This window comes from Streptomyces ambofaciens ATCC 23877 (genome assembly GCF_001267885.1).
Classification (GTDB): domain Bacteria; phylum Actinomycetota; class Actinomycetes; order Streptomycetales; family Streptomycetaceae; genus Streptomyces; species Streptomyces ambofaciens.
Window position 1 is genome coordinate 7,683,409 of record NZ_CP012382.1, and the last position, 115,343, is coordinate 7,798,751.

Genomic DNA, 115,343 nt, shown 5'->3' on the forward strand with positions numbered 1-115,343 from the left:
CGGATCGGCCTCGCGCAGCCGCTTGTAGTAGGCGAACCTGTCGGCGGCGAGGGCGGGATCGTTCGGGTCGTAGAGAACGCTCATGCCGTCCATCCCTCTACGTCGGTGGTTGCCGTGTCCTGCGGGGCGAGACGTCCGCGTGCCCGGTCTCCTCTCGGAGCCGAAGGCCCACGCGGACCCGGACGCCGGCTCGGGAGCGGTCGTGCCGCCACCCCGGTTCGCCGGCCGATGTCTGCCCCACAGGCTAAGTGGGCCGCCGAGACGCCGAGAACCCCTAAAGAACGGCGACCGGACCGTTCCCCCGGACGCCGACGTCTGCGCGTCCCGGAGCAGCCGACGGCCTCACCGTTGCCCGTGACCACCTGAACACCCACCGCGCGGGCGCGTGTCGCGCCGACGGCCTGGTCACAGACGCGCCGCGCCGGGTCCGGCGGCAACTCCCCGCTGATCGGTTAGGGGTTGAGGCTAGGGGGGCGTCCCTCCGTAGGGTGACGGCCGGTGCAGACGGGCTGCTCGACGCGCGGGGAGTGACGGCATGTCGGAGCTTGAGGCGGAGCGCAGGGCGCACTACCAGGCGACCGTGGTGCAGGGAGCCCTGCGCACCGCGGCCGCGGGCGGTGACCCGTACGCCTCGATCTTGCTGGTACCGGACGATCCCTATCCGTTCTACGAGCGGGTCCGCGAGCGGGGGACGCTTCACCGCAGCGCGGTCGGCGTGTGGACGACCACCAGTCACCGCGTCGCGAACCAGATACTGAGGGACCGGCGCTTCGGTGTCCGTACGCCGGAAGGGGAGAAGCCTCCCGAGTTCATGCCGTTCGACAACTCCATGCTCGGGCTGGACCCGCCCGACCACACGCGGCTGCGCAGGCTCGCCACCCCCTCGCTCAACCCGCGCCGGCTCGCCCACTGGCAGCCGCACGTCGAGCGGTTCACCGACGAGCTGATCGACGAGATGCTGGCGGGGCGGGGCCAGGTCAACTTCATGCGGGCCTTCGCCCAGCAGCTCCCGCTGCGGGTGATCGGCGATCTGGTCGGCATCCCGCCCCACCACCGGCAGTCGTTCTTCCGGCTCAGCCGCCGCATGGCCTACCTGCTCGACGGCGTGGCCACCGCCCCGGCCGCACGGGGCGTGGTGGCGGCCATGGCGGAGATGACGGTGATGTTCCACGAGATCATCGCCGAGCGGCGGGCCGACCCGCGCGAGGACCTGATCAGCGACCTGCTCCCGGCGGTGGAGGACGGTCGGATGACCATGGACGAGATGGTCCCCCTGTGCATGTTCCTGCCGCTGGCCGGTACCGAGACCACCGTCAACCTGATCGGCAACGGGCTGCTGGCCCTCCTCGAACACCCCGAGCAGTGGGACATGCTGGTCGCCGACCCGTCGCTGGCGGATGCCGTCGTACGCGAGACCCTGCGCTACGACCCGTCGGTCCAGCAGTACCGCCGGATCGCGCACACCGACCTCCAGATGGAGGGCGCGTCGATCGCCGCGGGCGAGGAGGTGGCGATCTGCGCGGGCGGGGCCAACCGGGATCCAGAGGTCTATCCCGACCCCGGAAGGTTCGACATCACACGGGACCCGGGACCGGAGAACCTGGCCTTCTCGGCGGGTATCCACTTCTGTCTCGGCGCCGCGCTGGCCCGCATGGAGGCGGAGACCGCGCTGGCCGCCCTCGCCGTCCGGGTGCCCGGGATCCGCCGGGCCGGGCCGGTGCGCAGGCGGGGGTCCTTCATCGTCCGCGGGATGCTCCAGTTCCCCGTCGACCTGCGCTGAGTCCGGCAGCGGCAAAGGCGCGGCCCGAGCCCGGGACGGTGACGCGAGATAAGGGGCGGCCTCACCCTCTAGGGGTTGTCCGCCCTCGCGAGGCGTCCCTAGCGTGCGGACGCGGATGTGTTGGACACGGCACCCGCGCCATGGCGGCTCCGGGTGGACCGTGGCCGAGCGGGAGCCTGGGAGGCACTGGCAGATGGCACAGGACGAGACGCTCCGGGACTACCTCAAACTGGTCACGATCGATCTGCGCAGGACCAAGCAGAAGCTGCGTGACCGGGAGGCCGCCGACCAGGAGCCGATCGCGATCATCGGCATGAGCTGTCGCTACCCGGGCGACGTCCACACGCCCGAGGACCTGTGGCGGTTGGTGGCCGGGGAACAGGACGCGATCTCCGGCTTCCCCGAGGACCGCGGCTGGGACCTGGCCCGGCTCTTCGACGGCGACCCGGACGGCGAGGGGCACAGCTCCGCACGCCAAGGCGGCTTCGTCCACGACGCGACCGCCTTCGACGCCGACTTCTTCGGCGTCTCTCCCCGCGAGGCGCTGGCGATGGACCCCCAGCAGCGGCTGCTGCTCCGGGCGGCCTGGGAGGTGTTCGAGCACGCCGGCATCGACCCCCAGTCGGTCCGTGGCACCCGCACCGGGGTGTTCGCGGGCGGCAACGACCAGGGCTACCTGCGGCTGCTGGCGAACGAACCAGGTTCCGTGGGGCACCAGTTGACCGGCGGTGCGACCGCCGTGATCTCCGGCCGGGTCGCCTACACCCTCGGCCTGGAAGGGCCCGCGGTGACCTTGGACACCGCTTGTTCGTCGTCGCTGGTCGCCCTGCACCTGGCCTGCCGGTCGCTGCGCAGCGGCGAGAGCACTCTCGCGCTGGCCGGCGGCGTCACGGTCATGGCCACACCCGGCGTGTTCACCGAGTTCACCAGGCAGCGCGGGCTGGCCGCCGACGGCCGCTGCAAGTCCTTCTCCGTGGACGCCGACGGCACGGGCTGGTCCGAGGGTGTCGGCGTGCTGCTGGTCGAGCGGCTCTCCGACGCCGTGCGCAACGGGCACGAGGTGCTGGCGGTGGTGCGCGGCAGCGCGGTCAACCAGGACGGCGCGTCCAACGGACTCACCGCCCCCAACGGACCGTCCCAGCAACGTGTCATCCTCCAGGCGCTCGCCGACGCCCGCCTCTCCGCCTCCGACGTGGACGTCGTCGAGGCGCACGGTACGGGCACGAGGCTGGGGGACCCGATCGAGGCGCAGGCGCTGCTCGCCGCCTACGGCCAGGACCGGCCCGAGGGGCGACCGCTGCTGCTCGGCTCGGTCAAGTCCAACATCGGGCACGCGCAGGCCGCGGCGGGTGTCGCCGGCGTCATCAAGATGGTGCAGGCGCTGCGGCACGAGCGGCTGCCCCGGACGCTGCACGTGGACGAGCCGTCCACCCAGGTGGACTGGTCCGCAGGCGCGGTGGAGTTGCTGACCGAGGGGCGGTCCTGGCCCCGGGGCGAGCGGCCGCGCCGGGCGGGGGTGTCGTCGTTCGGGGTGAGCGGCACCAACGGCCACGTCATCCTCGAGGAGGCGCCCGCCGCGGGTGCCGACCAGGAGACGACGACCGAGACCGGGACGGGCACCGAGGCCGGACCGCTGGCGTGGCCACTGTCCGGCCGCTCCGCCGATGCGCTGCGCCGCCAGGCCGGGCGGCTGCTGCCGGTGGCCGCCCAGGCGCACCCGGCCGATGTGAGCCACTCGTTGGCGACGGGGCGCGCGGCGCTGGAACACCGGGCGGTGGTGCTCGGTGCCGACCGGGAGGAGCTGCTGGCCGGGCTGCGGGCGCTGGCCGAGGGCGAGGACATGCCGTCGGTGGTGTGCGACAAGGTCGTGCGGGGTGGCCTCGCGCTGCTGTTCTCGGGTCAGGGGTCGCAGCGGCTGGGGATGGGCCGGGAGTTGTACGGGGCCTTCCCGGTGTTCGCGGATGCCTTCGACGCGGTGTGTGCGCGGGTGGATCTTGAGCGTCCGTTGCGGGATGTGGTGTTCGGCGAGGACGCGGGGTTGCTGGAGCGGACCGTCTACGCGCAGGCGGGGTTGTTCGCTCTGGAAGTGGCGCTGTTCCGGCTGGTGGAGTCGTGGGGTGTGACTCCGGATGTGCTGGTGGGGCACTCGATCGGGGAGCTGGCCGCCGCGCATGTGGCGGGGGTGTTGTCCCTGGACGACGCGTGTGCGCTGGTGTCGGCGCGGGGGCGGTTGATGGACGCGTTGCCCGGGGGTGGGGCAATGCTGGCCGTGGAGGCGACCGAGGAAGCTCTGGAGCTGCCCGACGGGGTGGACCTGGCGGCGGTCAACGGGCCGACCTCGATGACGGTGTCGGGGGATGCGGAGGCGGTCGCCGGTCTGGAGGAGCGGTTCCGGGCGCAGGGTGTGCGGGTGAAGCGTCTCGCGGTCTCGCACGCCTTCCACTCCCGCCTGATGGAGCCAATGCTGGCCGACTTCGCGGCCGTGGCGCGGTCGTTGACCTACCAAGCCCCGCAGATCCCGGTTCTCACCACCGCCCCCGGCGACCTGGCCACTCCCGAGTACTGGGTGGGTCAGGTGCGGGAGCCGGTCCGCTTCGCCGACGCGGTGCGCCAGGCCTGTGACAGCGGTACCGGCGTGTTTCTCGAACTCGGTCCGGACGGTGTGCTCTCCGCCCTCGTCCCTCACCTCACCGAGGAGGTGACCGCCACCCCCGCTCTGCGTTCCGGCCACGACGAGCACGCCACACTGCTGCGTGCCCTCGCGTGTGTCCACGCACGCGGTGCGAACCTCGACCGTTCCGCCGTGTTCGCGCGCGGTGGTGGCCGGCGTATCGCGCTGCCCGTGTACGCCTTCGCCGCCGACCACTACTGGCCCTCCGGTGTCTCCTGGGTCGGTGATGTCGCGTCCGCCGGCCTCGGCGTCACCGATCATCCGCTGCTGGGCGCGGGCGTCGCGCTCGCGGAGGAGGACGGATACCTCTTCACCGCCCGGATCTCGACGGCCACCCAGCCGTGGTTGGCGGAGCATCGGGTGCACGGGCGGATCGTGGTGCCCGGCACGGCGTTCGTGGATCTCGCGGTGCGAGCCGGTGAGCAAGCGGAGACCGAGCGGCTGGACGAGCTGGTGCTGGAGGCGCCGCTGATCGTGCCCGAGGATGGCGCCGTGCAGGTGCAGCTGGCCGTGGGCGCGGCCGACGACGAGGGCAGACGGACCCTCACCGTGCACTCCCGGCGCGGCGACGGGGGCGCGTTCGACGGATGGCCGGACCGTCCCTGGACCCGGCACGCCACCGGCGTCCTCGTCCCTCGGCCCCGGACCGTCGCCGAAGACCCCGAACTCGTCGGCGTATGGCCGCCGCAGGACGCCACACCCACCGACCCGGCCGCGCTCTACGAGCGGCTGGCGGCCGCCGGGCTGGAGTACGGCGAGCTGTTCCGCGGCGTGTCCGCCGTGTGGACGCGTGGCCGGGACGTCTTCGCCGAACTCGCTCTGCCCGAGAGCGCCGCCCCTGGCTTCGGACTGCACCCGGCCCTGCTCGACGCCGCGCTCCAGTCGGCCGCCGTGCAGGGGGACGGCGCCGGGACGGGCCTGCCCTTCTCCTGGTCCGGGGTGACGCTCTGGGCGTCCGGGGCGACCCTCCTGCGTGCCCGGGTCTCGCCCGTGGACGACGGCGACGGTGTCCGGGTGCGGGCGGTCGACCCGGCCGGCAGCCCGGTCGTCACCGTGGAGCGTGTCGTCACTCGGCCCGCACCGGCCCTCACCGACGAGGCGCGACAGCCCGATGACCTCTACCGGCTGGAGTGGACGCCGGTCCCGGCGGCCGGGGCCGGGCCCGGCGAGTTCGCACAGTTCGGAGGCGGCGAGCCGCTCGTCGACCGGGCGGGCACGCTCGACCACCTCGCCGACAGCGGCCGGACGCCCACCCATCTTGTGCTGTCCGCCTGCACCGACGCCCACCCGGCCACCGGTGCGCAGGCGGTGCTCGCGCGTACCACCGAGGTGCTCGGACGGCTGCGGTCCTGGCTCGGCGACCAGCGGTACGCGGACAGCAGCCTGATCGTCGCCACCCGTGGCGCGGTGCAGGCGGACCCCGCCGACACCGTGCCCGATGTGGCGGGAGCCGCCGTATGGGGCCTGGTGCGCTCGGCGCAGTCGGAGCACCCCGGCCGCATCGTCCTGGTCGATCTGGACCCGTCGGCCGAGGACGACGCCCGGGCGCTCGCCCGCTGCGTCAGATCCGGAGAACCGCAGACCGCCGTACGCGGGGACACCGTGCTCGCGGCGCGGCTGACGGCGGCGGACCGCGGCCTCGTACCGCCTCCCGGCGGTGCGTGGCGGGTGGGGGTGACGGAGCGCGGCGCGGTGGAGAACGTGGCGCTGCTTCCGGCGCCGGACGCGGAGGGAGAGCTGCGCCCGGGCCAGGTGCGGGTGGCGGTGCGTGCGGCGGGAGTCAACTTCCGTGACGTGCTGAACGTGTTGGGGATGTACCCGGGCGAGGTGCTGGTGGGTGGCGAGGCCGCCGGCGTGGTGCTGGAGGTGGGCCCTGGGGTGACCCGCTGCGCGGTGGGGGACCGGGTGATGGGGTTCTTCGACGGCGCGATGGGTCCGGTGGCGGTGACCGACGAGCGGCTGCTGGCGCAGCTGCCGCACGGGTGGGGTTTCGCGCAGGCGGCGGCGGTGCCGATCGCCTTCGTGACGGCGTACTACGGGCTGGTCGACCTGGCGGGGTTGTCGGCCGGCGAGTCGGTGCTGGTGCACGCGGCGGCCGGTGGTGTCGGGATGGCGGCGGTGCAGGTCGCGCGTCATCTGGGCGCGGAGGTGTACGGGACGGCGTCGCCGGCGAAGTGGGCGGCCACGGGCCTGGACGCGGAGCACCTCGCGTCGTCGCGGGACGTGGGCTTCGAGGGGGTGTTCAGGGAGCGGACCGGTGGGCGTGGGGTGGATGTGGTGCTCAACGCGTTGGCCGGTGAGTTCGTGGACGCCTCGGCGCGGTTGCTGGTGCCCGGTGGACGGTTCGTGGAGATGGGCAAGGCGGACGTGCGGGAGGCGGACGCGTTCGCCGGGTGCGCCTACCGGGCGTTCGACCTGCGGGAGGCGGGGCCGGAGCGGATCGGGGAGATCCTCGCCGAGGTCCTGGCGCTGTTCGCGACGGGGACGTTGGCGGCGCCGCCGGTGCGGGCCTTCGACGTGCGGCGGGCGCCGGACGCGTTCCGTTTCGTGAGCCAGGCCCGGCACGTGGGCAAGGTCGTGCTGTCGGTGCCGGCCGCGTGGGACGCCGAGGGCACGGTGCTGGTGACGGGTGGTACGGGGGCGCTCGGCGCCCTCACCGCCCGGCACCTGGTCGTGGAACACGGCCTGCGCCACCTGTTGCTGGTCGGACGCCGGGGAGCGGAGGCCGACGGCGCCGCCGCACTGAGCGCCGAACTGACCGCCCTGGGCGCCGAGGTCACCGTCGCCGCCTGTGACGTCACCGATCCCGAGGCACTGGAAGCCCTGCTCGCCGAAGTCCCTGCGCAGCATCCGCTCACCGCCGTCGTGCACGCGGCGGGCATCCTCGACGACGGCCTCGTGGAGTCGCTCACGGAGGACCGGCTCGAGGCCGTCCTCGCGCCCAAGACCGCGGCCACCGCCCTGCACGAGGCGACGGCCGGTGCCGACCTGGCCGCGTTCGTCATGTACTCCTCGATGTCCGGGACCTTCGGCAGCCCCGGACAGGGCAACTACGCGGCTGCCAACGCCTACCTGGACGCCCTCGCCCGACACCGGCACGCCCGCGGACTGCCCGCGCTGTCCCTCGCCTGGGGTCCCTGGGCCGGCATCGGCGGCATGGCCGACGCGCTCACCGAGTCCGAGGCGGCCCGCATCAGCCGCTCCGGATTCCCGCCGCTGGGCCCCGAGCGGGGCCTCGGCCTGCTGGAGACCGCCCTGGCACTGCCCGACCCGGCACTGCTCCCCGCCGTCCTGGACACCGCACGGCTCGCCGCCTCCCCGGCGACACCGCCCCCGCTGCTGCACGGGCTGGTCCGTCCCGCCCGGCGGGTCGCCGACCGTACCGTCGCCCCCGGCGGCCTCGCCGAGCGGCTGCGCCGGCTGCCCGCGGAGGACCGGGCCCGCACCGCGCTCGACCTGGTACGCGGTCTGGTCGCGTCGGTGCTCGGCTTCGCGTCGCCGGACGCGGTGGACCCGTCGCGGCCGTTCAAGGACCTCGGCTTCGACTCGCTGACCTCGGTGGAGCTGCGCAACCGCATCGGCCGGACGGCCGGCCGCAGGCTGCCCGCGACCCTCGTCTTCGACCACCCGACACCCGAGGCACTCGCCACCCACCTCGTCACGGAGGTCCTCGGCGACCTCGCCGCGCCCGCACCCGCCGTGCCGGCCACCACCCGTGCGGAGACCGCCGGCGACCCCATCGCGATCGTCGGTATGGCCTGCCGCTTCCCCGGTGGGGCCGACACCCCCGAGGCGTTGTGGCGGCTCGTCGCCGAGGAGACCGACGCCGTCGGCGACTTCCCCACCGACCGGGCCTGGGACCTCGCCCACATCTACGGCGAGAGCGAGAAGGCCGACGACCGGCGGACCTTCGAGGGAGGCTTCCTCCAGGACGCCGGCGGATTCGACCCGGCGTTCTTCGGCATCTCGCCCCGTGAGGCGCTGGCGATGGACCCGCAGCAGCGGCTGCTGCTGGAGACCTCCTGGGAGGCCTTCGAGCGGGCCGGCGTCGATCCGGCGGAGCTGCGCGCCAGTTCCACCGGCGTCTACGTCGGCACCGCCACCAGCGGATACGGACTCGGCCGGTTCGCCGTGCCCGACGGCTCCCGCCCCCACGTCCTCACCGGCACCGCGACGAGCGTCGTCTCCGGCCGGCTGGCCTACACGTTCGGGCTCGAAGGGCCGGCGGTGACCGTGGACACCGCGTGTTCGTCGTCGCTGGTCGCGCTGCACCTGGCCATCGGGGCACTGCGGCGCGGGGAGTGTGCGATGGCGCTGGCCGGCGGTGCCACCGTCATGGCGGTACCGGGCATCTTCACCGACGCCGCGCAGGGCGGCGCGCTCGCGCCCGGCGGCCGTTGCCGGGCCTTCTCCTCCGACGCCGAAGGCACCGGCTGGGGCGAGGGCGTCGGGATGCTCCTGGTCGAGCGGCTCTCCGACGCGCGCCGCAACGGGCACCCGGTCCTGGCCGTGGTGCGCGGCAGCGCGGTCAACCAGGACGGCGCGTCCAACGGCCTCACCGCCCCCCACGGCCCCGCCCAGCAGCGGGTCATCCGGGCGGCGCTCGCCGACGCGGGCCTGGACACCGCCGACGTGGACGCGGTCGAGGCGCACGGCACCGGCACGGAACTCGGCGACCCCATCGAGGTCCAGGCCCTGATGGCCACGTACGGGCGCGGGCGCGACGAGGAACAGCCGCTGTGGCTGGGCTCGCTGAAGTCCAACATCGGGCACACCCAGTCCGCCGCCGGCGTCGCCGGGATCATCAAGATGGTGATGGCCCTGCGCCACGGCGTGCTGCCGCGCTCCCTGCACATCACCGAACCCACCCGGCACGTGGACTGGGACGGCAGCGGGGTCCGGCTGCTGACCAGGCAGGTCGAGTGGGCGGACACGGAGCGTCCGCGCCGGGCGGCCGTCTCGTCGTTCGGCATGAGCGGGACCAACGCCCACACCATCCTCGAGCAGGCCCTCCCGGAGCCGGCCGCGGCCTCGCCCGGGACCGACGGGGGCTCGGAGGTCGATCTGCCGTGGCTGCTCTCCGCCCGTACCCCCGCCGCCCTGCGCGCCCAGGCACGGCGCCTCGCCGCCCACCTCGACGCCGACCCCGCGCCCGCCGGCCACGACGTGGCCCACTCCCTGGCCGCCACCCGCTCCCGTTTCGAGCACCGCGCCGTCCTCCTCGGCCCCGACCACCACGCGCAGCTCACCGCGTTCGCCGAGGGCGCCCCCACGCCGGGCCTGGTGACCGGGACGGCGGGGCGGACCGGCCGGGTGGCGTTCGTGCTGCCCGGCCAGGGCTCGCAGTGGCCCGGCATGGCCGACCGGCTGCTGGCGGAGTCCGCGACCTTCCGGAACACTCTGCGGACCTGTGCGCAGGCACTGGAGGAGCATCTCGACTGGTCGGTCGAGGACACGCTGCGCGGCCTGCCCGGGGCCGGGAACATGGAACGGGCCGAGGTCATCCAGCCCGTACTCTTCGCGACGATGGTGGCGCTCGCCGCGCTCTGGCGCGAACACGGCGTCGAGCCGGAGGCGGTGGTCGGCCACTCGCAGGGTGAGATCGCCGCCGCCCACCTCGCCGGCGCCCTGTCCCTGGAGGACGCCGCGCGGGTCGTCACCCACCGCAGCCGCCTGCTGTCCCGGGTGGTCGGCCAGGGGGCGGTGGCCTCGGTCTCGCTGCCCGCACAGGAGGCGCTGGCACGGCTGGAACGCTGGGGCGACGCGCTCAGCATCGCCGCCGTCAACGGGGTGTCGTCCGTCTCCGTCGCCGGTGACGAGGCACCCCTGGACGAGTTCCTCGCCGAGCTGGAGACCGAGGGCGTACGGTGCCGCAAGCTCCGGATCAAGGGCGCGGCGCACTCGGCCGTCGTCGAGCCGCTGCGCGAGGAGGCGCTCGCGGTGCTGGCGCCCGTACGGCCCCGTGCCTCGCGCATCCCCTTCTACTCCACGGTCACCGGCGGACTGCTCGACACCACCGAGCTGGACGCGGAGTACTGGTACCGCAACATGCGGCAGACCGTGCAGTTCGCCCCGGCCACGCGCGCACTGCTCGCCGACGGGTTCGGCGTCTTCGTCGAGTGCAGCCCCCACCCGGCACTCGCCGGGGCCGTCCAGGAGACCGCGGAGGACGCCGGCGCGTCCGACCCCGTGCTGCTGGCCTCGCTGCGCCGTGAGGAGGGCGGGCTCGAACGGTTCTCCGTCTCGCTCGCCGAAGCGTTCGTCCGGGGCGTCGGCCCCTCCTGGGCGTCCCGTGGCAGCGTCGTCGACCTGCCCACCTATCCCTTCCAGCGCGACCACTACTGGTGGGAGCCCCTCCCGGAGGAGACGGCCGGCCCCGCCCAGGGCGGTACGGCCGAGGAAGGCCGCTTCTGGGCAGCGGTGGAGGGCGGCGACGCCGAGGCGCTCGCCGAGTCCCTGGGCACCGACGTCCTGGCCCCCGCACTGCCCGCGCTCGCGGCGTGGCGGCGGCGCTCCCACGACCGGTCCACGGTGGACGGCTGGCGCTACCGGGTGGAGTGGAGGCACACACCCCTCACCGGGCCCGGCCGGCCCGCGCTGACCGGCACCTGGGCGATCGTCGCGGGGGAGGAGCAGGAGGAACTGGCCGGCCGGCTCGCCGCTCTGGTGGACCGGGCCGGCGGCACGGCCCACGTGACCGCCGACCCGCCCGCGGAACCGTCCGGGGAACGACCGCTGTCCGGGGTGATCTCGCTGCTCGCCCTCGACTCCCGCCCGCACCCCGCCCACCCCGGCATCAGCGTCGGCGCCGCGCTCAACCTCGCCCTGCTGCGTGTCATGACCGCCCGCCCGACCCCGGTCCCGGTCCACCTGGTCACCAGCGGCGCCGTCTCCGTCGGCCGCACGGACCCGGTACGGGACATCGCCCAGGCCGCCACCTGGGGCCTGGGCCTGGTGTCCGGCCTGGAGCGGCCCGACTGCTGGGGTGGCCTCGTCGACCTGCCGGAGCAGCCGGACGACCGGGTGCTGAACAAGCTGCTGCGGCTGATCGCGCGTCAGCCCGAGACCTCCGGGAGCTCCAAGGGCTCCAAGGGCTCAGGGGACTCCGGGCACTCCGGGCACTCCGGGCACTCCGGTACGGAGGACCAGGTGGCGCTCCGTCCCGCCGGCGTCTTCGTACGCCGCATGGTCCGGGCCCCGAAGAGCACGCCGGTCCGGTCCTGGCAGCCCGGTTCCACCGTGCTGATCACCGGCGGCACGGGCGGCATCGGACGGCACCTCGCCCACCACATGGCCGCCCGGGGCGCGCGCAAGCTCGTCCTCACCGGTCGCCGCGGCCCGGACGCCCCCGGGGCCCGGGAGCTGGCCGCCGAACTCACCGCACGAGGCGTCGAGACGATCGTCGCCGCATGCGACGTCACCGACCGGAACCAGGTCGCCGCGCTGCTCGCCCAGCACCCCGCCGACGCGGTGATCCACGCCGCCGGTGTGGCGCAGGCGACCGCCCTCGCCGACTGCGGGGAGAGCGAACTCGCCGCGGTGACGGCCGCCAAGACCGAGGGCGCCCGGCACCTGGACGAACTGGCCGCAGACGTCGGCACGTTCGTGCTCTTCTCCTCCGGCGCGGGTGTCTGGGGCGGCGCGGGTCAGGCCGCCTACGCGGCGGGCAACGCCGTACTCGACGCGCTGGCCCAGGACCGCCGGGCCCGGGGTCTGCCGGCCACCGCCGTGGCCTGGGGCGGCTGGGCCGAGGGCGGCATGGCCGACGACGGTCGGGCCGCCGCGGAACTCGGCCGGCGCGGACTGCACGCGATGGATCCTCGCCTCGCCCTCGAAGCGCTCGACCAGGCGCTGGACGCCGACGACACGTGCCTGACCGTCGCCGACATCGACTGGGCACGCTTCGCCCCCGGCTACACCGCGGCCCGCGCCCGTCCGCTGATCATGGACATCCCCGAGGCCCGGGCCGCGCTCGCGACGGCCGAGCTCCCGGCCGACCGCTCCGAAGAGACCGGCGAACTGCATGACCGGCTGGTCGGGTTGACCGGACCGCAGCGGACCCAGCACCTGCTCGATCTCGTACGGGAGCACGCCGCCGCCGCGCTGGGCTACGCCGACACCGCCGCGATCGAGGCCGGCCGCGCCTTCCGGGACCTGGGCTTCGACTCACTGATGGCCGTCGACGTGCGCAACCGCCTGCAGGCCGCCACGGGCCGCAAGCTGCCGCCCACTCTGGTGTTCGACCACCCCACCCCCGCCGACCTGGCCGGCCACCTGCTCGTGGAGGTGCTCGGCGAGCAGGAGGCGGCCGAGGGCACCGCGGCCCGAGCCGGCGGCGGCGCCGCGGACGAGCCGCTGGCCGTGATCGGCATGAGCTGCCGGTACGCCGGCGGAGTGGACTCGCCCGAGGACCTGTGGCGGCTCGTGCTGGACGGCACCGACGCCATGGGGCCCTTCCCGTCGGACCGCGGCTGGGACGTGGAGAACCTCTACCACCCCGACCCCGACCACCCCGGCACCTCCTACGTCAAGGAGGGCGGGTTCCTCGCGGACGCCTCCCACTTCGACGCGTCCCTCTTCGGGATCAGCCCCCGCGAGGCGGTGGCCACCGACCCGCAGCAGCGGCTGCTGCTGGAGGCGACCTGGGAGGCGATGGAACGGGCCACGATCGACCCGTCCTCCCTGCGGGGCAGCCCGACGGGCGTCTTCGTCGGCACCTCGTTCGTCGGCTACGGCATCGGGGCCCAACAGCCGGGCAACGAGGCCGAGGGCTTCTTCCTCGCCGGCACCGGTACCGCCGCCGCGTCCGGGCGCATCTCCTACACCTTCGGCCTCGAAGGGCCCGCCGCCACCGTCGACACGGCCTGCTCGTCCTCCGCCGTCGCCATCCACCTGGCCTGCCAGGCACTGCGGAACAACGAATGCGACCTGGCGGTGGCGGGCGGCGCCGCCGTCCTGGCCACCCCCGCCTCCTTCACGGAGTTCAGCCGCCAGCGCGGCCTCGCCGCCGACGGCCGGTGCAAGCCGTTCGCCGCGGCGGCCGACGGCACCGGCTGGGGCGAGGGGGTCGGCATGATCCTGGTGGAGCGCCTCTCGGACGCGCTGCGTGCGGGACACCCGGTCCTCGCGCTGATCCGCGGCACCGCCGTCAACCAGGACGGCGCCTCCAACGGCCTCACCGCCCCCAGCGGCCGCGCCCAGCAGAAGGTCATCCGCCAGGCGCTGGCCAACTCGGGTCTGGACGCCGCCGACATCGACACCGTCGAGGCGCACGGCACGGGCACCACCCTCGGGGACCCCATCGAGGCGCAGTCGATCCTGGCGACGTACGGCCAGAACCGCGCCGAGGGCCGGCCGCTGTGGCTCGGCTCGGTGAAGTCGAACATCGGGCACACCCAGTCGGCGGCCGGCGTGGGGGGCGTCATCAAGACGGTCATGGCGCTGCGCGAGGGGGTCCTGCCCGGGACCCTGCACATCGACGCGCCGACCCCGCACGTCGACTGGTCGACGGGCGCGGTCGAGCTGCTGACGGAAACCATCCCCTGGCCCGACACCGACGGGCGCCCCCGGCGGGCCGGCGTGTCCTCCTTCGGTGGCAGCGGCACCAACGCCCACCTGGTGCTGGAGCAGTACGTGGCACAGCCCGCGCCGGTCCAGGACCCGGAGCGTGCCCCCGAGCCCGACCGGACTCCCGAGGCCGGCCGGACCCTCGAGCTCGACCGGACCGCTGAGCCCGACCGGGCTCCCGAGCTCGACGGCGTGGTGGCACCGTGGATGCTGTCCGCGCGCGGCGCGGAAGCGCTGCGGGGTCAGGCCCGGCGGCTCCTCGAGCACCTGGACGCCTCACCCGCCGCCCACCCCGCCGATGTCGCCCACTCGCTGACCGCCACCCGGGCGCTGCTCGGACACCGTGCCGCCGTGGTCGCCGCCTCCGACGCCGACCGCCGGGCCGCGCTCCTCGCCCTCGCCCGCGGCGAGGCGGCGCCGCACCTGGTCCAGGGCGTCGAGCGCCCCGGGAAGGTCGCCTTCGTCTTCCCCGGGCAGGGTGGCCAGTGGGAGGGCATGGCCGTCGAACTGATGGAGACCTCCGAAGTCTTCGCCGCCGAGCTGTACGCGTGCGGCGAGGAGTTCGCCCGCCACCTGGACTGGTCGCTGATCGACGTGCTGCGCGGCGCCGAGGGCGCCCCGCCGCTGGACCGGGTCGACGTGACACCGGTCGTGCTCTTCGGTGTGACCGCGGCGCTCGTCGCCCTGTGGCGGGCCCACGGCGTCGAACCCGACATGGTCCTCGGCCACTCGCAGGGCGAGATCGCCGCCGCCTACGCCTCCGGTGTCCTCTCGCGCGCCGAGGCGGCCCGGGTCGTCGCCCTGCGCGGCAAGGTGCTTCTCCCGCTGGCCGGCATCGGCGGCATGGCGTCCGTGGCCCTGCCGGCCGAGAAGACCCGCGAACTGCTGGAGCCGTGGGGCACGCGGCTCTCCCTGGCCGGGATCAACAGTCCCGCGTGGAGCGTGGTCGCCGGGGAGCGCGAGGCACTGGGCGACTTCCTCGCCGCCTGCGAGGCGGACGGCGTCCGGGCGAGACGTATCCGGGTGGACTTCTCCTCCCACTGCGCCCAGGTGGAACCGGCGGCCCGCGAGCTGGCGGACCTGCTCACCGGCCTCAGCCCCACGCCGGGCGGTGTCCCCTTCCACTCCACGGTCACCGGCGAGCGGACCGACGGCGAACTGCTCGACGCCGCCTACTGGCAGCGGAACCTCGTCACCCCCGTCGACCTGGACCGGGGCGTGCGGGGGCTGGTGGAGCAGGGTGCCCGGTTCCTGGTGGAGATCGGTCCGCATCCCGTCCTCGCGCCCTCGCTCGGCGAGATCCTCGACGACATCCCCGACCTCGCTCCGGGAGAGGTCACCGTGCTCGGTACGCTCCGCCGCGACCAGGGCGGCATGGAACGCTTCCTCCTCTCCGTCGCCGAACTCCACACCCACGGGGGCGCGGCCGACCTCACCGCGCCCCTCGCGGGACTGCCGGTGCGGACCGTTCCGCTGCCGGTGTACCCCTTCCAGCGGGAGCGGTACTGGCTCGACACCGCGTCCCCGGGCGTCGGCGATCTCGGCGCGGCCGGCCTGAGCGGCACCGGGCACCCGCTGCTGACCGCCACGCTGACGCTCGCCGACGGCGCCAGCACCGTGTTCACCGGGCGGCTGTCCGCACGCACCCAGCCCTGGCTGACCGACCACGCCGTCCTCGGCGCCGTCCTGCTGCCGGGCACCGCCTTCGTGGAGATGGCCCTGCACGCCGGCGCCCAGGTACAGGCCCCGGTACTGGAGGAACTCGCCCTGGGCACCCCCCTGGTGCTGGGCGAGGACCAGGCCGTGGAGGTGCAGCTCACGGTCGGCGCCGCCGGTGAGACGGGCCGCCGGGAGGTGGCCGTCCACGCACGCGACGCCGACCTCCAGGACGCCCCGTGGGTCCGGCACGCCACCGGCACGCTGGCGCCCGCCGCCGCGCCCGCCGCCCGCTCGCTCACCACCTGGCCTCCGCCGGGCGCCGAGCCGGTCGAACTCACCGGCTTCTACGAGGCCATCGCCGACGCCGGCTACAGCTACGGGCCCGCCTTCCGGGCGCTCACCGGAGCCTGGCACCGTGACGACGCGCTCTACGCCGAGGTGCGTCTGTCCGACGAGGTGTCCGGCAAGGGCTTCCTTCTCCACCCGGCGCTGTTCGACGCGGCTCTGCACGGCATCGGCCTGCTGCGCCGCCTGCGCGACGGCGCCGAGGCCGAAGCCGGCCGCACGGCCGACCTCCCCTTCATGTGGCGGGAGGTGACGCTGGGCGCCACCGGCGCCGTGACCCTCCGCGTGCGGCTCACCGAGTCCGATGACGGCGTCGGCCTCGAACTCTTCGACGACACCGGAATCCCGGTCGGCGGGGTGGGGGCCCTGGTGGCGCGGCCGGCGGGCGCCGAACTGGCGGCTGTCCGCCACGGTCCGGCCGACACACTCCTGCACGTGGACTGGGGCACCGAGGTGCCGCTCCCCGCCGCCGCTCCGGGCCGGCTCGCCCTGCTCGGGGACGACACCTGGCTGGACGGGGCGTTCGGGGAGACGAAGCCCGACGAGGCCGACATCCTCGTAGCACCGTTCGTCGACCCCGCCACCGGAGCCGACACGGCCGGCGCCGTGGAGGAGGCCGTCACCCGGGTCCTCGGCCTGGTCCGTGACCGGGTCGCGGACGAACAGCGATCCGGACAACCCCTGGTGCTGGTCACCCGGGGCGCGGTCGCCACGGGTGACGACGACCTGACGGACCTGGTCAACGCACCGGTACGCGGCCTGGTGCGCTCCGGGCAGGCCGAGCACCCCGGCCGGTTCCTGCTGGTCGACCTCGACCCGGCGGCCGAGCCCGACCCCGCCCTCCTGCACAGGGCCGTCGTCGCCGCACTGGAGGCCGGGGAGACCGAGGTCGCCGTACGCGGCGGGCGGGTCCTCGCGCCCCGGCTGGTCCGGATGCCCGTACCCGGAGGACGGACCGACGGACCGGAACCGGAGCCGCGTACCGGCCTGGAGACGGCCGACGGCACGGTCCTCGTCACCGGTGCCACCGGCACCCTCGGCAGCGCCCTCGCCCGGCACCTGGTGCGACACCACGGAGTGCGGCACCTCCTGCTCATCAGCCGCAGCGGTCCCGCCGCTCCCGGCGCCGAGGAACTGGTCGCCGAACTGACGGACCTGGGAGCCCGGGCGACCGTGGCCGCCTGCGACGTGGCCGACCGCGAGGCACTGGCCGACACCCTGGCCCGGATCCCCGCGCGACACCCGCTGACCGCGGTGGTGCACACCGCCGCCGTCCTGGACGACGGCGTGCTCGCCCAGATGACGGACCGGAGTGTCGCCCGGGTGCTCGGGCCCAAGGTACGAGGGGCGGTCAACCTGCACGAGCTGACCCGGGACGCGGACCTCACGGCGTTCGCTCTCTTCTCCTCCGCGGCCGGTGTGCTCGGCGGAGCGGGGCAGGCCAACTACGCGGCGGCCAACGTGTTCCTGGACGCCTTCGCCGCGCACCGCCGCCGACTGGGGCTGCCCGCGGTGTCGCTGGCCTGGGGGCCGTGGGCCGAACGCACCGGACTGACCGGGACCCTCACCGAGGCCGACGTGCGCCGCGTGACGCGCTCCGGCATGAGCACACTGACCACGGAGGACGGCATGGCCGCCTTCTCGGCGGCCTGTGCCGCCGACCGGCCGCTCGTGGTGCCGATGGCCTTCCGGCCGGCGGCCCTGCGGGGGCGCGACCTGGTGCCCCCGCTGTTCAGGACACTGGTTCCCCGCCAGAAGCGGCGGACGGGGACCGGCTCGGGGGACCCCGCGGCCCTGCGGGCCGCGCTCTCCGGAGTGCCCGAGGCCGACCAGCGGCGCGTCGTGCTCGACCTGGTCCGCGGCCAGGTCGCCGCCACCCTCGGCTTCGCCACCCCCGGGGAAGTCGACGTCGACCGCGGCTTCCTGGAACTCGGCATGGACTCCCTGACCGGCGTCGAGCTGCGCAACCGGCTGGCCGCCTCCACCGGGCTGCGGCTGCCCGCCACGCTGGTGTTCGACCACCCGAACTGCACCGAACTCGCCCGCCGACTCCGCGCCGAACTGGCTCCCGAACCGGTACGGGAGGCCGACCGACTGCTGGCGGAACTGGCCCGCCTCGAAGCCGACCTGACGCGGATGGACGGCGACGAGGAGGACCGGACCCGGCTGGCGGCCCGCCTGCGGGCCCTGGCCGACCGGTGCCAGGGCGAGCGGACCAGGCGGGACGACAATCTGGACGCCGCCTCGATCGAGGAGGTCTTCGACCTCCTCGACACCGAGTTCGAGACGCCGTGAGAGGACGCGAACAGCAGACCATGAGCGACACGGACCCGGACCAGCAGGAAAAACTGCTCGCCTACCTGAAGCGGGCCACGACGCAACTGCGCGACGCCAACCGCCGCGTACGCGAACTGGAGGACCGGTCGCGCGAACCGATCGCGGTGATCGGCATGGCCTGCCGGTACCCCGGTGGCGTCCGCTCCCCGGAAGACCTGTGGAAACTCGTCGAGTCCGGCACCGACGCGCTCGGCCCGCTGCCCACGGACCGGGGCTGGGACCCGGCGCGGACGTCGGCCGCGCCACGCGGCGGATTCGTCCACGACGTGGGCGACTTCGACGCCGGGCTGTTCGGCATCAGCCCGAGGGAAGCCGCCGCCACCGATCCGCAGCAGCGCCAGCTCCTCGAAGCGTCCTGGGAGGCGGTCGAGCGGGCAGGCATCGACATGCGCACCCTGCGCGGTGGACGCACCGGCGTCTTCGCCGGCGTGATGTACCACGACTACCCGTCGGTGGTCGACCCCGAAGCGCTCGACGGCTACCTGGGCACGGCCAACGCCGGCAGCGTTCTCTCCGGCCGCATCGCCTACACCTTCGGGCTTCAGGGACCGGCGGTCACCGTGGACACGGCCTGCTCCTCGTCCCTGGTGGCGCTGCACCTCGCCGCCCAGGCGCTGCGCGCCGGCGAGTGCGAACTCGCCCTGGTCGGCGGGGTCACGGTCATGTCCGGGCCGATGATGTTCGCGGGCTTCGGCCTGGAAGACGGCTCTGCCGCCGACGGCCGCTGCAAGGCGTTCGCCGCCGCCGCCGACGGCACCGGCTGGGGCGAGGGTGTCGGTGTGCTGCTGGTGGAGCGGCTGTCGGACGCCCGGCGCCACGGGCACCGGGTGCTGGCCGTGGTGCGCGGCAGCGCGGTCAACCAGGACGGTGCCTCCAGCGGCCTCACCGCCCCCAACGGACCTGCCCAGCAGCGCGTCATCCGTCAGGCCCTGGCGAGCGCGGCACTCGTACCGGCCGAGGTCGACGCGGTCGAGGCCCATGGCACCGGTACGACCCTGGGTGATCCCATCGAGGCGCAGGCGCTGCTGGCCACCTACGGCCAGGAGCGTGCGGAACCCCTGTACCTGGGCTCCATCAAGTCCAACATCGGGCACACCCAGGCCGCCGCAGGGATGGCGGGTGTGATCAAGATGGTGGAGGGACTCCGCCGGGGCGTACTCCCGAAGACCTTGCACGTCGACGCGCCCACGCCCCAGGTGGACTGGTCGGCGGGTGCGGTGGAGCTGCTGACCGAGACACGCCCCTGGCCGGAGACCGGACGACCCCGTCGGGCCGGGGTGTCCTCGTTCGGTGTCAGCGGTACCAACGCGCACGTGATCTTGGAGGGGGTTGAGGCCGAGGGGGCGGTGGCTGGCGGCGGGGGGTCGGGTTCTTCGCCGTCGGTGGGGGTGTGGGTGCTGTCCGGGCGGGACGAGGGTTCTTTGCGTGCTCAGGCTGAGCGGTTGCGTGGGTTTCTTGTGGCGCGGCCTGAGGTGGATCCGGTGGATGTGGGTTTGTCGCTGGCGACGACGCGGGCCGCGTTGGAGTGTCGTGCGGTGGTGGTGGGTGGTGGGCGGGAGGAGTTGCTGGCGGGGTTGGGGTCGGTGGCTGAGGGTGTGCCGGGTGTGGGTGTGGTGAGGGGGGAGGTGGGTTCGGGCGGGACGGCGTTCCTGTTCTCGGGTCAGGGGTCGCAGCGGTTGGGGATGGGCCGGGAGTTGTACGGGGCGTTTCCGGTGTTCGCGGATGCTTTCGACGCGGTGTGTGCGCGGGTGGATGTGGGGCGTCCGTTGCGTGAGGTGGTGTTCGGTGAGGACGCGGGGCTGCTGGAGCGGACGGTTTACGCGCAGGCGGGGTTGTTCGCGCTGGAAGTGGCGTTGTTCCGGCTGCTGGAGTCGTGGGGCGTGGTACCGGATGTGCTGGTGGGGCATTCGGTCGGTGAGCTGGCGGCGGCGCACTGCGCGGGAGTGTTGTCACTCGACGATGCCTGCACGTTGGTGTCGGCGCGGGGGCGTTTGATGGACGCGTTGCCCGAGGGCGGGGCGATGCTCGCCGTCGGGCTGGCCGAGGAGGGGCTGGTGCTGCCCGAGGGCGTGGACCTGGCGGCCGTGAATGGTCCTGCCTCGGTGACGGTGTCCGGCGATGCGGATGCCGTCGCCGGTCTGGAGGAGCGGCTGCGGGCGCAGGAGGTACGGGTCAAGCGGCTGGCGGTCTCGCATGCCTTCCACTCCCGCCTGATGGAGCCCATGCTGGCCGACTTCACCGCCGTTACCAAGGCGTTGACCTACAACGCCCCCCGGATCCCGCTCCTCACCACCGCCCCGGGTGCGATCGACACCCCGGAGTACTGGGTGGGTCAGGTGCGGGAGCCGGTGCGTTTCGCTGATGCGGTGCGTGAGGCGCATGGCACCGGGGTCACCCGGTTCGTGGAGTGCGGTCCGGACGGGGTGTTGTCGGCGCAGGCGGGGCTTTGTCTGGCTGACCACTCCGAGGTGGTCGTTGTTCCGTTGCAGCGTGCGGGCAGTGAGGGTGTGGGTGCTCTGCTCGCGGGGATCGGGGGAGCGCACATCGCCGGAGTGCGGTGCGACTGGGGTGCCGTCTTCGGCTGCCTCGGCGGACGCGTCGTGGACCTCCCCACCTACGCCTTCCAGCACCAGAGGTACTGGCCGCTGCCCGCCTCCGGCACCGGCGGGCAGGGCGCCGACGACGCCTTCTGGGCCGCCGTGCGCGGGGGTGACGCGGACGCCGTGGCCGGACTGCTCGGTGTGGACACCGACGAGGAACGGGAGCGGCTCGACGACACGTTGTCGGTGCTGGCGGGTTGGCACGACCTCTGTTCCTCCCGGAGCCTGCGCTACCGGGAGGAGTGGCAGCCGGTCTCCCTCCCCGTGGACCCGGTTCTCGTGGGTGGCTGGTTGGTGCTGGCGCACCCGGAGCACGGGGGCGTCGCCGCCGACTGCGCCGAGGCGATCCGACGCAGCGGCGGACATCCGCACGTCCAGGTGATCGATCCTGCTGACGCGCCGGCCGGACTCCGGGCACTGGCGAAGGGTTCCTCCTCCGACCGCCCCTGGGCAGGAGTGCTGTCACTGCTCGGCCTGGCCGACGACACCGCGGTGGCCACCGGACTCGCCCTCGTCCAGGCGCTGGCCGACACCGACACGCGCCTGTGGTGCGCCACCCGCGGTGCCGTGGCGCTGCCGGGCGAGGAGCCCCCCGCGGCAGGCGGCCACGCCCTGTGGGCGCTGGGTCGGGTGGCCGCGCTGGAACATCCCGCGCTGTGGGGAGGGCTGATCGACCTGCCCGGGACCGGGGTCGGCGACGCCTCCCTGATCGCGGTCCTCTCCGGGGTCACCGCCGAGGACCAGGTCGCCCTCCGGGACGTGCCGCTCGCACGTCGGCTGGTCACCGCGGCTCCGGTCACCGCCACGCCCTGGCACCCGCAGGGCACCGTCCTGATCACCGGCGGAACGGGAGCGCTCGGCTCCCGCGTCGCCCGGTGGGCGGCCCTCGCCGGTGCCACACGACTGGTGCTGGCCGGACGACGGGGCGCCGATGCACCGGGTGCCGCCGAACTGGCCACGGAGCTGACGGAGCTGGGGGCAGAGACCGCGGTGGTCTCCTGCGACTTCTCCGACCGGGACGCCGTCGCCGCGTTGCTGGCCGAGTACTCGCCGAACGCCGTGGTGCACGCCGCGGGCGTCGGGGGTCTGGGAAGGCTGGCCGAACTCACCGAGGAGGACCTGGCGGCGGCTCAGGCGGGAAAGGCGGCCGGCGCCGAGAACCTGGACGCACTCTGCGGCGACCTCGACGCCTTCGTGCTGTTCGGGTCGGTCGCCGCCGTGTGGGGCGGCGCCGGACAGGCCGCGTACGCCGCCGCCAACGCCCGGCTGGAGACCCTGGCCCTGCGACGGGCGTCCCGTGGGGCGCCCGCGACCTGTGTCGCCTTCGGCGCCTGGGGCGGAGAGGGCATGGCGGAGGGCGCGGGCGCCGAACTCGCCCGTCGGGGAGTCATGGCGATGGATCCGGACCTGGCGCTCGCCGCCATGGCCGACGCGGTCGCGGACACGGCCCCCACGGTCACAGTGGCGGACATCGACTGGCCGGTGTTCGCGCGGACCTTCACGTCCTCCCGGCCCAGTTCCCTGCTGGCCCGGCTGGAGGGCGGCGCGGCCACGGGCGGGGCGGAGGCCGCCGGAGCCCCCGGCGACCTGCGCGCGGACCTGCTCGCCCTGCCGCGGTACGAGAGGTCCGAGAAGGTCCTGGAACTGGTGCGAGCACAGACCGCCCTGGTGCTCGGGCACGCGCACGGTGGTGACATCAAACCCGACCGGGCTTTCCGGGACCTCGGGTTCGACTCGCTCACCGCCGTGGAGATGCGTAACCGGCTGACCGCGGTGAGCGGCCTGTCCCTGACCGCCACGGTGGTCTTCGACTACCCGACGCCCGCCGAACTCGCCGAGCACCTTCTCGAGGAGTGCGGCATCTCCCCGGACGTCGACGAGGGCGAGGCCGACGAGGAACAGCGCGTGCGCGCCGCCCTGGCCGCCGTACCGACGGCCCGGCTCCGGGAGGCCGGACTGCTCGAACCCCTGCTGAGACTGGCGGGGGAGAAGACCGACGACGTGGAAGCGCCGACCGCGCACGCGGTGGACGAACTGGACGGCGAGGCACTGCTGAAGCTCGTCGAAGCCAACGACGGGGAGCACTGACCATGGCGGCGTCCGCCGACGAACGTTACGTCGAAGCCCTGCGCACCCTGATCAAGGAGAACGAACGGCTCAAGACCCGCAACCAGGAGCTGGTCGTCGCCGGACACGAGCCGATCGCCATCGTCGGGATGGCCTGTCGGCTGCCCGGCGGGGTCGACTCGCCCGCATCGCTCTGGGACCTGGTGTCCGCCGGAGGCGACGGCATCAGCGAGTTTCCCGCCGACCGTGGCTGGGACCTCGGCTCCCTGTACGACCCGCACTCCCGGGGTGAGGGCACCTCGTACTCCCGACAGGGCGGCTTCGTCCACGACGCGGGACGCTTCGACGCGGACTTCTTCAGCATCTCGCCCCGCGAGGCCGCCGCGATGGACCCGCAGCAGCGTCTTCTCCTGGAGGCGTCCTGGGAGGCGTTCGAGCGGGCGGGGATCGACCCGAAGGAAGTCAAGGGCAGTCCCGTCGGCGTGTACGTCGGAGCCGGGACCTCGGGCTACGGCATCGGCGTCCCCGTCGCCGAGGAGGCGGCGGGCTACGCGCTGACCGGCACCGCGACCAGCGTGCTCTGCGGCCGGGTGGCGTACAGCTTCGGCTTCGAGGGGCCGGCGGTCACGGTGGACACGGCGTGCTCGTCGTCCCTGGTGGCGCTGCACCTGGCCGTACGCGCGCTACAGGCCGGCGAGTGCACGATGGCGCTGGCGGGCGGAGTCACCGTCATGGCCACCCCGGCCGCCTTCGTCGAGTTCAGCAGGCAGCGCGGTCTGGCACGTGACGGCCGCTGCAAGGCGTTCGCCGCCGCCGCCGACGGCACCGGCTGGAGCGAGGGCGTCGGTGTGCTGCTGGTGGAGCGGCTGTCGGACGCCCGGCGCCACGGGCACCGGGTGCTGGCCGTGGTGCGCGGCAGCGCGGTCAACTCCGACGGCGCCTCCAACGGACTCACCGCCCCCAACGGACCCGCCCAGCGACGCGTCATCCTGGACGCGCTGGCCGCCGCCCGGCTCTCCGCCGCCGAGATCGACGCGGTCGAGGCCCATGGCACCGGTACGACCCTGGGTGATCCGATCGAGGCGCACGCGTTGCTGGCCACCTACGGCCAGGAGCGTGCACAGCCCCTGTACCTGGGCTCTCTGAAGTCCAACATCGGCCACACACAAGCCGCTTCCGGTGTGGCCGGAGTGATCAAGATGGTTCAGGCGATGCGGCACGGCGTGCTCCCGAAGACCCTCCACGTCGACGCGCCCAGCCCGCACGTCGACTGGTCCTCGGGCAGCGTCGAGCTGCTGACCGAGAACCGGTCGTGGCCCGACTCCGGAGGACCTCGTCGGGCCGGGGTGTCCTCGTTCGGTGTCAGCGGTACCAACGCGCACGTGATCTTGGAGGGGGTTGAGGCCGAGGGGGCGGTGGCTGACGGCGGGGGGTCGGGTTCTTCGTCGTCGGTGGGGGTGTGGGTGCTGTCCGGGCGGGACGAGCGTTCTTTGCGTGCTCAGGCCGGGCGGTTGCGCGGGTTTCTTGTGGCGCGGCCTGAGGTGGATCCGGTGGATGTGGGTTTGTCGCTGGCGACGACGCGGGCCGCGTTGGAGTGTCGTGCGGTGGTGGTGGGCGGTGGGCGGGAGGAGTTGCTGGCGGGGTTGGGGTCGGTGGCTGAGGGTGTGCCGGGTGTGGGTGTGGTGAGGGGGGAGGTGGGTTCGGGCGGGACGGCGTTCCTGTTCTCGGGTCAGGGGTCGCAGCGGCTGGGGATGGGCCGGGAGTTGTACGGGGCGTTTCCGGTGTTCGCGGAGGCCTTCGACGCGGTGTGTGCGGGGGTGGATGTGGGGCGTCCGTTGCATGAGGTGGTGTTCGGTGAGGACGCGGGGCTGTTGGAGCGGACGGTTTACGCGCAGGCGGGGTTGTTCGCGCTGGAAGTGGCGTTGTTCCGGCTGGTGGAGTCCTGGGGTGTGACTCCTGACGTGCTGGTGGGCCATTCGATCGGGGAGCTGGCCGCGGCGCACTGTGCGGGGGTGTTGTCCCTGGAGGATGCGTGTGTGCTGGTGTCAGCGCGGGGGCGTCTGATGGATGCGTTGCCCGAGGGTGGGGCGATGCTGGCGGTGGGGGTGGCGGAGGAAGGGTTGGAGCTGCCCGACGGGGTGGATTTGGCGGCGGTCAATGGTCCTGCTTCGGTGACGGTGTCGGGTGAGGCGGAGGCGATTGCCGGTCTGGAGGAGCGGTTCCGGGCGCAAGGTGTGCGGGTGAAGCGGCTGGCGGTTTCGCACGCGTTCCATTCCCGCCTGATGGAGCCGATGCTGGCCGACTTCGCGGAGGTGGCGCGGTCCTTGACCTATCACGCGCCTCGGTTCGCGGTCCTGTCCACGGCTCCGGGTGCGATCGACACCCCGGAGTACTGGGTGGGTCAGGTGCGGGAGCCGGTGCGTTTCGCGGACGCGGTGCGTGGGGCGCATGGCACCGGGGTCACTCGGTTCGTGGAGTGCGGTCCGGACGGGGTGTTGTCGGCGCAGGCGGGGCTTTGTCTGGCTGACCACTCCGAGGTGGTCGTTGTTCCGTTGCAGCGTGCGGGCAGTGAGGGTGTGGGTGCTCTGCTCGCCGGGATCGGGGGAGCGCACGTCGCCGGAGTGCGGTGCGACTGGGGCGCGGTCTTCGGCTGCCTCGGCGGTCGCGTCGTGGACCTCCCCACCTACGCCTTCCAGCGGGAGCACTTCTGGGCGGTACCGCCTTCCTCCGAAGGCTCCGACCCGGCGGACTGGCGGTACGCGGTCACCTGGCAACCTCTGCCGGAAGCCGAGCAACCGGTACTGCGGGGGACCTGGCAGGTACTGGCAGACCCCGATGCGCGGGAGGACGATCTGGTCGCCTGGTGCGCCGAAGCGCTGGGCGCACACGGCGCCACCGTCGTCGTAGGCCGCACACCCGCCCCGGACGTCGACGGGCTGATCCTCCCGCACGACCCCCGGCCGCGCTCCGCCCATCCGGAACTGTCCCTCGGTCTGGCCGCACTGCTCGACGCGGTGCGCGGAGAGGGCGCCCCGGTGTGGGTACTCACCCGAGGCGCGGTCACGGCCGGTGCGGATGATTCCGTCGTCGACCCCGGGGCGGCACAGCTGTGGGCGATGGGCCGGGCAGCCGCGCTGGAGAAGCCGCACCGCTGGGGCGGTGCCGTCGACCTTCCGCGAGCCCTTGACGCGGAAGCCGGACGGAGACTTGCGGCCGTGCTCGTCGGTACGGGCGAGGACCAAGTGGCCGTCCGTGCCGAGGGAGTCTTCGGCCGGAGACTGGCCCAGGCGCCCGTGCGTCCGGCCGTACCCTGGCGGCCGCGCGGCACCACATTGGTCACCGGCGGCACCGGCGCACTCGGCGCCCATGTCGCCCGATGGCTCGCGGACCGCGGCGCCCCGCACCTGGTGCTGGCCGGCCGTCGGGGCGCCGAGGCCCCGGGCATGACCGACCTCGCCGCCGAACTCACCGCGGCGGGGACCGAGGTCACGATCGCCGCCTGCGACGTCAGTGACCGCGCGGCCCTCGACGAGCTGCTGGCCGCGCACCCGCCGAGCGCCGTGGTGCACGCCGCCGGGAGCGGTGGGTTCGGCACCCTCGACGACGCGAGTGAAGCCGACATCGCCACCGTGCTGGCCGCCAAGGTCACCGGAGCCCTCCACCTAGACGACGCGCTCCGGGACGCGGATCTCGACGCCTTCGTGCTCTTCTCATCGGTGTCCGGCATCTGGGGCAGCGGCGGCCAGGCCGCCTACGGGGCGGCCAACGCCGCCCTGGACGCCCTCGCCTCCCGTCGTGCCGCCCGGGGCCTGCCCGCCACCTGTGTGGCGTGGGGCCCTTGGCACGGCAGCGGCATGGCCGGCGCGGAGGAGACCGCCGACTACCTGCGGCGTCGCGGACTGCGCACCATGGAACCGGCCAAGGCACTCGACGCTCTGGGCGCGGCGGTGGACGGCGGGGACGTCTCCGTGGTCGTGGCCGACGTGGAATGGGCGCGCTTCCTGCCCGCCTTCACCGCCGCGCGGCCGCAGCGGCTCTTCGACGGACTGCCCGGCGCCTTGCCGCAGGACGGGGGAGCGGAGTCGGCCGGGAGGACGGACGCGGAGCCGGGTTCCCCGTTCGCGGTCCGCCTCGCCGCGCTCGACGCCAAGGAAAGACGGCGTGAACTGGTCGAGTCGGTGCGTGCCCGCGCCGCCATGGTACTCGGCCACCACGACGCCGATGCCATCGAACCGCGCAGGGCCTTCAGGGACCTGGGATTCGACTCGCTCACCGCCGTCGAGCTGCGCAACCTCCTCGCCGAAGTCACCGGCTTCACCCTGCCCGCCACCGTCGTCTTCGACCACCCCACCCCCGCCGCGCTGGCCGAACACCTCGACGACCTCATCCAGCACCTGGACGGTGACGGGGGCGTGACGGCCTCCGCCGCCGCCGACGAGCCCGTCGCCATCATCGGTATGGCCTGCCGCTACCCCGGAGGCGTCACCTCGCCGGACGAGCTGTGGCAGTTGGTCGCCGAGGGCCGCGACGGCGTCACCGACTTCCCCGAGGACCGGGGCTGGGACACCGCGCGTCTGTACGAACCCGACGGCACGCCGGGCACCTCGTACGTCCGTGAGGGCGGATTCCTCGGCGACGTCGCCGAGTTCGACGCCCCGTTCTTCGGCATCTCACCCCGCGAGGCGGTAGCCACCGACCCGCAGCAACGCCTGATGCTTCAGGTCGCCTGGGAGGCCCTGGAACACGCCGGCGTCGACCCCACCGCGCTGCGCGGCAGCGACACCGCCGTGTTCGCGGGCACCAACGGGCAGGACTACCCGATCCTGCTCGCCGGGGATCCCGACATCAGCGAGGGACACCAGGGCGCCGGCAACGCGGCAGCCGTGCTCTCCGGCCGCATCGCGTACACCTTCGGTTTCGAGGGACCCACCCTCACGGTGGACACCGCGTGCTCGTCGTCCCTGGTGGCGCTGCACCTGGCGGTACGCGCCCTGCGGGCCGGCGAGTGCTCGATGGCGCTGGCGGGCGGCGTCACGGTGATGTCCACACCGACCGCCTTCGTGGAGTTCAGCCGACAACTGGGGCTCGCGGCCGACGGTCGCTGCAAGGCGTTCGCCGCCGCCGCCGACGGCACCGGCTGGGGCGAGGGCGTCGGTGTGCTCCTCGTGGAGCGGCTGTCGGACGCCCGGCGCAACGGGCACCGGGTGCTGGCCGTGGTACGCGGCAGCGCCATCAACTCCGACGGCGCGTCCAACGGCCTCACCGCCCCCAACGGACCCGCCCAGCGCCGCGTCATCCGCAGGGCGCTGGCCGACGCGGACCTGCGGCACTCCGACGTCGACGTGGTGGAGGCGCACGGTACGGGCACGAAGCTGGGCGACCCGATCGAGGCGCAGGCACTGTTGGCCACCTACGGCCAGGAGCGTGCGGAACCCCTCTACCTTGGCTCACTCAAATCGAACATCGGGCACACCCAGGCCGCCGCCGGCGTGGCCGGAGTGATCAAGATGGTGGAGGCGCTCCGCCGGGGCGTACTCCCGGGGACGTTGCACGTCGACGAGCCCACGCCCCAGGTGGACTGGTCGGCGGGTGCGGTGGAGCTGCTGACCGAGGCACGTCCCTGGCCGGAGACGGACCGGCCCCGCCGGGCAGGGGTCTCCTCGTTCGGCGTCAGCGGCACCAACGCCCACGTGGTGCTGGAGGCCGCGCCCGCGGGAGAGCCCGCGGAAAAGCCGGCCCCGGCCGGTGACAGCACCTCCCTGCTGCCGCTGCTGCTCTCCGCCCGCACGGCGGCCGCGCTTCCGGCGCAGGCGGAGAAGCTGCGAGCGGCCCTCGACGGGCATCGGATCGCTGACGTGGCCCACTCGCTGGCAACGACCAGGGGAGCCTTGGAGCACCGGGCCGTGGTGCTGGCAGCCGACAGCGAGACTGCGGACACCGCCCTGCGGAACCTCGGCGGCGCTGTCGTCGGCCGGGCCGAGGAGGACGGCTCCCTGGCGCTGCTGTTCTCGGGTCAGGGTTCGCAGCGGTTGGGGATGGGCCGGGAGTTGTACGGGGCGTTTCCGGTGTTCGCGGATGCCTTCGACGCGGTGTGTGCGCGGGTGGACCTTGAACGTCCCCTGCGTGAGGTGGTGTTCGGCAAGGACGCGGGGTTGCTGGAGCGGACCGTCTACGCGCAGGCGGGGTTGTTCGCGCTGGAGGTGGCGCTGTTCCGGCTGGTGGAGTCCTGGGGTGTGACCCCGGATGTGCTGGTGGGGCATTCGGTCGGTGAGCTGGCCGCCGCGCATGTGGCGGGGGTGTTGTCCCTGGACGATGCCTGCGTGCTCGTGTCGGCGCGGGGGCGGTTGATGGACGCGTTGCCGGCCGGTGGGGCGATGCTGGCCGTGGAGGCGGCCGAGGAGAGTCTGGAGCTGCCCGACGGGGTGGATCTCGCGGCGGTCAACGGGCCGACATCGGTGACGGTGTCGGGGGATGCGGAGGCGGTCGCCGGGCTGGAGGAGCGGCTCCGGGCGCAGAAGGTACGGGTCAAGCGCCTGGCGGTCTCGCACGCCTTCCACTCCCGCCGGATGGACCCCATGCTGGCCGACTTCGCCGCCGTCACCGAGGCGTTGACCTACCACGCCCCGAGGACCCCGATCCTCACCACCGCCCCGGGTGCGATCGACACCCCCGAGTACTGGGTGGGCCAGGTGCGCGAGCCGGTCCGTTTCGCCGACGCGCTCGGCCGGCTCGCCGGGGTGCGGACGGCACTGGAGCTGGGCCCGGACGGAGTGCTGTCGGCGGCCGCCTCGGCGCTGCTGGATCAGGCCGTGGCCGTACCGGCACTGCGGCGTGGGCGCGACGAGGCCGAAACGCTCCTTCGTGCCGTGGGGACCCTGCACGTACGGGGTATCGCGGTGGACTGGTCCGCCCTGCTCGCCCCCGTCGGAGGCCGGCGCGTCGAACTACCCACCTACGCGTTCGCCCGCGAGCGCTACTGGCCCTCGGTCCCGGCGTCGGCACACCCCGGTGACGTGGTCTCCGCCGGACTGGGGGAGACCGGGCACCCCGTCCTCGCCGCCGGTGTGGATCTCGCCGACGACGGAGGCTTGTTGTTCACCGGCCGCATCTCCCTCCGTACACACCCGTGGCTCGCGGAACACCGTGTGCACGGCCGGATCGTGGTGCCCGGCACGGTGTTCGTCGATCTCGCGGTGCGCGCAGGCGACGAGACGGACTGCGACGTCGTGGACGAACTCGTCCTGCACACACCGCTGGTGCTGACCGCCGAGGAGTCCGTTCAGCTCCAGGTCACCGTGGGCGCCCCGGGCGACGACGGGGAGCGGGCCATCACCGTCCACTCGCGTACGTCCGGCGACACCGGCTGGTTCGGGCAGCCGTGGACCAGGAACGCTTCCGGCACGCTGCGGGCGGCCACCACCCCGGAGGCCGTGCCGGAGCTGACCTGGCCGCCGGCCGACGCGCGGGCCGTCCCGGTGAACGACCTCTACCCCGAGTTGGCCGCGGCCGGCCTGGACTACGGGCCCGTGTTCCAGGGCCTGCGCGGAGTCTGGCGAGCGGGTGAGGAACTCTGGGCCGAGGTCGAGCTGCCCGAGGCGGCGCACGCCGACGCCGGACGCTTCGGACTGCACCCGGCGCTGCTCGACGCCGCGCTCCACTCGCTCGCCGTGGGGGCGGTGACGTCCGACGGCCGCGCCGGACCGCCCGGACTGCCGTTCTCCTGGTCCCGGATCGCGCTGACCGTCTCCGGCGCCACCAGGCTCCGCGTGCGTGTCTCACCCCGCGGCGCCGACGGGGTGGAGTTGGTGGCCGTCGACCCGGGCGGGCAGACCGTCGTCTCCGTCGGACGCGTGGTGCTGCGTCCCCTCGCCGAGAACGCCGCGACGGGTGCCGCCCCGATGCGGCCGCTGCACCGGGTGGACTGGACTCCGCTCCCCGACGTGGCACGCACCTCCGGCACCTGGGCGGTCCTGGGCGACGACCCGTACGGCGCGGCCGAGGCGCTCTCGGTCCTGGGGGCCGACTGCGTGCGGGCGTCCGACCTCGCCGCGGCCTCGGCCGATCTGCTGCTGGTCACCTCCGCGCCGGTCGCCGGCCGCGGCGACGCTGCCACTGGCCGCGGCGACGCTGCCGCCGGCCGCGGCGACGCGGAGGCCCGGGTGACCGCGATGCTGGCCACCGTCCAGGAGTTCCTGGCCCGTGAGGACACCGACGCCACCCTCGTGGTGCTCACCCGGGGCGCCGTCGCCGTCGACGCGGGCGACGACCTGTCCGACGTGGCGGGCGCCGCGGTGCGCGGGCTGCTGCGCAGCGTGCAGTCGGAGAACCCCGGCCGCCTGCTGCTGGTCGACGTCGACGCCGACCCGTGGACCGCGCTGCTCGGCGTGCCCGGCGCGGACGAACCGGAACTGGCCGTCCGCGACGGACGGTTGTACGCCGCCCGGCTGGCCTCGCTCGCCGAACGCACCCTGCGGGCCCCCGAGGGCCCGTGGCGTGTGGGTGTGGTGTCGCGGGGCGCCGTCGAGGGTGTGGGGCTGGTGGCCGCGCCCGATGCGGAAGGCGCGCTGGAAGCAGGACAGGTGCGGGTGGCGGTACGAGCGGCGGGGATGAACTTCCGGGACGTGCTGAACGTGCTGGGCATGTACCCCGGGGAGGTGGAGCTGGGGGGCGAGGCCGCCGGCGTGGTGGTGGAGGTCGGGCCCGGGGTGTCGAAGCTGGCCGTGGGGGACCGGGTGCTGGGGTTCTTCAGCGGTGCGATGGGGCCGTTGGCGGTGGCGGACGAGCGGTTGACGGCCCTCCTTCCGCAGGGGTGGTCCTTCGTTCAGGGTGCCGCGGTTCCGATCGCGTTCGTGACGGCGTACTACGGCCTGCGGGACGTGGGCGGTCTGGCGGCCGGGGAGTCGGTGCTGGTCCATGCGGCCGCGGGCGGGGTCGGTATGGCGGCGGTGCAGATCGCCCGGCACGTGGGAGCCGAGGTGTACGGCACGGCCTCGCCCGGCAAGTGGGGCGCGACCGGGCTGGACGCGGGGCACCTGGCCTCCTCGCGGGACCTGGGATTCGAGAAGATCTTCGCGGAGCGTACGGCGGGTCGCGGGGTGGACGTGGTGCTGAACGCCCTGGCGGGTGAGTTCGTCGACGCTTCGGTCCGGCTGCTGGCCGCGGGCGGGCGGTTCGTGGAGATGGGCAAGGCGGACGTACGGGATCCGGACTCGGTGCCGGGCCGGATGTACCGTGCGTTCGATCTGAGCGAGGCGGGCCCCGAGCGGATCGGGCAGATGCTGGACGAGGTGCTGGCGCTGTTCGCGCGGGGCGTGCTCAGCCTGCCGCCGGTGCGGACCTTCGACGTACGGCGGGCGCCGGAGGCGTTCCGCTTCATGAGCCAGGCCCGCCACGTGGGCAAGGTCGTGCTGTCCCTGCCGCGTGCGGTGGAGCCGGGCGGCACGGTGCTGATCACCGGTGGCACGGGTGCTCTGGGTGCGTTGGTCGCCCGGTACCTGGTGGACCGGCGCGAGGTGGACCGGCTGCTGCTGCTCAGCCGCCGCGGCCCGGACGCCGAGGGTGCGGACACCCTGGCGTCGGACCTCGAGGCGGCCGGAGCGCGGGTCGAGATCGTGGCCTGCGACGTCACCGACCCCGAAGCCCTGGCCGAGGTGCTGGACGGGCGGCGCGTCAGCTCCGTCTTCCACCTCGCGGGTGTCCTCGACGACGGTGTGGCCACCGCCCTCACCCCCGAACGTGTCGCCCCGGTACTGGCGCCCAAGATCACTGCGGCCCGCGCTCTGCACGAACTACTCCCGGAGGTCGAGGAGTTCGTGCTCTTCTCGTCCGTCTCCGCCACCCTGGGCAGTCCCGGCCAGGCGTCGTACGCCGCGGCCAACGCCTACCTCGACGCCTTGGCCCGACAGCGCCACGGCAGCGGGCTGCCGGCCCTGTCCCTGGCCTGGGGCCCGTGGGACGTCGGCGCGGGCATGCTCGGCGCGCTCACCGACGACGACCGCCGTCGGGCCACCCGCTCCGGTCTGCCCGTGCTCACCGCCGACGAAGGCCTGGCCCTGCTCGACGAGGCTCTCACCGGGCCCGACCCCGCCGTGGTGCCGGGTGCCGTCGATGCCACCGGGTTCGCCGGCCGCTCCGACGTGCCGCATCTGCTGCGCGGTCTGGTGCGGGGACGTCGGCGCGCCGCCACCGCGGCCCGCGAGACCGGATTCGCCGACCGGGTGCGGGCCCTGCCTCCCGCGGAACGGGCGCAGGTGCTTCTGGACTGGGTGAGGTCGGAGGCGGCCACCGTGCTCGGCTTCGCCGGAGCGGAAGCCGTCGAACGGGACCGGGCGTTCAAGGACCTCGGCTTCGACTCGCTGACCGCCGTGGAACTGCGCAACCGGCTCGGCGCGGCCACCGGCACCCGACTGCCCGCCACCCTGGTGTTCGACTACCCGACGCCTGATGCGCTGGCCGAGCGGCTCGGGGCCGACCTGGTGCCACCCGCCCACGACCCGGCGGAGGCCATGATGACCGGACTGGACCAACTGGAAGCCGCGTCGGACGACTTGTCCGACAGCGACCGCTCCCGGCTACGGGTCAGGATGAGCGCCCTGCTCGCCCGGTGGGCGGATCGACCCGACGGCCCGGACACCGACGACGAGGCCCGGGACGCCGATCTGTATTCCGCCACCGAGGAGAACATCTTCGCGCTCATCGACAATGAGCTGGAGAGCCCGTGACCCACCCACCGGGTGCCGGAATCGACCCGAATATGTCCCGTGCGGACTATTTCCGCGAACCGTTCCAGAAATACCTTCCACGGTCGTCGCGTGATGACGCGGACCGGTCCGCGCGGTCCGAGCCGCGCGGCGTATTCGGACGGCACGACCCCTTTCCTCGGACCGGCTATTCCCGACGCCCCGGCCCGCCGCCCGGGCGCCCGGAGGGACCTCACGGTCCGTCCCCCCTAGGGGTGGGCTAGGGGTTGTCCGCGGCTTGGAGTCGTTCGTAGCCTCGGTGAGGGTTTTTGCCGGCGGTATGGGGGCGGTTTTCCCGGGGATCCGAAATCATTCGGCAACCCACAACACTTCGCATCACGCGGCCCGTGTGAGCTGTGCGAGATTTCCCGGCGCGAAAAAACGAACTGCCGGTCCGGAGAAGGTGGCATCGAGTGGCCGACAATCAGAAGTATCTCGACTACCTCAGGCGGCTCACCGCGGACCTGCGGCAGACCCGGCGCCAGCTGCGGGAGGTCGAGGCGCGCGGCAGCGAACCCGTGGCGGTCGTCGGCATGGGCTGCCGCTACCCCGGCGGTGTGCACTCCCCGGAGGACCTCTGGCACCTGGTCTCCGAGGGCCGTGACGGGATCTCCGGCTTCCCCCTCGATCGAGGCTGGGACACCGCCGTGTACGACGACGACCCCGACGCCGCCGGCACGACGTACGTGCGCGAGGGCGGGTTCCTCCACGACGCGGGGGAGTTCGACGCCGGCCTGTTCGGCATCTCCCCCCACGAGGCGCTCGCGATGGACCCCCAGCAGCGGCTGATGCTGGAGACCTCCTGGGAAGCCCTGGAACGCGCGGGCATCGACCCGCTGTCCCTGCGCGGATCCCGCACCGGCGTCTTCATCGGTTCCTCGTCCTCCGCCTACGGCACCGGCCTGCGCACCCTCCCGCAGGGCGTCGAGGGCCACCTGCTCACCGGCAGCGCGCCCAGCGTCGTCTCCGGCCGCGTCGCCTACGCCCTGGGCCTCGAAGGGCTTGCGGTCACCGTGGACACCGCCTGTTCGTCCTCGCTGGTCGCCACCCACCTCGCCGTGCAGGCGTTGCGCAATGGCGAGTGCGACACGGCGCTCGCGGGCGGCGTCACCGTCATGACCAGCCCGGGCATCTTCACCGAGTTCAGCAAGCAACGAGGCCTCGCGGCCGACGGCCGCTGCAAGCCGTTCTCCGCCGACGCCGACGGCACCGGCTGGTCCGAGGGCGCCGGCGTCCTCGTGCTGCGCCGCCTGTCGGACGCCCGTCGCCGCGGCGACCGTGTGCTCGCCGTGATCAAAGGTTCCGCGGTCAACCAGGACGGCGCGTCCAACGGCCTGAGCGCCCCGAACGGCCCCTCGCAGGAACGCGTCATCCGCGCCGCGCTGGAGAACGCCCGGCTCGCCGCCGCCGACATCGACGTGGTGGAGGCGCACGGCACCGGCACCACCCTGGGCGATCCGATCGAGGCGCAGGCGCTGCTGAACGCCTACGGTCAGGACCGGCCCGCCGACCGGCCGCTGTGGCTGGGCTCGATCAAGTCCAACATCGGGCACGCCCAGGCCGCGTCCGGTGTCGCCGGCCTCATCAAGATGGTGATGGCCCTGCGCGCCGGGGAGCTGCCGCCCACCCTCCACGTCACCGAACCCACCCCGCACGTCGACTGGTCCCAGGGCCACGTCCGGCTGCTGACCGACTCCGCGTCCTGGCCGCAGGATCCCGAGCGGCCTCGCCGGGCGGGCGTCTCCTCGTTCAGCATCAGCGGAACCAACGCTCACCTCGTACTGGAGGGCGCCGACGCCACGGCCGCACCGGCCGGGGACGAGGCCGACGACGGGGGCGAGAGGAGGGCCGAGGAAGAGGCCGAGCGCAAGGCCGACGGCACCGACGAGCCCGCGCCGCGCGTCTTCGACACCGCGGCGCTGCCCTGGATCCTCTCCGCCCGGACCCCTGAGGCGCTGCGGGGCCAGGCCGAACGGCTGGCCGGGGTCGCGGGCGACCTCGACCCGGCCGGTGTCGCGCGCACCCTGGCGGTCTCCCGTGCGGTGTTGGAACACCGGGCGGTGGTGGTGGGTCCGGATCGTATGGGTGGGTTGGGGGCGTTGGCGGGGGGTGTGGCGCATCCGGGTGTGGTGCGGGGTGTGGCGCGTTCGCGGGTGTCTCCGGTGTTCGTGTTTCCCGGTCAGGGGTCGCAGTGGGCGGGGATGGCCGCGGAGTTGGTGGAGCGGGAGCCGGTGTTCGCCGAGGCGATGGCGGAGTGCGGGAGGGCGTTGGAGCCGTTCACCGACTTCTCTCTGCTGGAGGTGGTGCGGGGCGACGGTGAGGGTGTGGGGCTGGAGCGGGTGGAGGTGGTCCAGCCGGTTCTGTGGGCGGTGATGGTGTCGCTGGCGAGGTTGTGGGCTTCGGTGGGGGTGGTGCCGTCTGCGGTGGTGGGTCATTCGCAGGGGGAGATCGCGGCGGCGGTGGTGGCCGGTGGTCTGTCGTTGGAGGACGGGGCGCGGGTGGTGGCTCTGCGGGCGCGTGCGATCGCCGGGGAGTTGGCGGGGCGGGGCGGGATGGTGTCCCTGGCGGTGCCGGTGGTGGAGGCGGAGAAGCTGGCAGGGCGGTGGCCGGGGTTGTCGGTGGCGGCGGTCAACGGCCCGGGTTCCACGGTGGTGTCCGGTGAGGCGGGCGCGGTGGAGGAGTTGCTGGCGCACTGTGAGGCGGAGGGCATCAGGGCGCGGCGGGTTCCGGTGGATTACGCCTCGCACTGTGCGCAGGTGGAGCGGATCCGTGAGCGGCTGCTGGAGGATCTGGCCCCGATCACTCCGGTCTCCTCGGCGGTGCCGTTCCATTCGACGGTGACCGGTGTGCGGATGGACACCGCTGGGCTGGATGCGGAGTACTGGTACGGCAATCTGCGCAACACGGTGCGGTTCGAGGAGGTCACGCGGGCCCTGCTGACCGAGGGCCGCACCTTGTTCGTGGAGGTGAGTCCGCATCCGGTGCTGGCTGTCGGGGTGCAGGAGAGCATGGAGGCCGCGGGCGGTGCGGGGGTGGTGCTGGGGACGTTGCGGCGCGGCGAGGGAGGTGCGCAGCGTTGGGTGACCGCGCTGGCCGAGGCCCACGTCCACGGCGCCCCCGTCGACTGGACGCGCGTACTGCCGCAGGTCGACCCCGTCGACCTGCCGACCTACGCCTTCCAGCGTGCCCACTACTGGATGACCGACCCGCCCGAGTCGGTGGCCGCCGCGAGCGGCACCACGGACGCCGACCCCGTCGAGGCGGACTTCTGGGAAGCCGTCGACCGGCTCGACTACGAGCAGGTGTCCGGCACCCTGCGCATGGACTCACATGACGGCCTGGAGTCCGTCCTGCCGGCGCTGGCGGTGTGGCGTCGGGACCGGGCCGAACACTCCACCGTGAACTCCTGGCGCTACCGCGAAGCCTGGCAGCCCCTCGACATCCCCCGGGCCGGCACCCTCGACGGGCGCTGGCTCCTGCTGCACACCGAGGGCGTCGACACCGGCCATGCCGAACGCTGCGCCCAAGCGCTGCTGGAGGCGGGCGCGGAACCGGTCGACGTCACGGTCCCCGACGACTCCCTCGACCGGTGGGGGCTCAGCGAACTCCTGCGCGAGGCGGCCGGAGGAGCCGAGGGGGCGGAACCGGTCACCGGAATCCTGTCGCTCCTCGCCGACGACCGCCGGGCACACCCCGAGGACGGGGCGGTGTCCGTCGGCCTCGGCGCGACCCTCACGGTCGTCCAGGCGCTGGCCGACGCCGAGGTCACCGCCCCGCTGTGGTGCGTCACGACCGGCACCGTCGCCACGCACCGCGCCGACCGGATCGTCGACCCCGCAGCCGCCCGCCTCTGGGGACTGGGCCGGGTGGCCGCTCTGGAGCACCCCGAGCGGTGGGGCGGACTGATCGACCTGCCGATCGACCCCGAGCCCCGGGCGACGGCCCGCCTCGCCGCCGTGCTCGCCGGCACGGAAGACCAGGTCGCCGTACGGGCCGAAGGCGTCTACACGCGCCGCCTGCTCCACGCGCCGGCCGCCGAGCTTCTGCCCGGGAAGGTGGCACCCGAGGCGGTGCTGATCACCGGTGGCACCGGCGCGCTGGGCGCCGAGACCGCCCGTATGCTCGCCCGCCGGGGCACCCGGAAGCTGGTACTGAGCAGCAGGCGGGGCCCCGGCGCGCCCGGCGCCGCCGAACTGGTCGCCGAACTCGCCGACCTGGGTGCCACCGCCGTCGCCCACGCGTGCGATGCGGCCGACCGTGAGGGGCTGGCCGCCCTGCTCGCCGAGCACCCGGTCACCGGAGTCGTGCACGCCGCCGGAACCGATCCAGCCCTGCCGCTCGATTCCACCTCCGTACCCGTCCTGGCCGAGGGGCTGCGCGCCAAGGCCGTCGGGGCCGAGCACCTCGACGCGCTCCTGCCCGACGCCGAACTGTTCGTGGTGTTCTCCTCGATCGCCGGAGTGTGGGGGAGCGGTGGCCAGGCCGCCTACGCCGCCGCCAACGCCCACCTCGACGCCCTCGTCGCGGCCCGTCGGGCGGCGGGCCGGAGCGGCACCGCCGTGGCCTGGGGCTCCTGGGCGCAGATCGGCATGGCCGCCCGGGACGGTGTCGACGAGTACCTGAAGCGCCGGGGCCTGCGCCCCATGCCGCCGGGGCTGTGCGTCGCCGCGTTGGAGCACGCGATCGACACCGGCGACACCTGTGTGGTCGTCGCGGACGTCGACTGGGCACGCTTCGCCCCCGCCTTCACCAGCCGCCGGCCCAGCCCGCTGCTCTCGGCCCTGCCCGAGGCCACCGAGGCCCTGGCCGGCGGACCGGCCGCCGAGGACCAGGCCTCCGCCGTGCGGACCCTGCTGGCCGGGCTGCCGGAGTCGGAGTGGGCCCGCACCGTCCTCGACCTGGTCCGCCGGGAGACCGCGGCGGTCCTCGGCTACGCCGAACCGGTCGACGCCGACCGCCCGTTCAAGGACCTGGGCGTGGACTCCCTCACCGCCGTCACCGTCCGCAACCGGGTGGCCGGCGCTCTCGATCTGCGCCTGCCCACAACCCTGGTCTTCGACCATCCCACCCCCTCGGACGTCTCCCGCCACGTGCTTTCGCTGGTCAGCGGCGACGCCCGCGAGACGGTCACGACGGCCGAGGTGTCCGACGAGCCGCTGGCGATCGTCGGCATGGCATGCCGGTACCCGGGCGGCGCCTCCTCGCCCGAGGAACTGTGGCGGCTGGTCACCGAGGGCATCGACGCGGTCGGCGGCTTCCCGTCCGACCGCGGGTGGCCCACCGACGACGACACGGGCCCCGGGACCTCCTACACGCGCGTCGGAGGCTTCGTGCACGACGCCACCTCCTTCGACGCCGACCTGTTCGGCATCTCGCCGCGCGAGGCCATGGCGATGGACCCGCAGCAGCGGCTGCTGCTGGAGACCTCCTGGGAGCTGTTCGAGCGCGCTGGGCTGAGCCCGCACGCCGTGCGCTCGACTCCCACCGGGGTCTTCATCGGTGCCTCGCCGTCCGGATACGGAGTGGGCGTCGCCGTCCCCGGCTCCGAAGGGCACTCGCTCACCGGAATGTCGGGCAGCGTGCTGTCCGGCCGGGTGGCCTACGTCTTCGGGCTGGAGGGTCCGACGCTGACCGTGGACACCGCCTGCTCGTCGTCCCTGGTGGCCCTGCACCTCGCGGCGCGGTCGCTGCGCGACGGCGAGTGCACGATGGCCGTCGTCGGCGGCGTCGCGGTGATGACCAGCCCCGGCGTCTTCTCCGAGTTCGCCCGGCAGGACGGCCTGGCCTCCGACGGCCGCTGCCGGGCGTTCTCCGCCGACGCGGACGGCACCGGCTGGGGCGAGGGGGTGGGGCTGCTGCTGGTGGAGCGGCTCTCCGAGGCGCGGCGCAACGGGCACGAGGTCCTGGCGGTGGTGCGCGGCTCCGCGGTGAACTCCGACGGTGCTTCCAACGGGTTGACGGCGCCGAACGGACCTTCCCAGCAGCGGGTGATCCGGGCGGCGCTGGCGACGGCCGGTCTCGCGCCGCACGAGGTGGACCTCGTAGAGGCGCACGGCACCGGCACGAAGCTGGGCGATCCGATCGAGGCGCAGGCACTGCTCGACGTCTACGGACAGGAGCGCGACCCCGAACGGCCCCTGTGGCTGGGCTCGTTGAAGTCCAACATCGGACACGCCCAGGCGGCGGCCGGGGTCGGCGGCGTCATCAAGACGGTCATGGCACTGCGGCACGGTGTGCTGCCCCGTACCCTGCACGTGACCGAGCCCACGCCCGAGGTGGACTGGACGACGGGCGCGGTGGAACTGCTCACCGAGGCCCGTCCGTGGCCGGAGCCGGACCGCCCCCGCCGTGCGGGGGTGTCGGCCTTCGGAATCAGCGGCACCAACGCACACGTGGTGCTGGAGCACGCTCCCGCGACGACGAGCTCCGAAAGCCCCGTGCGCCGGACGACCCCACCCCTGGTCCCGTGGGTGCTCTCGGCCCGCACGCCGCAGGCGCTGCGGGAGCAGGCCGCCCGACTGGCCGAGCGGGTCACGCGGGACGACACTCTCCACCCGGTCGACGTGGCGGTCTCCCTGGCGGACGGCCGGGCCCACCTGGAACACCGGGCCGTGGCCCTGGGACACGACCGCGAGGCCTTGCTCACCGAACTCTCCGACCTCGCTGACGCCGGCCACCTGACAGTCCGCGACAGCGCCGAATCCGGCCGCTTGGCGCTGCTGTTCTCCGGTCAGGGTTCGCAGCGGCTGGGGATGGGCCGGGAGTTGTACGGGGCATTTCCGGTGTTCGCGGACGCTTTCGACGCGGTGTGTGCGCGGGTGGATCTTGAGCGTCCGCTGCGTGAGGTGGTGTTCGGCGAGGACGCGGGGTTGCTGGAGCGGACCGTCTACGCGCAGGCGGGGTTGTTCGCGCTGGAAGTGGCGCTGTTCCGGCTGGTGGAGTCGTGGGGTGTGACCCCGGACGTGCTGGTGGGGCATTCGATCGGTGAGCTGGCCGCCGCGCATGTGGCAGGGGTGTTGTCGCTGGAGGATGCCTGCGCGTTGGTGTCGGCTCGGGGGCGGTTGATGGATGCGTTGCCCGGGGGTGGGGCGATGCTGGCGGTGGAGGTGGCCGAGGAAGCTCTGGAGCTGCCCGACGGGGTGGACCTGGCGGCGGTCAACGGACCCACGTCGGTGACGGTGTCCGGTGAGGCGGAGGCGATCGCGGAGCTGGAGGAGCGGCTCCGGGCGCAGGAGGTCCGCGTCAAGCGCCTCGCGGTCTCGCACGCCTTCCACTCCCACTTGATGGAGCCGATGCTGGCCGACTTCGCGGCCGTGGCGCGGTCGTTGACCTACCACACCCCCCGGATCCCGGTCGTCACCACCGCCCCCGGTGACATTGCCACTCCCGAGTACTGGGTGGGCCAGGTGCGCGAGCCGGTCCGCTTCGCCGACGCGCTCGGCCGGTTCGCCGGGGTGCGGACGGCACTGGAGCTGGGCCCCGCCGGGGTGCTCTCCGCCCTGGCCCAGGAGCAGGTCGACAGCCTGGTGGCCGTCCCCGCGCTGCGGCCGGGGCACGGCGAGGCGGAGACACTGCTGCGCGTGATCGCCCGGGCTCACGTACGGGGCGCCGAGGTCGACTGGTCGGCGGTGACGGGCGTGGGAGACCGGATCGAGCTGCCCACGTACCCCTTCCAGCGCACCCGCTACTGGCCCGACCCCCCGGCCCCCGACGCGGCAGCGGCGCCGGCGTCCGCCGCATCACCGGCGGAGTCCCGCTTCTGGGCGGCCGTCGACGAGGGCGACGTCGAGTCCCTGGCCGCCACCGCGGGCCTCGACCCGGCGGCGCTGGAGCCCCTGCTGCCGGCCCTGTCGGCCTGGCACAGCGACGCCCGCGAGCACGAGGCCGTCGGTGCCTGGCGGTACCGGATCGCCTGGAAGCCCCTGGCGGAGCCGCCCGCGGCGTCCTGCGCGGGACGGTGGCTTCTGGTGGCTCCGGACGACGCCGACGCGACGGTCGACGCCTGCCGCGCGGCGCTCGCCGAACGGCAGGGCGAGGTCGACCTGCTCGTCGTCGACCCCTCCGCCACCGACGCGGAGGAGCTCGCGGACCTGCTCCGCGACTACGTCGTCCCCGGCGAACAACTCCGCGGCCTGATCTCCCTGCTCGCCCTGGACGAGACGCCGCACCCGGACCACCCGGTGCTCACCGCCGGCCTGGCCGGCACCCTCTGCCTGCTGCACGCCGCGCTCGACGTCGATCCGGGTCCGCTGTGGACCGTCACCGCGGGCGCCGTCGGCGCGGGCGAGGACGAGGCACCCACCAGCCCGGCCCAGGCCGCCGTGTGGGGCCTGGGCCGGGTCGCGGCGCTGGAACACCCCCGCCACTGGGGCGGTCTGGTCGACCTGCCCGCCGACGGCCTCGGCGACGACCCGCGCCTCGCCGCGCGGCTCGCGGCGACCCTGACCCGCACCGACGGCGAGGACCAGGTGGCGGTCCGGGCCGCGGCCACCCTCGGACGACGGCTGCGCCACGCCGACCCCGTCCCTCAGCGTCCCGGTACGGGATGGACGCCGGACGGCACGGTGCTGGTCACCGGCGGCACCGGTGCCATCGGCGGCCACGTCGCCCGCTGGCTGGCGACCGAGGGCGCCGAACACCTCGTCCTGCTGAGTCGGCGCGGCCCCGACGCCCCGGGAGCCCGCGAACTCACCGGGGAACTCACCGCCCTCGGCGCCCGCGTCACCGTCGTCGCCTGCGATCTGCAGGACCGCGGCGACGTCAGCCGGGTGCTCGACGCGCTGGCCGCCGACGGCGTCACCGTCCGGACCGTCATGCACACCGCCGGCCTGGGCGTTCTGGCCCCGCTCGCCGACACCGGCGTCGCGGACCTCGCCCACCTGGTCGGCGGCAAGGTAGCCGGCGCCCGTCACCTCGACGAACTGCTCGACCCCGCGCGACTGGACGCCGTCGTCCACTTCTCCTCCATCGCAGCGATGTGGGGCGTCGGACAGCACGGGGGCTACGCGGCCGGCAACGCCTACCTCGACGCGCTCGCCCAGCAGCGCGGCCGGGAAGGCGCCCCCGTCCTCTCCGTCGCCTGGGGGCCGTGGGACGGCGGCGGCATGGTCGACCAGGACGCCGTGCAACCGATGCTGCGCCGCGGCATCTCACTCCTCGAGCCCGGCCCCGCCCTGGTCGCCCTGCGCCAGGCGCTCGACGCCCGCGAACCGTCCACGGCCGCCGCGGAGGTCGACTGGGAGCGGTTCGCACCCTCCTTCACCGCGCTGCGCCCCAGCCCGCTGCTCGCCGAACTGCCCGAGGTACGCGCCCTCCGGCCCGCCGCGGCCACAGCCGCTCCCGACACGGTCCAGGACGGGTTCCGCGCCCGGCTGGCCGCGCTGTCCCCGGTGGAGCGCGAGCGCGCGGCGCTGGAACTCGTCCGCACACACGCCGCCGTCGCGCTCGGCCACGCGCGAGCGGAGGACATCGAGCCGGAACGCACCTTCCGCGACCTGGGCGCCGACTCGCTGACCGCCGTGGCACTGCGCGACGGGCTGGCCTCCGCGAGCGGCCTGACCCTGCCGGCCACGCTCGTCTTCGACCAGCCGACGCCCGTAGCGCTGGCGGAGCACCTGCTGGGCCTGCTGATGCCCGAGGACACCGTCGACGACCTGCCGTCGGCGGACGACCTCGACCGGCTCGAGGCGGCGCTCGCCCGCCGTTCCGGCGACGACCTCGACCGGGTCCGGATCGTGATGCGGCTGGAGTCACTGCTCGCCACGGCACGGAGCGGGACCGGTACCGGCACGGCCTCCGCCGAGAGCGCCGCCCTGGCCGACCGGCTGGGAGACGCCACGGACGACGAACTGTTCGATTTGGTCGAGAGGGATCTGGGACTCAAGTGACCGCCGCCGCTCCAAGAACCCCGCGGGAGAGCACGATGACGACCGAAGCGAGCAAGAGCCCCACCGAGCACAAGCTCCGTGACTACCTCGGCCGGGCCATCGCCGAACTGCACGACACGCGCCGGCGGTTGCGCGAGGCCGAGTCGCAGGAGCACGAGCCCATGGCCGTGGTGTCGGTGGCCTGCACCCTGCCCGGCGGCGTGCGCTCACCCGAGGACCTCTGGCGGCTGCTCGCCTCCGGCACGGACGCCGTCACCCCGTTCCCCGGCGACCGCGGCTGGGACGACGGTCCACTCGTGGGCGCCGAGGGCGTCGCGGCGCCCGAAGCGTCCCAGGGCGGCTTCCTGCACGACGCGGGCATGTTCGACCCCGCGTTCTTCGGCATCAACCCGCGCGAGGCGCTGGCCATGGACCCGCAGCAGCGGCTGGTCCTGGAATCGGTCTGGGAGGCGATGGAGCGAGCCGGAATCCATCCCGACACGCTGCGCGGCTCCCGTACGGGCGTGTTCATCGGCACCACCGGGCAGGGCTACGGCATCAACATGCAGGCGGGCATGGCCGGCACCGAGGGCTACCAGCTCACCGGCAGCGCCACCGCCGTACTCTCCGGCCGTATCGCCTACACCCTGGGCCTGCGGGGGCCCGCCGTCAGTGTGGACACCGCGTGCTCCTCGTCGCTGACCGCCCTGCACCTGGCCGCCCAGTCCATCCGCGCCGGCGACTGCTCCATGGCCTTTGCCGGCGGGGTCACCGTCATGCCGCACCCGATCGCCTTCCACGAGTTCAACCGCCAGGGCGGCCTGGCCTCCGACGGCCGGTGCAAGGCCTTCTCCGCCGACGCGGACGGCACCGGCTGGAGCGAGGGCGTCGGCGTCCTGCTCGTCGAGCGGCTCTCCGACGCCCGCCGCAACGGCCACCCGGTGCTCGCGCTGATCCGCGGCAGCGCGGTCAACCAGGACGGGGCCTCCAACGGCCTCACCGCCCCGAGCGGTCCCGCCCAGGAACGAGTCATCCGCGCCGCGCTCGACGACGCCCGCCTGACGCCGGACCAGGTCGACGTGGTCGAGGCGCACGGCACCGGCACCACGCTCGGCGACCCGATCGAGGCGCAGGCGCTGTTGGCCACCTACGGCCGGGGCCGTGACCGTCCGCTGTGGCTCGGCTCGCTGAAGTCCAACATCGGCCACGCCCAGTCCGCCGCCGGGGCCGCCGGCGTGATCAAGATGGTGCTGGCGATGAGCCACGGTGTGCTGCCCCGCACCCTGCACGCCGACGTGCCCACCCCGCACGTGGACTGGTCCTCGGGCCGCATCGAACTGCTCACCGCGGAGCAGCCCTGGGAACCCGGCGAACAGCCCCGCAGGGCAGCCGTCTCCTCGTTCGGCATCAGCGGCACCAACGCGCACGTCATCCTGGAGGAAGCACCCGTCGAGGTCCCCGCCGAGGGGCCCGCGACCCGTCGACCCGCCCCCGGCACGGTCCCGCTGCCGGTGTCCGGCCGGACCGCGCCCGCCCTGGCGGCGCAGGCCGAACGGCTGCGTGCCTTCCTGGACGACGGGGCGGGCGCCGCCACCGAACTCGTCGACCTCGCCCACTCCCTCGGCGCGACCCGCCGGTCCCACGAGCTCCGTGCCGTGGTCCTCGCCACCGACCTGGTGCACGCCCGGACGGGCCTGCGAGCCGTAGAAGAGGGCCGCACCGGGGCCGACGTGCTCACCGGCGCCGTACGGCCCGGCCTGACCGCCTTCCTGTTCACCGGGCAGGGCGCGCAGCACGCGGGCATGGCGCGTGACCTGTACGACACCTTCCCGGTGTTCGCCGAGGCCTTCGACACGGTGTGTCAGAAGGTCGGGGGTGAACGGCCGCTGAAGGAGATCGTCTTCGAGGACGGCGCGGCGCTGGACCGCACCGTCCACACCCAGCCGGCCCTGTTCGCCGTCGAGATCGCCCTCTTCCGCCTGGCCGAGTCATGGGGCCTGCGCCCCGACGTACTGGCGGGCCACTCGATCGGCGAGCTGGCCGCCGCCCACGTCGCGGGCATCCTGTCGCTGGACGACGCCTGCCGCCTGGTCGCGGCCCGCGGCCGGCTGATGGAGGAACTGCCCGAGGGCGGCGCGATGCTGGCCGTCGAGGCGGCCGAGGACGAGATCGAACTGCCCGCGGGCGTGGACCTCGCGGCGGTCAACGGGCCGTCGTCCCTGACGGTCTCGGGTGACGCCGACGCGATCGACGCGCTGGAGGAACGGCTGCGCGGTCAGGGCCGCAAGGTCAAGCGGCTCGCGGTCTCGCACGCCTTCCACTCGCACCTGATGGAACCCGTCCTCGACGAGTTCGCCGCGATCGCCCGCGACCTGACGTACCACCCGCCGACGATCCCGCTGGTCTCCACCGTCGGCCCCGACAGCGACCCGACGACCTGGGAGCACTGGGTCGGCCAGGTCCGCTCGACCGTGCGGTTCGCCGGCACCGCCGAGGAACTGGGACGCCGCGGCGTCACCCGGTACGTCGAGGTGGGCCCCGACGGGCTGCTCAGCGCCCTGATCGGCGCCGTGGACGACACCGCCGTCACCGTTCCGCTCCAGCGCAGGGGCCGCGACCAGACGGACAGCCTGCTGCGGGCCGTGGCGCGGCTGCACGTCGCCGGGCTCGACCCCGACTGGGCGGCCGTCCTGGAACCCTGGAGTCCCCGCCGGGTGGACCTGCCCACCTACGCCTTCCAGCGACAGCACTACTGGCCGACCCTCAGCAGCCCGGCCGACCTCAGGACGGCCGGGCTGAGCGGCGCCGGACACCCGCTGCTGGGCGCGCTCGTCTCGGTGGCCGGTGACGGGGGCCTCGTGCTCACCGGCCGGCTGTCCCGCGCCACCCACCCCTGGCTCGACGACCACCGTGTGCTCGGTGCGGTACTCGTTCCGGGCACCGCGCTCGTCGACCTCGCCCTGCACGCGGGCAGCCAGGTGGGCTGCGCCGTGGTGGACGAGCTGACCCTGGACACCCCGGTGCACCTGCCCGAGTCGGGCGGTCTCCGGATCCAGGCGGAGGTGGGCCCCCCGCTCGCGGACGGCTCCCGGGAGATCGCCCTCTACACCCGGCCCGACGAGGCCGACGGGGTCGTCGGCACCGACGGCGGCTGGGTCCGGCACGCCACCGGCGTCCTGGCCCCCGCCCGTCCGACGGCGGGCGAAACCCTGGCCGAGTGGCCGCCCCGGGACGCCGAACCGGTGGTACTGGACGACTTCTACGCCACCGCGGCGGCCGCCGGCCTCGACTACGGGCCACTCTTCCAGGGCCTGCGCGGCGCCTGGCGCGCCCCCGACGGTGCGGTGTACGCCGACGTGGCGCTGCCCGTCGTGGCCGACACCGCGGACGCCCCGGACGCCGCGGGCTTCGACCTGCACCCCGCCCTCTTCGACGCCGCCCTGCACTGCGCGGCCCTGAGCGGCCCCTCGCAGCACGCCCCGGCCGTCCGGATACCGTTCAGCTGGTCCGGCGTCACCCTGCACGCCAAGGGTGCCACCGCCCTGCGCGTACGCCTGACCCCCACCGGTGCGGACGCCGTCTCGCTCGAACTCGCCGACCCGACGGGACGGCCGGTCGCCTCCGTGGAGTCCCTGGTGCTGCGACCGGCGGCGCCCATGGAGGGCCGGATCCCGCCCGACACGCTCTTCCGGATCGAGTGGACCGCCCTGCCCGCCTCCGGCCCGGCCGCGCCGTGGACGGTCGTCACCGGCGCGAACGGACTGGCGGCCCTGGCCGAGCCCCCCGCCCTGGTGGCGGTCCACACCGACCCGGACCACGGGGACCCCGACGGTCCGGTGACCCTCGACGGGCCCGCCGCGGTCCGCCGCGCCACCCACCGCGCCCTGGACCACGTGCGGACCTGGCTCGCCGACGAGCGCTTCGCCGCCTCCCGGCTCGTCCTGCTCACCCGAGGCGCCGTGCCCGCCGGGGACACCCCGGTCGACCCGGCCGCCGCCGCGGTGTGGGGGCTGGTGCGCAGCGCGCAGACCGAGCACCCGGGACGTTTCGTTCTGCTCGACCTGGACCCGTCCGACGGCTGCACACCGGTGACCGGCCTGGCGGACGCCGACGAACCGCAACTCGCCCTGCGTGAAGGCCGGCTGTTCGCGCCCCGTCTCGTCCGCGCCGCCGTTCCCCCCGCCGCGCCGGACCCGGCGGAGGCGCACGGCACGGTACTCGTCACCGGCGGCACCGGCGTCCTCGGTGGCCGCGTCGCCCGGCACCTGGCCGCCCGACACGGCGTCCGCGACCTGCTGCTGGTGAGCCGACGCGGCCCTGAAGCGCCCGGGGCGGACGAACTGATCGCCGAGCTGGCCGCCCTGGGGGCCCGCGCCCGTGCCCTCGCCTGCGACGTGGCCGACCGCGAAGCGCTCGCCGAGGTACTCGCCGGCCTCCCCGCCGACCGGCCGCTGACCGGGGTGGTGCACGCCGCCGGCATCGTGGACGACGGCGTGGTCACCTCCCTGACCCCCGACCGGCTCGACGCGGTCCTGGACGCCAAGGCGGCCTCCGCGCTGCACCTGGACGACCTGGTCGGCGACGTCTCCCTGTTCGTGCTGTTCTCCTCCGCCTCGGCGACCTTCGGGTCCGCCGGCCAGGCCGGCTACGCGGCGGCGAACGCCGTCCTGGACGCCGTCGCCCGCCGCAGACCGGGCGCCGTCTCCGTCGGCTGGGGCCTGTGGGCGGAGACCTCCGGTATCTCCGCCGGGCTGGACGAGACGGGACGGGCCAGGATCCGGCGGGTGGGCTCCGCGCTGGCCACCGACGAAGCGCTGGCCGTCCTGGACGCCGTCCGGACGGGCGACACCCCGCACCTGGTCGCCCTCCGCCTGAACCTCGCCGAGCTGCGGGAGGCCGCGGACCGCGACCCGGCCGCGGTGGCGCCCCTGCTGCGAGGTCTGGTCACCCGCCGCGTCCTGCCCGAGGCGGGGCGTGCGGTGCGCGGTGCCGCCTCCCCGCTGGGCGAGCGCCTCGCCGGCCTCGGCGAGGCCGAACGCACCGAGCTGCTCTCCGACGTGGTGCGGTCCGAGGTCGCCGGTGTGCTCGGGCACACCGGCGCGGAGCCGATCGAGGACCACAGACCGTTCAAGGACCTGGGCTTCGACTCGTTGACCGCCGTGGAACTGCGCAACCGGCTCGGCGCCGTGACGGGCCTGCGGCTGCCCGCGGGCCTCGTCTTCGACCACCCCTCCCCGCAGGCCCTGGTGGCCCACCTCCTGCCCCGCCTGATCGGGGCGGACACCGCGGCGCCCGTGCGGGCCGGCCGCACCGTCGGCAGCGACGAGCCCATCGCCATCGTCGCGATGAGCTGCCGCTACCCCGGCGAGGTGAACAGCCCCGAGGACCTGTGGCGCCTGGTGGCGACGGGCTCCGACGCCATCGGCCCCTTCCCGGACAACCGCGGCTGGGACACCACGGCCCTCTACGACCCCGACCCCGACGCGGCCGGCAAGTCCTACGTCCTCCAGGGCGGCTTCGTCCACGACGCGGACCGCTTCGACCCCGTGCTCTTCGGTATCTCGCCGCGCGAGGCGCTGGCGATGGACCCGCAGCAGCGGCTGATGCTGGAAGCCTCCTGGGAGGCCTTCGAACGGGCCGGACTCGACCCGACCTCGCTGCGCGGCAGCTCCACCGGAGTGTTCGCCGGACTCATGTACCACGACTACGGCGCCACCGTGACGGTGCTGCCGGAGGGGGTCGAGGGCTATCTCGGCACCGGCACCGCGGGCAGCGTGCTGGCCGGCCGGGTGTCCTACACCTTCGGACTCGAAGGCCCGGCCATGACCGTGGACACCGCCTGCTCGTCGTCCCTGGTCACCCTGCACCTGGCCTGCCAGGCGCTGCGCAACGGCGAGTGCGACATGGCACTGGCGGGCGGCGTCACGGTGCTCTCCACCCCGGGCGTCTTCGTCGACTTCAGCAGACAGCGCGGCCTCGCCTCCGACGGCCGCTGCCGCTCGTTCTCCGCGGACGCCGACGGCACCGGCTGGGCCGAGGGCGTGGGTGTGCTGCTGGTGGAGCGGCTGTCGGACGCCGTCCGCAACGGGCACGAGGTGCTGGCGGTGGTGCGCGGTTCCGCGGTCAACCAGGACGGCGCGTCCAACGGCCTGACCGCCCCGAACGGTCCCTCGCAGGAACGTGTGATCCGCGCCGCGCTGGCCGCGGCCCGGCTGACCGCCGCGGACATCGACGTGGTGGAGGCGCACGGTACCGGTACGACTCTGGGTGATCCGATCGAGGCGCAGGCGCTGCTGAACGCCTACGGTCAGGACCGGCCCGCCGACCGGCCTTTGTGGCTGGGGTCGCTCAAGTCCAACATCGGGCACACGCAGGCCGCGGCGGGTGCCGGTGGTGTGATCAAGATGGTGCAGGCGTTGCGGCACGGGGTGCTGCCGCGGACCCTGCACGCGGACGAGCCCACGCCGCACGTGGACTGGTCCTCAGGGGCCGTCGAGCTGCTCACCCAGGCCCTGGAGTGGCCGAGCGGGGAGCAACCGCGCCGTGCCGCTGTCTCGTCCTTCGGCATCAGCGGCACCAACGCGCACGTGGTGCTGGAGGAATACCGCGCACCGGCTCCGTCCCCCGCGCCCGTGGACGCCAGCGCGCCCGTGCGGCCCGCTCTCCCGGTGACGCCCTGGATCCTGTCCGGCAAGAGCGCGGCCGCCCTCCAGGAGTCGGCCGCCAGGCTCCTCGCCGTGGCGGACGAAGCGGATCCCGCAGACGCCGCTTGGCGGCTGGCCACCGGACGTGCCGTGCTGGAACACCGGGCGGTGGTGGTGGGTCCGGATCGTGTGGGTGGGTTGGGGGCGTTGGCGGGGGGTGTGGCGCATCCGGGTGTGGTGCGGGGTGTGGCGCGTTCGCGGGTGTCTCCGGTGTTCGTGTTTCCCGGTCAGGGGTCGCAGTGGGCGGGGATGGCCGCGGAGTTGCTGGAGCGGGAACCGGTGTTCGCCGAGGCGATGGCGGAGTGCGGGAGGGCGTTGGAGCCGTTCACCGACTTCTCGTTGGGGGAGGTGGTGCGGGGTGAGGGTGTGGGGCTGGAGCGGGTGGAGGTGGTCCAGCCGGTCCTGTGGGCGGTGATGGTGTCGCTGGCGAAGCTGTGGGCTTCGGTGGGGGTGGTGCCGGCCGGGGTGGTGGGTCATTCGCAGGGGGAGATCGCGGCGGCGGTGGTGGCCGGGGGTCTGTCGTTGGAAGACGGGGCGCGGGTGGTGGCTCTGCGGGCGCGTGCGATCGCCGGGGAGTTGGCGGGGCGGGGCGGGATGGTGTCCCTGGCGGTGCCGGTGGTGGAGGCGGAGAAGCTGGCAGCACGATGGCCGGGATTGTCGGTGGCGGCGGTCAACGGGCCTGGTTCCACGGTGGTGTCCGGCGAGGCGGCTGCGGTGGAGGAACTGCTGGCGCACTGCGAGGCGGAGGGCATCAGGGCGCGGCGGGTCCCCGTGGACTACGCCTCGCACTGTGCGCAGGTGGAGCGGATCCGTGAGCGGCTGCTGGAGGATCTGGCCCCGATCGCTCCGGTCTCCTCGGCGGTGCCGTTCCATTCGACGGTGACCGGTGTGCGGATGGACACCGCTGGGCTGGATGCGGAGTACTGGTACGGCAATCTGCGCAACACGGTGCGGTTCGAGGAGGTCACGCGGGCCCTGCTGACCGAGGGCCGCACCTTGTTTGTTGAGGTGAGTCCGCATCCGGTGCTGGCTGTCGGGGTGCAGGAGAGCATGGAGGCCGCGGGCGGCGCGGGGGTGGTGCTGGGGACGTTGCGGCGCGGCGAGGGAGGTGCGCAGCGTTGGGTGACCGCGCTGGCCGAGGCCCACGTGCACGGCGCCCCCGTCGACTGGACGCGCGTACTGGAGGACCGCACCGGCAGCGGCGTCGAGCTGCCCACCTACCCGTTCCAGCGGGACCGCTTCTGGCCCGAGAGCCGGGCGCTGCCCGCCGACGTCTCCGCCATGGGCCTCGACCGCACCGACCACCCGATGCTCGGCGCGGCGGTTCCGGTGGCCGGCACGGACGGCGTGCTGCTCACCGGACGGATCGCAGCGGACACCCACCCGTGGATCGCCGACCACGTCCTGCTGGGCACCGTCCTGCTCCCCGGCACCGCACTGGTCGAACTCGCCGTCCGGGCCGGCACGTCGGCCGGCTGCCCGCACCTGGACGACCTCGCCCTGGAGGCCCCGCTCACCCTGCCCGAGGGACGGGCGGTCGTCCTGCAGGCCGTCATCGCGGACAGCGTTCCCACGGACAGCACGCGCTCCCTCACCCTCTACTCCCGCATCGAGGGCGACGACGGACCCTGGACCCGCAACGCGAGGGGCACGGTGCGGGCCGCCGACCCGGCCGGGTACGTCCCGGAGCCGGTCCCGTGGCCACCCACGGACGCCGAACCGGTCGACCTGACCGGGTTCTACGAACCCGCCGCCGACAGCGGTTACGGCTACGGTCCCGCCTTCCGGGGCCTGCGCTCCGTCTGGCGACGGGACGACGAGGTGTTCGCCGAGGTCACGCTCCCTCAGGACGTCCGCGCCGGCGCCGAGGGGTTCTCCGTGCACCCCGCCCTCTTCGACGCCGCCCTGCACGCCATCGGTGCCGGAGGGCTCCTCCCGGGCGGCGGCGGGGTGCGGATCCCCTTCGCGTGGCAGGGCGTCACCCTGCACGCGGCGGGCAGTACCGAACTGCGGGTCCGGCTGAGCCGCTCCGCCGAGCGGGAGGCCGTACGCCTGGAGGCCGTGACCACCACCGGCGCCCCGGTGATCCATGTCGAGTCGCTGGACCTCCGACCGGTCTCCGCCGCCCAGCTGGCCTCCGCGAACGGGCCCGGCGACGCACTGTTCACGACCGACTGGACGTCCGCCGCGCCCGGCCCGTTCCCCGCGTCGTGGGCCGTGGTCGGCGGCGACGTCCTCGGCGCGGCCGACCACCTGGCCGAGGAGAACTTCGCCGTCGAGTGGCACGCCGACACCGCCGCACTGCTCGCCTACGCCGACGCGGGGATGAACGTGCCCGAGGTCGTCCTCCTCTCGGGGGCGGGAACACCGGACGAGGACGACGCGCAGGCGGTGCACCGCCGGGTGGCCGAGGTGCTCGACTCGGCACAGACCCTCCTCGCGGACCGACGCTTCGACGGGTCCCGCATCGCGCTGCTCACCTGCGGTTCCGTCGCCGTACGGGACGGCGAGGACATCACCGACCTGCCCGGCGCGGCCGCCCGGGGACTGCTCCGGTCGGCACACGCCGAACACCCCGGCCGGTTCGTCCTCGTCGACACCGACGGCGACCTCACCGGGCTCGCCGAGGCACTCGTCCCCGACGAGCCGGAGACCGCGCTGCGCGGCGGTTCCCTGCTGGTGCCACGCCTGGTCCGGGCCCGGCCCGCGGGCGAGCCCGCGCTGCCCGTCGGAACCGTCCTGGTCACCGGCGGCACCGGTGTCCTCGGCGGTCTGGTGGCCCGGCACCTCGTCACCGCCCACGGCGTCACCGACCTGCTCCTGCTCAGCCGCTCCGGCCCGGACGCCCCCGGAGCCGCCGATCTCGCCGCCGACCTCGCCGCCCTCGGCGCGCGGGCCGACATCGTGGCCTGCGACACCGCCGACGCGGACCGCCTCGCCGAGGTGCTGACCGGCCGCCGGATCGCCACCGTGGTGCACGCGGCGGGCGTCCTCGACGACGGCGTCTTCGAGTCGATGACACCGAAGCGCGTCGCGGCCGTGCTGCGCCCCAAGGCCGACGCGGCGTTCCACCTGAGCAGACTGACCGGGGCCGAACTGTTCGTGTTCTTCTCCTCCGCCGGCGGCACCTTCGGGCCGGCCGGCCAGGCCAACTACGCCGCCGCCAATGCCACTCTGGACGCCCTGGCCGCCCGGATCCGGGCCCGGGGCGGGGACGCCCTCTCCATCGGCTGGGGCATGTGGGCCACCGGCACCGGCATGACCGGCCACCTCGACGGCGCCGCACGCGAGGACGCGACCGGCAGCGGAACCGCTCTGACCGACCAGGACGGCCTCACCCTGCTCGACGCCGCCCTCACCACCGGCCGCTCCCATCTGGTGGCGGCACGCCTGGACCTGGCCGCCCTGCGGGCCCGCGCGGACAGCGTTCCGGTGCCCGCGCTGCTGCGTACCCTCGTTCCACCGCCGGTCCGGCGGACGGCCGAAGGGGAGAGGCCGGACACGCCGTCGCTCAGCGCCCGTCTGGCACCCCTCGACCCGTCCGAGCGACGGCAGGTGGTGCTCGACCTGGTCCGCGGCCACGCGGCCGCCGTCCTCGGACACGCCTCCGCCGAGGCCGTCGACCCCGACACGGGCTTCGTCGACCTGGGGTTCAGCTCGCTCAGCGCGATCGAGATCCGCAACCAGCTCAGCGCCGCCACCGGCCTGCGATTGACGACCACGCTGGTCTTCGACCACCCCACCGCCAGTCGCCTGGCCGACCACCTGCTGGACCAACTGGTGGTCGAGAGCGCCGAGTCCGGCCCCGCCGCGCTCCTGGCCGACCTCGACCGGCTCGACGCCGCCCTCGCCGGGACCGGCCCGGGGGACGAGACCCGCAGCCGCGTGATCTCGCGACTGCACGCACTGCTCGCCCGGCACGACACCGCGGACGGTTCGGGCCTCGTCACCGCCGCCGGAAACCTCGACGCGGCGGACGACGACAACCTCTTCGCCTTCATCGACAACGAACTGGGAGCCTGAGGCGATGCCGGACGAGACCGTCGGCGCACGTGCCGTGTCCACCGAGGACAAGCTGCGGGACTACCTGAAGAGGGTCACCACGGACCTCGCCTCGGTCCGTCAGCGGCTGCGTGCCGCGGAGTCCACCGAGCACGAGCCGATCGCCATCATCGGCATGTCCTGCCGCTTCCCCGGCGGAGCGGACTCGCCCGAGGCGCTGTGGCGCCTGGTGCGGGACGGCATCGACGCGATGGGGCCCTTCCCCGCCGACCGCGGCTGGGACATGACGCACTTCGAGACCGGTGTCGCCGCGGACGTGGAGTTCTCCCGGGAGGGAGGCTTCCTCGACGGCGTCGCCGACTTCGACCCGTCGCTGTTCAACATCTCGCCGCACGAGGCGCTCGCGATGGACCCCCAGCAGCGGCTGATGCTGGAGACCTCCTGGGAGGCCGTGGAACGCGCCGGCATCGACCCGCTGTCCCTGCGCGGCAGCCGCACCGGCGTCTTCACCGGTGTCATGTACAACGAATACGCCTCGCGCATCATGTCCGTACCGGACGAGGTCGCCGGACACCTCGGCACCGGAAACAGCGGAAGCGTCGTCTCCGGCCGGGTCGCCTACACGCTGGGGCTGGAGGGCCCGGCCCTGACCGTGGACACCGCCTGCTCGTCGTCGCTGGTGGCGCTGCACCTGGCGATGCGGTCGCTGCGCAGCGGGGAGAGTTCGCTGGCGCTGGCCGGCGGCGTGGCCATCATGGTCACCCCGAACACGTTCTTCGACTTCGCCCTGTCCGGCGGCCTCGCCTCCGACGGCCGCTGCAAGGCCTTCTCGGCGGACGCCGACGGCACCGGATGGGCCGAGGGCGTGGGTGTGCTGCTGGTGGAGCGGCTGTCGGACGCCGTCCGCAACGGGCACGAGGTGCTGGCGGTGGTGCGCGGTTCCGCGGTCAACCAGGACGGCGCGTCCAGCGGACTGACCGCGCCGAACGGTCCTTCGCAGGAACGTGTGATCCGCGCCGCCTTGGCCGCGGCCCGGCTGACCGCCGCGGACATCGACGTGGTGGAGGCGCACGGCACCGGTACGACTCTGGGTGACCCGATCGAGGCGCAGGCGCTGCTGAACGCCTACGGTCAGGACCGGCCCGCCGACCGGCCTTTGTGGCTGGGGTCGCTCAAGTCCAACATCGGGCACACGCAGGCCGCGGCGGGTGCCGGAGGTGTGATCAAGATGGTGCAGGCGTTGCGGCACGGGGTGCTGCCGCGGACCCTGCACGCGGACGAGCCCACGCCGCACGTGGACTGGTCCTCAGGGGCCGTCGAGCTGCTCACCCAGGCCCTGGAGTGGCCGAGCGGGGAGCAACCGCGCCGTGCCGCGGTGTCCTCCTTCGGTGTCAGCGGCACCAACGCGCACGTGGTGCTGGAGGAATACCGCGCACCGGAGCCGGCCGCCGCGCCCGTGGAGGAGCACGGGCCGGGGGGATCCGCCCTCCCCGTGCTGCCCTGGATTCTGTCCGGGCGCAGCCGGCAGGCGCTGCAGGGACAGGCCGCGCGGCTGCTCAGCCACCTCCAGGAGGCCGGCGAGGAGAACGCCCCGGCGCCCATGGACATCGGCTTCTCCTGCGCCACCACCCGGGCGACGCTGGAGCACCGCGCGGTGGTGCTGGCCGAGGACCACGCCGGGTTCCGCCGCGGCCTGACCGCCCTGGCCGAGGGCCGGGAGACCGCGGAGGTGATCGCCCGCACCCAGGACCCCGGGCAGGGTGGCACGGTGTTCGTGTTTCCCGGTCAGGGGTCGCAGTGGGCGGGGATGGCCGCGGAGTTGCTGGAGCGGGAACCGGTGTTCGCCGAGGCGATGGCGGAGTGCGCAAGCGCGTTGGAGCCGTTCACCGACTTCTCTCTGCTGGCGGTGATGCGGGGTGAGGGTGTGGGGCTGGAGCGGGTGGAGGTGGTCCAGCCGGTTCTGTGGGCGGTGATGGTGTCGCTGGCGAAGCTGTGGGCTTCGGTGGGAGTGGTGCCCTCTGCGGTGGTGGGTCATTCGCAGGGGGAGATCGCGGCGGCGGTGGTGGCCGGGGGTCTGTCGTTGGAGGACGGGGCGCGGGTGGTGGCTCTGCGGGCGCGTGCGATCGCCCGGGAGTTGGCGGGGCGGGGCGGGATGGTGTCCCTGGCGGTGCCGGTGGTGGAGGCGGAGAAGCTGGCCGCACGATGGCCGGGGTTGTCGGTGGCGGCGGTCAACGGCCCGGGTTCCACGGTGGTGTCCGGTGAGGCGGCTGCGGTGGAGGAGTTGCTGGCGCACTGTGAGGCGGAGGGCATCAGGGCGCGGCGGGTTCCGGTGGATTACGCCTCGCACTGTGCGCAGGTGGAGCGGATCCGTGAGCGGCTGCTGGAGGATCTGGCCCCGATCGCTCCGGGCTCCTCGGCGGTGCCGTTCCATTCGACGGTGACCGGTGTGCGGATGGACACCGCTGGGCTGAATGCGGAGTACTGGTACGGCAATCTGCGCAACACGGTGCGGTTCGAGGAGGTCACGCGGGCCCTGCTGACCGAGGGCCGCACCCTGTTCCTGGAGATCAGCCCGCACCCCGGCCTCAGCCTGGGCATCGGCGAGAGCGTCGAGGCCCTCGGGCTGCGCGCCTCCGTACTGTGCACCCTGCGCCGAGGCGAGGGCGGGGTCCGGCGCTGGCTCACCGCGGTCGCCGAGGCCCACGTGCACGGCGTACGCGTCGACTGGGCCGCGGTGTACGCCGGCCGCGGCGGCACCCGCGTCGAACTGCCCACCTACGCCTTCCAGCGTCGCCGCTACTGGCTGGACACCCTAGAACTCGAACCGCCCGCCGTGGACCGCCCGCAGGACTGGTTCTGGTCGGCCGTCGAGCAGGAGGACCTGCCCGCCCTCCAGCGCATGCTCGACGTGAGCGGCCGGACCCCGCTCGAGGAGGCGCTGACCGCTCTCTCCGCATGGCACCGGCGGGACCGCGAACGCAGCCGGATCGAGAGCTGGCGCTACCGGACCGCCTGGACACCCGCGGCCCTCCCCGCCGGGCGGCTCGACGGACGCTGGGTGGTGGCCGTACCGCCGGACCACCAGGCGCACCCGCTGGTCACCGCCGTCTCCGCGGCCCTGGCGGAGGCCGGCGCCGCCCCCGAACCACTGCCCGTCTCCCACCGGGACGAGCGCGGCGCCCTCGCCGAGCGGCTGCGTGGCGCGAGCGGCGTGCTGTCGCTGCTCTTCCTCGCCGAAGGCTCCGTCCCCGAACACCCCGCCACCCCGGTCGCCTTCGCCGCCGCCCTCACCCTGCTGCACGCCGTGCACGACACGGGCGAACCGCTCCGCCTGTGGTGCGCCACCTCCGGCGCCGTCGCCGCCGCACCGGGGGACACGGTCACTCACCCGGACCAGGCCCTGGCATGGGGGCTCGGCCGGGTCGCCGCCCACGAGTACACCCAGTGGGGCGGGCTCGTCGACCTGCCCGCCGCACCCGAACCGCGCGCCCTCGCCCGGCTCGCCACCGTCCTCGCCGGCACCGACGAGGACCAGACGGCGATACGCGCCACCGGAATCTTCGTACCCCGCCTGCGCCGCGCCGAGCCGGCCGCGCCCCGCGGGATGTGGCGGCCGTCCGGCACCGTGCTCGTCACCGGCGGCACCGGCGGCATCGGCGCCCACGTCGCCCGGTGGCTCGCCGCCTCGGGCGCGGAACACCTGCTGCTGCTCAGCCGGCGCGGTCCCGAGGCCCCCGGCGCGAAGGAACTCGTGGCCGAACTGCGGGAGTCGGGCACCGACGTCACCGTGGCAGCGGTGGACGCGGCCGACCACGACGCGCTGGCCGCCGTCCTCGCGGACCTGCCCGCCGCCCAGCCGCTGACCGCCGTCTTCCACGCCGCCGGGATCGTCGACTCGAGCATCCTGGACTCGCTCACCCCGGACCGCGTCGAGACCGTGCTGCGGGCCAAGGTCGCCGGCGCCCTCACCCTGCACCGGGCCACCGCGGACCTGGACCTGTCGGCCTTCGTCCTCTTCTCGTCGCTCGCCGGCGTCTTCGGCTCGGCGGGCGAGGGCAACTACGCCCCCGGCAACGCCTTCCTGGACGCCTTCGCGCAGTACCGCCGTGCCCAGGGCCTGGTCGCGACCTCGGTCGCCTGGGGCTCCTGGGCGGGCGCCGGCATGGCGGAGGGCGACTTCGGTGACGTCCTGGAGCGCCACGGCATCCACCGGATGGAGCCCGAGCACGCCCTGGCAGGGCTGCGTACGGCGCTGGAGGGCGACGAGACCACGCTCGCCCTCGCCGACATCCGCTGGGACGTCTTCTCCTGGTTCTTCACCGCCACGCACCCCAGCCGGCTGCTCGACGAACTCCCGGACGTGCGCAAGCTCCGGCAGCCCGCTCAGCAGGGCCCTGCCCAGGGCAGCGCCGCCGACCAGGAGAGCCTCTCGCCGGCCCAGCGGCTGGCAGGGGCCTCGGAGGCGGAGCGCAACCGGTTCCTGCTCGACCTGGTCCGGGACCAGGTGGCGCTGGTGCTCGGCTACGAGTCGGGCTCCGAGGTGGAGCCGGGCCGGGCGCTCGGGGAACTCGGCCTCACCTCGGCGGGCGCCGTCGAGCTGCGCAACCGCCTCACCTTCACCACCGGACTGCGCATCTCCGCGACGGTCGTCTTCGACCACCCCAGCCCACTGGCCCTCGCCCGCTTCCTGGCCACCGAGATCACCGGCGGCAGCGAGGACGGCGTCGCCGAGGCCGCCGCCGCGGCGGTGCCCGGGCGTGACGGCACCCCCGTCGTGGACGACCCGATCGTCATCGTCGGCATGGCCTGCCGCTTCCCCGGCGGCGTCCGCTCCCCGGAAGACCTGTGGAAGCTGGTCGAGTCCGGCACCGACGCCATGGGGCCCTTCCCGGCCGATCGAGGCTGGGACCTCGACGCGCTCGGCGGCGACTACCCGCGGACGGGCGGCTTCCTCCCCGACGCGACCGACTTCGACGCCGAGCTGTTCGGCATCTCGCCGCGCGAGGCGCTGGCCATGGACCCGCAGCAGCGACTGCTCCTCGAAGCCTCCTGGGAGGCGCTGGAGCGCGCGGGCATCCACCCCCGGTCGCTGGCCGGTTCGCGCACGGCGGTGTACGCCGGCACCGGCGGCCAGGACTACCTGGCCGTGCTGGCGGGCGACCCCGTGGCCGGCGAAGGCTACCTGGTCACCGGCGGTTCCCCCAGCGTGCTGTCCGGCCGGGTCGCCTACGCCTTCGGGCTGGAGGGACCGGCGGTCACCGTGGACACGGCCTGCTCGTCGTCCCTGGTGGCCCTGCACCTGGCCTGCCAGTCGCTGCGGCACCAGGAGAGCGACCTCGCCCTGGTCGGCGGAGTCAACGTGATCTCCCTGCCGTCCGTCTTCGCCGAGTTCAGCAAGCAGCGCGGCCAGGCCGCCGACGGCCGCTGCAAGGCCTTCTCCGCCTCCGCGGACGGCGCCGGCTGGGGAGAGGGCGTCGGCGTACTCCTGGTCGAGCGGCTCTCGGACGCCCGCCGGCGCGGACACGAGGTGCTGGCCGTGGTCCGCGGCAGCGCCGTCAACTCCGACGGCGCCTCGAACGGCCTCACCGCGCCGAACGGGCCCGCGCAGCAGCGGGTGATCCGCGCGGCGCTGGCCTCAGCGGGACTGGAGGCGACCGACGTCGATCTGGTGGAGGCGCACGGTACGGGCACACGGCTCGGTGATCCGATCGAGGCAGAGGCACTGCTGGCGACGTACGGCAGGGACCGCTCGGAACCCCTCTATCTGGGGTCGGTGAAGTCCAACATCGGGCACACCCAGGCCGCCGCCGGTGTCGTGGGCGTGATCAAGGCCGTCATGGCACTGCGGCACGGGGTCCTGCCGGCGACGCTGCACGTCGACGAGCCGACCCCGGAGGTCGACTGGTCGTCCGGCGCGGTGGAACTGCTCACCGAGAACCGCACCTGGCCGGAGGCGGGCCGCCCGCGCCGGGCCGGCGTCTCCTCGTTCGGGATCAGCGGCACCAACGCACACACCATCCTGGAACAGGCGCAGGAAACAGCGAAGGCGTCCGTCGGTGCGCGAGGCGAGCGCCCCGACCTCCCGTTGCCCGTCGCGCTGTCCGGCGCCACGCCGGACGCACTCGCCCGGCAAGCCGCCCTGCTCGCCGGACTGGACGCGGACACCGCCGACCTGGCGCACTCCCTGGCCAACACGCGGGCCGAACTGGCGCACCGCGCCGTGGTCCTCGGCTCCCACACGGCCGCCCTGACGGCCCTCGCCACGAGCGAGCACACCCAGGACGCGGTGAGTGACAAGGTCGTGCACGGCGGCCTGGCGCTGCTGTTCTCGGGTCAGGGCTCGCAGCGGTCGGGGATGGGCCGGGAGTTGTACGAGGCGTTTCCGGTGTTCGCGGACGCCTTCGACGCGGTGTGTGCGCGGGTGGACCTTGAACGTCCCCTGCGTGAGGTGGTGTTCGGCGAGGACGCGGGGCTGCTGGAGCGGACCGTCTACGCGCAGGCGGGGTTGTTCGCGCTGGAAGTGGCGCTGTTCCGGCTGGTGGAGTCCTGGGGTGTGACTCCGGACGTGCTGGTGGGGCACTCGATCGGTGAGCTGGCCGCCGCGCACTGCGCGGGAGTGTTGTCCCTGGACGACGCGTGTGCGCTGGTGTCGGCGCGGGGGCGCTTGATGGACGCGTTGCCCGAGGGCGGGGCGATGCTGGCCGTGGAGGTGGCCGAGGAGGGTCTGGAGCTGCCGGACGGGGTGGACCTGGCGGCGGTCAACGGACCCACGTCGGTGACGGTGTCCGGTGAGGCGGAGGCGATCGCGGAGCTGGAGGAGCGGCTCCGGGCGCAGGGGATACGCGTCAAGCGCCTCGCGGTCTCGCACGCCTTCCACTCCCGCCTGATGGAGCCGATGCTGGCCGACTTCGCCGCCGTGGCGCGGTCGTTGACCTACCACGCCCCGCAGATCCCGGTCCTCACCACCGCCCCCGGCGACCTGGCCACTCCCGAGTACTGGGTGGGCCAGGTGCGCGAGCCGGTCCGCTTCGCCGACGCGCTCGGCCGGCTCACCGGGGTGCGGACGGCACTGGAGCTGGGCCCCGCCGGAGTGCTCTCCGCCCTGGCCCAGGAGCAGGACGACACCCTGGTCCCCGTCCCCGCGCTGCGCCCGGACCGCCCCGAGGCCGCCACCCTCGTCCGCGCCGTCGCCCGCCTGTACACGCGGGGCGTCCCCGTGGACTGGTCCAGCTACCTCGCCCCCTTCGAGGGCGCCCGCGTCGCGCTGCCCACCTACCCCTTCGCCCGTCAGCGGTACTGGCCCGAACCGGTGGCCGCCGCCCGCCCCGTCGCCGGGGAGAACCCGGCCGAGCGTGACTTCTGGGCGGCCGTGGACTCGACCGACGCCGATGCCGTCGCCGGCGCGCTGTCTCTGGACGACGAGCAGCGCGACGGCCTCGGCGCCGTCCTGCCCGCTCTCGCCGCCTGGCGGGAGAGGAGCCTCCACAAGGCCACCACCGACGCCTGGCGCTACCGCGTCGGCTGGAGCCCGGTCACCGACCGCCAGGCACGACTGACCGGTACCTGGCTCCTCATCACCGGGAGCGAGGTGCCCGGCGGGCTCGTCGACGGCCTGCGTGGCGCGGGTGCCGACCTCGTCGAGCTGACGGAACCCGGCACGGAACGCGCGCAGTGCGCGGAACGGCTGGCCCGTCTGGCCTCGGCCGCCGCCGAGCGTGGCCGTCCCGTCGCCGGGCTGCTCGCCTGCGTGGACACCGCCGCCGACCTGCTGCGACTCGTCCAGGCCCAGGGCGACGCCGGACTCGCCGCACCGCTGTGGTGTCTCACCTCCGGCGCGGTCGCGGTCGCACCCGGCGACGTGTGCGAGCCGTCAGCCGCCCAGCTGTGGGGCCTCGGCCGCGTCGCCGCGCTCGAACACCCCGACCGGTGGGGCGGCCTGGTCGACGTACCGGCCCACCTCGACCGGCGAGCGGCCGACCGGCTGGTGCAGCTGCTGGCCGGAGCCTCGGGCGAGGACCAGGCGGCCGTCCGGCCGACGGGCCTGCACGCCCGCCGGCTGCGGCGCGCCCCCACCGGCTCGCCCGGGCAGCCGCGGTCCGCCGAGTGGCACGCCGACGGTCCGGTCCTGCTCACCGGCGGCACCGGTGCCCTGGGCGGCAAGGTCGCCCGGCTGCTGGCCGAGCGCGGCGCCACCCGGCTGGTCGTGGCGAGCCGGCGCGGCCCCGCCGCACCCGGCGCGTCCGACCTCGTCGCGGACCTCGCGGAGCGTGGCTGCGACGCCGTCGTCGTCCCCTGCGACCTGAGTGACCGTGGCGCGGTGGCCGAGTTGCTGGAGCGCCACCCCGTGACCGCGGTCGTCCACGCCGCGGGGATCGTCGACGACGGTGTGCTCGACGCGTTGACACCAGAGCGACTCGCCGCCGTACTCGACGCCAAGGCCCACTCCGCCGACGCACTGGACGAACTCACCGGCGAGCTGACCGACTTCGTCGTCTTCTCCTCGGTCGCGGGCGTCATCGGCAGCGCCGGGCAGGGCCCCTACGCGGCCGCCAACGCGCACCTCGACGCCCTGGTGGAACGCCGCCGCGCCCGGGGCCTGCCCGGCACCGCCCTCGCCTGGGGCGCCTGGGCCGGGGCCGGCATGGCCGCCGACCCGGCCGCCGCCGCCCGGCTGGCGCGCGGCGGACTGCCCGGCATGGCGGAGAGCCGGGCCCTGGAGGCACTGGCCACCGCCCTCACCGAGCGGGACGGCGCGCTGGTCGTCGCCGACATCGACTGGGAACGGTTCGTGCCGGGCTTCACCGCGGTCCGGCAGAGCAAGCTGTTCGCCGAACTCCCCGAGGCCGTCCCGGTCGTCCGCGGCGTCCGGGCCACCGTCCCGGTAGCCCCCGCCGCGCCGGGCACGGACGCCGCCGAGCAGGCCCGCCACGTGGAACACCTCGTGCTGGAGGCCGTCGCGGGCGTCCTCGGCCACGGTTCGCCGGCCGACGTCGACCGCGAACGCGCCTTCCACGACATGGGCTTCGACTCCCTCACCGCCCTGGAGCTGCGCAACCTCCTGGCAGCCCGGACCGGGCTGACCCTGCACGCCGGCCTCGTCTTCGACTTCCCGACCCCCGGCGCCCTCGCCGAACACCTGCTCACCTCGCTGTCCGGGGGAGCGGCCGCCTCCGACACCCCCCGGGCCGGAGACGGGGGCCCGGCGGCGGACGACGAACCCGTCGCCATCATCGGCATGTCCTGCCGCTTCCCCGGCGGAGTCGACTCGCCCGAGGCACTGTGGCGCCTGGTGCGGGACGGCGTCGACGCGATGGGCGACTTCCCCGCCGACCGGGGCTGGGACCTCGACACCCTGCTCGGCCACGACGGCCCCTCGCACACCCGCTCGGGCGGCTTCCTCGACGACATCGCCGCCTTCGACGCGGGACTGTTCGGCATCTCCCCGCACGAGGCGCTCGCCATGGACCCGCAACAGCGGATGCTGCTGGAGAGTGCCTGGGAGGCGTTCGAACGCGCGGGCATCGACCCCACCTCCGTGCGCCGGAGCGACACCGGCGTGTTCGCGGGCACCAACGGCCAGGACTACCTGGCGCTGCTGCTCGGCTCCGCGGCCGCCACCGAGGGACACCTGGGCACCGGCAACTCCGCCAGCGTTCTCTCCGGCCGGATCTCGTACACCTTCGGTCTGCGCGGGCCCGCCCTCAGCGTGGACACCGCCTGCTCCTCGTCCCTGGTCGCGCTGCACCTCGCCGCCCGGTCCCTGCGGGCGGGGGAGTGCTCGATGGCCCTGGCCGGCGGGGTCACCGCGATGCCGTTGCCCGGCACCTTCATCGAGTTCAGCACCCAGGGCGCGCTCTCCTCCGACGGCCGCTGCAAGGCGTTCTCCGCCGACGCCGACGGCACCGGCTGGGGAGAAGGCGTCGGTCTGCTCCTGCTGGAGCGGCTCTCGGACGCCGAACGCAACGGGCACCGCGTGCTGGCGGTGGTGCGGGGCAGCGCGGTCAACCAGGACGGCGCGTCCAACGGCCTGACCGCGCCGAACGGCCCCTCGCAGGAGCGGGTGATCCGGGCGGCGCTGGCCGACGCCAGGCTGACCGCCGCCGAGGTGGACGCCGTGGAGGCGCACGGTACGGGCACGAAGCTGGGCGACCCGATCGAGGCGCAGGCGCTGCTGGCGACGTACGGGCAGGGGCGTGAGGAGCCCCTGTACCTGGGGTCGGTGAAGTCGAACATCGGGCACACGCAGGCGGCCGCCGGTGTCGCGGGCGTCATCAAGATGGTGGAGGCGCTGCGGCACGGCGTGCTGCCCGCCACCCTGCACGCGCGGGAGCCGTCCGCACAGGTGGACTGGTCGGCGGGGGCCGTGGAGCTGCTGACCGACGCGCGGCGGTGGCCGGAGACGGACCGGCCGCGCCGGGCGGGCGTGTCCTCGTTCGGGATGAGCGGCACCAACGCGCACGTGATCCTGGAGAGCGCGCCGCAGGCCCTCGACGCGACCGAGGAGGAACCGTCGGACGCCGGTGCGGTGGTGCCGTGGCTGCTGTCGGGGCGGAGCGGGGAAGCGCTGCGCGGGCAGGCGGAGCGTCTGCTGGCCGCCGGTGGCGGCGATCCTGTGGACGTGGGCTGGTCGTTGGCCACCGGGCGCGCGCTGCTGGACCAGCGTGCCGTGCTGCTGGGTCCCGACCACGCGACCCAGCTGCGGGCGCTGGTGGCTGCGGAAGAGGCGGCCGGAGTGGTGCGCGGCGGCGCGGTCCGGGGCGGCACGGTGTTCGTGTTCCCGGGACAGGGCTCCCAGTGGGCGGGAATGGCGGCCGAACTGCTGGACGCGGAGCCGGTGTTCGCCGCGCGGATGGAGCAGTGCCGTCGAGCGCTGGAGCCCTTCACCGACTTCTGTCCGCTGGAGGTGGTCAGGGGTGAGGGGACCGCTCTGGAGCGGGTCGAGGTCGTGCAACCGGTGCTGTGGGCGGTGATGGTGTCGCTGGCCGAGCTGTGGACTTCGGCGGGCGTTGCCCCGTCCGCTGTGGTGGGGCATTCGCAGGGAGAGATCGCTGCCGCCGTGGTGGCGGGGGCGCTGTCGTTGGAGGACGGGGCGCGGGTGGTGGCGCTGCGGGCGCGTGCCATCGCCGACGAGCTGGCCGGGTGCGGCGGAATGGTGTCGCTGGCCGTCTCCCGCGAGGCGGCACAGGAGTTGACCGGCCGCTGGGAAGGACTCTCCGTCGCGGCGGTCAACGGCCCCGGCTCGACGGTCGTCTCGGGGAACGTGGCGGGGCTGGAGGCACTGGCCGCCCACTGCGCCGCCGCCGGGATCCGCGCCCGCCGCCTGCCGGTGGACTACGCGTCGCACTCCGCGCACGTCGAGCGCCTGAGGACCCGTCTCCTGGCCGACCTCCGGGACGTCGACCCGGCGCCCTCCTCCGTGCCCTTCTACTCGGCACTCACCGGCGGACGGATCGACACGTCCACCCTGGGCGCCGAGTACTGGTACGACAACCTGCGCGCCACCGTCCGCTTCGAGGACGCCACCCGCGCCCTGCTGGACGACGGGAACCGGCTGCTGATCGAGGTCAGCCCCCACCCCGTGCTCACCATGGGCCTGCGGGAGACCCTGGACGACACGGACCTCCCCGGCGCCGTCCTGAACACCCTGCGACGCGGCGAGGGCGGCCGCGAACGCTGGCTCACCGCGCTCGCCGAGGCCCACGTACGCGGAGTCGGGATCGACTGGCAGCGCCTCCTCCCCGAGGGCCGGCCGGTCGACCTGCCCACCTACGCCTTCGACCGCGACCGCTACTGGCCCGACCCCGTCGAGCACGCCGCCGGCGGGCGGGCCGGCTCGCCTCCCGGCGGAACGGACCAGGTGGAGCAGGCGTTCTGGAACGACGTCGAACGCGGCGACACCCCCGCTGTCGCCAGGACCCTGGGCCTCGACGTACCGGGGCTCGACCAGGTGCTGCCCGCCCTCGCCTCCTGGCGGCGGGCCCGCCACCAGGAAGCCACCGTGGACTCCCGGCGCTACGAGGTGACCTGGCGCCCCCTGGTCGGCCTGCCGACCACCACGCCGACGGGACGATGGCTGCTCGCCCTCCCGCAGGCCGGCGCCGAGGCGGAGACGGAGACCGTACGCACGGCCCTGGCCCACGCCGAGGTCACCGAGGTCCGCGTCCCCGCCGACACCGGGCGGAGCGAACTGGCGCAGGAACTGGGCCAGTTGCCCGAATTGGGCGACTTCACGGGTGTCGTCTCCCTGCTGGCGCTCGCCGACCGGCCGCACCCCGGCGACGAGGTCCTCGCCCCCGGAACCGGCGAGACCGTCACCCTGCTTCAGGCGCTCGGCGACGTCGGGATCGGCGCACCCCTGTGGTGCCTCACCCGCGGCGCCGTCGCCGTGGGCCGCTTCGACACGGCGGCCGACTGCGACCGGGCCATGCTGTGGGGCCTGGGCCGGGTGGCCGCGCTGGAGCACCCCGAGCGCTGGGGCGGGCTCATCGACCTGTGCGAGACCGCGGACGCCCGCTCCGCCGCCCGGCTCGGCGCACTCCTGGCGGGCGCCGCCGAGGACGAGGACCAACTGGCGGTACGACCTTCCGGGGTGTTCTCCCGCCGGGTACGGCGTGCCGCGCCGGAACCCGTCACGACCCCGTGGACCCCCGGCGGCCCGGTCCTGGTCACCGGCGGGACCGGGGCGCTCGGCCGCGAGGTCGCCCGCTGGCTCGCCCGACGCGGCGTCACCGACCTGCTCCTCGTCAGCCGGTCGGGACCGGAGGCGCCCGGTACCGGCGAACTGGTCGCCGAACTGGCCGGGCTCGGCGCCACCGCGGTCGTCGCCGCCTGCGACGTCAGCGACCGGGAGGCCCTCGCCGCCCTGCTGGAACGCCACCCGGTCACCGGCGTCGTGCACACCGCGGGCATCTCGACCACCGCGCCCCTGGCCGGCACCTCACCGGCCGAGATCGCCGACGACGTCCGCGCCAAGGTGCTCGGCGCGGTCCACCTGGACGCCCTGCTGGGCGACCGGGCCGACCTCTTCGTGCTGTTCTCCTCGATCGCCGGTGTCTGGGGCGGGGGAGGGCAGGCCGCGTACGCCGCCGCCAACGCCCACCTCGACGCGCTCGCCGAACACCGCAGGGCCCACGGCCGGACGGCCACCGCCGTCGCCTGGGGAGCCTGGGACGGCAGCGGCATGGTCGCCGACCGGGAAGCCGGAGACTACCTGCGGGACCGGGGCATCACCCCCATGCCGCCACAGCTGTGCCTGGCCGCCCTGGCCTCGGCCGTCGACTCCGGCCGCGCCACCGGCGTGTTCGCCGACGTCGACTGGGACCGCTTCGTCCCCACGTTCACCGCCCGCCGCCCCAGCCCCCTGGTGGGCGACCTGCCGGAGGCGACCACCGGGCGGGCCGACGCGTCCGAGGCCACGGCCGCGGCCGACGACCGTGGGCAGGGCCGCGAGCTGCGCGCGAGGCTCAAGGCGGCCGGCGCCGCCGACCGCCACCGTCTCCTGCTCGACCTGGTGCGCACCGTGGTCGCCACCGTGCTCGGCCACCCCGGCCCCCGGTCCGTCGACCCCGACCGCGTCTTCACCGAACTCGGCATCGACTCGCTCACCGCGCTCCGGGTCCGCGACGGTCTGGCCGACGCCACCGGTCTCCGGCTCCCGGCCACCCTGGTCTTCGACCACCCCACCGCCCGCGTGGCCGCCACCGAACTGCTCACCCTGCTGGGCGCCGCGGAGCCGGCCCCCACGCAGGCGCCCCCGCGTCCCGCCGTGCGGGCCGAGGCGGACGACCCGGTCGTCATCGTCTCCATGAGCTGCCGCTACCCGGGCGGCGCCGACTCTCCGGAGAACCTCTGGGAGGTGGTCGCGGCCGGGACCGACGCCATGTCGCCGTTCCCCGTGGACCGGGGCTGGGACCTGCCCGACGCGGGCGACTTCACCACCGAGGGCGGGTTCCTGCACGACGCCACGGAGTTCGACGCCGACCTGTTCGGCATCTCGCCCCGCGAGGCCGTCGCCATGGACCCGCACCAGCGGCTGCTCCTGGAGAGCGCCTGGGAACTGCTGGAGCGCGGGGGCATCGCGCCGACCGCCGTACGGGGCACCCGCACCGGCGTCTTCGTCGGCGCCTCCGCCGGCGGCTACGCGATGGCCGGTGTCCTGCCGGAGGGCTCCGAGAGCCACGCCATGACCGGCACCTCCAACAGTGTGCTGTCCGGCCGCGTCTCCTACGTCTTCGGCCTGGAGGGTCCGGCGGTCACCGTGGACACGGCCTGCTCGTCGTCCCTGGTGGCCCTGCACCTGGCGGCGCAGTCGCTGCGCAACGGCGAGTGCTCCATGGCGCTCGCGGGCGGCGTCACCGTGATGCACTCGCCCGTCGTGTTCGCCGAGTTCGGCCGTCAGGGCGGCCTCGCCTCCGACGGCCGCTGCCGCTCCTTCGCCGCCTCCGCGGACGGCACCGGCTGGGGCGAGGGCGTGGGCCTGGTGCTGCTGGAGCGGCTCTCGGACGCGCGCCGCAACGGGCACCGGGTGCTCGGGGTGGTGCGGGGCAGCGCGATCAACCAGGACGGTGCCTCCAACGGTCTGACGGCGCCGAACGGCCCGGCGCAGCAGCGGGTCATCCGCGCCGCGCTGGCCGCCGCCGGCCTGGAGGCCGCCGAGGTGGACGCGGTGGAGGCGCACGGCACGGGCACGAAGCTGGGCGATCCGATCGAGGCGCAGGCGCTGCTGGCCACCTACGGCCAGGACCGCGAGGAACCCCTCTACCTGGGGTCGGTGAAGTCCAACATCGGTCACACCCAGGCCGCTTCGGGCATCGCGGGCGTCATCAAGACCGTCGAGGCGATCCGCCGGGGCGTGCTGCCCAGGACGCTGCACGTCGACGAGCCGACCCCGGAGGTCGACTGGTCGGCCGGCGCCGTCGAACTCCTCACCGACGACCGGCCCTGGCCGGACACGGGCCGTGCCCGCAGAGCCGGGGTGTCCTCGTTCGGGATCAGCGGCACCAACGCCCACGTCCTCATCGAGGAGGCTCCGCGGGAGACCGAGACCGAGACCGAGACCGAGACCGAGACCGAGACCGAGACCGAGACCGAGACCGAGACCGAGACGGAGACCGCACCGTCGCCGGTCGGGGGGCCGGACACCGCCGCCCCGCTCCTGCTCTGGCCGGTCTCCGGCCGGTCCGAGGCCGCGCTGCGGGCCCAGGCCGACCGGCTCCGCTCGCACGTCGACCGCGCCGGCGCCACGCTCGACCCGCGCGCCGTCGCCCATCACCTGGCCACCGCCAGGGCCGCCCTGGAACACCGCGCCGTCGTGCTGGCGCCCGACGCCGAAGGGCTCCGCCGCGGGCTCGCCGGGCTCGCCGGGGCGGCCGGGACCGAAGCCGGGTTCGTCCGTGGCGAGGCCGGACGCGGCGATCTGGCCTTCGTCTTCTCCGGCCAGGGTGCGCAGCGCGTCGGTATGGGCCGCGAACTGTACGAGACCTACCCGGTGTTCGCCGACGCCTTCGACGCGGTCTGCGCCCACCTCGACCCGGACCTGGACCGCCCGCTGCGCGAGGTCGTCCTGCACGACGCCGACGCGCTGGGCCGCACCGCCTGGACCCAGCTCGGCCTCTTCGCCTTCGAGGTCGCGCTCTTCCGGCTGCTGGAGTCCTGGAGCGTGGCCCCCGACCGGCTGGCCGGACACTCCGTGGGCGAGGTCGCCGCCGCCCACGTCGCCGGCGTCCTCTCGCTCGCCGACGCCTGCACCCTGGTGGCCGCCAGGGGACGGCTCATGGGGGCGCTGCCCGAGGGCGGCGCGATGATGTCCGTGCGGATGACCGAGGCCGAGGCGCACGCCGCGCTGAGCGGCTACGAGGCCCGGGCGGCGGTCGCCGCCGTCAACAGCCGGGACGACGTCGTCCTCTCCGGCGACGCCGACGCCCTGGCGGAGCTGGCCGAGGAGGCCGGGCGGACGGGGCGTACCTTCCGTTTCCTGGACGTCTCGCACGCCTTCCACTCCCCGCGCGTGGACCCCGTGCTGGACGACTTCGCCGCCGTGGTCGCCTCCCTGAAGTACCACCCCGCCCGTATCCCGCTGGTGTCCACGGTCACGGGCCTGCCCGACGACGGCGCGATGTCCGCTCCGGAGTACTGGGTCCGCCAGATACGCGCCACCGTTCGTTTCGCCGACGCCGTCGGCGCCCTCCTGGACCAGGGCGTGACCCGCTTCGCCGAGATCGGGCCCGGGGCCGCGCTCACCGTCCCGCTGGAGCGGACCCTGGAACGCGCCCGCTCCCTCGACGACACCACCGGCACCCTCTGCGTGGCGCTCCAGCGCTCCGGCAGGGAGGAACCCGCAGCCCTGCTCACCGCCGTCGCCCGGCTGCACACGGCCGGCGTTCCCATCGGCTGGGACGCGCTCCTCGGACCCGTCGCCGGGCCCCGTCCGGACCTGCCGACCTACGCCTTCCAGCGGCGCCGCTACTGGCCCGAGCCGCACCCCGCCGGGGCACCCCACGGCACGCGTACCGGCCGCTACCAGGTGACCTGGCGCCCTCTGCCCGAACCGGAGCAGGTGGTGCCGCAGGGCACCTGGCTCGCGGTGACCGGCGGAGACCGGAGCGCCGCCGGCCTGCTCGCGCTGCTGCGCGAGCAGGGTATGCGCGTGACCGAAGTCCCCGATGCCGGCGGCACCAGGGAGGCCCGCGCCGAGGCACTGCGGCGCGCGTACGACGACGGGCCGGCGGTCACCGGAGTGCTCAGCCTGGTGGCGGAGCCCGGTGACGTCCTCGCCCTCGCCCAGGCGCTCGGCGACATCGCGGCGGACGCGCCCCTGTGGTGTCTGACCACGGGCGCGGTCGCCACAGGGCCGGCCGACCCGCCCGCCGACCCCGCCCGCGCCGCCGTCTGGGGGCTGGGCCGCACCCTGGGGCTGGAGGCCCCGCACCGCTGGGGCGGCCTGGTGGACCTGCCCGCCCACCCCGGCCCGAGGACCGCGGCGCGGCTCGCCGCGCTGCTCGCCGCCGGCGGCGCGGGTGAGGACCAGATCGCCCTGCGCGCCACTCCCGTGGTCCGCAGGCTCGTCACCGCCCCGCCGGTCGACGCCGCACCCTGGCGGCCCTCGGGCACCGTGCTGATCACCGGCGGAACCGGCCGGCGGGGCCGGGCGCTCGCCACGGCACTCGCCGCGAACGGAGCCGAACACCTGGTGCTGCTCGGTCGCCGGGGCGCCGAGGCGCCGGACGCCCGCGCATTCGCCGAGAGCCTGCCCGTCGCGGTCACCTTCGCCGCCGCGGACGTCACCGACCGGGCCGCCGTCACCGAGGTACTGGCGGCGATCCCCTCCGACCGTCCGCTCACCGCCGTGGTCCACGCGGTCGGCGCGGGCGAGGACACCCCCTGGACGGAGCTGAGCCCCGGCGACCTGCGTGCGACGGCCGCGGCCGATGGCGCTCAGGTGCTGCACGACGTGACCCGTGAACTGGCCACCGAACCGGAGGCCTTCGTCCTGGTCTCCTCGGTGACCGGCGTCTGGGGCGGCACCGGAGCAGCCGTACGGGCCGCCGCGTCAGCCCGGATGGACGCCCTCGCCGCACACCGGCACTCCCTCGGCCTGCCCGCGACCTCCGTCTCCTGGGGGCCGTGGGCGACGGGGGAGGGGAGCGCGGCCGCGCGGCGACACGGTCTGCGCCCCCTGGACCCCGGCACCGTCTGGTCCTCCCTGCGCGAGGCCGTGGCCGGTCCGGCACCCTGCGTCGTCGTCGCCGACGTGGACTGGGAACACTTCCACCGCGCCTACACCCTGGCCCGGCACCGCCCGCTCTTCGACGAACTCCCCGAGGTCCGGGCCCTGTCCGCCGCCGTGCGTGACGCGGCACCGGAACCGGGGGCGGCCCCCGGCCTCGCCGGTCCGGACCGGCACGGGGCGGCGCTCGACCTGGTCCGCGGCACGGCCGCCACGGTGCTCGGGCACACCGACGCCGCGTCCGTCGCCCCCGACCGGCAGTTCCTGGAACTCGGCGTCGACTCGCTCGCCGCGCTGGAGATCCGCGGCACACTGGAGCGGGCGACGGGCCTGTCGCTGCCGGCCACCGTCGTCTTCGACCACCCCACACCCGCCGCACTCGCCCGCCACCTCGCCGCCACCACGGCCGCCGACGGCCAGTCCCCGGGCAGCGCGGTGCCCGCCGTGACGCTCGGCATCTCGCCCACCGACCGGAACCCGGTCGGCCTGCTGGACTCCCTCTACCGGGAAGCCGTGAGCACCGGGCGCATCACGGAGTTCCTCGAACTGGTCGGTCAGACCGCGAAGTTCCGGCCGATGGCCGACGACGTGGCCGAGGCGGGCGGACCGGCGGCGCTCACCACCCTGGCCGACGGCCCGGCGTCCGAGCTGCTGGTCTGCGTCAGCGGACTGACGGCCGGCGGCGGTCCCCAGGAGTTCGTCCGACTGGCCGCGCCTCTGCGCGGCGCACGGCGCGTGGCCGCGGTACCCGTCCTCGGCTACGGTCGCGGCGAGTTGCTGCCCGCGACCCCCGAAGTCGCCCTCGACTGGCAGGCCCGGGGCATCCTCGCCCACGCCCAGGACACGCCGGTCGTACTCTTCGGGCACTCCGGTGGCGCGATCCTCGCCCACCGCCTCGCCGTGCGCCTGGCCGATCTCGGCGCACCCCCGGCCGGGTTGGTGCTGGCGGACGTCTACCGGCTGGACGACCCCCTGATGGCCGACTGGAGCGCCGAACTCTCCGAAGGGGTCTTCGACCGGGCGGAGCAGTTCGTGCCCATGGACGACAGCCGTCTCACCGCGATGACCTGGTACGGCGGTCTGTTCTGGGAGATCCCGCGCCCGGACACCCGCGTTCCCACGCTCCTGCTGCGGGCCTCGGAGCCCCTGCGCGAACCGGCCGACGGCCGCGACTGGCGCAGCTCGTGGAAGGCGGCCCGCGACATCGTCGACGTACCGGGCAACCACTTCACGATGATGGCCGAGCACGCCGGCACCACGGCCCGCGCCGTCCACCGGTGGATCGGGGAGCTGCCCCGATGACCGCGGTGGAGCCACCCCACTCCGGCCGGCCCCGCCCCCGAGCCGGCCTCCAGGCCCCGCAGCCCGCACGGGTGCCCGTACAGCTCACATCCCACACCTGAGGAAGGCCCCCATGGTCACAGACCAGAGCCCCGAGGCGCCCCTGAAGACGGTACGCGGCTGCCGTCTCGTCACGCTCCCGGACAACACCGACCCGCGAGGCTCCCTCACCGTGATCGAGCGGGGACAGCACGTCGACTTCCCCGTGGAGCGGGTCTTCTTCGTGCACGGAGTGCCGCCGCAGGCGGTCAGGGGGCTGCACATGCACCGGGAACTGCACGAGCTGATCGTGGCCGCCGCCGGGTCCTTCGAGGTCGTCGTGGACGACGGCTTCTCGCGCGCCACGGTGCGCCTGGACCGTCCGGACCAGGCACTCCACGTGGAACCCGGAGTGTGGACCGAGTTCGCCGGCTTCTCGCCCGACGCGATCTGCCTGGTGCTCGCCTCGGCTCCGTACGCACTGGACGACTACCTCTACGACTACGACGAGTTCGTACGGACCGTACGTCTTCCCGGTGCCGGAGACGGAGCCGGTGCCGGAGCCGTCGCCGGCCTGGTCGGGACGGACGGGCCGGGCGACCGGCACGTGGACACACAGACGACCGAACGACCACTGGGAGCAGACGCGTGACGACCGACCGGCACCAGACCATCTACGAACGCGGCGAGATGTACGAGGCCTTCTACCGGGGCCGGGGCAAGGACTACACGGGCGAGGCCGACCTGGTGACGTCCCTGGTACGGGAACGGCTGCCGGAGGCCGACTCGCTGCTGGACGTCGCCTGCGGCTCGGGCGACCACCTCGCGCGCTTCGCCGCCTCCTTCGGGCACGTCGAGGGCCTCGACCTGTCCGAGGACATGGTGCAGTTGGCCCGGAGGAACACCGGGGTCCCCGTCCACCGGGGCGACATGCGCGACTTCACCCTCGACCGCACCTTCGGCGCGGTGGTCAGCCTCTTCAGCGGGGTGGCGTACTGCGCCGACCCCGACGAACTCACCGCCACCCTCCGCAGCTTCGCCCGCCACCTCTCACCGGGCGGGGTCATCGTCATCGAACCCTTCTGGCTCCCCGAGGACTTCCTGGAGGGCTACGTGGGCACCGACACGGTCGAGTCGGGCGGGCGTACCTACGTCCGCGTGTCCCACTCCGTCCGCGACGGCGGGGTCAGCCACATGGAGGTGCACTACCTGGTGGCGTCGGCGGAGGACGGTGTCACGCACCTCTCCGACGTGCACCGCACCACGCTGTTCACCCGTGAGGAGTACGAGAGCGCCTTCGTCCGCGCGGGGTGCGAGGTCGAGTACGTGAAGCACCCGCTCGCACCACGTGGCCTGTTCGTCGGAACCGCCCCCTCGGCCTGACCGGCGGCCGAGCCCCCTGAGGGAACCCCGAGGCGATGTCGGGGTCGTAGGGGTCGTCCCGTAGGGGGCGTAAGGGGGATCAACCGATCGGTTGATCCCCCTGACGAGCGTGATGGGCGATGTGCCGACCGGGCCCGGCCCGGCACGGTGGAAGCATGACTCTGATCGAAGTGAGCGACCTGCGCAAGAGCTACGGCGGACGTCCCGTCGTGGACGGCGTCTCCCTCGCGGTGGAGGAGGGTGAGATCTTCGGGGTCCTCGGACCCAACGGCGCCGGCAAGACCACCACCGTCGAGTCCATCCTCGGACTGCGCGTTCCGGACAGCGGCACGATCCGCGTGTGCGGGCTCGACCCGGTCGCCGACCGTGCGAAGACGACACTCATCGTGGGCGCGCAGCTGCAGGAGAGCGAGCTGCAGGGAAAGCTCACCGTCACCGAGGCACTCCAGCTCTACGCCGGCTGCTACCCCCGCCCCGCCGACTGGCGCACCCTGGCCGCGCGCCTCGGCCTGGAGGAGAAGCTCGACACCCGTTTCGCGCAGCTGTCCGGCGGCCAGAAGCAGCGGCTGGCCATCGCGCTCGCCCTGGTCGGCAGCCCCCGGGTCGTCATCCTGGACGAGCTGACGACCGGCCTGGACCCGGCGGCGCGACGCGAGGTGTGGTCGCTGATCGAGGAGGTCCGGGCGAGCGGCGTCACCATCCTCCTGGTCACGCACTTCATGGAGGAGGCGCAGCGGCTGTGCGACCGGGTCGCGATCTTCGACCGGGGGCGGGTCGCCGCGCTGGACACCCCCTCCGGCCTGGTGGCGCAGTCCGCGAGCGGCACCGTCATCTCCTTCACGCCCTCCCGCCCGCTGGACGAGGACGTCCTCGCCGCCCTGCCCGGTCTCGCCTCCGTCACCCACCACGACGGACGGATCACCCTCGCCGGTACCGACGAGACCGTCAACGCGGTGATCAGCCTGCTCGCCCGCAACCGGGTCAGCGCCCACCAGCTGCGCGTCACCGACTCCACCCTCGACGACGCCTTCCTCAACCTGACGGGAGCCGACGCATGAGCGCCGCCACCGCACCCCCGGTACCCTCCGCCACCGTCACGCCCCGTCCCGGGCGGGCCGTGCTCCGCGCCGAACTGCTCCTGTTCTTCCGCGAGCCCGGCTCGGTGTTCTGGGTCATGGCCTTCCCCACGCTGCTGCTGGTGGTCCTCGGCTTCATCCCCTCCATGACGGAGCCCATGGACGAACTCGGCGGTCTCACCACCGTCGAGGCCTACGTGCCCGTCGCCGTGCTCCTCTCGATGATCATGGCCGGTCTGATGGCCATGCCCCCGGTGATCACCGGCTACCGCGAGCGCGGCATCCTGCGCCGGATGTCCACCACCCCGGTGCGCCCCACCGCCGTTCTCGGTGCCCAGGTGGGCCTGCACGCCGTCGCCTCGCTGATCTCCGCCGTGCTCACCCTCGCGGTGGGGCGCGTCGTCTCCGACGTCGGCCTGCCAGGCGAGGTCCTGGGCTACGCGCTGACCCTGCTGCTGGCGGTGGTGTGCCTGATGGCGCTCGGCGCGCTGATCTCCGCGCTGTCCCCCACCGCGAAGATCGCCCAGGCGGTCAGCCTGACGGTGTTCTTCCCCGCGATGCTCGCGGCCGGCGTCTACATGCCCGTCCAGCAGATGCCCGACCTGATGGCCGACATCGTGGAGGCGCTGCCCTTCGGCGCCGCCGCCCAGGCCCTCAACCAGGCCACCGCCGGCGACTGGCCGGACTGGATCCACCTCGGAGTACTGGCCCTGTGGACGCTGGTGCTGTCCGCGTCCGCCACGCGCTGGTTCCGCTGGGAGTGACGAACGTGTCACGCGCGCCGGGTGCCATGGCCGACACTGAGGGCGTGGCATCCGACGCGACCCTCCCCGTCCCCGAGCCGCAGGCCGCGCCCGGCGCGCAGCCCCGGCTGCTCCTGCGCTTCAGCCCTCCCGTCCTCCTCGGCGTCGGCCTGGTGCTCGCCGCGGCGACCTCGTCCCTGGTCGGCATGGACGGCACCGAGTGGGCGGCGGCCGGGACGCTCGCCGCCGCGGCGCTCGTCCTGCAGCTGTGGTGGGACCGCGTGGCACGCGCCCGGCCCGGCCCCAGCGCGGCCGGCGCCCTGTACTACGCGCTGCGCTCGGTCCTGGCGTTCGGCCTGGCCTGGATCAACCCGTTCTGCGCCTTCTACGCCGCGGTCGGATGCTTCGACACCGAGCGCCTGGTACCCCGCCGCTGGGTTCCCCTCGGCCTGCTGGCCACCGCCGCGACGATCGCCGGCGCGCAGATCGGGGGCCTGCCCCCCGACGACACGGCGAGCTGGGTGTTCTACGGCATGCTGGTCGCCGTCAACACGGGCATCTTCCTGACCGTCCAGCAGGACACGGAGAAGGAGGAGGACCGCGCCCGCGAACGGGTGGAGACCATCCGCGAGCTGGAGCACACCAACATCGCGCTGGAGCGGGCCCTGGTGGAGAACGCCGCCCTGCACGACCAGCTGATGCTCCAGGCGAGGGAGGCCGGGATCGCCGACGAGCGCCGCCGCCTCGCCGCGGAGATCCACGACACCGTCGCCCAGGACCTGACCGGCGTCATCACCCAGCTCCAGGTCGTCACCGACACCCAGGAACAGGGCCCGGCCCGCGTCCACGCCGAACGAGCCCTGCAGCTGGCCCGCCACAGCCTCGGCGAGGCACGCCGGGCCGTCGCCAACCTCGCGCCCGTCGCACTGGCCGAGGACGACCTGCCCGGGGCGCTGAAGAAGACCGTCGTCCGTTGGTCCGAACGCACCGGGGTACAAGCCGAGTTCGCCCTCACCGGCTCCGACGAACCGCTGCACGAGGAAGTGCAGGGGACGCTGCTGCGGATCGCGGCGGAGGCGCTGTCCAACACGGCACGCCACGCCAAGGCCACCCGGGTCGGCGTGACGCTGTCCTACATGGGCGAGGAGGTCGTGCTCGACGTGCGCGACGACGGCCGGGGCTTCGACCCGTCCGCCCTGCCCGAGCGCGACACCGCGTCCGGCTTCGGCCTCAAGGGCATGCGGGCCCGCGCGGAGCGGCTGGCGGGGGAGCTGACCGTCGAGTCCGAGCCGGGCCTGGGCACCGCCGTGTCCGCCCGCGTACCGTCGGTGCCCTATGGACGCTGAGAACAACGGGACGATCACCCTGCTGATCGTCGACGACCACCCGGTGGTGCGCGACGGCCTGCGCGGCATGCTGGAGCCCGCGGACGGCTTCACCGTGCTCGGAGAGGCGTCCGGCGGCACGGAAGCGGTCGAGATGACGCTGCGCCTGGACCCGGACGTCGTCCTGATGGACCTGCGCATGCCGGCCGGCAGTGGCGTGGAGGCCATCGCCGAGCTGACCCGGCGGGGCGCACGGGCCCGCGTGCTGGTGCTCACCACCTACGACACCGACTCCGACACCCTTCCGGCGATCGAGGCCGGGGCGACGGGATACCTGCTGAAGGACGCGCTGCGCGACGAGCTGTTCGCGGCCATCCGGGCGGCGGCGGAGGGCCGCACCGTGTTGTCCCCGACGGTCGCCTCACGCCTCGTCACGGCGGTGCGTGGCCCCGCCCGGAGGCCCGTCGACGACACGCTCTCGGCACGGGAACTGCAAGTGCTGGAGCACGTGGCGCGCGGCACGTCCAACAGGGAGATCGCCCGTGAGCTGTTCATCAGCGAGGCGACCGTCAAGACGCACCTGACCCACATCTACGACAAGCTGGACGCGAGGGACCGGGCCGCCGCGGTGGCGGTCGCCTACCGTCGCGGTTTCCTCGGCTGACCGCGCCCCGGACACCCCTGGGCCGGACCGCGGAGCCGCCCCCTAGTCACCTGGTCAGGGGCGGCGACGCGAAGGCTAGGGGTTGGCCGCTCGTCGGGCCCCTGGCTAGCGTCGGAGTGCTTCAGCCGAGGAAGAGCGGCCGGAACACGCTGGGCGCGTAACCGTCTGCCCTGGCAGCCGGCCGGATTCGGGTCCGGCGATCTCGCGCCGTCAAGTGATTTCGGGGCATTCATGTCGGATACGTACACCGGTGGGTCCGAGGCCTTCGCGATCATCGGGTACGCGTGCAGGCTGCCCGGCGCGCCCGGACCGGCACCGCTGTGGGAGCTGCTCGCCACGGGGACCGACGCGATCACCGAGATCCCCTCCGACCGCGCGCGCGTTCCCTCGGTCACCCGCGGCGGGTTCATCGAACGGGCCGCGGACTTCGACGCCGGCTTCTTCGGCATGTCCCCGCGCGAGGCCGCCGCCACCGACCCGCAGCAGCGCCTCGCCCTCGAACTCGCCTGGGAGGCACTGGAGGACGCCCGGCACCTCCCCGCCGGCCTCGGCGGCAGCCGCACCGGTGTCTTCCTCGGCGCCATCTGGGACGACTACGCCGCCCTCCTGCACCGTGCGGGCGACGCGGGCATCGACCGGCACTCCATGCCCGGACTGCAGCGCGGCCTCATCGCCAACCGCCTCTCCTACACCCTCGGGCTGCACGGCCCCAGCCTCACCGTGGACGCCGGCCAGTCCTCCTCCCTGGTCTCCGTCCACCTCGCCTGCGAGAGCCTGGCGCGCGGGGAGTCCGAACTGGCCCTCGCCGGTGGTGTCAACCTCGTCCTGGCCCCCGACAGCACCGTCTCAGCGCTGCGCTTCGGCGGACTCTCCCCGGACGGCCGCTGCTTCACCTTCGACGCACGCGCCAACGGGTTCGTACGCGGTGAGGGCGGTGGGGTCGTCGTCCTCAAACCCCTGGCCCGGGCCCTCACCGACGGCGACCGGATCCACGCGGTCGTCCGCGGCAGCGCCGTCAACAACGACGGCGGCGGCCCCAGCCTCACCACTCCCAGCGCCGCCGCCCAGGAGGCCGTCCTGCGCGCCGCACACGCCCGCGCCGGGATCGCCCCGGACGCGGTCGGCTACGTCGAACTGCACGGCACCGGCACCCCGGTCGGCGACCCCGTCGAGGCCGCGGCCCTCGGCGCCGCCCTCGGCACCGCACGCACCGCTCCGCTGCCGGTCGGCTCGGTGAAGACCAACATCGGACACCTCGAGGGCGCGGCCGGCATCGCGGGCCTGCTGAAGGCCGCTCTCGTCGTCGAACGGGGCGTCGTCCCCCCGAGCCTCAACTTCGCCTCCCCGCCCGCCGGTATCCCGCTGGAACGGCTGAACCTGCGGGTGCAGACCGCGGCGGGCCCGCTGGGCGGCGAGGGATTCGTCGGGGTCAGCTCCTTCGGCATGGGCGGGACCAACTGCCACCTGGTGCTGGGCCCCGCACCCGACCCGGTGGCCCGGCCGGCCGCCGAGCCACCGGCTCATGCCGCCGTGCCCCCGGCTCCCGGCTCCGACCGGACCACTCCTCCCGTGCCCGTGCTGGTCTCCGGCCACACCGCGCAGGCGCTGCGCGCCCAGGCCGCCCGGCTGAAGGACGCGGTGGAGGGAGCCGACCTGGCCGTGGCGGACGTGGCGCACTCGCTGGCCACCACCCGCACCCGCTTCGCCCGGCGCGCCGTGCTCCTCGCCGAGGACCGGGAGCAGTTGCTCGCCCAGCTCTCCGCGGTGGCCGCCGGCCTGCCGGCGACGGGCGTCAGCGAGGGCGCCGCGCGCACCGGACGGCTGGCCATGATCTTCTCCGGGCAGGGTTCGCAGTGGCCCGCCATGGCCACCGGACTGCTCGACACCGACGAGGTGTTCACCCGCGCGATCCACGCCTGCGCGGAGGCGCTCGCCCCGCACACCGACTTCTCGCTGACGGACGTCCTGCGCGGCGCCGAGGGCGCGCCCACGCTGGAGCGGGTCGACGTGGTGCAGCCCGCGCTCTTCGCCGTGATGGTGGCGCTGGCCGAGACCTGGCGGTCACTGGGCGTCGTCCCCGACGCCGTCGCCGGACACTCCCAGGGCGAGATCGCCGCGGCCTGCGTGGCGGGCGCGCTCTCGCTGCCGGACGCGGCCAAGGTCGTCGCACTGCGCAGCCGCGCCATCGGCGCCCTGGCCGGACAGGGCGGGATGCTGTCCGTGCAGGCCGGGGCGGCACGGGTCCGCCCCTGGCTGGAGACCGCGCCCGCCCTCTCGATCGCCGCCGACAACGGACCCACCGCGGTCGTGGTCTCCGGGCCGGTCGACGCCCTGGACGGCTTCGCGGCACGGTGCGTGACGTACGGCGTCGAGACCCGGCGCATACCGGTGGACTACGCCTCGCACTCGGCGCACGTCGAGCTGATCCACGACGAGCTGCTGACCGCGCTCGCGGACATCGAACCCCGCACGTCCGAGGTGCCGTTCCTGTCCACCGTCACCGGCGAGTGGACCGACACGGCCGGCCTGGACGCCGCCTACTGGTACCGGAACCTGCGGTCCACCGTCGAGTTCTCCGCCGCCGTCCGGCGGTTGGCCGACGAGGACTTCCGCTTCATCGTCGAAGCCACCCCGCACCCGGTTCTGGTGGCCGCCGTACGCGACATCCTGGCCGAGCTGGACGCGCCGGACACCGCGGTGGTCGGCTCGCTGCGGCGCGGCGAAGGGGGGCGCGCGCGGCTGCTCGGCTCCGCCGCCGAACTGCTCGCCCACGGCCGCGACGTCCGGCTGCCCGCCCCGCCGGGCACGGTCGTGGACCTGCCCACGTACGCCTTCCAGCGAGAGCGCCACTGGCGGCCCGGCGAGGCCGCCGCGCTCTGGGACGGCACCGGCGAGCCCGTCCGGGACGCCGCCGCCCCGGACACCGGCGCCGATCCGGACACGGCAGCCGTTCCGGACGACTCACTGCGCGACCGGCTGCGCGCCCTCTCGCCGCAGTCCGCCCGCGGCACGGTGCGCGAGCTGATCCGGTCCCACGCCGCCGTGGTCGGCGGGTTCGCCGCGGCCGAGGAGGTGGACCCGGAACAGACCTTCAAAGCCCTCGGGATCGCCTCCCTGACCCTGGTCGAGCTGCGGACCCGGCTCGCCACGGCCACCGGGCTCTCCCTGCCGCCCACCTTTCTCTTCGACCACCCCACCCCGGCCGCGGCCGCCCGCCACCTGTGCGACGCGCTGCGCGGCGAGGACGCCGCCCGCCCCTCCCGCGCCATGCCCGCCCCGCAGCCCGCCGACGCCGACGACCCCGTCGTCATCGTCTCCATGGCCTGCCGCTTCCCCGGCGGCATCGACTCGCCCGCGGCGCTGTGGGAGGCGCTGAGCGAGGGCCGCGAGGTGCTGACCGGCCTTCCCGAGGACCGGGGCTGGCAGCCTGCCCTGGCCGCGCTGGAGACCCCGCTTCCCACGGCCGGCGGGTTCCTGGACGACATCGCGGGCTTCGACGCCGCACTCTTCGGCATCTCGCCGCGCGAGGCCGTCGCCATGGACCCGCAGCAGCGGTTGCTCCTGGAGGTCACGTGGGAGGCGCTGGAGCGGCTCGGCACCGACCCGACCGACCTGCGCGGCAGCCGCACCGGCGTCTTCGTCGGAGCCACCGCACAGGACTACGGCCCCCGGATGCACGAGCCCGCCGAGAGTTCCGAGGGCTACCTGCTGACCGGCACGACCGCGAGCGTCGCCTCCGGCCGGATCGCCTACGCCTTCGCGCTGGACGGCCCGGCGGTGACCGTGGACACCGCGTGCTCGTCGTCGCTGGTGGCGCTGCACCTGGCGGCGCAGTCGCTGCGCGCGGGAGAGTGCTCCACGGCCCTGGCGGGCGGCGTCACCCTGATGGCCACACCCGGTGTCCTCGTCGAGTTCGCGCGGCAGGACGGCCTGTCCCCGGACGGCCGCTGCAAGGCGTTCGGAGCACGGGCCGACGGCACCGGGTGGTCAGAGGGGGCGGGCATGCTGGTCCTGCGCCGTCTGTCCGACGCGCTGGCCGACGGGCAGCACGTCCTGGCCGTGCTGCGGGGATCCGCCGTCAACTCCGACGGCGCCTCCAACGGGCTGACCGCACCCAACGGTCTGGCCCAGCGCCGGGTCATCCGGGCGGCCCTCGACGCGGCCGGTCTGCGGCCCTCCGACGTGGACATGGTGGAGGCGCACGGCACCGGGACCCGGCTGGGCGACCCGATCGAGGCGCAGGCGCTGTTGGCCACCTACGGGCAGGAGCGGGACGCGGAACGACCCCTGTGGCTGGGGTCCTTGAAGTCCAACATCGGGCACACCCAGTCCGCCGCCGGTGTCGCCGGCGTCATCAAGACGGTTCTGGCGCTGCGGCACGGCGTGCTGCCCCGCACCCTGCACGCCGACGAGCCGACGCCGCACGTGGACTGGTCGGCGGGCGCCGTGCGGCTGCTCACCGAGAACGTGACCCTGCCCCCTGCGGACCGGCCGTACCGGGCGGGTGTCTCCTCGTTCGGCATCAGCGGCACCAACGCACACGCGGTCATCGAGGCGGCGCCCGAACCGGCCGTCCCGGACGAGGGAACGCCCGGCCCCCGCCTCGCGCTCCCCGTGCTCCTCTCCGGGCACGGGGCCGCCGCCCTGCGCGACCAGGCCGCCCGGCTGCGCGCCTTCCTGGACGCCGAACCGTCCGTACCGCCGACCGCGATCGCACGGTCGTCGGCGACCACCCGCTTCCCCCTGGACCACCGCGCGGCCCTCTTCGCGGCCGACCGCGAGGAACTGGCGGCCCGCCTGGACGCGGTGGCGGAGGGCCACGACGCGGCCGGTGTGCTGCACGGGGTCGCGTCGCCCGGGCGTACGGGGTTCCTGTTCACCGGTCAGGGGTCGCAGCGGTTGGGGATGGGCCGGGAGCTGTACGGGGCGTTCCCGGTGTTCGCGGATGCCTTCGACGCGGTGTGTGCGCGGGTGGATCTTGAGCGTCCTTTGCGTGGGGTGGTGTTCGGCGAGGACGCGGGGTTGCTGGAGCGGACGGTTTACGCGCAGGCGGGGTTGTTCGCGCTGGAGGTGGCGCTGTTCCGGCTGGTGGAGTCCTGGGGTGTGGTCCCGGATGTGCTGGTGGGGCACTCGATCGGGGAACTGGCCGCCGCGCATTGCGCGGGAGTGCTGTCGCTGGAGGACGCCTGCGCGTTGGTGTCGGCGCGGGGGCGGTTGATGGACGCGCTGCCCGCCGGTGGGGCGATGCTGGCCGTGGAGGTGGCCGAGGGCGAGTTGCGGCTGCCTGACGGGGTGGACCTGGCGGCGGTCAACGGGCCGACATCGGTGACGGTGTCGGGTGAGGCGGACGCGGTCGCCGGTCTGGAGGAGCGGCTGCGGGCGCGTGAGATACGGGTGAAGCGCCTCGCGGTCTCGCACGCCTTCCACTCCCGCCTGATGGAGCCGATGCTGGCCGACTTCGCGGCCGTCGCCGAGTCGTTGACCTACCACGCCCCGCAGATCCCCGTCCGCACCACGGCCCCGGGCGCGATCGACACCCCGGAGTACTGGGTGGGGCAGATACGCGAGCCCGTCCGGTTCGCCGACGCACTCGCCTCACTCCCCGAGGTGCGGACCTTCCTGGAACTCGGCCCCGACGGAGTCCTGTCCGCCCTCGTCCCGGTCCTCCTGGCGGAGGCCGTCGCCGTACCGCTGCTGCGTCGCGGCCAGGACGGCACCCGGCCCGCCCACGCCGCCGCGGTGCTGTGGACCCGCGGCGTGCCGCTGGACTGGACGGCCGTCACCGGTACAGGCACCTCCCGCCCCGTGGAACTGCCCTCCTACGCCTTCCAGCGCACCCGCTACTGGACGTCCCGGACCTCCTCCGCCACCGCACTGGCCGCCGCGGGCGTGGACACGGCCGGCCATCCGCTGCTGGGCGCCGTCGTGCCCCTGGCGGGCGACGGCGGGCTGGTCTGGACCGGCGTCGTCGGCCTCGCCACCCACCCCTGGCTGGCCGACCACATGGTCCACGGCCGGATCGTGCTGCCCGGCACCGCCCTCGTCGATCTCGCCCTCCACGCGGGAACCGGCGCGGGGCTGCCGGGACTCGCCGAGCTGACCCTGCGCGAACCCCTGGTCCTGCCCGAGCAGGGCGCCGTCCAGCTCCAGATGACCGTGGCCGACCGCGCCGTCGAGATCCACAGCCGTCCCGACGGCGACTCCGGAGCGCTCTGGACCACCCACGCCGCCGGCGTCCTGGAGCCGGTCCGCCGGCCCGTGGACGCCCCCGGTACACGCGACCCCTGGCACCCCACGGGCACGGCCACCGCCCCCGGCTACGACGCGCTCGCGGCCGCCGGACTCTTCTACGGCCCCGCCTTCCGGGGCCTGCGCGTCGCCTGGCGCGACGGGGACACCGTGTACGCGGAGGTCGAGCTGCCCGAAGGGCCGCAGGCCCCGCTGTACGACGCCGCGCTCCACGCGCTCGGTGCCACCGGCCTGCTCCGCGAGGACGGCGCGACCCTGCTGCCGTTCGCCTGGTCCGGCGTAACCCGGCACGCCCTCGACGCCACCGCGCTGCGCGTCACGCTGACCCGGCGCGGTGCCGACGAGTACGCGGTCCGCCTCGCCGACCCGAAGGGCGCGCCCGTGCTGACGGTGCGGTCGCTCGCGTTCCGGCCCGTGACCGCCGACCGGCTGGGCGCCCCGGCCTCCGGGGTGCTCCACGGCGTCGAATGGACCCCGGCCGGCGACGGGGACCGCGAAGCTCCGTTCGCGGCCGTACCGGTGGGACCCACCGACCTCCTCGACACGGTCACCGCGGCGGGCTCCTTCCCCGGCCCGGCCACCCTGGCGGACGTGGCGGTCGTGCCCGGCCCGATGCTCGCCTGCGTGGGCGTCGGCCCTGAGCCGTCCGCGACCGGCGCGGCCCTCGCGCGGCGGACGCACGAGACGGTCACCGCCGTACTCGGCCTGGTGCGCGACTGGGTGGACGACGAGCGCCGTTCCGGCAGCAGGCTGCTGGTCGTCACCCGGAACGCCGTCGCCACGGCCGACGGTGAGAGCGTCGATCCCGCCGCCGCAGCGGTCTGGGGCCTGCTGCGGTCCGCCCAGGCCGAACACCCCGGCCGGTTCGGCCTCGTGGATCTGGACGGCACGGCCGTGTCGGCCGCCGTCCTCGCCGCCGGCCTGCCCGCCGACACCCCCCAGGCCGCCCTCCGCGCCGGCACCCTGCTGGTCCCGCGCGCGTCCCGGCTGCGGGCCGGAGCCCACCCCCCGTGGGGCCCGCACGACACCGTTCTGATCACGGGCGGCACCGGGGCGCTCGGCGCCCGTGTCGCCCGGCACCTGGTCTGCGCGCACGGGGTCGCGGGTCTGGTGCTGCTCAGCCGGCGCGGCCCCGAGGCGCCGGGCGCCGCCGACCTCGCCGCCGAACTGACCGGGCGGGGCGCCACCGTGGTGGTCGTCGCCGGTGACGCCGCCGACCGGGGCGACCTCGACCGGGTGCTCGCCGACCACCCCGTCACCTCCGTAGTCCACACCGCGGGGGTCCTCGACGACGGCCTGCTCACCTCGCTGACACCCGAACGCGCTGCCGCGGTGCTGCGCCCCAAGGCCGAGGCGGCCGCCCTCCTCGACGAGGCGACCCGCGATCTCGGCCTCACCTCCTTCGTCCTGTTCTCGTCCGTGGCCGCTTCCTTCGGCACCGCCGGCCAGGCGTCGTACGCGGCGGCCAACGCCTTCCTCGACGGGCTCGCCGCCCGCCGCCGCGCCGAAGACCTGCCCGCCGTCGCGGTGGGCTGGGGGCTGTGGGGCGGAACCGAGGGCATGGCCGCCGGACTCGGTACGACGGACCGCGCGCGCTTCGCCGGGCTGGGCGGCGCGCTCGACCCCGACCGGGGCGTGAGGCTGCTCGACGCGGCCGTGACCGCCGGGCCCGCCCAGGTACTGGCCACGGCAGCCGAACCCGCCCCCGGCGACGGCTACGTACCGCCGCTCCTGCGGCACCTGGCACGCCCTGTGCTCCGCTCGGCCGCCGCCCGGTCGTCCGCGGACACCGACGGTCTCGCCGCGCTGCCCGAGCCCGAGCGGACGCGCGCTGTCGAGGAGCTGGTGCGGACGACCGTCGCGGCCGTGCTGGGACACTCCTCCGGTACCGGAGTGGACACCGGCCGCACCTTCAAGGACCTCGGGTTCGACTCCCTCACCGGCGTCGAACTGCGCAACCGGCTGGCCGCCGCCACCGGGCTGCGATTGGCCGCCACCCTGGTCTTCTCCCACCCCAGCCCGGCCGCACTGACCGCCCACCTCTGCGAGGAGCTCAGCGGTACGGCCGCTGACGCGGCCGTACCGCGCTCGCGGAAATCCGCCGCCGCGGACGAGCCGATCGCCGTCGTCGCGATGAGCTGCCGCTACCCGGGCGGTGTGGACGGCCCCGAGGAACTCTGGCGGATGGTCCGGGAAGGGCGCGACGGCATCACCGGTTTCCCCACCGACCGCGGCTGGGACCTCGCGCGCCTCCACGATCCGGACCCGTCCCGCCCCGGCACCACGTACGCACGGCACGGTGGCTTCCTGCACGATGCCGCCGACTTCGACGCGGAGCTGTTCGGCATCTCGCCACGCGAGGCGCTGGCGATGGACCCGCAGCAGCGGCTTCTGCTGGAGCTGTCCTGGGAGGCCTTCGAGCGGGCCGGCATCGACCCGACCGGCCTGCGCGGCAGCGACACCGGAGTCTTCGCCGGCGTCATGTACCACGACTACGCGCATGCCGCCGAGGCCCTTCCCGAGACCGAGGGCTACCGGGCCACCGGTGGCGCCGGCAGTGTGGTGTCCGGTCGGATCGCCTACACGTACGGGCTGGAGGGCCCGGCCGTGACGGTGGACACGGCGTGTTCGTCGTCCCTGGTGGCGTTGCACCTGGCCGCCAGGTCACTGCGTGCGGGCGAGTGCTCGATGGCCGTCGTCGGCGGCGTCACCGTGATGTCCGCCCCCGGCGTGTTCGTGGACTTCAGCAAGCAGCGGGGACTCGCGCCCGACGGCCGCTGCAAGTCCTTCTCGGCGGACGCGGACGGCACCGGCTGGTCGGAGGGCGCCGGGGTGCTGCTGGTGGAGCGGCTGTCCGACGCGCGACGCCACGGGCACGACGTCCTCGCGGTGGTGCGCGGCTCGGCCGTCAACCAGGACGGCGCGTCCAACGGTCTCACGGCGCCGAACGGCCCCTCGCAGCAGCGGGTCATCCGCGCCGCTCTCGCCGACGCCGGCCTGGCACCCGGCGACGTGGACATGGTGGAGGCGCACGGTACGGGCACGAAGCTGGGCGACCCGGTCGAGGCGGAGGCGCTGCTCGCCACGTACGGGCAGGTCCGGGACGCGGAAAGACCGCTGTGGCTGGGGTCGTTGAAGTCCAACATCGGGCACACCCAGGCGGCGGCGGGCGTCGGCGGCATCATCAAGACGGTCCTGGCGCTGCGGCACGGCGTGCTGCCCCGCACCCTGCACGCCGACGAACCCTCGTCGCACGTGGACTGGTCGGCGGGGGCGGTGGAACTGCTCACCGACGAGCGGGAGTGGCCGTCGGTAGGGCGACCCCGACGCGCGGCGGTCTCGTCGTTCGGGATCAGCGGCACCAACGCACACACCGTGATCGAACAGGCACCGGACGAGCCCGAACCCGCCCCCCGCCGGGAGACCCGGGTGCCGGACACGCTCGTGCCCTGGGTGCTCAGCGGTGCCTCACCGGAGGGCCTGCGCGCCCAGGCGGCCCGGCTGCGCGAAACGGCCGCAGCCGAGGAGCCGGCCGACATCGGGCTCGCCCTGGCGACCCGGCGCGCGGCGCTGGAGCACCGGGCGGTGGTGCTGGGGACGGGGCGCGAGGAACTGCTGCGCGAACTGGACGCGTTGGCGGCGGGACGCGGCAACGCGCCGAGCGGTGTCGCCTCGCCCGGGCGTACGGGGTTCCTGTTCACCGGTCAGGGGTCGCAGCGGCTGGGGATGGGCCGGGAGCTGTACGGGGCCTTCCCGGTGTTCGCGGATGCCTTCGACGCGGTGTGTGCGCGGGTGGATCTTGAGCGTCCCCTGCGTGAGGTGGTGTTCGGCGAGGACGCGGGGCTGCTGGAGCGGACCGTCTACGCGCAGGCGGGGTTGTTCGCGCTGGAAGTGGCGCTGTTCCGGCTGGTGGAGTCCTGGGGTGTGGCTCCGGATGTGCTGGTGGGGCATTCCGTCGGAGAGATAGCCGCGGCGCATGTGGCGGGGGTGTTGTCCCTGGACGACGCCTGCGCGCTCGTGTCGGCGCGGGGGCGTCTGATGGACGCGTTGCCCGAGGGCGGGGCGATGCTGGCCGTGGAGGCGGCCGAGGAGGATCTGGAGCTGCCCGACGGGGTGGAGCTGGCGGCGGTGAACGGGCCCACGTCGGTGACGGTGTCGGGTGAGGCGGCAGCGGTCGCGGGGCTGGAGGAGCGGCTCAGGGCGCAGGGTGTGCGGGTGAAGCGCCTGGCGGTCTCGCACGCGTTCCACTCCCGCCTGATGGAGCCGATGCTGGCGGAGTTCGCGGAGGTGGTGCGGTCGTTGACCTACCACGCCCCCCGGATCCCGGTGGACACCACCGCTCCCGGCGACCCGGCCACGCCCGAGTACTGGGTGGGCCAGGTGCGGGAGCCGGTCCGTTTCGCCGACGCGGTGCGCCGTGCTCACGAGGCCGGCGCCACCCGCTTCCTGGAACTCGGTCCCGACGGCCCCCTGTCCGCCCTCGTCGCGCACCTCACCGAGGACGTCGCCGCCGTCCCCGCCCTGCGCTCCGGCCACGACGAGCACACCACCCTGCTGCGCGGCGTCGCCGAGATGTACGCACACGGCGCCGACATAGCCTGGGACAGGTACCTCGAGCCGCTCGGGGGCCACGCCGTCGAGTTGCCGACCTATGCCTTCCAGCGTCGGCGCTACTGGCCCGACACCGTGGCCGACGGCGGCGGCACGGCCCCCCGCGAACGGGCCGAGGCCGGATTCTGGACGGCCGTCGCCGGGCGCGAGATCGACCGGCTCGCCGACACCCTGGGCCTGCCCGACGACGCAGCACGGCGTGGACTGGCCGACCTGATGCCGCACCTCGCGTCCTGGCACGATCGCCGGCGCACCGAGGCGGCCGTCGGATCCTGGTACTACCGGGCGGTCTGGCGGCCCGTCGCTCCGGCGCCCGCCGTGCTCGACGGCGTCTGGCTCGTCGTCGCCCCGGACAGCCCGGTCAGCGCTGACGTTCGGGACGTCCCGGTCAGCGCTGACGTCCCGGACGCCCCGGTCAGCGCTGACGTCCCGGACGCCCCGGTCAGAGCAGATGCCCTGGACGCCCTGGATGCCCTGGACGCGCAGGTCGCCGACGCGTTGCGCCGCAGCGGTGCCACCGTGCTCGCCCTGACGGACCCCGGCACCGACCGGACCGCCCTCGCCGACCGGTTGCGCTCCTGCGGCGAACTCGCGGGCGTCGTCTCGCTGCTGGGGACCGACACCGGCGTCTCGCGCACGGGTGCGGCCCTCGGCCGGGGGCTGGCCGCCACCCTCGCGCTGACCCAGGCGTGCGCCGACGCCGACGTCCCGCTGTGGTCCGTCACCCGGGGTGCGCTCTCGACCGGCCGGTCCGACGGCCCACCCGACCCCACCCAGGCCCAGATCTGGGGCTTCGGCCGGGGCGCCGCCCTCGAACTCCCGCACGTCTGGAGCGGGTTGATCGACCTGCCCGAGATCCTGGACGCCCGGGCGGGGAACCGGCTCTGCGCCGTACTCGCTGCCGGGGGCGCACGCGCCGGCGACGGAGAGGACCAGGTGGCGATCCGGGCCGAAGGCGTCTTCGCCCGCCGTCTCGTCGCGGCCGCACCGGTCTCCCCGGCCGCGGAACCCGTGCCCCGCACCGACGGCACCGTGCTGGTCACCGGCGGAACCGGCGCGCTCGGTGCCCAGGTGGCCCGTCTGCTCGCCGCACGCGGGCACAACCGGCTGCTGCTCGTCAGCAGGCGCGGACCCGAGGCGCCCGGCGTCGCGGAGCTGGCTGCCGAACTGGCGGCAGTGGGCACCATGGCGACGGCCGTGGCCTGCGACGTAGCCGACCACGACGCGCTCGCCGCCCTGCTCGCGGGGATACCGGAGCAGCACCGGCTCACCGCCGTCGTCCACGCGGCCGGTGTGCTGGACGACGGGGTGATCGACGGCCTGACACCCGAACGTTTCGAACAGGTGCTCCGGGCCAAGACCCTGGCCGCGGAGAACCTCGACGCCCTCACGCGCGACCTTCCACTCGACGCCTTCGTCCTCTTCTCCTCCTTCACCGGCGCTGTCGGCACGGCGGGCCAGGCCAACTACGCCGCCGCCAACGCCCACCTCGACGCACTTGCCGAGCGCCGCCGCGCCCAGGGGCTGCCCGCCACGGCGATCGGCTGGGGGCCGTGGGCGGAGACCGGCATGGCCGAGGACGAGGCGCTCACCCAGCGGCTGCGCCGTTCCGGTCTGACCCCCCTGCCACCGGACCTGGCCGTGACCGTCCTCGACCGGATGCTCGACGCCGCGGTCGCGGACGGCGGCGGAACGGCCGACGACGCCGCCGTCGTCGTCGCGGACGTCGACTGGAGGCGGTTCGCCACCGGCTTCACGGCGGCACGCCCGAGTCCGCTGCTGCGCGAACTCGTCCCCGCCGACCCACCGGACGGTGCCGAAGACTCCGGCGACGCCACCGGTCTCGCGGCGCGCCTCGCCGCCGCCGGTGAGGGCGAGCGTCGCCGGATCACCGAGGAACTGGTGCGCACTCTGGCGGCCTTCGTGCTGGGCCACGGCACGGCGGCCACCGTCGCGCCCGACAAGGCGTTCCGCGACCTGGGCTTCGACTCACTCACCGCCGTCGAGTTGCGCAACGCCCTGCGGGCCGCCACCGGGCTCCCGCTCCCGGCAGGCCTGATCTTCGACCACCCCACACCGGCCGCCCTGGCCACCCGGCTGCGCGCCGAACTGACCGGAGGCGCCGGGACCGCCACCGCCACCCCGGCCCCTGGCCGCCCAGCACCCCCCGCACCTGAGGACCCCGTCGCCGTCGTCGCGATGGGCTGCCGGTTCCCCGGGGCGGCCACCCCGGAGGAGTTCTGGGATCTGCTCTCCCGAGGCCTCGACCTGGTGGGCGACTTCCCGGCCGACCGGGGCTGGGACCTGCGCGACGCCCCCGACTTCGCACGGCGCGGTGGCTTCCTGCCCGACGCGGCCGGCTTCGACGCGGACCTCTTCGGCGTCTCCCCCCGCGAGGCGCAGGCCATGGACCCGCAGCAGCGGCTGATGCTGGAGATCTCCTGGGAGACCTTCGAGCGGGCCGGTGTGGACCCCGCCTCCCTCCAGGGCAGCCGCGTCGGCGTGTTCGTGGGCACGAACGGCCAGGACTACGCCGGGTTGTTCCCCGCCACCGGATCGGGGCTGGAGGGCCACGTGGCCACCGGCAGCGCGGCCAGCGTGCTGTCCGGCCGGATCTCCTACACGTACGGGCTGGAGGGCCCGGCCGTCACGGTGGACACCGCCTGCTCCTCGTCCCTGGTCGCCCTGCACCTGGCGGCGCAGTCACTGCGGTCGGGGGAGTGCTCGATGGCGCTCGCCGGCGGTGTCACGGTCATGGCCGCGCCCACCGCGTTCCTGGAGTTCGCCCACCAGCGCGGCCTGGCGGCCGACGGGCGCTGCAAGGCGTTCTCGGCCGACGCGGACGGCACCGGCTGGGGCGAGGGCGCCGGACTGGTGCTGCTGGAGCGGCTCTCGGACGCCCGGGCCCAGGGCCACCGCGTGCTCGGGCTGCTGCGGGGCAGCGCGGTCAACCAGGACGGCGCGTCCAACGGCCTGACCGCGCCGAACGGTCCGGCGCAGCAGCGGGTGATCCGCGCCGCGCTGAACTCGGCCGGGCTGTGGCCCTCGGAGGTCGACGCGGTGGAGGCCCACGGCACCGGTACGAGGCTCGGCGACCCGATCGAGGCGGAGGCGCTGCTCGCCACGTACGGCAGGGACCGCTCGGAACCCCTCTACCTGGGGTCGGTGAAGTCCAACATCGGGCACACCCAGGCGGCGGCGGGCATCGCCGGCGTCATCAAGATGCTGCTGGCGATGGACCACGGCGAACTGCCCCGCACCCTGCACGCGGCAGCACCGTCGCCGTCGGTCGACTGGGACTCGGGCAGCCTGAGCCTCCTCACCGAGACCACTCCGTGGACGCCCCGGGTCGACCGGCCGCGTCGGGCGGCCGTCTCCTCGTTCGGGATCAGCGGCACGAACGCCCATGTCGTCCTGGAGCAGGCCGATGTCGCCGTACCTTCGGCGCCGGCCCAGGACTCCGTACTGCCGTGGGCCTTCTCGGCCCACTCCGGCGCGGCGCTGAACGCGCGGGCGAAGGGGCTCCTGGTGCTCTGCGACGACCCCGGCGTCTCCGGCGTCGCGGCGGGCCGGGCACTCGCCACGACCGGCCTCGGCCTGGCACACCGCGCCGTCGTGCTCGCCGAGGACATCGCGGGGTACGCCGAGGGCCTGACGGCACTGACGACGGACGAGCCGTCGGCCAGGGCCGTCCGAGGAACAGCTCGTGAGGGATCCACGGCGCTGCTGTTCTCCGGTCAGGGTTCGCAGCGGTCGGGGATGGGCCGGGACCTGTACGAGGCGTTTCCGGTGTTCGCGGACGCCTTCGACGCGGTGTGTGCGCGAGTGGACCTTGAACGTCCCCTGCGTGAGGTGGTGTTCGGCGAGGACGCGGGGCTGCTGGAGCGGACCGTCTACGCGCAGGCGGGGTTGTTCGCGCTGGAAGTGGCGCTGTTCCGGCTGGTGGAGTCCTGGGGTGTGACCCCGGACGTGCTGGTCGGACATTCCATCGGCGAGCTGGCCGCCGCGCACGTGGCCGGGGTGTTGTCGCTGGACGACGCCTGCGCTCTGGTCTCCGCCCGGGGGCGGTTGATGGACGCGCTGCCCGAGGGCGGGGCGATGCTGGCCGTGGAGGTGGCCGAGGAAGCTCTGGAGCTGCTCGACGGGGTGGACCTGGCGGCGGTCAACGGACCCACGTCGGTGACGGTGTCCGGTGAGGCGGAGGCGATCGCGGAGCTGGAGGAGCGGCTCCGGGCGCAGGAGGTACGCGTCAAGCGCCTCGCGGTCTCGCACGCCTTCCACTCCCGCCTGATGGAGCCGATGCTGGCCGACTTCGCCGCCGTGGCGCGGTCGTTGACCTACCACGCCCCGCAGATCCCGGTCCTCACCACCGCCCCCGGCGACCTGGCCACTCCCGAGTACTGGGTGGGCCAGGTGCGCGAGCCGGTCCGCTTCGCCGACGCGCTCGGCCGTGCCCACGAGGCCGGCGCCACCCGCTTCCTGGAACTCGGCCCCGACGGCGTCCTCAGCGGCCTCGTCCCCGGCGCGGTGCCCGCGATGCGCCGGCGCCGTCCGGAGGTGGAGGCCCTGTTCGCGGCCGTCGCACGGCTGTGGGTCGAGGGGATGGCGGTGGACCTGGCGGCGGTGTTCCCCGAGGCCCCGCCCGTCACGCTGCCGCCCTACCCCTTCCAGCACACCCGCTTCTGGCCCGAAACCGTCCCGGCCGGGCACCGCGCCGCTTCCGGAGAAGGGCGGTACGAGGTCCGCTGGGTGCCGGTGACCGAAGAAGCCGCCCGGCCGACCGGCACGTGGTTCCTGGTCACGCCGCCCGGCGAGGACGACGGCGCGGATGCCGGCGCCGACGACATCGGCCGCGCGCTGCACCGCGCCGGCGCACGTACCCTCGTCGTCCCCGGGGGCACCGACCGCGCCGACCTCGCGGCCCGGCTCCGCGCCGCGACGACGGAGACCGCCCCGGCCGGTGTGCTGGCTCTGCCACCTCGCTCGGGCTCCGCCGCCCTGCCCTCCGTGGTCGCCCTCGTCCAGGCGCTCGACGATGCGGCGGTGACAGGCCCGCTGTGGTGCGCCACCCGCGGCGCGGTGCGGGTCTCCACGGACGACCCGGGGCCCGACCCGGACCAGGCGGCCGTCTGGGGCTTCGGCAGGGTCGCGGCCCTGGAGACGCCCCGCGGCTGGGGCGGCCTGGTCGATCTCCCCGCCGAGTGGGACGACCGGACCGGCGTACGGCTGGCCGCGCTGCTCGGCGCCGACGGACCCGAGGACCAGGTGGCGATCCGCCGCACCGGTGTACTCGGCAGACGCCTCGTCGAGAGCGCCCCCGGCAACGGGGACCGTACGTCCGTCGAGTGGCGGCCGGCCGGCACCGTGCTGGTCACCGGTGGTACCGGCGCACTCGGCGCGCACACCGCCCGGCTGCTCGCCCGGCGGGGCGTGCCGCACCTGGTGCTCGTCGGGCGCCGGGGCCCGGACGCGCCCGCTGCCGACGAGCTCGCCGCCGAACTGACCGCCCTCGGCAGCCGCGTCACCCTCGTCGCCTGCGATGTCACGGACCGCGCCGCGCTCGCGGAGGTACTCGCGGGCATACCGGAGGACCTGCCGCTCACCGGCGTCGTGCACGCGGCGGGGACGGTGGACGACGGAGTGATCGGCTCGCTCACCCCCGGTCGCGTCGGGGAGGTGGTGCACGCGCGCCTGACGGCTGTCCGGCACCTGGACGAACTGACCGCGCGCCATGACCTCGACGCGTTCGTCCTGTACACCTCCTTCGCCGGAGTCGTCGGCAACCTCGGGCAGGCCGCGTACGCCGCGGGCAACGCCGCGCTGGACGCCTTCGCCGAGCGGCGCCGAGCGGCCGGACGTACCACCACGGCCCTCGCGTGGGGACCGTGGGCCGGAGCAGGCGTGGGAGCGGGCACGGCAGCGGGCGAGCAGCAGCAGCGCACCGGCGTGACACCGCTGCCCCCGGAAGAGGCCCTCCGGTCGTTGGAAGCGGCCCTCGCCGAGCGGCGGGCGACGCTCTGCGTGGCCGGCATCGACTGGAGCCGCTTCGGTCCCGTTCTGGAAGCGGGGCGCGGCGGGCGGCTGCTCGACCTGCTGCCCGCCGCGGTCAGGCCCGCGCCGCCCGCCCCCGGCCGGCAGGGGCCGGGCCTGGCCGAACGGCTGGCCGGGGCGCCGCAGGCGGAACAGGAACGCATCCTGGTCGACCTGGTGGTCTCCCGGACCGCCGCCGTACTCGGCCACGGCACCCCGGCCGCCATCGACCCGGACCGGCAGTTCCGCGACCTGGGCACCGACTCGGTGACGGCCGTCGAACTGCGCAACCTGCTCGACGTGGCCACCGGACGGACCCTGCCCGCGACCCTGGTGTTCGACCACCCGACCCCCGCCGCCCTCGCCACGCACCTGCGCGGCCTTCTCGTGAGCGGCCCGGGCCAGGCCGCCCCGGCGGGCGGCGAGAGCGCGGTCGCCCGGCTGGAGAAGTTCGAGGCGGCGCTCGCCGAGACCCCCCTCGACGGCGAGGAGACGGCGGTCCTGCTCGCCCGCCTGCGCGACCTCACCGACCGGCTCGGCGCCGCCGCGACCGTGCCACCCGCCCGCTCCGAGCCCAGGACCGCGGACCTCGACCTGGCCTCGGCGAGCGCCGACGACCTCTTCGACCTCATCCACAACGAATTCGGCAAGTCCTGACGCCATGTACGGTCCTGCCCGCTGGGAGTCGCTCTGATGACGAACGAAGAGAAGCTGCTCGACCACCTGAAGTTCGTCACGGGTGAGCTGCGGCAGGCGCACCAGGAGTTGCGCGCACAGCGGGAGCGGGACTCCGAGCCCATCGCCATCGTGTCCATGGCCTGCCGCTTCCCCGGCGGCGTCCGCACCCCGGAACAGCTGTGGCACCTGGTCACCGAGGGCCGCGACGCGGTCGGCCCCTTCCCCGCCGACCGGGGCTGGGACCTGGACGCACTGCTCGACCCCGACCCCGAGCGGCCCGGCGGCAGCTACGGCCACGAGGGCGGATTCCTCCACGAGGCCGCCGAGTTCGACGCCGGGCTCTTCGAGATCTCCCCGCGCGAGGCCGTCGCCATGGACCCACAGCAGCGGCTGCTCCTGGAGACCTCGTGGGAGGTCTTCGAGCGAGCCGGCATCGACCCGAAGTCGGTGCGCGGCGCCCGGGTCGGCGTGTTCGCCGCCACCAACGGCCAGGACTACGCCACCGCGCTCGCCGCCGACCCGGAGGCGGCCGACGGCTATCTCGCCACCGGCGCCGTCGCGAGTGTGCTGTCCGGACGGATCTCGTACGTCTTCGGGCTGGAAGGCCCCGCCCTCACCGTGGACACCGCGTGCTCGGCGTCGCTGGTGGCGCTGCACCTGGCCGTGCAGTCGCTGCGCAGGGGCGAATGCACCATGGCTCTCGCGGGCGGTGTGACGGTCATGGCCACGCCGGCCGCGTTCGTCGAGTTCTCCCGTCAGCGGGGGCTGGCGGCCGACGGCCGGTGCAAGGCCTTCGGCGACGGCGCGGACGGCACCGGCTGGGGCGAGGGCGTCGGGGTGCTGCTGGTGGAGCGGCTCTCGGACGCCGTACGCAACGGCCACGAGGTGCTGGCGGTGGTACGCGGGTCGGCCGTCAACCAGGACGGCGCGTCCAACGGGCTGACCGCGCCGAACGGTCCCTCGCAGCAGCGGGTCATCCGCGACGCGCTGGCCTCGGCGGGCCTGGCGCCCTCCGACGTGGACCTGGTCGAGGCGCACGGCACGGGCACGAGGCTCGGCGACCCGATCGAGGCGCAGGCACTGCTGGCCGCCTACGGCCGGAACCGCGCAGCCGGCCACCCGCTGTGGCTCGGCTCGGTGAAGTCCAACATCGCGCACACGCAGGCCGCCGCCGGTGTCGCCGGCGTCATCAAGACGGTCATGGCGCTGCGGCACGGCGTGCTGCCCCGCACCCTGCACGCCGACGAGCCCACCCGGCAGGTGGACTGGTCGACCGGCGCCGTACGGCTCCTCACCGAGAACCGGCCCTGGCCCGGTCCCGGCCGCACCAGACGCGCCGCCGTCTCCTCGTTCGGGGTGAGCGGCACCAACGCGCACACGGTGCTGGAGCAGGCGCCCGAAGGCGACCCCGAGGCCGTGGAGGGCCCGGCCGCGGCGCCGCCCACCGCCGCCGAACCGCCGCTGATCCCGCTCCCGCTCTCCGCCGGCACCCAGCGCGCTCTGCGCCGGCAGGCGGTGGCACTCCACGCGCACCTGGCCGAGCGGCCCGAGACACGCCTGGCCGACCTCGGCCACTCGCTGGCCACCACCCGCGCGTCGCTGGCCGCGCGGACCGTCGTACTGGCGGCAGGGCGCGACGACGCGCTGCGGGCGCTCGCGGACCTCACCGAGGGCACGGTCCCGCCGGAGGCGGAGTCCGGCACGGCGTCACCCGGGCGCACGGCGTTCCTGTTCTCGGGTCAGGGCGCGCAGCGAGTGGGGATGGGGCGTGGCCTGTACGAGGCCTTCCCCGTGTTCGCCGAAGCGCTCGACGCGGTGTGCGCGCAGGTCGAACTCCCGCAACCCCTGAGGGACGTGCTGTTCGGGGAGGACGCGGGGCTCCTCGCGCGTACCGCGTACACCCAGCCCGCCCTGTTCGCCGTCGAGGTGGCGTTGTTCCGGTTGGTGGAGTCCTGGGGGCTGGCCCCGGACATGCTGGTGGGCCACTCGATCGGTGAACTGGCCGCCGCGCACCTCGCCGGGGTGCTCTCGTTGGAGGACGCGTGCACCCTGGTGTCGGCGCGCGCCCGGCTGATGGACGCGTTGCCGCAGGGCGGCGCGATGCTCGCCGTCGAAGCGGCCGAGGACGGCTTGGAACTGCCCGACGGGATCGACGTGGCGGCGGTCAACGGGCCCACCTCGGTCACCGTTTCCGGGGGCGCCGACGCGATCGATGCCCTGGAGGAGCGGTTCCGGGCACGGGGCGTGCGGGTGAAACGGCTGGCCGTCTCGCACGCGTTCCACTCGCGCCTGATGGAGCCGATGCTCGACGAGTTCGCCTCCGTCGCACGGTCGTTGACGTACCGTGCCCCGACGCTCCCCGTCCTCACCACCGCGCCCGGGGACCCGGCCACTTTCGAGTACTGGGTCGGGCAGATCGTCGCACCCGTCCGTTTCGCGGACGCCGTGCGCCGGGCCCACGAGTTCGGCGCCACCCGCTTCCTCGAACTCGGCCCGGACCGGTCCCTGTCCGCCCTCGTCCCGTACCTCGTCGAGGACGCGACCGCCGTGCCCACCCTGGGCTCCGGCCCGGACGAGGCCGCCTCGCTGCTGCACGGCATCGCGCGGGTCCACGTGCACGGGGCCCCCGTCGACTGGGCGGCTCCGCTCGGCGCGGCGGGAGCCCGGCGCGTGGAACTCCCCACCTACCCGTTCGAACGACAGACGTACTGGCCCGACGTCCGGCTGAGTGCCGGGGACCTGACTTCCGCCGGCCTCGGCGCGACGGGGCACCCGCTGCTGGGCGCCGCCGTGTCGATGGCCGCCGGAGGAGGGGCGCTGCTCACCGGTCGGCTCTCCGCCGCCACGCACGGCTGGCTCACCGACCACACGATCCTCGGCGGTGTCCTCGTCCCGGGCACCGCGTTCGTCGAACTCGCCTGGCAGGCCGGGGAACACGTCGGCTGCGGGACCGTGGCGGACCTCACCCTCACCGCGCCGCTCGTGCTGCCCGCGCGCGGCGGTGTGCAGATCCAGGTCAGCGCCGGAGCCGAGCGCGAGGACGGCACCCGCCCTCTGGAGATCCACTCGCGTCCCGACGGCGAGGAGGAGTGGACCGGCCACGCCGTCGGACTGCTCGAGGCCGCTCCCGCGGCTCCCGCCGGTCCGGCCGGCACCGTGCGGACATGGCCTCCAGAGGCCGAGCCGGTGGACCTCGACGGCTTCTACGAGCGGGCCACCGGGGCCGGTTTCGCGTACGGTCCCGTCTTCCAGGGGCTGAAGGCCGCCTGGCGGGCGGGTGATGAGCTGTACGCCGAAGTGGAGCTGCCCGAGTCCGCCCACCGTGATGCGGGCCGCTGCGGACTGCACCCCGCCCTGTTCGACGCCGCGCTGCACCTCACCGGCCTCGACCCGGACCGGGCCGGGCTGCCCTTCGCCTGGCAGGGCGCCACCCTGCACGCGACCGGTGCCGCACGGGCCCGCGTCCACCTGGCCCCCGTCGGCGCGGACGCCTGGACGCTGCGGATCAGCGACCCCGTGGGTAACCCCGTCGCCACCGTCGAGTCGCTCACCCTGCGGCCCGCGACCGCCGTCGGCCCGCGCCACGACGACTCGCTGTTCCTCCTCGACTGGACGCCCGTGCCCGTGCCCGTGCCCGTGCCCGTGCCGGCCCGGCGGGGTTCGCTCGCCCTGGCCACCGACGGACTCGGCGCGTTCCTGGCCGGGTTCTCCGGTGCCGCACCCGACGTCGTGGCGTGGCCCGTGGCGGACGCGGACGCCGAGGTCGCCGTCAACGAGGTCCTGGCCGGCATCCAGGCGTGGCTGGCCGACGAGCGGTTCGCCGCGTCCCGGCTGGTGCTGATCACCCGCCGTGCCGTGGCCGCGGTACCCGGTGACGACGTCACCGGCCTGTCCGGGGCGGCCGTCGGCGGTCTCGTACGCTCCGCGCAGGCCGAGCACCCCGACCGGTTCGTCCTGCTGGACACCGACTCCGACACCGCCTCCGGCATCGACACCGGTGCCGGCACCGACTCCCACTCCGGCACCGACATCCACACCGACGCCGACCTGCTCGCCGTGCTCACGGGCGGCGACGAACCCTGGCTCGCCCGGCGCGGCGACACCCTGCTCGCCCCCAGGCTGGCCCGCGCCTCGGCGTCCGGCGCACTCGCCGTGCCCGACACGGAGGGCTGGCGACTCACCGCCGACCGCGCCTCCGGCTCCCTCCGCGACCTGGCCCTCGCGCCCGCCTCCGGGGCGACCGCGGAGCTGGCACCGGGCGAGGTACGGGTCGAGGTGCGTGCGGCGGGGGTGAACTTCCGCGATGTGCTCATCGCGCTCGGGCAGTACCCGGACCCCACGGCCCTCATGGGGTCGGAGGCCGCGGGGGTCGTGGTGGAGGTCGGCCCCGGGGTCGGGGACCTCGTACCGGGTGACCGCGTCTTCGGCCTGTTCGAGGGGGCCTTCGGGCCGCTGGCGGTGGTGGACCGGCGGATGGTGGCGGCGATGCCGCGGGAGTGGACCTTCTCGGACGCGGCCTCGGTGCCGATGGCCTTCCTGACGTCCTACTACGCGCTGGTGGACCTCGCGGGGCTGTCCGCCGGTGAGTCGGTGCTGGTCCACGCCGCCGCTGGTGGCGTGGGGATGGCCGCCGTACAGGTCGCACGGCACCTGGGTGCGGAGGTGTACGGGACGGCCTCGCCGGCGAAGTGGGCGGCGACCGGACTGGACCCGGCGCACCTCGCGTCCTCGCGCGACCTGGGCTTCGAGCAGGCCTTCGCGCGGCGCACCGAAGGGCGCGGCGTGGACGTCGTCCTCAACGCGCTGGCCGGCGAGTTCGTCGACGCCTCGGCGCGGCTGCTGGCCCCCGGCGGCCGCTTCGTGGAGATGGGCAAGGCGGACCTGCGCGACCCGGACTCGTTCGGCGACCGCCGCTACCGCTCCTTCGACCTCGGCGAGGCAGGGCCGGACCGGCTGCAGGAGATGCTGCGGGAGATCCTGGAGCTGTTCCGCGCCGGCCGGTTCACCCTGCTGCCCGCGCGGGCGTGGGACGTCCGGCAGGCGCCGGAGGTCTTCCGGCACGTCGCCTCGGGCGGCCACGTCGGCAAGAACGTCCTGATGCTGCCGCGGGCCCTCGACCCGCAGGGCACGGTCCTCATCACCGGTGGCACCGGCACCCTCGGATCGCTGCTGGCCCGGCACCTGGTCGAGCACCGGGGCGTGCGACACCTGGTCCTCACGAGCCGGAGCGGTCCCGCCGCGCCCGGCGCGCGGGAACTGGCGGAGCGACTCGGCGCGCTCGGCGCACAGGTGCGGGTGGTCGCGTGCGACGCCACCGACCGGGAGGCCCTGGCCGGACTGCTGGCCGGCCTCCCCGCCGAGCACCCGCTCACCGGGGTCGTGCACGCGGCCGGTGTCGCCGACGACGGTGTCATCGAAGCGCTGACGCCCGAGCGGGTCGCCGGCGTGCTGCGCCCCAAGGTCCAGGCCGCGCTCGCCCTGCACGAACTGACGGCCGGCCTCGACCTGGCGCTGTTCACCGTCTACGCGTCCGCGTCCTCCGCCTTCGGCTCCCCGGGCCAGGCCAACTACGCCGCCGCCAACGCCTTCCTGGAGGCGCTGGCCCAGCACCGCCGGACCCGGGGGCTCGCCGCGACCGCGCTCGGATGGGGCCTGTGGGCCGAGGAGAGCGCCATCAGCGGCGGCCTCGGCACCACCGGCCTCGCCCGCGCCACCCGCGTCGGCGGCGCGCTCTCCGCCGACGAAGGGCTCGCCCTCTTCGACACCGCCCACGCCACAGGTCTGCCGTACCTGCTCCCGCTGCGCTTCGACGCGTCCGTCGCCCGGACGCTGCGGCCCGTGCCCGCACTCCTGCGCAGCCTGGTACGCGCGCCCGCGCGCCGCGTCGCCGGTACCGTCACCGGCGGTTCGGACCTCGCCGGACGCCTCGCGGCGCTCCCCGCCGCCGAACAGCGCCGCCTGCTCACCGGACTGGTGTGTGCCGAGGCCGCGACCGTCCTCGGGCACACGGGCGCGGACGCGGTCGCCCCGGACCGGGTCTTCAAGGAACTCGGATTCGACTCGCTGACCTCCGTCGAACTGCGCAACCGCATCAACGCGGCTACCGGACTGCGCCTGCCGGCGACGCTGTTGTTCGACCATCCCACCCCGGTCGCGCTCGCCGGCCACCTCGGCACCGCACTGGTCGGCGAGGCCGGGTCGACGCACCGGGCGACCACCGGCTCCGCCACCGACCGGGGCGAGCCGATCGCGATCATCGGCATGTCGTGCCGGCTGCCCGGCGGTGTCCGGTCGCCCGCGGACCTGTGGCGGCTCGTACACGCCGCAGAGGACGCCATCACCGCCTTCCCGACCGACCGCGGCTGGGACATCGACACCACGGACCTGCCGTACGCGCCGCTCGGCGGGTTCCTCGACGACGTGGCAGGCTTCGACGCCGGGCTGTTCGGGATCTCGCCGCGCGAGGCGCTGGCGATGGACCCCCAGCAGCGCCTGCTGCTGGAGACCGCGTGGGAGGCGTTCGAGGCGGCGGGGCTCGACCCCCTGGCGGTCGCCGGTGAGCCGATCGGCGTGTTCGCGGGCGCCGCTTCCTCGTACTACGGCCTCGACAAGGCGCTCCCGGAGGACGTCGCCGGCTACCAGCTCACCGGCGGCGCCACCAGTGTCCTCTCCGGCCGGGTGGCGTACTCGTTCGGCCTGGAAGGGCCCGCGGTGACGGTGGACACGGCGTGTTCGTCGTCGCTGGTGGCGGTGCACCTCGCGGTGCAGGCGCTGCACAACGGCGAGTGCGACATGGCACTGGCCGGCGGAGTGACGGTGATGGCCGGCTTCGGGGTCTTCAGCGAGTTCAGCCGCCTGGACGGACTGGCCGGGGACGCGCGGTGCAAGGCGTTCGCGGAGGCCGCGGACGGTACGGGCTGGTCCGAAGGCGTCGGGTTGCTGCTGGTGGAGCGGTTGTCCGACGCGGTGCGCCGGGGGCATGAGGTGCTGGCGGTGGTGCGGGGGAGTGCCGTCAACCAGGACGGTGCGTCGAACGGTCTGACGGCGCCCAATGGCCCGTCGCAGGAGCGGGTGATCCGGCAGGCGTTGGCCAACGCGCGTCTTGAGGCGTCGGACGTGGATGTGGTGGAGGCGCACGGGACCGGGACCAGGCTGGGCGACCCGATCGAGGCGCAGGCGCTGCTCGCGACGTACGGACAGGGCCGGCATGAGGACCGTCCGTTGTGGCTGGGATCGGTCAAGTCGAACATCGGGCACACGCAGTCGGCCGCGGGGGTGGCGGGCGTCATCAAGATGGTGCAGGCGCTGCGCTCCGGAGTGGTCCCCGCGACCTTGCACGTGGATGAGCCGACATCGCATGTCGACTGGTCGGCCGGCGGAATCCGGCTGGCGGTCGAGTCGCGGGCGTGGCCCGAGACGGGGCGTGCGCGTCGGGCGGGTGTGTCGTCGTTCGGGATGAGCGGCACCAACGCGCACGTGATCATCGAGCAGGCCGAGCCGGTGGCGGCCCCGACGCCGGAGTCCGGGGTGGCTCGCGGGACGGTGCCCTTGGTCGTGTCGGCGCGGTCGGCGGGTGCGCTGTCGGGCCAGGCGGACCGGTTGCGGGAGCTGGTCTCCGGTGCGTCCGGACCCGACCTGGTCGACGTGGGCTGGTCGTTGCTGTCGCGCGCAGGGCTGGAGCACCGCGCGGTGGTGCTGGCCGCCGACCGTCAGAGCGCGGTGGAGGGCTTGGGTTCGGTGGTCGAGGGGGCGTTCGCCGGTTCCGTGCGGGGTGTGGTGAACGGGGGGCGTGGCGTGGTGTTCGTGTTTCCGGGTCAGGGGTCGCAGTGGGTGGGGATGGGGCGGGAGTTGGCTGGGTGGTCGGGGGTGTTCCGGGAGGCGTTGGCGGAGTGTGAGGCGGCGTTGGAGCCGTGGGTGGAGTGGTCGTTGTGGGAGGTGATCGAGCGTGGTGATGAGGGGTTGCTGGGGCGGGTGGATGTGGTGCAGCCGGTGTTGTGGGCGGTGATGGTGTCGTTGGCGCGGTTGTGGCGTGGGTGTGGGGTGGTGCCGTCTGCGGTGGTGGGTCATTCGCAGGGGGAGATCGCTGCGGCGGTGGTGGCGGGTGGTCTGTCGTTGGAGGACGGGGCGCGGGTGGTGGCGTTGCGGAGCCGGGCGATTCTGGCGCTGGCCGGTGGTGGGGGGATGGTGTCGGTTGCTGAGGGCCGGGGTGTGGTGGAGGAGTTGGTGGGTGGGTTCGGGGGGCGGTTGTCGGTGGCGGCGGTGAATGGTCCGGGGTCGACGGTGGTGTCGGGTGAGCCGGGGGCGTTGGAGGAGTTGCTGGGGTTGTGTGGGGTGCGGGGGGTGCGGGCGCGTCGGATTCCGGTGGATTACGCGTCGCATTCGGTGCAGGTGGAGGGGGTGCGGGAGCGGATTCTGGCGGAGTTGGCGGAGGTGGCGCCGGTGTCGTCGGGTGTTCCGTTGTATTCGACGGTGACGGGTGCTCCGATCGATACGGCGTCGATGGACGCGGGGTACTGGTTCGAGAATCTGCGTTCCACGGTGCGGTTCGAGGAGGTGACTCGTGGGCTGCTGGCCGATGGGCGGTCGGTGTTCGTGGAGTGCAGTCCTCATCCGGTGCTGGCGGTGGGTGTGGAGGAGACGGCTGAGGCGGCGGGTGTGGATGCCGTGGTGGTGGGTTCGCTGCGTCGTGGTGAGGGGGGTGAGGAGCGTTTCCTGACGGCCCTGGCCGAGGCGTGGGTGGCGGGTGCCGGGGTCGACTGGTCCTCCGTCGTCCCGGCCGGACGCCGCGTGGAACTGCCGGCCTACGCCTTCCAGCACGAGCGCTACTGGCTGGAGCCCGCGCCGACCACCCGCGAGGCCGCAGTCGCCGACACCGAGGAGGCCGCCTTCTGGGACGCCGTGGAACGCGGCGACCTCGCGGAACTCACCGGCACCCTGGAGCTGGAGTCCTCCCGGGAGCTCGGCGCGCTCCTGCCCGCACTCTCCTCCTGGCGTACCCGACGCCGTCAGGACACGACGATCGACACCTGGCGTTACCGGGTCGAGTGGTCCCCGCTGACCGGACTCCCTGCCACCAGCCCGCTCACCGGTACCTGGCTGGTCGTCGCCCCCCTCGCCTGCGAGCTGACGAAGTGGGCCACCACCGCGCTGCGCGCCGCCGGGGCCGACGCCCTGGAGTACGAAGTCGACGCCGACCACACTCCGGACCGCGACACGCTCGCCGCACGCCTGAAGGAGACCACCGGCCCCGAGGAACCCCTCTCCGGTGTCCTGTCGCTCATCGCCACGACCGACGTCGCGCTACCGGGCACCGCGGTGCCCGCCGGGGTCGCCGCCACCGTGACGCTGACCCAGGCGCTCGGCGACGCGGGCATCACCGCACCCCTGTGGACGCTGACCCAAGGCGCGGTGTCCACCCGCGACGAACCCGCCGACCGCCCCGCCCAGGCAGCGGTCTGGGGTGTCGGCCGGGTCGCCGCGCTCGAACACCCCGACCGCTGGGGCGGACTGATCGACATCCCACCCGCTCCCGACAGCGCCGCCGGTGACTTGCTGACCGTCGTCCTGGTCGGCGGCACCGGCGAGGACCAGGTCGCCCTCCGCGACCGCGGCATGTCCGCCCGCCGGCTCGTCCGCTCACCTCAGGACACCGACCCCACCCAGCCCGCGCCACCTGCCTGGACCCCCACCGGAACGGTGCTGGTCACCGGGGGAACCGGGGCCGTCGGCGCCGAGGTGGCCCGCTGGCTGGCCGGCAGGGGCGCACCCCATCTGCTGCTGGTCGGCCGGCGCGGTGAGAAGGCGGACGGTGCCCTGGAGCTGGCGGAGGAGCTGACCGCACTCGGCACGACGGTCACCCTGGCCGCCTGCGACGTGACCGACCGGGACGCGCTGGCGGAGGTCCTGGCCGCGGTACCGACGCAGTGGCCGCTGACCGCAGTGCTGCACGCGGCCGGCGTCGACGGGGTGACCGCGCTGGACGAGGTCGACGCGGACCATCTCGCCACCGTGCTCGGCGCGAAGGTCACCGGCGCGCGCCTGCTGCACGAGCTGACCCGGGAGAGGAACCTGGAGCGGTTCGTGGTCTTCTCCTCCGGCGCCGCCGTGTGGGGCGGCGGAGGGCAGGGCGCGTACGCCGCGGGCAACGCGTTCCTGGACGCCCTGGTACGGCACCGCCGCCAGGCCGGCCTGGCCGGGACCTCCGTGGCGTGGGGCTCCTGGGCCGGTGGCGGCCTCGCCGCGTCGGGGGGAGGCGACCGGCTGCGGCGGCTCGGGGTCGTCCCGATGGCGCCCGCACTGGCCGTACGGGCCCTGGCGGGCGCGATCGACCGGCACGAGGACGGTCTGGTCGTCGCCGACCTCGACTGGGACGTCTTCGGACCCGCGTTCACCGCGAGCCGGCCGAGCCCTCTGATCGCCGCGCTGCAAGCCGACCGGACACCGGAAGCGGCCGACGAGCAGAGCGCCGACGAGACCTCCGTACTGCTCGACCGGCTCTCCGCCGCACCGGCCCGACAGCGGCAGCAGATCCTGCTCGATCTGGTCCGCACCGAGGCCGCGGCGGTCCTGCGGTACCGGGAGGGGCAGGTCGTCGAGGCCGCGCAGGCGTTCAAGGACCTCGGCTTCGACTCGCTCACCGCGGTCGAGCTGCGCAACCGGCTCAGCCGCACGACCGGGCTGCGGCTGCCGGTGAGCCTGGCCTTCAACCACCGCACCCCCACGGGGGTCGCCGCCTACCTCGGATCGGAACTCGGCGTCGCCGACCACGGACCGAGCGCCGACAAGACGCCCGCCGAGCCCGGAGAGGACGCCATCCGGACGGCACTGGCGACCGTACCGATCGCTCGCCTTCGTGCGGAGGGCCTGGTGGACACGCTGCTGCGACTGGCCGGCGACACCGACGAGCCGTCCACCCCGTCCACCGACGGCGACTCGATCGACGAACTGGACGCCGACGCGTTGATCGACATGGCGCTGAACGCCGACCGAGACGATGCCTGAGCCTGTGGAGAACTCGATGAACACTCGTAGCGACAAGGCCGTCGAGGCCCTCCGAGCCTCGCTCAAGGAAGTCGACCGGCTCCGTCGGCAGAACCGGGAGATGCGGCAGGCGGCCCGGGAACCCATCGCCATCGTCGCGATGAGCTGCCGGCTGCCCGGCGGCGTCGGCGCACCCGAGGATCTGTGGCGGCTGCTCGCGGACGGCACCGACGCGATCGTCGACTTCCCCGACGACCGCGGCTGGACCCAGACCGTGGCCGAGACCGGTGGCTACACCCGACGCGGCGGGTTCGTCCCGGACGCCGCCGAGTTCGACGCGGCCCTGTTCGGGATCAACCCGCGCGAGGCGCTGGCGATGGACCCCCAGCAGCGGATGCTGCTGGAAGCGGCCTGGGAGGTCGCCGAACGGGCCGGCATCGACCCGCACTCGCTGGCCGGCAGCGACACCGGCGTCTTCGTCGGCGCCTCACCGTCCGGGTACGACACGGTGGGCCGGCTGCCCGAGTCCACCGTGGGCTACCAGCTGACCGGCAGCGCCGGCAGCGTACTGTCCGGTCGGCTGTCCTACGTGCTCGGTCTGGAGGGCCCGGCGGTCACCGTCGACACCGCCTGCTCCTCGTCGCTGGTCGCCCTCCACCTGGCGGTCCAGGCGTTGCGGCAGGGCGAGTGCGGCCGGGCGCTGGTCGGTGGCGTCGCCGTGATCACCACCCCGGCGGCGTTCACCGAGTTCGGCAAGCAGGGCGGCATGGCCTCCGACGGGCGGTGCAAGTCGTTCTCCGCCGAGGCCGACGGCACCGGCTGGAGCGAGGGGGTCGGCGTACTGCTCGTGGAACGCCTCTCCGACGCGCGCCGGAACGGCCACGACGTCCTCGCGGTCATCCGGGGCAGCGCGGTGAACCAGGACGGCGCGTCCAACGGTCTCACCGCGCCCAACGGCCCCTCCCAGCAGCGCGTCATCCGCCAGGCACTCGCCAACGCCCAGCTCACCACCGTCGACGTCGACGCGGTGGAGGCACACGGCACCGGCACGGCGCTCGGCGACCCGATCGAGCTGGAGGCGCTGCAGGACACCTACGGCAGGGACCGCACCGACGACCGCCCGCTGTGGCTCGGTTCGGCCAAGTCCAACCTCGGTCACACCCAGGCCGCTTCAGGTGTGGTCGGCGTCATCAAGAGCGTGCTGGCGCTGCGCAACGGCCTGCTGCCCCGCACCCTGCACGTCGCCGTCCCCACGCCCCACGTCGTGTGGGAGGGCCGCGGAGTCCGCCTGCTCGCCGACGCCCGCCCATGGCCCCGCACGGACGTGCCGCGGCGGATCGGCGTCTCCGCGTTCGGTGTCAGCGGCACCAACGCCCACCTGATCCTGGAGGAAGCACCGGCCCCGCTCCCCGGCGACGAGTCGGCGGGGGAACCGGCGGACGCCGGCGCCGGCCCGCTGCCGGGGCCGCTGCTCTGGCCGGTGTCCGCGCAGACGTCCGAGGCGCTGCGCGCACAGGCGGAGCGTCTCTCCGGCCGGCTGACGGACCACGCGGAGCATCCGGCCGATGTGGCATGGTCGCTGGCCACGACCCGGGCCGCGTTGACCCGGCGCGCCGTGGTGATCGGCACCGACGAGGCACAACTGCGCCACGGACTGGCGTCGTTGACCATCGGGCACCCGGCCGGCGGCGTCGTCACGGGAACGATCGACGAGGGCCGGACCGGGTTCCTCTTCACCGGCCAGGGCGCACAACGCGCCGGCATGGGGCGAGGACTGTACGAGTCGTTCCCGGTGTTCGCCGAGGCCTTCGACGCCGTGTGCGCGGAATTCGACCCGAGGCGTGACCGTCCGCTCAAGGACGTGGTGTTCGACGGCGGCACCGAGCTGGACCGGACCGCGTGGACGCAGGCCGGTCTGTTCGCCGTCGAGGTCGCGGCGTTCCGGCTGCTGGAGTCCTGGGGCGTCGCCCCGGACCTGCTGCTGGGCCACTCGATCGGTGAGGTGGCCGCCGCGCACTGCGCCGGCGTCCTCTCGCTGGCACACGCCTGTCGACTCGTCGAGGCGCGGGGCCGGCTGATGCAGGCGCTGCCCTCCGGCGGCGCGATGCTCGCGGTCGAGGCGACCGAGAGCGAGGTCGTCGAGATGATCGCCGGCCAGGCCGACATCGCCGCCGTCAACGGCCCCACGTCGGTGGTGGTCTCCGGCTCCGAGGAGACCCTCGACGCGCTGGCCACGCGCTGGACGGGGGAGGGGCGCCGTACCCGCCGGCTGACGGTCTCGCACGCGTTCCATTCCGCGCTGATGGAGCCCATGCTGGCCGAGTTCGCCACCGTGGTCGAGAAGCTGGACTTCGCCGATCCCGTCATCCCCGTGGTGTCCAACCTGACCGGCGAGGTGGCGGAGTCCGGCCTGCTGTCGGACCCGGGGTACTGGGTGCGGCAGGTGCGGCAGGCGGTCCGGTTCGCCGACGGGGTGGCACGGCTTCGGGAACAGGGCGTGTCCCGCTTCGTCGAGCTGGGCCCCGACGGGGTGCTCTGCGCCATGGCCCAGCAGACCGCCGCCGACGCCGTGTGCGCACCCCTGCTGCGCAGGGACCGGGACGACACCGCCACCGCGCTCACCGCACTGGCCCGGCTGTGGACCTCCGGCGCCGAGGTGGACTGGCGCTCACTGCTCCCCGCGGGCCGCAGGGTCGAGCTGCCGACGTACGCCTTCCAGCGCGAGCGCTACTGGCCCGAGGCGCTGCCCGACGCGGGCGCCGCCCAGCCGTCCACCTCACCGGACGAGGACCGGTTCTGGGAAGCGGTGGAACGGGCTGATCTCACCGGACTCACCGACACCCTCGGACTGCGCGACGACCCCGAGTCCCTGGCGAACCTCGTACCGGCGCTGTCGTCCTGGCGACGCTCCCTGCGCCAGGATTCCCTCCTGGATTCCTGGCGCTACCAGGCCCGATGGAAGCCGCTCACCCTCACCCCGGGCGGCTCCCTCACCGGGACCTGGCTGCTCGTCACCGCAGACGCCGGCGACGACGCCCAGCACGTGGCGAACGCCCTCCGTGCCTCCGGCGCGCGGGTCGTCGAACTCACCCTCACCGCGGCCGACGACCGAGCCGTCCTCACCGAGCGGCTCACCGCCGCCGCCCCGGACGGCGTCGTGGTCGTCGTGGGCGGCACGAGCCCACGACCGTCGCGACCCACCGACCTCGCCGCGCTGCTCCGCACCTACCAGGCCCTGGCCGACGCGGAGCCGGCCGCCCCGCTGTGGTGCCTGACCCGGGGCGCGGTGTCCACCGGCGACGGTGACCCGCTGCTCCACCCGGAGCAGGCACCGTTGTGGGGGCTCGGCCGGGTCGCGGCCCTGGAGCACCCCACCACCTGGGGCGGACTGGTCGACCTGCCGGCCCACGGCGACGACAGCACCGGCGACTTGCTGGCCGCGCTGCTCGGTGGCGGGGCCCGGGAGGACCAGGTCGCGCTCCGCGACGGGCAGGCGTACGGCCGCCGGATCGTACGGGCACCACTGCCGCGGGTTTCCGCACCCCGGTGGACGACCGACGGCACCGTACTGGTCACCGGTGGAACCGGAGGGCTCGGCGGTGAGGTGGCCCGATGGCTCGCCCGGCGCGGGGTGCCGCACCTGCTGCTGCTGAGCCGGCACGGCGCGGACGCACCCGGCGCCGACGAACTCCGCGCCGAGTTGCACGCGCTGGGTACCCAGGTGACCGTCGCCGGGTGCGACGTGGCCGACCGTGAGTCCCTGGCCGCCGTACTGGCCGCCGTACCCGCCGAGTTCCCGCTCACCGGTGTGGTGCACGCCGCCGGCGTCGGGACGCCGGGCCGGCTGCTGGACACCGACGAGACCGAGGTCGCCGAGGTGCTGCGCGCCAAGGTCACCGGCGCGGCCCTGCTCGACGAACTCACCGACGGACTGGACCTGTTCGTCGTCTTCTCCTCCATCGCCGCGACCTGGGGCAGCGGCGGCCAGGGCGCCTACGCGGCCGGGAACGCCTTCCTCGACGCGTTGGTGGAGCACCGCAGGCACCGAGGTCTGAGCGGAACCGCGATCGCCTGGGGGCCGTGGGCCGAGGTCGGCATGGCCGCCGACGACGAGGTCGCCGCGTTCCTGCGGCGCCGTGGCCTGTCGGTGATGGACCGTACGGTCGCTCTCCGGGCGCTCGCCTCGGCCGTCGACCATGACGAGACCACCGTGAGCGTCGCCGACGTCGACTGGAAGCTGTTCGCTCCGGCGTTCGTCTCCGCCCGCCCGAGCCCCCTGCTCGCCGAACTCCCCGACGCACGGGTCCCGGCCAGGGCGACCACCGACGCCGACACCCCGTCCACCGCACTGCGCGACGCGCTCGCCGCCGCCCCCGAAACCGAACGGCACCGGCTGCTCCTGGACGCGGTCCGCACGCACACCGCGCAGGTACTGGGGCATACGAACGTCGCCGTGGTGGAACCCCGGCGCGCCTTCCGCGACCTCGGATTCGACTCGCTCACCGCCGTCGAACTGCGCAACCTGCTCACCTCCGAGACCGGGCTGCCCCTGCCGACCACCCTGGTCTTCGACCACCCCACGCCGACCGCGCTCACCGACCACCTGCTCGGCAGGCTCTTCGGCGACACCTCCGCGGCCGCCGCCGCGCCCTCCCTCGACACCCCCGCCGCCGCCGACGAACCCATCGCGATCGTCGGCATGAGCTGCCGCTACCCCGGCGGAGCCAACTCGGCCGAGCAACTGTGGGACCTGGTGGCCTCGGGCCGCGACGTCGTCACGGACTTCCCCACCGACCGTGGCTGGCCCGAGGGCGGGGACGGCGACTACGCCCGCCGGGGCGGATTCGTCGACGGAGCGACGGAGTTCGACGCTGCGCTGTTCGGGATCTCGCCGCGTGAGGCGCTGGCGATGGACCCGCAGCAGCGGCTGCTGCTGGAAGCGTCCTGGGAGGCCTTCGAACACGCCGGCATCGACCCGCTCTCGCAGAACCACACCCGTACCGGCGTACTCATCGGCGCCGCGTCGTCCGGCTACGGCCTGGGCACCGACCTCTTCACCACCGCCGAAGGGCACGTGCTGGCGGGCGGATCGAACAGCGTGATCTCGGGCCGGGTGGCGTACTCGTTCGGCCTGGAAGGGCCCGCGGTGACGGTGGACACGGCGTGTTCGTCGTCGCTGGTGGCGGTGCACCTCGCGGTGCAGGCGCTGCGCAACGGCGAGTGCGACAGGGCACTGGCCGGCGGCGTGACGGTGATGGCGGCACCGAGCATCTTCGCCGAGTTCAACCGGCAGGGTGGGTTGGCGGGCGACGGGCGGTGCAAGGCGTTCGCGGGTGCGGCGGACGGTACCGGGTGGGCCGAGGGCGTGGGCGTGCTGGTGTTGGAGCGGTTGTCCGACGCGGTGCGCCGGGGGCATGAGGTGCTGGCGGTGGTGCGGGGGAGTGCCGTCAACCAGGACGGTGCGTCGAACGGTCTGACGGCTCCCAATGGTCCGTCGCAGGAGCGGGTGATCCGGCAGGCGTTGGCCAACGCGCGTCTTGAGGCGTCGGACGTGGACGTGGTGGAGGCGCACGGGACCGGGACCAGGCTGGGCGACCCGATCGAGGCGCAGGCGCTGCTCGCGACGTACGGACAGGGCCGGGACGAGGACCGTCCGTTGTGGCTGGGCTCGGTCAAGTCGAACATCGGGCACACACAGGCGGCCGCGGGGGTGGCGGGCGTCATCAAGATGGTGCAGGCGCTGCGCTCCGGCACGGTTCCGGCGACGCTGCATGTGGATGAGCCGACTCCGCACGTGGACTGGACGACCGGTGCCGTGCGGCTGGCGGTCGCGTCGCGGGCGTGGCCCGAGACGGGGCGTGCGCGTCGGGCGGGTGTGTCGTCGTTCGGGATGAGCGGCACCAACGCGCACGTGATCATCGAGCAGGCCGAGCCGGTGGCGGCCCCGACGCCGGAACCTTCGACCGGCTCCGCATGGGTGCCGTTGACCGTGTCGGCGAAGTCGGTCGTGGGCCTTGCCGCGCAGGCGGACCGGTTGCGGGAACTGGTCTCCGGTACGTCCGGACCCGACCTGGTCGACGTGGGCTGGTCGCTGTTGTCGCGGGCGGGGTTGGAGCACCGGGCGGTGGTGCTGGGCGCCGACCGTGAGAGCGCGGCCGAAGGCCTGAAGTCGGTAGCCGCCGGTGTGGCGTCCTCGGGCGTGGTGGCGGGTGGAGTGGTCCCCGGGGACGTGGTGTTCGTGTTTCCGGGTCAGGGGTCGCAGTGGGTGGGGATGGGGCGGGAGTTGGCTGGGTGGTCGGGGGTGTTCCGGGAGGCGTTGGCGGAGTGTGAGGCGGCGTTGGAGCCGTGGGTGGAGTGGTCGTTGTGGGAGGTGATCGAGCGTGGTGATGAGGGGTTGTTGGAGCGGGTGGATGTGGTGCAGCCGGTGTTGTGGGCGGTGATGGTGTCGTTGGCGCGGTTGTGGCGTGGGTGTGGGGTGGTGCCGTCTGCGGTGGTGGGTCATTCGCAGGGGGAGATCGCTGCGGCGGTGGTGGCGGGTGGTCTGTCGTTGGAGGACGGGGCGCGGGTGGTGGCGTTGCGGAGCCGGGCGATTCTGGCGCTGGCCGGTGGTGGGGGGATGGTGTCGGTTGCTGAGGGCCGGGGTGTGGTGGAGGAGTTGGTGGGTGGGTTCGGGGGGCGGTTGTCGGTGGCGGCGGTGAATGGTCCGGGGTCGACGGTGGTGTCGGGTGAGCCGGGGGCGTTGGAGGAGTTGCTGGGGTTGTGTGGGGTGCGGGGGGTGCGGGCGCGTCGGATTCCGGTGGATTACGCGTCGCATTCGGTGCAGGTGGAGGGGGTGCGGGAGCGGATTCTGGCGGAGTTGGCGGAGGTGGCGCCGGTGTCGTCGGGTGTTCCGTTGTATTCGACGGTGACGGGTGCTCCGATCGATACGGCGTCGATGGACGCGGGGTACTGGTTCGAGAATCTGCGTTCCACGGTGCGGTTCGAGGAGGTGACTCGTGGGCTGCTGGCCGATGGGCGGTCGGTGTTCGTGGAGTGCAGTCCTCATCCGGTGCTGGCGGTGGGTGTGGAGGAGACGGCTGAGGCGGCGGGTGTGGATGCCGTGGTGGTGGGTTCGCTGCGTCGTGGTGAGGGGGGTGAGGAGCGTTTCCTGACGGCCCTGGCCGAGGCGTGGGTGGCGGGTGCCGGGGTCGACTGGTCCTCCGTCGTACCGGCCGGACGCCGCGTGGAACTGCCGGCCTACGCCTTCCAACGTGAACGCTACTGGCCGCGCCCCGTGATGTCCGGTGACGTGTCCGCGGTGGGGCAACAGGGCCTGCACCACGCGATTCTGGGCGCGACCGTCGCCCTGCCGAGCGGCGGTGCGGTGCTGACGGGGCGGTTGTCGCCGTCGTCACACCCCTGGCTCCAGGACCACGCGGTGCGCGGCCAGGTACTGGTGCCCGGTACCGCGTTCGCGGAGCTGGCACTCCGCGCCGGTGACCAGGTGGGCAGTGGGTTCCTGCGGGAACTGGTGCTACAGACGCCGCTGGTGCTCTCCGACCGGGCCGGCGTCGCGCTCCAGGTCGGCATCGGTGCGCCCGACGATTCCGGTGACCGCTCCGTCGAGGTGTGCTCCCGCCCCTCCGACGACGCCGCCTGGGTGTGCCACGCGACCGGACTGCTCGGCGAGTCCGCCGCGGACGCGCCCACGGAGTCGACGACGTGGCCGCCGCCCGGCTCACGTCCCGTGGACCTGGCCGGCTTCTACGACGGACTCGCGGAGGCCGGGTACGGCTACGGTCCGGCGTTCCAGGGCCTACGGGCCGTGTGGCGCGACGGCGACACCGTCTTCGCCGAAGTGGAGTTGCCCGAGGCGGTCGACCCCGCGGGTTTCGGCATACACCCGGCATTGCTGGACGCGGCCCTGCACGCCGTCGCGGTCACCGACGCCGACGCCGACTCCGACGCCGACTCCGGCACCCGACTCCCCTTCGCCTGGCACGGCGTCACACTCCACGCCACCGAGGCGACCGTACTCCGCGTCGCCCTCACCGACACCCCCGACGGCCTCACCGTACGAGCCGTCGACCCCACCGGCGCACCCGTCGTCACCGTCGAGGCCCTCGTACTGCGCGACATCACCCCCGAGGCCCTGCGGCAGGTCGGCGAACAACGCCTGCGCGAGGCCCTGTTCGCCCTCGACTGGACCGTGCTGCCCGACCCCGGCAACGCCCCGCCCGACA

At 74.4% G+C, this 115,343-nt stretch carries 17 protein-coding genes (2 of these 17 only partly in view); 16 read left to right on the forward strand and 1 reads right to left on the reverse strand.

All coding sequences use genetic code 11. The features are described 5' to 3' along the window. Positions 1–84 carry the 5' end (the start) of a cytochrome P450 gene (locus SAM23877_RS33775; protein WP_159042032.1) on the reverse strand. It extends 1,113 nt beyond the left edge of the window, so the window shows 84 of its 1,197 coding nt (coding positions 1–84); its start codon is at positions 82–84; the stop codon falls past the left edge of the window. A gap of 451 nt (positions 85–535) precedes the next feature. On the opposite strand from SAM23877_RS33775, the gene SAM23877_RS33780 reads away from it, so the two are divergent. From SAM23877_RS33780 to SAM23877_RS41585, 16 genes are all read left to right on the forward strand, one after another. After that, positions 536–1,780: a cytochrome P450 gene (locus SAM23877_RS33780; RefSeq protein ID WP_053141456.1), complete on the forward strand. Its 1,245-nt coding sequence runs from the start codon at positions 536–538 to the stop codon at positions 1,778–1,780. Positions 1,781–1,973: 193 nt separating this feature from the next. Then, positions 1,974–18,317 carry a type I polyketide synthase gene (locus tag SAM23877_RS40840; RefSeq protein ID WP_053141458.1) on the forward strand — a complete coding sequence of 5,448 codons (16,344 nt, stop codon included), beginning with the start codon at positions 1,974–1,976 and terminating at the stop codon, positions 18,315–18,317. A gap of 20 nt (positions 18,318–18,337) precedes the next feature. Further along, positions 18,338–23,047, forward strand: coding sequence for a type I polyketide synthase (locus SAM23877_RS41875; protein WP_053141461.1), 4,710 nt, complete (start codon positions 18,338–18,340; stop codon positions 23,045–23,047). Between the two features lie 2 nt (positions 23,048–23,049). Further along, positions 23,050–33,747: a type I polyketide synthase gene (locus SAM23877_RS33795; protein WP_053141463.1), complete on the forward strand. Its 10,698-nt coding sequence runs from the start codon at positions 23,050–23,052 to the stop codon at positions 33,745–33,747. A 431-nt stretch (positions 33,748–34,178) separates the two neighbouring features. After that, on the forward strand, positions 34,179–43,652 hold the full coding sequence (locus SAM23877_RS33800; protein WP_053141465.1) for a type I polyketide synthase: 9,474 nt from the start codon (positions 34,179–34,181) through the stop codon (positions 43,650–43,652). A 35-nt stretch (positions 43,653–43,687) separates the two neighbouring features. Continuing rightward, the gene (locus SAM23877_RS33805) at positions 43,688–54,358 is read left to right on the forward strand and encodes a type I polyketide synthase (RefSeq protein ID WP_053141467.1); all 10,671 of its coding nucleotides are present in this window, start codon (positions 43,688–43,690) and stop codon (positions 54,356–54,358) included. Positions 54,359–54,392: 34 nt separating this feature from the next. Beyond that, complete coding sequence (locus SAM23877_RS41570) at positions 54,393–73,364, forward strand: type I polyketide synthase (protein WP_483316143.1); 18,972 nt, start codon at positions 54,393–54,395, stop codon at positions 73,362–73,364. Between the two features lie 112 nt (positions 73,365–73,476). Beyond that, a complete protein-coding gene (locus SAM23877_RS33815; protein ID WP_079030587.1) occupies positions 73,477–74,034 on the forward strand; it encodes a sugar 3,4-ketoisomerase in 558 nt (185 codons plus the stop codon). Next, positions 74,031–74,765 (forward strand): class I SAM-dependent methyltransferase, encoded by a 735-nt coding sequence (locus SAM23877_RS33820; protein ID WP_235614651.1) that lies wholly within the window; start codon positions 74,031–74,033, stop codon positions 74,763–74,765. The genes SAM23877_RS33815 and SAM23877_RS33820 overlap by 4 nt, the downstream gene beginning before the upstream one ends. 155 nt (positions 74,766–74,920) lie before the next feature. Then, positions 74,921–75,823, forward strand: coding sequence for an ABC transporter ATP-binding protein (locus tag SAM23877_RS33825; RefSeq protein ID WP_053141471.1), 903 nt, complete (start codon positions 74,921–74,923; stop codon positions 75,821–75,823). After that, a complete protein-coding gene (locus tag SAM23877_RS33830) occupies positions 75,820–76,605 on the forward strand; it encodes an ABC transporter permease (RefSeq protein ID WP_053141473.1) in 786 nt (261 codons plus the stop codon). Before SAM23877_RS33825 ends, SAM23877_RS33830 begins: the two co-directional genes overlap by 4 nt. Before the next feature lie 26 nt (positions 76,606–76,631). Then, positions 76,632–77,930, forward strand: a complete 1,299-nt coding sequence (locus tag SAM23877_RS33835) for a sensor histidine kinase (RefSeq protein WP_053141478.1) — start codon at positions 76,632–76,634, stop codon at positions 77,928–77,930. Continuing rightward, complete coding sequence (locus SAM23877_RS33840; protein ID WP_053141481.1) at positions 77,920–78,573, forward strand: response regulator; 654 nt, start codon at positions 77,920–77,922, stop codon at positions 78,571–78,573. The genes SAM23877_RS33835 and SAM23877_RS33840 overlap by 11 nt, the downstream gene beginning before the upstream one ends. Before the next feature lie 231 nt (positions 78,574–78,804). Beyond that, entirely contained in the window at positions 78,805–96,120 is a 17,316-nt protein-coding gene (locus tag SAM23877_RS39405) for a type I polyketide synthase (RefSeq protein WP_053141482.1), read from the forward strand. A gap of 33 nt (positions 96,121–96,153) precedes the next feature. Then, positions 96,154–107,142, forward strand: coding sequence for a type I polyketide synthase (locus tag SAM23877_RS41880; protein ID WP_483316144.1), 10,989 nt, complete (start codon positions 96,154–96,156; stop codon positions 107,140–107,142). Positions 107,143–107,158: 16 nt separating this feature from the next. Then, a protein-coding gene (locus SAM23877_RS41585) for a type I polyketide synthase (protein WP_159042034.1) crosses the window boundary here: on the forward strand, positions 107,159–115,343 show its 5' end (the start). Its footprint extends 16,280 nt past the window's final position; 8,185 of the gene's 24,465 nt are visible here — the first part of the coding sequence; it begins with the start codon at positions 107,159–107,161; its stop codon lies beyond the right edge, outside the window.

Bases quoted from the DNA above. Each gene is read 5' to 3' on its own strand.
- SAM23877_RS33815 (WP_079030587.1), top strand. From the start codon at position 73,477: ATGGTCACAGACCAGAGCCCCGAGGCGCCCCTGAAGACGGTACGCGGC.
- SAM23877_RS33805 (WP_053141467.1), top strand. From the start codon at position 43,688: ATGACGACCGAAGCGAGCAAGAGCCCCACCGAGCACAAGCTCCGTGAC.
- SAM23877_RS39405 (WP_053141482.1), top strand. From the start codon at position 78,805: ATGTCGGATACGTACACCGGTGGGTCCGAGGCCTTCGCGATCATCGGG.
- SAM23877_RS33825 (WP_053141471.1), top strand. From the start codon at position 74,921: ATGACTCTGATCGAAGTGAGCGACCTGCGCAAGAGCTACGGCGGACGT.
- SAM23877_RS41875 (WP_053141461.1), top strand. From the start codon at position 18,338: ATGAGCGACACGGACCCGGACCAGCAGGAAAAACTGCTCGCCTACCTG.
- SAM23877_RS33830 (WP_053141473.1), top strand. From the start codon at position 75,820: ATGAGCGCCGCCACCGCACCCCCGGTACCCTCCGCCACCGTCACGCCC.
- SAM23877_RS33780 (WP_053141456.1), top strand. From the start codon at position 536: ATGTCGGAGCTTGAGGCGGAGCGCAGGGCGCACTACCAGGCGACCGTG.
- SAM23877_RS33835 (WP_053141478.1), top strand. From the start codon at position 76,632: ATGGCCGACACTGAGGGCGTGGCATCCGACGCGACCCTCCCCGTCCCC.
- SAM23877_RS40840 (WP_053141458.1), top strand. From the start codon at position 1,974: ATGGCACAGGACGAGACGCTCCGGGACTACCTCAAACTGGTCACGATC.
- SAM23877_RS33840 (WP_053141481.1), top strand. From the start codon at position 77,920: ATGGACGCTGAGAACAACGGGACGATCACCCTGCTGATCGTCGACGAC.
- SAM23877_RS33795 (WP_053141463.1), top strand. From the start codon at position 23,050: ATGGCGGCGTCCGCCGACGAACGTTACGTCGAAGCCCTGCGCACCCTG.